We start from the raw sequence: 111,859 nt of genomic DNA on the forward strand, positions 1-111,859 counted from the left end.
CCGCCTTCGGCGGCTACAAGAAGTCCGGCGTGGGTCGCGAGACCCACAAGATGGCGCTGGAGCACTATCAGCAGACCAAGAACCTGCTGGTCAGCTACGACACCAACCCGCTGGGCTTCTTCTGAGCCTGCCGCCGCGGGCCTTGCGCCCGCAGCGTTCCAGCGGCCACGGCGATTACGCCAGGTGCCGTCCCAAGCAAAAAACAAAGGAGCATGCCATGGATTCCACCATGCAAGCCGCAGTGGTTCGTACCTTCGGCGAACCGTTGGTCATCGAGGAAGCGCCGGTCCCCCGGCCGGGCCCCGGCGAACTGCTGGTCAAGATCGCCGCCTCCGGCGTCTGTCACACCGACCTGCATGCCGCCCACGGCGACTGGCCGGTCAAGCCCGAGCCACCGTTCATTCCCGGCCACGAAGGCGTTGGTCACGTGGTCGCGGTGGGCGATGGCGTCAAGCATGTCAAGGAGGGCGACCGGGTCGGCATCCCCTGGCTGTACTCCACCTGCGGGCATTGCGAGCACTGCCTGGGCGGCTGGGAGACGCTGTGCGAGTCCCAGCAGAATACCGGCTACTCGGTCAATGGCGGTTTCGCCGGCTACACGCTGGCCCAGGCCGACTATGTCGGGCGGCTGCCGGACAATGTCGACTTCCTGGAGATCGCCCCGGTCCTGTGCGCCGGCGTGACGGTCTACAAGGGCCTGAAGATGACCGATACCCGCCCCGGTCAGTGGGTGGTCATTTCCGGTATCGGCGGCCTGGGCCACATGGCGGTGCAGTATGCCAAGGCAATGGGCATGAACGTTGCCGCCGTGGATATCGACGACAGCAAGCTGGCGCTTGCCGAACGGCTCGGTGCCACGGTCACCGTCAATGCCAGGCAGCAGGATCCCGCCGCCTACCTCAAGCAGGCGATCGGCGGCGCCCACGGCGCGCTGGTGACGGCGGTATCGCCGGTGGCCTTCGAGCAGGCGCTGGGCATGATACGCCGCGGGGGAACAGTGGCCCTGAATGGCCTGCCGCCAGGGGATTTTCCGCTGCCCATCTTCGACATGGTACTCAACGGCATCACCGTGCGGGGGTCGATCGTCGGTACCCGCCTCGACATGCAGGAGGCACTGGACTTCGCGGGTGAGGGCAAGGTCAAGGCCACGGTGCATGCCGACCGGCTGGAAAACATCAACGATATCTTCGCGCGCATGCTCGCCGGCAGCATCGAGGGGCGGGTCGTCATCGACATGACCGACTGACGGCAACTGCCCGGTTGATCCTCGCGGGGCTCGACATCGGTCGCGCCCCGTCCATTGCTGTTGCCGGTCCGTAGCGCCGCAACGCCGACAACGATCAGACTGGCAGTTTTTACAGGCAGGCTACGCCTGGCCCCGCTCCAGCACCCAGGACGTTCCTTCCCGGGAGTCCTTGAGCACGATGCCAAGCGCCGCCAGCTCATCGCGGATGCGATCGGCCTCGACGAAGTCACGCGCCCGCTTGGCCTCGGCCCGGGCCGCGATACGCGCCTCTATATCGGCCTCGGGCAGCGGCAGCGTATCGCTCCCCCCCTTGAGGAATACCGCAGGCTCCTGTTCGAACAGCCCCAGCAACCCGCCCAGGCGCCTGAGCTCGAAGGCCAGCGCCGGGGCCCGCGCGGCATCGTCCTGCTTGGCGCGATTGAGCTCGCGGGCCAGTTCGAAGAGCACGGCCAGCGCCTCGGCGGTGTTGAAATCGTCGTCCATCGCCGCCGTGAAGCGTGTGGCGAAACGGCCGTCGAGCTCACCCTGCTCCGGCGTCACGTCCTGCAGCGCATTATAGAAGCGCTCCAGCGAGCGACGGGCATCGCCGAGCGCGTCCGGCGCATAGTTGATCGGGCTTCGATAGTGACTGGCCACCAGCAGGTAGCGCACCACCTCGGGATCGTGCACTTCCAGCACATCGCGGATGGTGAAGAAGTTGCCCAGCGACTTGGACATCTTCTGCTGATCGACGCGTACCGCACCGGCATGCATCCAGGTATTGACGTAGCGCTTGCCGGTCGCCGCCTCGCTCTGAGCGATCTCGTTCTCGTGGTGCGGAAAGGTCAGATCGGGGCCGCCGCCGTGGATGTCGAAGGTGTCCCCCAGGCAGCAGGTCGACATCGCCGAGCATTCGATATGCCAGCCCGGGCGCCCTGCGCCCCAGGGCGACGGCCAACTCGCCTCACCGGGCTTGGCGGCCTTCCAGAGCACGAAATCCAGCGGATCCTCCTTGTGCGCATCGACTTCGACCCGGGCCCCGGAGCGCATCTCATCCAGGTCGCGGTTATTGAGCTTGCCGTAATCAGCGAACCGGCGAACCCGGTAGTAGACGTCACCGTTGGCCGCCGCATAGGCGTAGCCCTTGTCGATCAGCGTCTCGATCATCGCCACGATGTCGTCGATATGCGCCGTGGCACGCGGCTCGTGGTCGGGGCGCAGCACGCCGAGGCGATCCTCGTCCTCGTGCATGGCGGCGATCATGCGTTCGGTCAGCGCGCTGATCGTTTCGCCGTTCTCGTCGGCCCGCTGGAGGATCTTGTCGTCGATATCGGTGATGTTGCGCACGTAGTTGACGTCATAGCCGCAACTGCGCAGGTAGCGGGTGATCACGTCGAACGCCACCATCACCCGGGCGTGGCCGATATGGCAGTAGTCGTAGACGGTGATACCGCAGACGTACATGCGGATCTTGCCCGCCTCGATCGGCGTGAACGGTTCCTTGCGCCGGGTCAGAGTGTTGTAGATCTGCATGCGCTCAACCCTTCTTCTGGATCTTCGCCCAGGTGTCCTTGAGCCCGACGATGCGGTTGAACACCCGCTTGCCCTCGGCCGTAGCGTGGCGGTCGGCACAGAAATAACCGATTCGCTCGAACTGATAGCGGCTCTCCGGCGTGGCCTCCGCCAGGCCGGGTTCGGCGTAGCCCTCGACGACCGTCAGCGAATCGCGGTTGAGGTGCTCGAGGAAATCGACGTCGCGATCGCGATCCGGCGCCTCGACCTGGAACAGGTTGTCGTACAGGCGCACCTCGACGGGCACGGCCTGCTCGGCGCTAACCCAGTGGATCACGCCCTTGACCTTGCGCCCCTCGGGATTCTGGCCGAGCGTATCGAAGTCGACGCTGCAGTGCAGTTCGCTGATATCGCCACCAGCGTCCTTGAGCACCTCGTCGCAACGAATCACGTAGCCGTTGCGCAGGCGAACCTCCTTGCCCGGCGCCAGGCGAAAGAACTTCTTCGGCGGCTCCTCCATGAAGTCGTCCCGGTCGATCCAGATCTCGCGGGTCAGCGGCAGACGCCGCGTGCCCATGTCGTCGCGGGCCGGATGGCCGGCGACCTCGAAGACCTCGTCGTGATCGGCCGGCACGTTGGTCAGCACGACCTTGAGCGGCTTGAGCACGCACATCGCCCTTGGCGCGTTGTCCTCGAGGTCCGAGCGGATGGCATGGTAGAGCATGGCGATGTCGACCATGCCGCCCTCGGCGCGGGTGACGCCGATCATCTCGCAGAACTTGCGGATCGAGCCCGGCGTGTAGCCCCGCCGGCGCATTCCCGAGATGGTCGGCATGCGCGGATCGTCCCAGCCATCGACAAGGCCCTGGTCAACGAGCAGCTTGAGCTTGCGCTTGGAGGTCACCGTGTAGTCGAGGTTCAGCCGCGCGAATTCGATCTGGCGCGGCGTGCCGGGCACCGGCAGGTTGGCCAGAAACCAGTCGTAGAGCGGTCGATGATCCTCGAACTCGAGGGTGCAGATCGAGTGCGTGACGCCCTCGATGGCATCCGACTGGCCATGAGTGAAGTCGTAGGATGGGTAGATCTTCCACTTGTCGCCGGTCTGGTGATGGCTGGCATGGCGAATGCGGTAGAGGATCGGATCGCGCAGGTTGATGTTGGGCGACGCCATGTCGATCTTGGCCCGCAGTACCTTCTCGCCCTCGGCGAACTCGCCCTTGCGCATGCGCTCGAGCAGATCGAGGTTCTCGTCGGAGGAGCGGTCGCGATACGGGCTCGGCCGGCCCGGCTCTGTCAGCGTGCCGCGGTACTCGCGAATCTCGTCCGGCGACAGGTCGTCGACGTAGGCCTTGTCCTCGCGTACCAGGTGCTGCGCCCAGGCGTACAGCTGGTCGAAGTAGTCCGAGGCAAAACGCACCTTGCCGGCCCATTCGAAGCCCAGCCACTCGACATCGGCCTTGATGGCATCGATATAGACCTGCTCCTCCTTGGCCGGATTGGTGTCGTCGAAGCGTAGATGGCAGTCCCCGCCGAACTGCTCGGCGATACCGAAATTCAGGCAGATCGACTTGGCGTGGCCGATGTGCAGAAAGCCGTTGGGCTCCGGGGGGAAGCGGGTTACGACCTTGTCGACCGTGCCCGCGTCGACCTCCTCGCGGATCTGGTTGCGGATGAAGTTCGGGGCGCTGGTGCTCTCAGTGGTCATGGGGCGTCAAGGAACCTCTTGTCTACGCGTGTGGCCATGTCGCGAACGCCAGGAGCGGTTTCGCGCATCGCTCGAAAGCCGCTATTATAGCGTGACGCTCGCGCGCTTCGCCAAGGCGCCACTCAGACAGTTTCGCTCCACCCAGCCAGTTCGAGATCCCAATGATTGTATTGCATACCAATTATGGCGAGATTCACCTGCAACTCGACCATGACAAGGCGCCCAAGAGTGCCGCCAACTTCGAACAGTACGTTCGCGACGGGCATTACGACGACACCCTGTTCCACCGGGTGATCAACGGTTTCATGGTTCAGGGCGGCGGCTTCGACATCGATTTCGAACAGAAGCCCACCCGTGAGCCGATCGACAACGAAGCCGACAACGGGCTGAAGAATCGCAAGGGGACCGTCGCCATGGCGCGCACCCAGGACCCGCATTCGGCCACCGCGCAATTCTTCATCAACATCGCCGACAACGATTTCCTCGATCATCGCGGCAAGAACCTGCAGGGCTGGGGTTACTGCGTCTTCGGCGAAGTCGTCGCCGGCATGGAGGTGGTCGAGCGGATCAAGGCCGTGCCGACCACCCGGCGCGGCATGCACGCCGACGTACCCGCCGAGGACGTCATCCTCGAGCGTGCCGAGATCCGCGACTGAACGATCCAGGTTTCCCGGCCCGCCTCAGGCGGGCCAACGCCTGCCCATCCGCCTGCATTGAAGGCCGTTGTCATGACGACCCTGCTGATTTCCGACCTGCACCTGCATCCCGGCGAACCCGCCATCGCCCAGGGCTTTCTCGAGTATCTCGAGCGCGAGGCTCGCCATGCCGATACGCTTTACATCCTGGGCGACCTGTTCGAGGCCTGGATCGGCGACGATTACCAGGGTGAATTCGAGGCCGGCATTCTCGCGGCACTCAAGCGGCTGAGCGCCGCCGGCACCCGGCTTTACTTCATGCACGGCAACCGCGATTTCCTGATCGGCGACGACTTTGCCGCGGCCACCGGCGCCACGCTGCTGACCGACCCCAGCGTCGTAGACCTGGGCGGCGAACGGGTCATGTTGATGCACGGCGACAGCCTGTGCACCCGCGACGAAGCCTACATGGCGTTTCGCGCCAAGGCGCGGGACCCGCAGTGGCAGGCGCAGATCCTGGCCTTGCCGGTCGAGCAGCGCCTCGAGCTGGCCAAGCAGATTCGTCAGCAATCGGGGGAAGCCAACTCCAACAAGGCCGAAGACATCATGGATGTCACGCCCAGTGAAGTGGAGAACATCATGGCCGAGCATGGGGTGCGCACGTTGATTCACGGCCATACCCACCGCCCCGACGTCCATCGCCTGGAAGTCGACGGGCAGCCCGCCCGACGCATCGTACTCGGCGACTGGCACAGCGACCGGGGCTGGCAGGTACGGGCCGATGGACGGACGGCCCCGCTGCTGGAGTCATTCCCGCTCTGAGTGCCGGTCGGTCACGACTCGAAGGCCGCCGGGCGCGAAAACTGCTTGTCGAGCAGTGTGCGCCAGCGCAGCAACACCGGGGCATCGCTGTGAGCGACCTCCTTGAGCAGCCGCCGCAGTTCATCGCCGGCATGCCGGTCACCGGGATCGACGACATCCAGCCACAACTCGAGCGCGCATAACTGGTGGTGCAGGTCGTCGTGCTCGCGGGCCCGCTCGAGGGCCTGCTCGGCCAACTGGCGGACCGTATCGGGAGAACGTCCCTGGCGTTGATAGACGCGCGCCAGGTGGATCGACAGCTCGGGCACGAACAGCGACCCGCGTTCGCGGGCGATCATCAAGCACTGGTCCAGATAGTCCTCGGCCAGCGCCAGCTCGCCCAGCGCGAAACAGGCATCGGTATACCACAGCATCGGCCGCTGGTAGCGGTCCTGGCCGGCCAGCTCGGCCAGTTCCTCGAGGCTCGACTCGACCATCGTCAAGCCCGCCCGATCGCCGGCCAGCGCCTTGTGCCAACCCAGTGCGCACTGCGCCGTCATGTGCCAGATGTGCAGGTCCGGGGTACGCGTGACCTCGAAGGCACGCTCGGCGCGCGCGCCCGCCAGGTGGATGTGCCCCAACTGGCGGTACATCGCCGCGGCGAAGAGCAACGAAAGCGCCAGCGAACCGGGATGATTGTAGGACTCGGCGAGACGGATGGCGGCTTCGATCTGCTGCTCGGCGCGGCGATAATCGCCCCGCAGGCAAAGCGACCGCCCCTGATAGCAGGCCGCTGCCACCTGCGGGTGATCGGAGAACGGCAACCATTCGAGCATCATCGGCTGATGCAACGGGTCGATCTCCTCGAGATGCTCGTTGGCCTCGCGGACGCGCCCGGCCCAGTATTCACAATGCGCGCGGGCGTAATCGGCCAGGCGACGATAGCGCGGATCCGGCAATTGCTCCGCGACCGCGGCCATCTTCGAGGCCAGCGAAAAGGCATCGGCGTGGGCGAAACGCTGGCTGCAACCCACCCATAGCCCCCACTTGACCAGGAAGCGCTGCTCCAGCTCGGTTTCCTCGTCGGCACAGGGGCTGCCCTCGATCAGTTCACGCGCCTTGACGAAGCTCTCGTGGGCGATCGGCGAGCCATGGCCCTCCAGGGCAAAGGCCGCCTGCCCCCTGACCGTCAACAGGCTGATCTCGCGCTCGGTATGGCCCTCCACCTGACGCAGGCTGGCCAGCCCGGAATCGGCCATGCGCAACGCCGTGCGATTGGCGCTGACCTTGAGGGCCTCGCGGGCCGCCAGTTCGAAGTAGCGCGCCCCCCGGGTAAAGTGTCCGCTGCGTCTCAGGTGTGTCGCGAAGTCGCCGGGATGGCGGCTGATCCACATCGGAAAGCGTTCCTCGATCAACCCCACCACCTGCTGGTGGATACGCGATCGCACGTCCCGCGGACAGGACAGGTAGGCGGCTTCCTGAAGCAGCGGATGGGTGAACTGGTACTTGTATTCGCCATGCGGCTCGCCCGGCTCGATGATCTCCAGACGACGCATGTGTTCGAGTCCCTGGCGCAGGCGCTCCTCGTCGAGGCCGCCGCACTCCTGGAGAAAATCGAGGCGGAACTGTCGTCCCAGCACGGCGGCGACATGGGCGATGTGGCGATCGCCCTCGAGCTGGTCGATACGACTGGCGAGCAGCCCGAGCAACCCGCGGGGCAGCTCGTCGACCTGCACGCTGCGGCCCTCGCGGCGATCCATGTCCAGGCGCCGGCAAATCTCCTGGAGATACAGCGGCACCCCATCGCACCGCTCGATCAACTGACCGCGCAGACGCGGGCTGAGATGCAGCCGGTAGCGTCGCGCCAGCTGCGAGAGCAAGCGCGAGGACTGCATGGCATCGAGCCTGTCGAGCACGAGCTGCTGGTCCCAGTGCAACTTGACCGGTAGCGGCTCGCGACCGTGGTGGCTGGCCACCAGCAGGAAGGCGCTATTGATCGGCAGCCGGGCCTGCAGGCCGGCGAGCAGCTTGAGCGAGGGTTCGTCGACCCACTGCAGATCGTCGACCATCATCACCAACGGCTTGTCCGCCGTGCCCCGCTCGATCAATTGATGAAGGACGCCGACCAGCAGGTCGACCGCCTCGCCGCTTTGCGCCAGGGCCAGGCTGTCGCCGTCGCTGTCCAGGCCCAGCGCCCGATGCAACAACTGGCAGGGCTCGGGCGCTTCGACGAGCCCGGCATGCCCCTGCTCCATCAACACCTGATCGAAGGCCTCGACATCCAGCCTGTCCTGGCAATGCCAACGTAACAGCATACGCGCGATGCTGAACGGTTCGAGCACCGACATGCGGGTGGTCGACTGCCAGCACAGCGATACGTCCTCGCTTTGCACCAGCTGCCGGAAGCTGACCATCAGCGCCGACTTGCCCATCCCCGAAGCGCCCTGGACGAGCATGCTCTGGCGCAACCCGAGCCCCGCGCGCGCCAGCGCATCGCGCAGCTTGCGCAGCGCGTTTTCTCGCCCCACCAAATCGGGCGGCGTGGCGTTGCGCCCGCCCTCGTTGACGCCCAGCACCAGCGCGCGCAGGCGCACCTTGCCGTCGCTCGCCATCAGCCGCGACGACAGGCGCGGCTGCAGGTCCAGCGCCGGTGGCATGTGCTGGCTCGCATCCTGGGAAATCACCAGTTCGCTGCCCTCGGCGACGCTCATCAGATCGAGCGAACGCTGGGTGACCTGGCCCAGCGGGTCGACCAGTTGCCGCTCGGGCAGATAGACCACGCGGCCACTGTCCAGCCCCGCGGCCAGCTCGAATTGCGGCAACGCGCTCTCGCCGCTCCACTGCCGGGCGATCTCTTCGGGCAGGACATGCCGGCAGTGCTCGTAGAGCGCGACCAGTTCGGCAAGCTGGTGGGCCGGGCCATGGGTACCGAAGCAGGCCAGGCCGAGCCCCCCCGTGGCACCCGGCAGCCAGAAGCCGCCCAGATGGTGGCACTGACGCTCGAGCCAGCGCAGCAACTCGATCTGTAGCGACAGGCAGGCACGCACCTCGCCGCGCTCCTCCCACTCGCCGCGCAGACGCAGGCGAATGGCCATCACCGACAATTGGCGGTGCTCGATCTCGTCATCGCGCACCGGCTGGCTGTCAGCGGCAAGGGCGCGCGAAAAGGCGCCCTGCGGCGACATCGGCTGCAGCTCACCAGCGACAGTGTCCGACCAGTAGCGCGCCAACTGCAGGATGCTGGGTTCGGGCTGCTGGCCCGACAGGGCCAGCAGCTGCAGGTAGGCGTTGTACTCCTCGTGCGCGGCCGCCGACTGCCCCTGCTCGATCAACTGACGAATCAGCCGCTCGTGAAACGGCCCATAGCCGGAGAAACGACTGACCAGTGTCCGCAACAGCGTATCGGGCAGCTCGTCGACCTCGTGCAACACCTGCTCGGCGTAGGCCAGCACGCGCTGACGCCATTCGCCACGGATGCGCACCAGCCAGCGCTGATACTCGGCGCACTGGGCAAGCTGCAGTTCTCCGGCAAGATCGCCACGGTAGAGCGTCATCAGGCGCTCTAGCCGCGCGACGTCCGGCGCTTCGGCGAGCAGTCCTTCGATGCTGTGCAGATCGAACTGCCAGTCGTCGGGAAGCTGAAAGGCGATGGTCTGGCGCGACACCGCCAGCACCTGGCCGGCCTCCTCGCCGAGGCTCTGGCGCAGGCAATGCAGCGCATGACGCAGATTGGTACGCCCCGAGGAGAGCCCCTGGTCGGGCCACAGCAGCTCGGCCAATGCCGCACGATTGACGGGCTGTCCCTGCAGCAACAGATGGACCAGCAGCGCCTTGACCTTGTCGTAGCTGAATTGGGTGAGAGTGTCGTCCCCCAGGGAGAGCGAGAAATGACCGAATAACGTTAACTGCGCATTGACGGAAGTGTTCCGTGCCATTGTTATAGGTTCCTGCGTTGCTCTATCGACGACAGCGAGCCCTGACAGCGTTCGTTGACTCAGGCCACGGCGGGCAGGCCGCTATGGAAACGGAACGTTTCGTCAGGCGTTTCAATCAGTTCGCGCTCGCGATCGGCGAAGAAGACGATACGGGATTCGATGGGACCGTCCGCGAAGCGCTGGGCCAGCATCAAGTAATCCTCATAGTGTCGCCCTTCCGACTTAACCAGAGAGCGATAGAACTTGGCAAGCTCGGCATCCAGGTGCGGAATCAGGCGGGCGAAGCGCTCGCAACTGCGCGCTTCGATGAACGCGCCGACGATCAGGATGTCGATCAGCCTCTGGGGATCGTCACGGCCCACGTGGCGACGCAAGCCGTCGGCGTAGCGCGAGGCACTCAGGTGCCTGTACTGGATGCCGCGCTCCTCCATCAGCTTGACGACCTGCTCGAAATGCAGCAATTCCTCACGCGCCAGCTGCGACATCTTGGTCAGCAGCAGCGGACGATCGACGTAGCGGTACATCAGGCTCATTGCCGTGGACGCCGCCTTCTTTTCGCACTGCGCATGATCGATCAGCAACAGCGTCTGATTGGCCAGTGCCGCCTCGACCCAGAGCGTGGGCGTGGCGCAGGGCAGGAAAGCCAGCAGCTCGGCAGGCAGCAGCGCCTCCATGGAATCGTCTTGCATCGCTGTCATGGCAAAGAGCCCATCTTATGAGTGGAGCCGGGATGGAGCCGCTGGGCTTCGGCGTGAGCCATCAGCGCCGTCGCGATCGCCTTGTGGAGTTCATCGGCCGACAGATGCAAACCTTTACCGTGGGCTTGCAGTCCGTAACGCGTGATGTCGCGCATCCGCCCCCGGCCGACCCGCAACAGCTCCACGGCACGCGACAGCGCCGGCTGGTCGGGGCGATGGCGTATGCGATGACGCACCAGTTGCGCCTCGAGCTGCGCCTCATCGCTGACCGACAGGTACTCGCCGGCGATCCGGGCCCGCCAGGCATCCAGCCGCTGCATCACCTCGCGCCGCGTTGCGTCGCTGTAGACGAACCAGTCGCGGATCTCGCTTTCGTGGCGCTGGCAGCCACGGCAGACCGAATCGCCCACGGTGGTCGAACAAAGCCCTACGCAGGGCGAAACAATACGTTGCGACATCGAGCCCTCCCGAAAGAGCCTCCATCATAACGCGCCAGGCCAGGACCAGCGACCGGCCGGCCCGATCGGAATGCGGCAAAGAGGCCACGGCGCAGCCGGCCGGAACCGTCTCGCTTAACATTGTCGACAGTTTCCCGTAGAATGCGCTCGGCTCAAATAGGGCCAGCGGAAACAGAAAAAAGCCATTTAAGCGACATGCGTCACTATCTGGTCCCTCTTTTCTGCCCCGCTGGATTCCGATAATTGATGAGGGTCCCCACACGTGCTTGAAGCCTACCGCCACCATGTCGAGGAGCGCGCTGCCCAGGGCGTACCGCCCAAGCCGCTGAATGCCGAGCAAGCCGCCGCGCTGATCGAACTTCTCAAGAACCCGCCGGCCGGCGAAGAACAGTTCCTGCTCGAGCTGATCACCGATCGCGTTCCGCCGGGCGTCGACGAGGCCGCCTACGTCAAGGCCGGCTTCCTGACCGCCATCGCCAAGGGCGAGGCCGATTCGCCGCTGATCGACAAGACTCATGCGGTCAGGCTGCTGGGGACCATGCAGGGCGGCTACAACATCGCCACCCTGGTCACGTTGCTCGACGACGCAGCGCTGGCCAACGAGGCGGGCGAACAGCTCAAGCACACCCTGCTGATGTTCGATGCCTTCCACGACGTCGCCGAGCGTGCCAGGAACGGCAATGGCGTGGCCGAGAACGTGCTGCAGTCGTGGGCCGACGCCGAATGGTACCTGGCCAAGCCGGCGCTGGCCGAGAAGATCAGCCTGGCGGTCTTCAAGGTGCCCGGCGAGACCAACACCGACGACCTGTCACCGGCGCCGGATGCCTGGTCGCGCCCGGACATCCCGCTGCACGCCAACGCCATGCTCAAGAATCCGCGCGACGGCATCGAGCCGCTCGAGCCCGGTGTCAAGGGACCGCTGGAACAGATCGATGCGGTCAAGGCCAAGGGCTTCCCGGTGGCCTACGTCGGCGACGTGGTGGGCACCGGCTCGTCGCGCAAGTCCGCCACCAACTCCGTGCTGTGGTTCTTCGGCGACGACATCCCGCACGTGCCCAACAAGCGTGCCGGCGGCTTCTGCTTCGGCAGCAAGATCGCGCCGATCTTCTTCAACACCATGGAGGATGCCGGCGCCCTGCCCGTCGAGATGGACGTCTCCAGGCTCGAGATGGGGGACGTGATCGACGTCTACCCTTACGAAGGCAAGGTCTGCCGCCACGACAGCGACGAAGTGATCTCGACCTTCGAACTCAAGACCCGGGTGATCCTCGACGAAGTGCGGGCAGGCGGCCGTATCCCGCTGATCATCGGCCGCGGCCTGACCGACAAGGCACGCAATGAACTCGGCCTGGGCCCCTCCGATGTCTTCAAGACGCCCGAGCAGCCCGCCGACAGTGGCAAGGGCTTCACCCTGGCGCAGAAGATGGTCGGCAAGGCCTGCGGCATGGACGGCGTGCGCCCCGGCATGTACTGCGAGCCGAAGATGACCACCGTGGGCTCGCAGGATACCACCGGGCCGATGACCCGCGACGAGCTCAAGGACCTTGCCTGCCTGGGCTTCCAGGCCGACCTGGTGATGCAGTCGTTCTGCCATACCAGCGCCTACCCCAAGCCGGTCGACGTGGAGACCCACCACACCCTGCCCGACTTCATCATGAATCGCGGCGGCGTCTCGCTGCGTCCGGGCGACGGCATCATCCACTCCTGGCTCAACCGCATGCTGCTGCCCGACACCGTCGGCACCGGCGGCGATTCGCACACCCGCTTCCCGCTGGGCATCTCGTTCCCCGCCGGCTCGGGTCTGGTGGCTTTCGCCGCCGCCACCGGCGTGATGCCGCTGGACATGCCGGAATCGGTGCTGGTGCGCTTCAAGGGCGAGCGCCAGCCGGGCATCACCCTGCGCGACCTGGTTCATGCGATCCCCTACTACGCCATCCAGCAGGGCCTGCTGACCGTCGAGAAGTCGGGCAAGAAGAACGCCTTCTCCGGACGCATTCTGGAGATCGAGGGGCTCGAGGATCTCACCGCCGAACAGGCCTTCGAGCTGTCCGACGCCTCCGCGGAACGCAGTGCGGCCGGCTGCACCATCACGCTCTCCGAGGACAGCGTGGCGGAGTACCTGAAGTCCAACATCACCCTGCTCAAATGGATGATCGACCAGGGCTACGGCGATCGGCGGACCATCGAACGGCGCATCGCCGGCATGCAGGAGTGGCTCGACGACCCCGCGCTGATGCGTGCCGACGCCGATGCCGACTATGCCGAAGTGATCGAGATCGATCTTTCCGAGATCACCGAACCGGTGCTCTGCGCGCCCAACGACCCCGACGACGCCAGGCTGCTCTCGCAGGTCGCCGGCGAGACCATCGACGAAGTGTTCATCGGTTCGTGCATGACCAACATCGGTCACTTCCGCGCCGCCGGCAAGCTGCTCGAGAAACAGCCCGCCGGCAGCCTCAAGACGCGTCTGTGGCTTGCACCGCCGACCAAGATGGATCAGCATCAGTTGACGGAGGAAGGGTACTACGGCATTTACGGGCGTGCCGGCGCGCGCATGGAGATGCCCGGTTGCTCGCTGTGCATGGGCAATCAGGCGCGTGTCGCGCCCAAATCGACGGTGGTTTCGACCTCGACCCGCAACTTTCCCAACCGCCTGGGCGACGGAGCGAACGTCTATCTCGCTTCGGCCGAACTGGCCGCAGTCGCCGCCGTGGTCGGGCGCCTGCCGAGTGTCGAGGAATACCGCGGCTACATGGGCGAGTTCAACGCCATGGCCGGCGAAATCTACCGTTACATGAACTTCCACGAGATCGAGGAGTTCCAGAAAGCGGCATCCAACGTGATTCCGCTCGCCGAACAAGCCTGACCTTTCGATTCCGATGCTCGCAACATCGTCAATCGATGACCGAAGCGCCCCGCCCCTGGCGGGGCGCTTTTTTTGGTGCCCCATGCGCCATTACGTTCTGTAACCAACGGCAGCTTGCCATCGAACAGTGTTCGACTTAGCCTGACGAAGTCTCGATCGAGCGTATGTCACCTCGCGCGTGAACCGGCAGGACGCCATCCCGCGAGACGGCCACACGTCCAGGTGCCTTGATACGGCACCGAGCGGCCGCCTCGGCAGTTGCTTGAATATGAGCATTCATCAAGGAGAACACTCGTGAAAATCAGAACGCTGCTTACCACCTCACTGACGGCCACCGCCCTGACCGCCGCCGCCCCCGCCGTCCTGGCGGCCGATGCCGGAAAGGGGCTCTATCTGGGCGTGGGTACCGGCTTCAGCTCGTTGGAGAACGACAACGACGACATCGACAATTTCGTCGAGTCGGGCGTCGACGACTTCGACGTCGACGATGACGACAACTCCTTCAAGGGCTTCGTTGGCTACGAATTCAACCCTTACTTCGCCACCGAAGTCTTCTATTCGAACCTGGGCAAGACCCGCCTGGAAGGCAACGATGGCGCCAATACCGATCTAGAATCCAGTGCCTACGGGGTAAGCGCCGTCGGCCAGTTACCTATTACCTCCTGGTTCACCGCCTTCGCCAAGGCCGGGATCGCCAAGTGGGAGACCGATGTCGACGGCAACCTCGGCGGACTCAATGCCGATCTCGAGGATCAGGACGGCACCGATCCGGTTTACGGCGTTGGCGCACAGCTAAACTTCGATCCGCTCCTGGTACGTGCCGAATACGAGCGCTACGACTTCGACAGCGATTACCAGATCGACTCATTCACCGCCTCCGTGGGCTGGCGCTTCTGACCACGACCAGCCTGCGGGATATAACGCCGGGATTCGTTCCCGGCGTTCTTATTACGGCCGCCAAGGAAGACCCACAAAAAGGCGACAATGAGTGCTCCTCGCGACTTCTCGGCTATGCCATGCTCGGGGTTGTCAGATCCATCCAGCCAACGTTAGCCGATCAGGAGCCCACCATGACCCACATCGTTACACCGGATATCTGCGACGCTCATCCCGAGGTGAATGTCCTCGACGCGCTGTTCGCCAATGTCGGCGGTATCGAGTCCTTCTGCGGAGCGATACGCACCGTCAAGTGTTTCGAGGACAACTCACGGGTCAGAGAAGCGCTGGGCGAACCCGGCGAGGGAGCCGTACTGGTGGTCGATGGCGGCGGCTCGCTGCGCTGCGCGCTGCTCGGCGACCAGCTCGCCGAAATGGCCATCGACAACGGCTGGAGCGGCGTGGTCATTCACGGCTGCGTGCGCGACGTCGATGCGCTGGCCGAACTGGAACTGGGCGTCCAGGCACTTGGCGCGCATCCGCGCCGCAGCGAGAAGCGCGGTGAAGGCCAGTGCGACATCGCCGTGACCTTCGCCGGCGTGACGATCTGCCCCGGGCAGTGGCTGTATGCCGACAACAATGGCATCGTCGTTGCCGAGCGCCGCCTGTCGCTGGAAAGCTGATTCCCGGGATCGACCGCCTGAACGCAGGCCGCCTGAACGCAGGCCGCCTGAACGCAGGCCACCTCTGTCAGCATCCGGGCTCGACCGCGCCGCATTGCCAGCCATGACCGCCGATGCCACCCTTGAAACATGCCTGACACCGATTCGTCACTGACACCGCGCGCGCTGATTACCGCTGCAAGTCTTTCGTTACGCGAACACTGGCGGCCGCTGGTCGCCTTCCACCTGTTCTTCACCCTGCTCGCGACCACCCTGCTGCTGCCGGCCGGTGCCTCGACACTGGCGGCGCTGCTGGGGCAGGTCGGGCGCCCGGTGCTGACCGGGCCGCAGTTGCTCGATACCGCCCTGTCCCCCTCCGGTCTGGTCTGGCTGCTCGGCGCGATCGGCTTCACCACGCTGCTGCTCAGCCTGCAGCAATCGGGCATGCTGCTGGTTGCGGCACGCCCCTCGGGTTACCGCTACCGCCTTGCCCTGGATGCCTTGTGGAGCACCTTCCGCCGGCTACCCGGGGTCGTGCTGCTGACCCTTGTCCAGGTGGGCATCCAGCTGGCGATCGCCTTGCCGCCACTGCTGCTGCTGAGCGCGCTCTATCAATGGCTGCTCGGCGACATGGAGAGTTATTACATCTCACAGGTCAAGCCGCCGGCGCTGTGGCAGTTCCTGGCCGCGGCCAGCCTGCCGGCGCTGATCTGGCTGGCCATGGCGCTGCATGCCTATCTGCGCTGGTCGCTGGCCCTGCCCAGCCTGATCCTCGAAGACCTGGGCCCGCTTGCCGCCCTGCGCCGCAGCCGCGCACTGACACGCCACCGGCTGCGGCGCCTGGCGCTGCCGATCGGCTTGCCGCTGCTGCTGATTATCGCTCTGCCGGTGCTCGCCTCGGCGCTGTTCGACGCCCTCGCGACCCCCTTGCTGCTGTGGCTGCCCGAACGGGTGACCGTGTTGCTGCCGGCGATGCTGGGCTATTTGACGCTCTATGTCCTGCTGACCCTGGCGGTGACGTTCGTCGGCGTCGCCGTCAACAGCCTGATGATCGGCTGCATCTACCTGCGGCTGGCCCATCGCCAGCCACGCCCCCCCGCACCCACGCCGCGCGACCATCCGGCCTGGGTCGCCTGGGGCGCCGAACTGCTGGTCCTGGCATTCGCCGCCAGCCAGGCCTTTGTGGTGCTCAACAGCTTCACCCTGCGCGACGACGTGACCATCACCGCCCATCGCGGCAGTTCGGTCGCGGCTCCCGAAAATACCTTGGCGGCCTTCGAGCAGGCAATCGACGACGGCGCCGACTATATCGAATTCGATGTTCGACTCAGCGCCGACGGCCAGGTGGTGGTTTCCCACGACGACAGCCTGCAACGCCTGCTCGGCCTGGATGCACGACTCAGCGACATGACGCTCGAGACCATTCGTCAGATCGACGTGGGCAGCTGGTTCGGCGACGGCTATGTCGGCCAGGGCATCCCTACCCTGGCGGAGGTTCTGCGACTGTCACGGGGGCGCAGCAATCTGTATATCGAACTCAAGCCAAGCGGCGGCAATGCCGAGAAGCTGGTGGACGCGGTGCTCGACCAGCTGCCGCGTCAACGCTACGACCGGTTCATCCTCGCTTCGCTGTCGCCCGCGGTGATCCGCGCCGTGGAGCGGCGCGAGCCGACGTTACGCACCACGCTCTTCGCCCAGTTCGTGATGCGCGGAGGCCTCAACCTGGGCGCCATCGATGCGGTGGGATTGCGCTACAACCGCATCGACGAGGATCTCGCCGATGCCATCCATCGCCGCGGCTATGCGCTGCATGCCTGGACGGTCAATGGTCGGGCACAGATGTCGCGGCTGATCGACCTCGGCGTCGACAACATCATCACCGACCGACCGGCGCTGCTCGCCGAGGTACTGGCCGAACGCCACGAACTCAGCGATGGCGAACTGCTGCTGCTCAAGCTGCGCAACTGGCTGCACTCCTGAGCCCAGACACATCCGTCACCCTGCGCTTGTGGCCATCGAGAATGCCGGCGCGCGGCGCCGGGCAGACACGACGACGCCCGGCGTGACGACGCCCGGCGCGTAGCGTAACGCACCGGGTGTCGTCACCGCCCTCAGGGTCGATCAGGCCAGCGTTTCACCGGCCAGCATGAACCAGGTCTCGAGCACCGCGTCGGGGTTCAGCGATACCGAGTCGATACCCTGCTCCATCAGCCACTTGGCGAGATCGGGGTGATCCGATGGCCCCTGTCCGCAGATACCCACGTACTTGCCCTGCTTGCGGCAGGCGGCGATGGCCATCGCCAGCAGCTTCTTGACCGCCGGGTCGCGCTCCTCGAACAGATGGGCGACGATCCCCGAGTCCCGGTCCAGCCCCAGCGTCAGCTGGGTCAGGTCGTTGGAGCCGATCGAGAAGCCGTCGAAGTACTGCAGGAACTCCTCGGCCAGCAGGGCGTTGGTCGGCAGTTCGCACATCATGATGATGCGCAGGCCACGATCGCCTCGCTTGAGACCGTTGGCCTCGAGCAGCTCGACCACCTGACGCCCTTCGTCCGGCGTGCGCACGAACGGCACCATGACCTCGACGTTGTCGAAACCCATCTCGTCGCGTACCCGCTTGAGCGCCTGGCACTCGAGCTCGAAACAGGGCCGGAACGTCTCGGAGATATAGCGCGCCGCGCCGCGGAAGCCGAGCATCGGGTTCTCTTCGCCGGGCTCGTAGAGCTTGCCGCCGATCAGGTTCTCGTACTCGTTGGACTTGAAGTCCGACAGCCGCACGATCACCGGCTTGGGATAGAACGACGCCGCCAGGGTCGAGATGCCCTCGACCAGCTTGTCGACGTAGAAGGTCACCGGATCGCGGTAACCGGCGGTGCGCACGTCGATGATCTGCTGCAGGTCGGCGGGCTGTTGGTCGTATTCCATCAGCGCCTTGGGGTGCACGCCGATCATGCGGTTGATGATGAACTCGAGACGCGCCAGGCCGACGCCGGCATTGGGCAGGCTGGCGAAGTTGAAGGCCCGGTCGGGGTTGCCGACGTTCATCATGATCTTGAACGGCAGGTCGGGCATGCTGTCGACGCTGGTGGTCGTGCAGTCGTAGTCGAGCAGCCCGTCGTAGACGTGGCCGGTATCGCCCTCGGCGCAGGACACGGTGACCTCGCGGCCGTCCTCGAGTACCTCGGTGGCATCGCCGCAGCCCACCACCGCCGGGATGCCCAGTTCACGGGCGATGATCGCCGCGTGGCAGGTGCGCCCTCCGCGGTTGGTGACGATCGCCGAGGCGCGCTTCATCACCGGCTCCCAGTCGGGGTCAGTCATGTCGGTGACCAGGATGTCGCCGTTGTTGACCTTGTCCATCTGCGCCGAGGTCTCGATGACCTTGATCGCCCCGCGACCGATGCGCTGGCCGATCGCCCGCCCGGAGATCAGCAGCCGGCCCTTCTCCTTGAGCTGGAAGCGTTCGAGCTTGCCGCCCTGCTGGTTGGAAACCACCGTCTCCGGGCGCGCCTGGACGATGTACAGCTTGCCGTCGTCGCCGTCGCGGGCCCACTCGATATCCATCGGCCGGCCGTAGTGCTGTTCGATGGTCACCGCCTGGCGGGCCAGCGCCATCACCGCCTCGTCGTCGATGCAGAAGCGCGCACGATCGGCGGGGGCGACATCGATGGTCTGCACCGACTTGCCCGCCGAGGCGTCTTCGGTGTAGGTCATCTTGATCAGCTTGGAGCCCAGCGTCCGGCGCAGCACCGCGGGCCGGCCGGCGGCCAGCGTCGGCTTGTGGACGTAGAACTCGTCGGGATTGACCGCGCCCTGCACCACGGTCTCGCCCAATCCCCAGGAGCCGGTGATGAAGACCGCGTCGCGATAGCCCGATTCGGTATCCAGGGTGAACATCACGCCGCTGGCGCCGGTCTCGGAGCGCACCATCTTCTGGATCCCCGCCGACAGCGCCACCTGGTCGTGATCGAAGCCGCGATGCACGCGATAGGAGATCGCCCGGTCGTTGAACAGCGAGGCGAACACCTCGTGGACGGCCCGCTTGACGTTGTCGAAACCCTCGATGTTGAGGAAGGTTTCCTGCTGGCCGGCGAACGAGGCGTCGGGCAGGTCTTCCGCCGTCGCCGACGAGCGCACCGCGACCTTGAGGTTGGTATGACGCGATTCGAGTTCGCGATAGGCATCACGCAGCGCCGCCTCGAACTCCGGCGGCAACGGGGTATCGATCACCCACTGGCGTATTTCGCCGCCCACGCGCACCAGCTCGTTGACGTCATCGACATCGAGTCGCGCCAGGGCTTCGTTGATGCGCTCGTTGAGCCTCTCATGGGCCAGGAACTGACGGTAGGCAAAGGCGGTGGTGGCGAAGCCGCCGGGTACCGTGACACCGGCACCGGCCAGGTTGGAAATCATTTCACCCAGCGAAGCGTTCTTGCCGCCCACCCGCTCGACATCGTCCATACCGAGACTATCGAACCATTCGATGTAGTGTTCCAAGTGAGGCCCCCTCGTTTCGATCCATTGCGCCCTGGGCGCCGAATGCGCCGTCCTGGCAGATGTCAGCACCCTACCAAGCGGGGGTCGTATTCGCCATTAGTCTAATAGCGAAGTCACTGGAGTATTTTTACAACATGCGTTCTTTTCGTCACGTTCCTGTAGTCGGCGGTGGCAGCGGCTTGTCGCGCCGGCGCCGAACGCCGACAATGCGATGAACTTTCCGCGAGAAAAGAGCATGTCCCGCACCGCCTTCTTCATCTCCGACGGTACCGGCATTACCGCCGAGACCCTGGGCCGCAGCCTGCTGGCCCAGTTCGAAAGCCTCGACATCAAGATGGTCACCAAGCCGTACATCGACAGCAACGAGAAGGCGCACAACCTCGCCGAGGTGATCGACGCCACCGCGGCCCGCGATGGCGAGACGCCGATCATCATCGACACCATCGTCGATCAGACCATCCGCGACATCATCGGCCGCGCGCCGGGCTTCAAGGTCGACGTCTTCACCACCTTCCTGGCCCCGCTCGAGGAGGAACTCAAGGCCCACTCCTCCTACTCGGTGGGGCGTACCCACGCCATCGGCCGCGACGACGTCTACATGCACCGCATCGACTCGGTCCACTTCGCGCTGGACAACGATGACGGGGCGCGCACTCATCACTACGATACCGCCGACGTGATCCTGACCGGCGTGTCGCGCTGCGGCAAGACGCCGACCTCGCTCTATCTGGCGCTGCAGTTCGGCATTCGCGCGGCCAACTATCCGCTGACCGAGGACGACCAGGACGAGGACGGCAACCTCAAGATGCCCAATGCCCTGGCGCCCTACCGCCACAAGCTGTTCGGCCTGACCATCGACCCACGGCGACTGGCGGCGATTCGCACCGAGCGCCGGCCCAACAGTCGTTACTGTTCGATCGACCAGTGCCTGCAGGAGATTCAGCAGGCCGAAGCGCTGTACCGCCGTTATCATATCCCCAACATCGACACCACGCGCTTCTCGATCGAGGAGATCTCCACCCGGCTGATCGCCGAGACCGGGCTGCAACGGCGCTTCAGCCCGCGCTGAAGGGCGAGAGCGGCGGCGGCGGCGCCTCGGCCCGCCTCCTGGCGCGCTTCAGTGTCGTTGCAGGTCCGATTCCCGACCGACCACCAGCAAGCCCTCGGCAATGCGCCTCTCGGTCGCTTCGTCGACCAGCAGGCCCACCAGGTGCAGGGCGAAGCCCATCGCCGTCGCCGGTCCCTGGCTGGTGACCAGCCGTCCATCCTCGACCACCGGATGCTGCGAAAGATGCCCCCCGGCATCGGTCAGCGCTGCCTGAAAGGCCGGGAAGCCGGTGACCATGTGACCGCGCACCAGATCATGGGCGGCCAGCACCACACCGGGGGCGGCGCAGATGGCGGCAATCCAGCCCTCTCGCTGGCGTTGACGCTTCAACAGTGCGCTCAGCGCCTCGCTGTCGCGCAACCGCTCGGCGCCCGGCATGCCCCCCGGCAGCACGATGGCGTCGAATTCGCTGTCGGGGTCGACCGCCGTCAGACACTTGTCGGCGACCAGCCGGGTGCCACGCGCCAGCGTCACGGTGACGTCGGTCGTCACCGAAGCCACGCTGACCGCGATGTCGGCGCGCCGCAATACATCGATCAGGGTTACCGTTTCGATATCTTCGCTTCCATCGGCGATCGCGAGCAGTACCTGGGGCATCACGCTACCTCCTCGGTTTCAGGGTGGTTTTCGGCCGTCGGCCTCCCCTCAGCATAGAAGCCCGTCGGCGCCAGGCAATGCGCATCGTCGGGCCTCGGCGATACGCTTGCGCCCGTTGCGTCAGGCGTCCTGCTCGCCGCTACGGTAGAAACGCTGGATGCTCGAGAAGTCGAGCCGACCGTTGCCCTGTGACGCGTGCAGCGTATACAGGTTGCGCGCCTGGGCGCCCATCGGGATCGCCGCTCGGGATTCCAGCGCCAATGTCGTCGCCAGGCCCAGGTCCTTGCCCATCAGGTCGACCAGGAAGCCGCCCTGGTAATCGTTGGAGGCCGGCGCCTGCTCCATCACGCCCGGCCAGGGGTTGTAGACGTTGAGCGCCCAGTTGCCCCCCGAGCTCTGCTGCATGATCTCCGAGAGCACCGCCGGGTCGAGCCCGTTCCTGACCCCCAGCGCCAGCGCCTCGGCGGTGCCGCTCATCAGTATGCCCAGCAGCATGTTGTTGCACAGCTTGGCGACCTGGCCGGCGCCGCTGTCGCCGGCGTGGAAGATGTTCTTGCCCATCGCCTCGAGCAGCGGCCGGGCCTGGGCGTATGCCTCGGCGCTGCCGCCAACGATGAAGGTCAGGGTGCCGGCCCGGGCGCCGCCGACGCCACCCGATACCGGCGCGTCGAGACAGCTCAGGCCGCGCGCCGCGGCCGCCTCGGCGACGGCTCGCGCATCGTCGGGCGCGATGGTCGAGGCATCGATCAGCAGCGGCTTGCCATCGAGCGCATCGAGCAGTCCCGGCGTATCGTCGCCCAGGTAGAGGCTGCGGACATGTGCGCCGGCCGGCAGCATCGAGATTACCACCTCGACGCCACGGACGGCCTCGCTGGCCGAGGACGCGCGATGCGCGCCGGCCCGTTCCAGAGTCTGCATGGCGGACTCGACCAGGTCGAAGACCGTCACGTCAAAGCCGGCCTTGACCAGGTTCTCGGCCATCGGCGCGCCCATGTTGCCCAGTCCGATAAAGGCGATTTTCATGGCTGACATGCTGTGCTCCCGTGATTGTTGTTGGTGGCCATTTCGTTTTCCGCACCGGCTTCATAGATCGCGCAACGGGTGTTCCCCTGGCGACCACAGCGGGGCCAGGAAATCCTCGATCGCCGACGGTGGCACACTGGCCACGTCGGGGTACGACCAGAGCGGCGCCTTGTCCTTGTCGATCAGCAGCGCCCGCACGCCCTCGGCGAGGTCGGCATGGCGGGTGCACTGCACCGACAGGTTGAGTTCGTCGCGGAAGGTATCGGCGAGGCTCGAGTGACGGTGACGCGCGAGCATGCTCCAGAGCAGATGGGCGGTGGTCGGGCAGCCCTCCGCCAGACGCCGACGATTGGCGGCCAGCCAGGGATCGGCGTGCGAGTCGTCGAGGATGCGCCGCACCGCACCGCCGACATGGGGTACGCCAGCCAGATTCTGGATAGTGTCGAAATGCGCCAGCAGCGGGCTTTCGGGCACCTGGCCGCGCGCCTCGAACGCCGCCAGCAGCGCGGCGACGCCGCCCGGGCAGGCGATGTCCTCCTGCTGCAGGGCGGCGATCACCGTCGCGCGCCGCTCCCGCGGGATGAAGCGATCGGCCAGCCCTGCCAGCAAGGCATCGCGGGCGTTCAACTGGGCGCCGGTCAGGCCCAGGTAGGCACCCACTCCCGTGGGCATCCGGCCCAGGAACCAGCTGGCACCGATGTCGGGGTAAAGGCCGATGGTGATTTCCGGCATGGCGATGCGCGAGGTTTCGGTGACCACCCGCTCGCCGCCGCCGGCCATCAAGCCCAGGCCACCGCCCATGATGATGCCGTCGCCCCAGACGATCAGCGGCTTGGGGTAGCGATGGATGCAGTAATCGAGACGATACTCGGCGGCGAAATAGCGCGCGGCGAAGCCTTCATCCTCGGAGCCTTCGGTGCCGCGCATGGCGCGATACAGGGCGACGACATCGCCGCCGGCGCAGAACGCCTTGTCGCCCGCTCCCTCGAGCCATACCGCGGCGATCGCCGGATCACCGGCCCAACGCGTCAGGCGCGCCTGGAGCTGCTCGATCATCGCCAGCGACAGGGCGTTGAGCGAGCGCGGCGCATTGAGGGTCGCCGCCCCGATGCGACGTCCGTCGCGGGTTGGCCACTCGTCGAAAAGCACGGCATCCTGAGTCATGATCTGGCGGTCCCCCTTGGTTGTTGCGTCCCCTGTTCGATGATCGCCGCTCACTGCAGCAGCTCGACGACACCCGGTTCGAACAGCCGACGCGCGGCGATCAGGCGCATGATCTCGTTGGTCCCCTCGAGGATCTGATGGACGCGAGTATCGCGCACCAGGCGCTCTAGCGGATATTCCCGGATGTAGCCATAACCGCCATGCAACTGCAGGGCGTCGTTGCAGACCTGGAAACCGATGTCGGTGGCCAGGCGCTTGGCCATGGCGCAGTGGGCCGGCGCCTGGGGATCGCCGCGATCGAGCTGCCAGGCGGCGTGCCGGACCATCAGTCGGGCGCTGAGCAGCTCGCTGGCCATGTCGGCGAACTTGAACTGCAGGGCCTGGAACGTCGCCAGCTCGCGACCGAACTGCCTACGCTCGTGAAGATAGTCCCGGGACAGCGTCAGCGCCTGCTGGGCGGCGCCCAGCGAACAGCTGGCAATGTTCAGACGCCCGCCATCGAGCCCCTTCATGGCCAGCTTGAAGCCCTCGCCCTCCTCGCCCAGCCGGTTGCCGGCGGGCACCCGCACGGCATCGAAGCTGACCAGCCGGGTCGGCTGGCTCTTCCAGCCCATCTTCTCCTCGTTCTTGCCGTACTCGATCCCCGCGCTGTCGGCGGGCACCAGGAAGGTCGAAATGCCCGCCGCGCCCGAATCCGCCGCGCCGGTGCGCGCCATCACCACCAGCACGTCGGTGGCGCCGGCTCCGGAGATGAACATCTTGCTGCCGGTCAGGCAATAGTCGCCGCCGTCGCGCACCGCCCGGGTCGACAGACTGGCGGCATCAGAACCGGCACCGGGTTCGGTCAGGCAGTAGGACGCCAGCAGCTCGCCGCTGGCCAGGCGCTCGATCCAGCGCTCGCGCAGCGCCTCGCTGCCCCAGTTGGCGATCATCCAGGTCGCCATGTTGTGAATCGTCAGGTAGGCGGTGGTCGACACGCATCCCTGGGCGAGCTGCTCGAAGATCAGCGCGGCGTCGAGGCGCGACAGCCCCAGCCCGCCGCGCGCCTCGTCGACGTAGATGGCCAGAAAGCCGGCTTCGCCGGCGCGGCGGATGACCTCTACGGGAAAATGCGCGGTGGCGTCCCATTCGGCGGCGTGCGGAGCGAGCTCCGCCCGGGCGAAGTCGGCGGCGGCCTGCTGCAGGGCACGTTGATCGTCACTCAGGGCGAAGTCCATGACCGGGATTCCTCGGCTAGCGTTTCGATGGCTCGTCGCTCTAACCTAGCAGCGCGTAGTGAGCGGACAAGACGGCCGTTAGTCTACTTTACGTAAACGTAAGCCTGCTCTAGCCTAGGGCGACGGGAGCAATGACGTAGGTGTCATTGCCATCGACCGCGAGGATCAATCACATGCCAGAGCCCCCCGCCAGTGCCGCTGCACGCGACACCGACCGCCGCACCTACACCATCGGCGAGTTGGCACGGCGCTATGAGGTTACCCCTCGCACCATTCGATTCTATGAGCAGGAAGGCCTGCTCGATCCCGAGCGCCGCGGCCAGACGCGCATCTATCACGACAAGGACCGGGTGCGCCTCAAGCTGACCCTGCGCGGCAAGCGACTGGGCTTTTCGCTGGCCGAGATCCGCGAGGTCATCCATCTTTACGACCATGCGCCCGACGGCGATGAACGCCAGCTACGTCGCATGCTCGACATCCTCGACGAGAAGCGCGCCGCACTCACCCGGCAGTTGCAGGATATTCAGGCCCTGCAGAACGAACTCGACGATGTCGAGGCGCGCTGTCGCGACTCCCTCGCCTCACTGTCGCGGCAGCGCGCCAGTTCCTGAAACCGAGTCCCTGAAGATTGCCTTGACCGACAAGAACAAGCAGGAATCAGCGATGACGAACCCAGCCACCCCCCACGTCGTCCCGGTGAAACAGCCCAGCTACGTCAGCGGTATCGCCGAACGACCGCTCAAGGGCGAGACCATCGGCGACTGCTTCGACGCCACCGTCGCCCGCTACCCGGATCACGATGCGCTGATCAGCCGCCATCAGGGTTTGCGTTATACCTGGAAGAGCCTTCGGGTCGAGGTCGATCGCGCCGCCCGCGCCCTGCTCGCCGTGGGGGTGGCGCGCGGCGATCGGGTCGGCATCTGGGCGACCAACCGCGCCGAGTGGGCGATCACCCAGTTCGCCACCGCCAAGATCGGCGCCATCCTGGTCAACATCAATCCCAGCTATCGCAGCCACGAGCTCGAGTACGCGCTGCGCCAGTCGGGCACCTCGACGCTGATCCTGCAGGGTGCCTTCAAGACCTCGCGCTACGCCGACATGATCGCCGAGCTGGTACCGGCGCTGAATGAAACGGCCGGTGCGACGCTCGCCGGTGCGACGTTCGCCGGCGAGCGGCTGCCCGATCTCGAGCGTGTGGTGTGCCTCGACGACGACTGGGCGCTGCCCGGCATGCTCACCTGGACTGCGCTGCTCGAACACGCCGACGAGACGAGCGCCGAGGAGCTCGCCACTCTCCAGGCCAGCCTGCAGTTCGATGATCCGATCAACATCCAGTACACCTCGGGAACCACCGGTGCGCCCAAGGGCGCCACGCTGTCGCATCACAACATCCTCAACAACGGCTTCTTCGTCGCCGAACGCATCGCGCTCACCGCCGAGGACCGCATGGTGATTCCGGTCCCGCTGTATCACTGCTTCGGCATGGTGATGGGCAACCTGGGCTGCATGACCCACGGCGCGGCGATGATCTATCCCGGCGAGGGCTTCGATGCGCTGGCCACCCTCACGGCGGTGGCCGAGGAGCGCGCGACCGCGCTCTACGGCGTGCCGACGATGTTCATCGCCGAGCTCGAGCATCCCGAGTTCGCCCGCTTCGATCTGTCGTCGCTGCGCACCGGGATCATGGCCGGCTCGATCTGCCCCATCGAGGTGATGCGCCAGGTGATCGACAAGCTGCACATGAAGGAAGTGAGCATCTGCTACGGCATGACCGAAACCAGCCCGGTGAGCCTGCAGACCCAGACCGACGCTCCGCTCGACAAGCGCGTGACCACCGTGGGTACCATCCACCCCCATCAGGAGGTCAAGCTGGTCGACCCCTCCTCGGGCCGAATCGTGGCACGCGGCGAGCGCGGCGAACTGTGCACCCGTGGCTACAGCGTGATGCTCGGCTACTGGGAGAACGCCGAGGCCACCGACAAGTCGGTCGACGCCGCCGGCTGGATGCACACCGGCGATCTGGCACAGATGGACAACGAGGGTTACGTGGCGATCACCGGGCGCATCAAGGACATGATCATCCGCGGCGGCGAGAACATCTACCCGCGCGAGATCGAGGATTTTCTCTATACCCACCCGGCGATTTCGGACGTTCAGGTGATCGGCGTGCCTGACGCCAGGTATGGCGAGGAGGTAATGGCCTGGGTCAAGCTGGTCGACGGCCAGCAACTCGACGAGGAAGGGCTCCGGGCGTTCTGCCAGGGGCGCATCGCCCATTACAAGGTGCCGCGCTACGTCAAGTTCGTCGATGCCTTCCCGATGACCGTCACCGGCAAGATTCAGAAATTCAAGATGCGCGAGACCGCCACCCGGGAGCTGGGGCTGGCCTGAGCTGTAAGCTGTAAGCCGTAAGCTATAAGAAAACCCCACGGGCCTGACGCTCGCGGGGTTTTTCTTAAAGCTTAAAGCTTGCAGCTCGCCCCGAAGGGGCGATCACATGCCCTTCGGCGCGAAGATCCCCGGCGCGTTGCGCCAGTACCCCTTGTAGTCCATGCCAAAGCCGAACACATAGCGGTCCTCGACCTCGAGGCCGCAGTAATCGGCCTTGAGATCCGGCGCCGCCTTGCGCTCGTGCCGCTTGTCGACCAGCACCGCGGTCGAGATGCTGGCCGCCTTCGCTTCGCGACAATAGGCCAGGATCGCCGCCAACGTGGCGCCCTCGTCGAGGATGTCGTCGACGATCACCACATGCCGGCCGGCCATCGGCACCTCCGGCGATACCCGCCAGAACAGCTCGCCGCCCCGGGTGCCGCCACGATAGCGGGTCGCGTGCAGGTAGTCGACCTCGAGCGGGAAGCCGAGCCGCGTCAACAGGTGACCGGTGGTGATCAGTCCGCCATTCATGACGCAGTAGAAGACCGGCAGCTTGTCGCCAAGCCTGTCGGTGATCGCTTCGGCCATGCGGTCGAGGGCACGCTCGACCTGGGACTGGGTGATCAGACAATCGGCATTGTCCATGAGCTCACGCATGACGGTGAGGGAATCGTGGTGCGTGCTTTCGTTTTCAGACATCGGGATTGGCGTCGCTGTCGCTTGCGGAGGGGCCACGTGCGCGTTCCCGGTGGGAAGCGGCGTGACGCGATGAATCCAGCGTTGAAGGCGGCCTTTCGCCGCTCTGGGATGCTTCGGCATCCTCTTGGAGACTCTGCGCCTCCTCGGTCTGGCGAAACGGCAAGGCATCGGCGAGATGCAGCTCGCGGGCCGGCATGGCGATGGCTGCGCCCGCCTCGTCGACGATGTCGGCGATACGCAGCAGTATTTCCTGCTTGATCGCCTGATGCTCGCCCCAGTCCGTGGTACGGGTATAGGCGTGAATCAGTATGTCCAGCGAGTAGGCGCCGTAGGTATGGAAATTGACCAGCAGCAGGTTGTCCTGATCGATCGAGTCGTGCTGTTCGAGATAGCGGCGCACCCGTGAAACGACGTCCTCCAGCTGCCCCATATCGCGATAGCGCAGCCCCAGGGTCTCGAAGATGCGCCGGTTGAGCATGCGCGACGGATTGACCACGGCGATCGAGCCGAAAATCATGTTGGGTACGTAGAGCGGGCGCGAGTCGAAGGTGCGAATGCGTGTCAGCCGCCAGCCGATATCCTCGACGACGCCCTCGATCTCGCGATCCGGCGAGCTGATCCAGTCGCCGACCTTGAACGGGTTGTCGAGATGGATCGCCAGGCCGCCGAAGAAGTTGGCCAGCACGTTGCGTGCGGCAAAGCCGACGATCAGCCCGCCGGCCCCGCCGAAGGCCAGCAGCCCCGAGACCGACATGCCCAGCGCCTGCAGAATGGCGAGCACCACCAGGGTTAGGATCGTCGCGCCGACCAGCTTGCTGAGCGCCGAGGCGGTCGAGGCATCCAATGGCCGACCGGGGTGTCTGGCCGGCGGAAACACCAGGCGTTTCTCGATCAGCCGGGTCAGACGAATCCCGCTCCAGCCGATCATCACCAGCACGAACAGCCACAGCGCGGTGGGCGCATGCTCGATCGCCCATTGATTGCCGAAGCGCTCGGCAAGCAGGCTCGCCATGCCGATGATCGCGGTACCCCAGATGCCCACCCAGAGCGGACGGCGCACCGCCAGCAGCAGGGTATCGTCCCAGCGGTTGCGGGTCTTTTCCAGCAGTCGAACCCCGCGCCAGACCACCAGCCGGGCAAACAGGTCGGCGACCAGTGCCAGCGCCAGGATCACCGCCGGCGTGACCAGCCAGCCGGGCAGTCCCAAATGGCCGTTGACCCAGTCCTCGAGTGGCGCCAATACCTCCAGCATGCTCAACTCCGCGGCGCGGGGTCCGAGGGCTCGTCGACCAGCGCTTCGAGCTGGGCATGGGCCTTGCGCCAGCGACTCAGTGCCGTCAGCGTATCGAGCCCCGGCCGGGCGCGGCCATAACGCAGCCTGGCCGGGCGCTTGGAAGCGCGTCCCGTGCAGGCCTCGATGACCGCCCGGGCTGCGTCGCGGTCGTTGCACACCAGCACCATGTCGCAGCCGGCGTCGAGCGCCTGCACAGCGCGCGCGGCAGGGTCGCCCGCGGCATGGGCGGCCGCCATCGACAGGTCGTCCGAGAAGATGGTGCCCTTGAAGCCCAGCTCCTCGCGCAGCAGCCCCAGCCAGCTCGGCGAGTAGCCGGCCGGGCGCGCGTCGAACGCCGGATAGACCACGTGCGCCGGCATGATGCCGTCGAGGCGCCCGGCCAGCTCGGCGAAGGGGATCAGGTCGTGGGCGCGCAGCGCCTGCAGCGGCCGCTCATCGACGGCTTCGTGGGTATGCGAGTCGGCGGCGGTGCCGCCATGCCCCGGGAAGTGCTTGCCCACGGCGACCATGCCGGCCTCGTGAAGCCCCTCGATGAACGCACCGCCCATCGTCGCCACGGCACGGGGATCCGTAGAGAAGCTGCGATCGCCGATCACGCTGGAAACGCCCGCGTCGACATCGAGCACCGGGGCAAAGCTCAGATCGAGACCGCAGGCCGCCATCTCCATGCCCAGCAGCCACCCGGCCTCCTGACACAGATGCAGGCAACGCTGGGGGTCGCTCACGTAGCAACGCCCCAGCCGGGCCATCGACGGCAACCGCGTCACGCCCTCGCGCAGCCGCTGAACCCGGCCGCCCTCCTGGTCGATGCCCAACAGCAGATCCGGGCGCACCTGACGCAGGCTGGCGCACAACCTGCCCACCTGGGCCGCATCGACGATGTTGCGCGCGAACAGAATCACGCCGCCTACCTCGGGCCGCGACAGCAGTTCGCGCTCAGCGCGACTCAGAGTAGTCCCTTCGAGATCCAGCATCACCGGGCCGAGCGGTTGGGTCATGGTCGGAGTCCTTGGCTTTGAGGGGGGCCGATTCTAGACCAATGAAGGCCCCGACAACAGGCGTTGGCGGTCAGTCGTGCAACCATACCGGCGTCCCCGGCACGGCCCGCTCGAACAGATTGAGCAGCGCCTCGTCGCGCAGCCGTATGCAGCCGTGCGAGGCGGGTCGCCCCATCGGTTCCGTGGCGGGCGTGCCGTGCAGGTAAATATAGCGGCGCTGAGAGTCGACGGCACCACCGCGATTGACGTCGCGCTCCAGCCCGCACAGCCAGAGTATCCGGGTAAGGATCCAGTCGCGCTGCGGGTGGGCCGCCGCCAGCGCGGGGCCATACACTTCACCGGTGGGCCGGCGGCCGCGAAACACCGTGCCCCGCGGCTCGCCGTCGCCGATCGACGCGCGCACGTAATGCCAGCCCAGCGGCGTCCGGCCGCTGCCATCCTGCTGCCCGCTGCCCGCGACGCCCGACGAGATGGCATGGCTCTCCAGCGCTTCGCGGCCCTGCCACAGGGTCAGCGACTGACATCCAAGGTCGATCTCGAGCCACAGCCCATCCGCCGGCGGCAGCTCGTGAAGTCGCGGTGTTCGCATGCCTACCCCGCCAGTGCCTGTGGATCCTGGGGCAACGGCGCGTTCATCCCGGCAACCACCACCGGCCGCAAACGGCGGATCAGCTCGCGGACGCTGACATGCTCGCCGTAGTCCTGCTCGGCGATGTCGCGCAACGCATCGAGCCCGGACAGCGTGAAGATCACGGTCCCCAGCATGAAGTGCAGCCGCCAGAAGCGCTCGCTGTCGGGCAGCTCGGGCGTGGCCTCGCGCACCAGTCCGGCAAAGCGGGTGAAAACGCTGCCGTACTGCTGCTGGATGTACCCGCGCAGATGGCCCTGGGCCTGAGTATAGGCCAACCCCAGCAGGCGCATGAACACCTTGAGGCTGTTGCGCTCGGCCGGCACCTCGAGGACGGTGCGTGCCATGCTTTCCAGCAGCACCTCCAGCGGGATCGGCTGCCCCTCGTAATGCGCCTCGAGCTCGTCGAGCGTGGCATGGAAGCGCTCGGTGAACGGATCCAGGTAGCGCGCGAAGACCGCCTGGATCAGCGCCTTCTTGGAACCGAAATGGTAGTTCACGGCGGCCAGGTTGACCTTGGCCTTGCTGGTGATGTTGCGCAACGACGTCTCGGCAAAACCGCGCTCGGCAAACAGCACTTCGGCGGTATTGAGTATCCGCGTCACTGTGTCGGTCTGAGCCATGACTTGTCCCTGCCTGTTGGGAAACGGTTGTTTTAAACGTGACCGGCATTCTACCCGGTTAACGTTTCTTCAACAAACCAGAGCGTTTCAAACGCCTGGCTCACGCTGACGGCGCCCGGGACACGCGAAACTTTGTCGATTACTGGATGCAATTCCATGCTGTATACTTAACCACGAACCCGTTAAGCGACCAGCGGAGGCCACATGACTCGCGCTCTCACCCCGCGCCAGCAGAACGTCTACGACTTCATCGTCAAGACCATGAACGAACTGGGTTATCCGCCGACCCGCGCCGAGATCGCCCGCGCGCTGGGATTTCGCTCGCCCAATGCCGCCGAGGAACACCTGCGCGCGCTCAGCCGCAAGGGCGTGATCCGCATGATCCCCGGCACGTCGCGGGGTATTCGCCTGCCCAACCAGGCCGGCCCGGAAAACGAAACCGGCCTTGCCGACACCGAGAACGGCCTGCCGATCATCGGCGAAGTCGCTGCCGGCAGCCCGGTCCTCGCCGCCGAGCATATCGACCGCTACTGCCCGTTATCCGCCGATTTCTTCTCGCCACGTGCCGACTACCTGCTGCGCGTGCGCGGGCTGTCGATGCGCGACGCCGGCATCCTCGAGGGCGACCTGCTCGCCGTGCATCGCACCGACCGGGTCCGCGACGGTCAGATCGTGGTGGCGCGCCTGGAGGACGACGTGACCGTCAAGCGCTTCAAGCGCGAGGGGCATCGCGTCTGGCTGCTCGCCGAGAATCCCGAGTTCGAGCCGATCGAGGTCGACCTGAATCATGACCACCTGGAGATCGAGGGGGTCGGCGTCGGCGTGATCCGTGGCGGCAGCGGCCAGGCCCTGGGTTAGGGCCTGTCGACGTTACCGCCTGGCGATGCCGCCCAACGGATGACTCATGCGCAAGATCCTGCATGCCGACTGTGACTGCTTCTATGCCGCGGTGGAGATGCGCGACAACCCGGCCCTGCGCGACGTGCCGCTGGCGATCGGCGGCAGCACCGCGCAGCGGGGCGTGATCGCCACCTGCAATTACCCGGCACGCCGCTATGGCGTGCACTCCGCCATGCCCACCGGGCAGGCCCTGCGGCTGTGCCCCGATCTGACGCTGCTGCCACCGGACTTTCCGCGATATCGGGCGGTATCCGAGCGCATCCAGGCGATCTTTCACGAGCTGACGCCGCTGGTGGAGCCACTCTCGCTCGACGAGGCGTTCCTCGACGTCAGCGAAGTGCCCCGCTTCCGCGGCAGCGCGACATGGATGGCCGACTGGATCAAGCGCGAGGCGATGAGGCGCACCGGCATCAGCGTTTCGGTAGGCGTGGCGCCGAGCAAGTTTCTCGCCAAGATCGCCAGCGATTGGGAAAAGCCCGACGGGCTGACGGTCATCGCGCCCGACCAGGTCCAGGCCTTCATCCGCACCCTGGCCGTCAACAAGCTGCATGGCGTCGGCCCGGCCACTGCCGCCAAGCTGGCCTCGCTGAACATCGCCACCTGCGCCGACCTGCAGCATTGGTCACTGGAGGCGCTGAGCGAGCGCTTCGGCAAGTTCGGCCGGCGGCTTTACGAGCTCGCCCGCGGCATCGACGATCGCCCGGTGCGCACCGAGCGCGAACGCAAGTCGGTGAGCGCCGAGAATACCTTCCACCGTGACCTGCCCGATCTTGCCGCCTGCCGCGAACAGATTCCGGCGCTAGTCGAGCGGCTTCACGAACGCCTGGAACGCCACGGCAATCCCCCCATCAAGGGCGTGTTCGTCAAGGTACGCTTCAACGACTTTACCCTGACCACCCTGGAGAGCGGTGGCCTGAAGCCCGATGTCGCCCACTGCCTGGCCCTGCTCGACGAGGCCTGGGCCCGCGGCAGCCGACCGGTACGCCTGCTGGGTGTCGGCGTGCGCCTGACGCCCCCCTACGACGCGCGCCAGCTGTCGCTGTTTCCCTGACGCCCCTCGTCTTGGCGGTCCGTGCGCTCCCGTCAGGCGAAGACCACCGTCTTGTTGCCGTGGATCAGCACGCGATCCTCGAGATGCCAGCGCAGGCCCCGGGCGAGTACCGCACGCTCGACGTCGCGTCCGAAGCGCACCAGATCTGCGCTGGTGTGGCAATGGGTGATGCGGTGGACATCCTGCTCGATGATCGGCCCGGCATCCAGCTCTTCGGTCACGTAGTGGCAGGTCGCGCCGATCAGCTTGACGCCGCGGTCGTAGGCCTGGTGGTAGGGCTTGGCACCGGCGAAAGAGGGCAGGAAGCTGTGATGGATGTTGATCACCCGGCCCGCGTATCGCCGGCACAGTCCCGGCGGCAGGATCTGCATGTAGCGCGCCAGGACCACGCCGTCGGCCCGCGCCGCGTCGATCAGCCGCTCGGTTTCGGCGAAGGCGGCCGCCTTGTCGTCGGGAGCGACCGGCACATGGTGGAAGGGAATGCCGTGCCATTCGACCAGCGGGCGCAGATCGTCATGATTGGAGATGACACACGGGATCTCGCAATCCAGTTCGCCGATGTTCCAGCGATGCAACAGATCCACCAGACAGTGCGAGGCCTTGGAAACCATCAATACGATGCGCTTGCGCTGCACGCTGTCGTTGAGCGACCAGTCCATGGCGAATGTTTCGGCGATCGGCTGGAACGCCTCGCGAAACGGCTCGATCCCCGCTGCGCCGGCATCGAAGCGGATTTCATAGCGCATGAAGAAGCGCCCGGTGACCAGGTCCGAGTGCTGGTTGGCTTCGATGATCGAGCCATTCTGGCCGGCGATGAAATTGGAGACCCGGGCGACGATGCCGACCCGGTCGGGACAGGACACGATGAGGCGATAGGATTGCGACATGAAGGGGTGAAACTCTCGTAGACCGTGAACGGCTGCACATTGTAACCAATTGCTCCGACTTGGCTAACGTTCGTTGTGGGCCGGGCAACGCTTCTCGTATAGTGGGGGCTTCCTCACCAGCTCGTGTCACTGATGTTGCAATCTCGCGTCCAGATCCGCCCCCGCAAACGCCCGCCTCTCTACTTCCTGCCGCTGGGGGGCTGCGGCGAGATCGGCATGAATCTCAGCCTCTACGGGTACGGTGACGAATGGATAGCCATCGACTGCGGGATGATGCTGCGTCAGGACCTGCCCGACTCACCGCTTCAGGTACCCGACGTGGAGTGCCTGGCGCCCCTGGGGATTCGCCCGCGAGCACTGATCATCACCCATGGTCACGAGGATCACATCGGCGCCGCCGCCTGGCTCTGGCCCCATTGGGGCTGCCCCATCCACGCCACGCCGCTGGCGGCCGGGCTGCTGCGGGCCAAGTTCCTGGAACGCGGCCTGGCCAGCGATGCGATCAACGTCGTCGAGCCCGGCGAGGCCCTGGAGAGCGGACCGTTCGCGCTGCGCTACCTGCCGTTGACACATTCGATCCCCGAAAGCTGCGCGTTGCTGATCACCACACCCCATCATCGGGTGCTGCACAGCGGCGACTGGAAGCTCGACCCCGAGCCGCTGATCGGCAAGCCGGTCGACGAGCAACTCTACAGCTCGCTGGCGCCGGTCGACCTGGTCGTCGGCGATTCCACCAACGCCACCCTGCCCGGCTGGTCACGCAGCGAGGGCGACGTCGCTCGGGCGCTGGAACGGGCCATCGGCGCTTGCCCGGGCCGCGTCATCGTCTCCTGCTTCGCCAGCAATCTGGCACGCGTGCTGGCCGTGGGGCGTGCCGCCACGCGTTGCGGACGCCGCGTCAGCCTGATGGGACGGTCGATGGAACGCATGGTGCGCGTGGCCCGCGACCTGGGCTACCTGGAGGACTTTCCGCAACTGGTTCCGGTGCGCGACCTGGGTTACCTGCCTGCCGAGGAGGTACTGATCATCGCCACCGGCAGTCAGGGAGAGCCCCGTGCCGCCCTGTCGCGCCTCGCCCAGGGCCGGCATCCCGACCTGGAGCTTCAGGCCGGCGACACGGCGATCTTCTCGGCCAAGGCGATTCCCGGCAACGAGCGGTTGATCGAACGCTTGCAACTGGCGCTCAAGCGCCTGGACGTCGCCGTGCTCGAGGAAATCGTACACCCCGAGCTGCATGCCTCGGGCCATCCGGCTCAGGAGGAACTGCGCTCCTTCTACGGCTGGATCAGACCGCAGCGACTGCTTCCGGTGCATGGTGAACGCCGCCACCAGGAAGCCCACCAGCGCCTGGCCGAGTCATGCGGCATCGAAGCCCCGCTGGCGCCCAGCAATGGCGACCTGCTGCGCATCGAACGCACGACACTGACCGTCGAGCGCCATATCCCGCAAAACCCGTATATCGTCCACCAGAACGAAGTGCACGCCCTGAAAGGACTCGATGACCCTGCGGCACAATCCAGACAGCCCCGCGAGGGACGCTTCCACCTGATCCTGCCGGTGGTGGCGATGCAGGGTGGCTGGCATCGCGTGGGACGCTTGCTGATCGACTATTCGGGGGCTTCGCCACTCGATGAAACGGCCTTCGCCGATTGGCTCGACGATACGCTGGAACAACTCGAGGCCGAATCGATCGCCCAGTTGCGCGCTCAACTGCAGTCACGTCTGATGCATTGGCTGAGCGACCATCTGCGTCGTCTACCAGTGGTCCACTTGCAGATAAGCGCCACCGAAACGGCTTCCTGATCCGAACTCCCAGTCGTGCCGGGATCACCGCAGGTTCGCCGTCGATTCGTGTCGGCAAAAGAAAAGCGGATGCTGGCATCCGCTTTATGGAACGAGGCCTCCCGGACGATGCGCCTGAAGGCAAGCCGCAATCGGTCAAGCTTTTTCGAGCTTGTCCTTCTTGGGCGGACGACCGCGGCGCTTGGGTTGTTCGCCAACCAGATCGTCGAGAGAAAGCCCCGCGTCATTGATCGCTTCTCGAATTTCCTCGAGCTTGCGCGCCTTGACCGATTCTTCTTCCTGACGGCGACGCTCTTCGTCCTGCTTTTGCTCGATCACCTCGTTGATCACTTCGGCAAGCTTGTTGAGCTGCTCCATGCTCAACTGACGTGCGGCTGCCCGCGCTACATTCTTGTTGCGAGCGATTCTTTCCAGGGACTCGGTAGACATCGGCCTCCTCCAATCAAAAGCGCCAAGTACTGCATAGGGTGTATGAATGTAAAAAGTATATGCAGTGAAGGCCAGTTGGCAAGCAAAGTTACTCGGTCATGACGACCTCGAATTTATCGATAGTCGGGTAAAAAAGCCGCCCTGAAGCGATGAAAGGCAATGCGCCAGCTGCACTCAACCCCCCGTCATGTTCATGAAGCGCACCACCTGAACGTCGCCATCGGTCGAAAAATGATGGCGTTCGGGCTTGAGTGGCATGGCGGCGACTATGCGCTCCTTGAGGGCCTCGATATCACCTGGATAACGCCTCAGTACCTGCCGCAGATCCACCGAATGCTCGTTGCCCAGGCATAACAGCAGGCGCCCCTCCACCGTGACCCGAACACGGTTGCAGCTGGCGCAGAAATTGTGGCTGTGCGGGGAGATGAAGCCGATGCGAGACCCGCTGTCCGGCATACGAAAATAACGCGATGGCCCCAGGGTCGTTTCGGCGGTCGGCAACAGGCTATAGCGCGACTCGATCATCCGCTGCACGTCGTCACTGGAGCAGTAGGTTTCGGCGCGGGAATGATCCGAGACATCGCCCAGCGGCATCTCTTCGATAAAGCTGATGTCGACGCCTTCGTTGCGGGCGAAATCGACCAGATCGATGACCTCGTCGTCATTGCGTCCACGCAGAACCACCGCATTGAGCTTGATCCGCTCGAAGCCGGCGTCCTGGGCGGCATGAATGCCATCGATGACCTTGTTCAGATCGCCGGTACGCGTCAGTCGCTTGAAGCGCTGGGGATCCAGCGAGTCGAGGCTGATATTGAGGCGTTGCATACCGCCCTGGCGAAGCGCCCTGGCGTACTTGCCCAGACCGGCGCCATTGGTGGTCATGGCGAAGTCCTTGAGACCATCGAGGGCACCGATGTCGCTCACCAGATCGTCGATACCCCGGCGAACCAGGGGCTCGCCGCCGGTCAAGCGGATCTTCTCGACACCCAGCTCGGTGAAGGCCCGGGCGACTTGCGATAACTCTTCAAGCGTCAGGACCTGAGCGCGAGGCAAGAAGGTCATCTCCTCGCTCATACAGTAGACGCAGCGAAAATCACAGCGATCGGTGACCGATATCCGCACGTAGCGGACGACACGCTGATAGTCGTCGATCAGTTGCGTCATCATCTCCTCCAGCGCTCGGCTGCCTGCCTATCCGCATCCCGCTCGGCGACCCAATAGTCGCCGTTGACGGTATGTTCCTTCTTCCAGAAAGGGGCGCGGGTTTTCAGATAATCCATGATGAACAGGCAGGCATCGAATGCCGCCTGACGGTGGGCGCTGGCGACCGCGACCAGCACAATCGGATCGCCCGGCTCCAGGCGCCCGATTCGGTGTATCAGGCGTACGCCATCGAGCGACCAGCGACGTGCAGCCTCGGCGACGATCTCACCCAGCGCCGATTCGGTCATGCCCGGATAGTGTTCCAGCGTCAATGCAGTGACATCGGGGCGTTCATTGAAATCGCGCACCAACCCAGTAAAGCAGACCACGGCACCGATGTCGTTGCGCTGAGCGACCAGGGCCGCCTGTTCGACGCCGGCATCGAAGCGTTCTTGCTGTACGCGAATCATGTCAACCTCCGGTGACCGGCGGAAAGAAAGCGACCTCGTCACCATCGGTCAGGTGGCTGTCCTCACCACTCATGACCTGATTGATCGCGCATAGCACTCGACTTTCGGCGAGCATCGCGAATCGCGCGTCGCGCGCCGTCAACGCCGACTTGAGCCCCGCGATATCCGGTGTCGGCAATGCCTCGAAGGGAATTTCCAGATCGCTGACGCCCAGGCGTTCACGCAATTCGGCAAGGCACTTGACATGAATACAGGGGGCCTCGCCGCGCGGAGCAATGCCGATACAGCCCTCCTGGCATTCACCGGTCACTATCGGTTGGACCGCATTCGGTTGGACCGCATTCGGTTGGACCGCATTCGGTTGGACCGCATTCGGTTGGGCCGCACTCGGTTGGGCCGCACTCGGTTGGGCCGCACTCGGTTGGGCCGCACTCGGTTGGGCCGCACTCGGTTGGGCCGCACTCGGTTGGGGCGGGCCCACTCCGTCCGACGCGCCGGCGTCGTAGCGATAGTCGCCGGAGCGTCCGCCGCTCTTGGCCTGCAGACGTATTTCGCCGATTTCCATTGTCCTGTCGACGGCCTTGCACATGTCATAGAGAGTCAGGCAGGCCACCGAAACCGCGGTCAAGGCCTCCATCTCGACGCCTGTCTGGCCGGATAGCCGGCACAATGCGCTGACATGGACGCAACTGGCCGCCTGATCGAGTTCGAAATCGACCGTAACCTTCGACAGTGCCAGCAAGTGGCACAACGGAATCAACTCGTGGGTTCGCTTGGCAGCCTGGATACCGGCGATGCGAGCCGTCGCCAACACGTCGCCCTTGGGCAGTCCGCCCTCGGCGAGCAGCGCCAGCGTTGCCGGCTGCATGAGAATGCGACCGCTAGCCAGCGCTTCGCGGCGGGTCGTTTGCTTGTCGCCGACGTCGACCATGTGGGCCTCGCCGCGCGCATTGATGTGGGTCAGACTCATGTCAGCTCACCAAAGGGTTGCAGTAATACGGTTTCGCCCGCGGCGACGTCGGCACGGGCGCTCTCGATTTCGATCAGACAATTGGCCGCCACCATCGAGGACAGACGCCCCGAACCCTGGGACCCCGTCGCGCGCACGTGAAGGCGCCCCGCCCCATCGATATGATAGATGCCACGGTGAAAATCGACGCGTCCGCCACGACTGTGCATCGCCTCGTCGGCGATCGCGTTCCAGCGCGTCGGCTGCCAGGCGTGTTCCCCCTGAAGCCGGCGCAGCAGCGGCTGGACGAACTGCAGGAAGGTCACCATCACCGCCACCGGATTGCCCGGCAAACCGAAGAACGGCACCGCCGTCTCCCCCAGCACCCCGAAGGCCAACGGTCGACCGGGACGCATGGCGATGCGCCAGAAGCCCAGCCGGCCGATGCTCGCCAGGGCCGTCTTGACCCAGTCGGCCTGGCCACTCGACACCCCGCCGCTGGTGATGACCATGTCGGCGCGCGTGGCGGCATGCGCCAGGGCATCGCGAATCGCCCCGGGTCGGTCGGCGAGTATTCCCAGGTCGTCGATTTCGCAGCCCAACGCCTCGAGCATGCCGCGCAGCGAATAGCGATTGGCGTCGTAGATGCCCGCCTCACCGAGCACCTCCCCCGGCAGCGTCACTTCATCGCCGGTGGAGAAGATCGTCACCCGCGGCCGGCGCACCACGTCGACGCTGTCGATCCCCAGCGAGGCCAGCAGGCCCAGGTGCTGGGGTTTCAGCCGTGTTCCCGCGGGCATGGCCCGGCTGCCGCGGGCGACATCCTCGCCGGCGTGACGTACGTTCTGGCCGCGGCTCACGTGCTGCGCGTGGCGAATCGTCGCCATCCGTGCCGGGGCATCGACCTCCAGCTGTTCATGCATGATCACCGTATCCGCCCCCACGGGCAACGGCGCGCCCGTGGTGATCGAAACGGCCTCACCGGGCTCGAGCGGCCGTTCGAACCGATGACCCGCCAGCACGTCCCCCACCAGCGGAACAGACGCCGGCGCCGGCCAGGCCAGCGCGATCCCGTCCATCGCGGCATTGGTTCGTTGCGGAACATCGATGGGCGAAATGCACTCCCCGGCCAGTACCCGTCGAGCCGCCGCTGTCAGCGGCAGGCGCTCGGCGGGGAGGCGGGTCGCAACCAGCTCCCCCAGTGCCGCCAATGCCTCGTCGACGTCGAGCATCCGTTCGCCGAGGGCGAAACAGGACAGCGTCATGGCGAAGCATCCCCGAGTCGCGGGCCCCGACGGGTAGGCCAGGCAGCCGGCCAGGCGCAGACGAAGGCGGTCAGCGCGGCCAGGTCGTTGAGATCCAGCGCCGTCACCCCGGCCGGCAGGCTCAGCGCCACATCACTGGCCACGGCATGGACCCAGCGGTCGTCATCGGCCAGCAACGGCTTGCCGAGCGCCGGCCGGTGCAGCTCGAGCTTGGGCAACGGCCAGCTCTTGAAGCCTTCGACCAGCACCAGATCCGGGCGCATCACCTGGACATGCTCGAGCAGTGCCGCGAGGTCCGGACCATCGTCTTCGAGGGAGTGATCGGGCCTCCCACTACTGGGCGTCCCACTACTGGGCGTCTCCACCATCAGCGCGAAACGTTCGCGGGAGGCAACCAGCATCGGCGTGGCCCCGGCCTGGCGCAGGCGATAACTGTCCTTGCCCGGCTGGTCGATGTCGAAACGATGGTGGGCATGCTTGATCACCGCCACCCGGAGACCCGCCTGGCGCACCCGGGGCAGCAGGGCCTCGAGCAGCGTGGTCTTGCCCGCCCCGCTCCAGGCGGCGATCCCCAGCAGGGGGAGGGAGTGTCTGTCCAGATCGAGTTTCATCGGGCTCCGCTACCAGGAAATGTGCGCCGGCGCCTGCACGATGCCTCGGCGAGAGGCCATGCAACGCTCACGAAGCGGGCAGGCCGGCCACGTCATGTGGCGAATTGACGTTGACGAAGGCATCGGGGCAGTCGCTGAAATCGACACTCAGGCACGCATGCCGGGCGTACCAGCGTTCGACCTTGCGCTCACCGTCGGCCAGGGCCCGCTCGAGGTCGGCCGCCAGGCTGCGACGCAGCAACGCGACCACCGGCTGACTGCGCTCGCCATCGTGGGCCATGGCAATGTCGTGGTCTCCGAGCGAAGCGTACAAGCGCTCGACGAGGTCCAGCGGCAGACACGGCATATCGCAGGGCACCACCAGCACCCAGGGTGTCGCGGCGGCGCACAGTCCGCTCCAGATGCCCATCAGCGGGCCCTGATAGCCCCCCGAACGATCACCGATCACCGGCCAGCCCAGCGCCTCGTAGGCCGCCCGGGAGCGATTGGCGCTGATCAGGACATCCGTCACCTGGCCCTCCAGTCGCGACAACACCCGCTCTATCAGCGGGCGTTGCCGAAAGACCGCCCAGCCCTTGTCGATACCCCCCATCCGGCGGCCCCGGCCACCGGCGAGCACCAGCGCGGTGATCGCTTCATTCATTACCCTGCCTCGCAATGCCACCGGGACGATACGCGGGAGCGCATCCGCCTTCCACGATTCAGCCTAGCATCGACCGGCCCCGGCGGGCCATCACGCGCTTCGCCAGGCACTTGCGATGCTTATCCTCAAACGGCTAACACGCTATCATCGCGCCACGGTCGATCAACAAGGAATCCCGATGAGCGCTTTCGATGTCGGCGCACGCCTCAAGCAACTCCGTCAGCAGAACGGGCTTTCGCAACGCGAGCTGGCCAAGCGCGCGGGAGTGACCAACAGCACCGTTTCGCTCGTCGAGCAGAACCATGTCAGCCCCTCGGTAAGCTCGCTGAAAAAGATCCTCGACGCCATCCCGATCTCGATCAGCGAGTTCTTCGCCGGCGAGGAGCTGGCCCAGGAGCAGGTCTTCTACCGTGCCGAGGAACTCACCGAAATCGGCGACGGCACCCTCTCCTGGAAGCTGGTCGGCGCCCGCCGACCCAACCGGCGCATGTCGATCATCCACGAACACTACCCGCCGGGCTCGGATACCGGCGCCGACATGCTCGAGCACGAGGGCGAGGAAGGCGGCATCGTCGTCGCCGGCGCCATCGAACTGTGGGTCAATGGCGAGGTTCGCCGGCTCAACGCCGGCGACGGCTATTACTTCGATTCACGACTGCCGCACCGCTTTCGCAACGTCGGCGACAGCGACTGCGTGATCGTCAGCGCCAACAATCCGCCGAGCTTCGCCGATGGCGGCGACAGCCACCATGGCTGAGCGCCAGCACGACGGCCGCAAGCGATCTCGACCTCAGCGCGTACCGAAGATCTTGTCTCCAGCATCGCCCAGGCCGGGAACGATATAGCCGTTCTCGTCGAGACGCTCGTCGATCGACGCGGTGTAGATGTCGATCTCCGGATAGGCTTCCTGGACCCGCTTGAGCCCCTCGGGCGCGGCCACCAGCACGATCACCTTGACCAGCGGGCAGCCACGCTCCTTGAGCATGTCCAGGGTGGCGACCATCGAGCCGCCGGTGGCCAGCATCGGGTCGATGACGATCGCCAGGCGCTCGTCGAGATCGTTGGTGAACTTCTCGAAGTACGGCACCGGCTCGAGGGTCTCCTCGTTGCGATACAGCCCCACCACACTGATCCGCGCGCTGGGAATCAGGTCGGTGACGCCCTCGAGCATGCCCAGGCCGGCACGCAGAATCGGCACGATGGTGACCTTCTTGCCCTTGAGCTGTTCGACTTCGATCGGTTCGCCGCTCCAGCCGTCGATGGTCTGCGCCTCGAGCTCGAGATCCTGGGTGGCTTCGTAGGTCAGCAGCTTGGCGACCTCGCCGGCCAGCTCACGGAAACTCTTGGTGCTGATGTCGGCGGTGCGCATCAGGCCCAGCTTGTGCTTGACCAGCGGATGTTGGATGGCGTGAACGCTCATGGCGGGGACCCTTGCTTAACGGTGAGAAGGCGAGGCCCGAGAAACGCGCGACCCCGAAATTGGGCGCATTCTAGCGCGCCGGGCCGCCCGGGTTAAGAACGCGTTTCACAGCCGGAAGCTACGCCGGGGACAGGTTTCCGCAAGGGCGCTGTTAACCCCTCCATGGGCGCTACTTTCGCCATCCGTGGCGAAAGACCCTTACTTCAACCTACCCCCGGCATCCGAGCTATCGGTATTTTGAATTGCCTCTGCGACGGCAACCACATCATCGCGCACGGCGCTAGTCAGTCACGCTGGCCGGCAATTGCCAGTCGATGGGCTGACCGCCACGCTCGGCGAGAAAGGCGTTGGCCCGCGAGAAGTGCCGCTGGCCGAAGAAGCCGCGATGGGCCGATAGCGGCGACGGATGCGGCGCATGCAGGACGCAGTGCTTGTCGCGATCGACGAAGGACGCCTTCTTCTGGGCATAGCTCCCCCACAGCAGAAAGACCACCCCGCTGCACTGCTCGTTGACCACCTGGATCGCCCGGTCGGTGAACGTCTCCCAGCCCTGGTTGCGGTGCGAGCCGGCGTTCCCGCGCTCGACGGTCAGCACGCTGTTGAGCAACAGCACGCCCTGGCGGGCCCAGCTCTCGAGAAAGCCATGGTTCACCGCCGCGAAGTCGACGTCCTGGGCGAGTTCCTTGTAGATGTTCTGCAGCGAGGGCGGTATCGCCACGCCGGGGCGTACCGAAAAGCACAGGCCGTGGGCCTGGCCGGGCCCGTGGTACGGGTCCTGGCCGAGTATCACCACCCGCACCCGTTCGAGCGGCGTCAGCTCGAAGGCGCGGAACCAGTTGGACGAATGCGGATAGATGACCTTGTGCGCGGCCTTCTCGCGCGCCAGGAAATCGCGCAGCGCCTGCATGTAGGGGGCCTCGAATTCCGGGTCCAGATGACGCGCCCAACTCTCGGGTAGAGGTGCCTGTGACATGGATCGTCTCGCCCAACGTTGCGTGAATGGGTCGGCCGGATCAGTCCCTGCTGCGAACCTGATCGACCAGCGGCTCGACATAGGCAATGCCCATGTCCCAGGGAAACTGGATCCAGCAGTCCTGGGCAACTTCGGTGAGGTACTGATCGACCAGCGGCCGGCCCTCGGGTTTGGCATAGACGGTGACGAAATGCGCCTTGGGCAACATGTCGCGCACCGCGCGCGCGGTCATGCCGGTATCCACCAGATCATCGACCAGCAGCCAGCCATCGCCGTCATGGTCCACGCCCTTGACCACCGCCAGCCCGCCCTGGTCCATGTGGTCGTAGCTCTTTATGCAGACCGTGTCGATCAGCCGCACGTTGAGCTCGCGGGCGATCAGCGCGGCCGGGATCAGTCCGCCGCGGGTGATCGCGACGATGCCCGCGAAGTCGCGCTCGACGAGCTGGTGGCAGAGCGCGCGCACGTCGCGGTGCAACTGGTCCCAGGAGACAGTGAAATGCTGTTGGTATCGATTGGCGGTCATGGCGTCGGTCACTCGGCTGTCACGGGCGGGGCGAACTCAGTCGCTCTCGAGGAAGGAGCACACCGCGAACACGCCGTGGCCGGCCTCGCGGATCTTCTGCGACCCACCCAGTTCGGGCAGGTCGATGATGGTCGCGGTCTCGACGACATGGCCGCCGCTGCGCTGGATCAGCTTGGCAGCGGCGAGCATGGTCCCGCCGGTGGCGATCAAGTCGTCCATCACCAGGATCCGATCGCCCTCGCGGAAGGCGTCGGAGTGCAGTTCGACGGTGGATTCTCCGTACTCCAGGGTATAGGTCTCGCTGATGGTCTTGAACGGCAGCTTGCCCTTCTTGCGCACCGGCACGAAGCTGCAGCCGAGTTCATAGGCGACCGGCGCGCCGATGATGAAACCCCGCGCGTCGATGGCGGCGATCGCATCCAGGTCCATCTCCTGATAACGGTGCACGAAGCTGTCGATCAGCTTGCGGAAGGCCCCGCTGTTCTGCAGCACCGGGGTGATGTCGCGAAAGTTGACCCCGGCTTGAGGCCAGTCCGGCACGGTGCGAATCACCGACTTGATGTAATCGCCGTAGACACTACTCATCAATGGCCTCCATCGAGGAACAGGAACTTGAGAACGAACAACGCCGACAGCACCACCACCGCCGGGTTGAGGTCGCCGCGGCGTCCGGAAAGCAGCTTGATCAGCGTGAAGCTGATGAACCCCAGGGCGATGCCGTTGGCGATGGAATAGGTCAACGGCATCGCCAGCGCGGCGATCAATACCGGCGCCGCCTCGGTGACGTCGTCCCAATCGGCATGCGCCAGGCTGCCGGCCATCAGTACCGCCACGTAGAGCAGCGCGCCGGCGGTGGCGAAGGCCGGCACCGAACCGGCCAGCGGCGAGAAGAACAGGCTGATCAGAAACAGCATAGCCACGACCACCGCCGTCAGCCCGGTGCGTCCGCCGGCGGCGATGCCCGAGGCGCTCTCGATGTAGCTGGTGGTGGTCGAGGTACCGAGCAGCGCGCCGCTCATCGAGGCGCTGCTGTCGGCCATCAGGGCGTTCTTCAAGCGCGGCAGCTTGCCCTGCTCGTCGAGCAGGCCACCGCGATGGGCGACGCCGATCAGCGTGCCGGAAGTATCGAACAGGTCGACGAACAGGAAGGCGAAGATCACGCTGAGCATGCTCACGTCGAGCGCCCCGGCGATATCCAGCTGCAGGAAGGTGGGCGCCAGCGAGGGCGGCGCCGACATCACCCCGTTGAACTGATTGTGGCCCAGCAGGATCGACACCAGGGTGACCCCGAGGATGCCGATCATCACCGCGCCGGTAACCCGCAGGTAGGAGAGCGCGGCGATCACGAAAAAGCCGATCAGGGTGTACAGCGCCGGCGGCTGCGAGAGATCGCCTAGCGAGACCAGGGTCGCCGGGTTGTCGACCACGATGCCGGCGTTCTGCAGCGCGATGATTGCCAGGAACAGCCCGATGCCCGCCGCGATCCCCAGCCTCAGGGCCATGGGGATCGAGTTGATCACCCACTCGCGAATGCGAAAGATGCTGAGCAGGAAGAACGTCACCCCCGACAGGAACACCGCGCCCAACGCCACTTCCCAGCTCTTGCCCATGCCCATCACCACGCTGTAGGTGAAGAAGGCGTTGAGCCCCATGCCGGGCGCCAGCGCGATGGGATAATTGGCCCAGAGGCCCATGATCAGTGTGCCGATCGCCGCTGCCAGGCAGGTGGCGACGAACACCGCGCCGTGGTCCATGCCCGACTCGGCCAGGACGCTGGGGTTGACGAAGATGATGTAGGCCATCGTCAGGAAGGTGGTGATACCGGCGATGACCTCGGTGCGGATGTTGGTCTTGTGCGCGTCCAGCTTGAAGTAGTCGTTCAACTGTCGTTTCAGCATGCCATGGCCCTCAGCCTCTTAGCCCTGCGTTGGTTCTTGTGATGGATGGTGGGAGACGTCGAAAAGCCGTCAATGGTACCCAAAGCACCCGGCCGACGCGAGCCGGCCGGGTGCCCGCTCGAGGCCTCGGTCAGGAAGTCGCCCGGGCCGCCAGAACGCGCTCGACGGTCTCGACGATCGCCTGGGTCTGGGGGTCGATCTCGATATTGACGCGATCGCCCGGCACGCGCTCGCCCAGCGTGGTGCGCGCCAGCGTTTCGGGGATCAGGTTGACACAGAAGCGGCGACCGATCGTCTCGCCGATCGTCAGGCTGATACCGTCGATACCGATGTAGCCCTTCTCGAACAGGAAGCGCGCATAGGCGGCCGGCAGCTCGAACCACAACCGCCGGTTATTGGGCGCCTCGTCGATCTCGACGAGTTCAGCCATGCAGATCACATGACCCGACATGGCGTGTCCGCCGATCTCGTCGCCGAAGCGCGCGGCACGCTCGATATTGACCCGGTCGCCGACCGTCAGCTCGCCGAGATTGGTCAGGCGCAGCGTCTCGCGCATCAGATCGAAGCGCACCCGCTCGCCGTCGATCCCGGTCACCGTCAGGCAACAGCCGTTGTGGGCCACCGAAGCGCCGATCGCCAACCCCTCGCGCAGCGCATCCGGCATGGCCAGGACATGGCTGCGAAAGTCCTGTTTCTCCTCGATGGCCACCAGCTCGGCAGCCGCCTGTACGATTCCGGTAAACATGACACCCTCTCGATAGTCGCCGCGTGGCGAGGCGCCTAGTTTAGAGAAAAGCCGAGCCCGGGGAAAAGCCGATCGTCGCGTCCATCGACGCCACGCGGTGATGGCCGGCACCGGCGACCGGGGCATCATGGGAATCCCAAGGCTTTTGTGCTGCAAGGAGCGCTTTTTACAGGGCGATTTTCTATAGATGGCCACCTGCTCTTGCAGCATAGACCAAAGTCGTTGACAGCCTCCGAAGCACTCTCTAGACTTTCGCGCATCTATCTTCAGGCGCCGATTTGTTCCCGGATTGCGGGCGCCTCCAGGGCCGCAAGGCGCTGGAAAGTGCAGCTAAAAGGGTGTGTCCAGCGTTGATGGCCACCCGCCAGGGTGGCCTTTTTTCATGCCTCGCCTGGCCCGCTCCGCCCGTTTTCCCGCTCCGATCGTCGCCACGACACGACCGGAACCATGATCACACTCGACCACGTTTCCAAGACCTACGGCAGCGGAGCCGGCGCAATACATGCGCTCAAGCCGACCGACCTGCACGTGCCCCAGGGCGCCATCCACGGCGTCATCGGCCTATCCGGCGCCGGCAAGTCGACGCTGATTCGCTGCGTCAACCTGCTCGAACGCCCGACCACCGGCCGCGTGTTCGTCGACGGCGAGGAGCTCACCGCCCTCGACGGCGCCGCGCTCAATCGCGCCCGCCACCGGGTCGGCATGATCTTCCAGCATTTCAACCTGCTCTCGTCGCGCACGGTCTTCGCCAACGTCGCCCTGCCGCTGGAGCTGATGGGTGTGGCCAAGCGCGAGATTCGCGAACGCGTCGAGCCGCTGCTCGAACTGACCGGGCTCTCGGACAAGCGCGACAAGTACCCGGCCGAGCTTTCCGGCGGCCAGAAGCAGCGCGTGGCGATCGCCCGGGCGCTGGCCAGCCGCCCCAAGGTGCTGCTCTGCGACGAAGCGACCTCGGCGCTCGACCCGCAGACCACCGTCTCGATCCTCGAACTGCTGCAGGACATCAACCGCAAGCTGGGGCTGACCATCCTGCTGATCACTCACGAGATGGAAGTGGTCAAGACCATCTGCCATCGCGTGGGGCTGATTTCCGCCGGCGAACTGGTCGAGCAAGCCGACGTCGGCGATTTCTTCACCACGCCGGCAACCCGGCTGGGCCGCGATTTCCTCAACGCCTTCCTCGAGCTCGAGCCCCCCCAGGCGCTGGTCGACCGGCTCGAGGCGCGCCCCGGCGACAACAGCCATCCGGTGGTACGCCTGGCGTTCAAGGGCGATGCCGTGTCGACCCCGCTGATATCGCGCCTGGCCCGCGACTGCGATATCGACGTCAGCATCCTCGAGGCCAAGGTCGAGTCGATCCAGGATCGCACCCTGGGGCTGATGATCGCCGAGTTGATCGGTACGCCCGAGCAGACCGCCAAGGCGCTGGCCTATCTCGAATCCCACGACCTGCAAGTGGAGGTGCTCGGCCATGTCCAGCGCGATGCTTGAACTGATCCTCGAGGCGACCCTCGACACCCTCTACATGGTCGCCGTTTCCGGTGTGATCGCCGCGGCACTGGGCGTGCCGCTGGGCGTGCTGCTCTACGTGACCCGCCCCGGCCAGATCCTCGCCCAGCCACTGAGCAATCGGGTGCTGGGGATCGTCACCAATATCGGCCGTTCGATTCCCTTCATCATCCTGATGGTCGCGATCATTCCCTTCACGCGCATGCTGGTGGGCAGCTCGATCGGCACCAACGCCGCCGCCGTGCCGCTGACCATCGCCGCCATCCCGTTCGTCGCTCGGCTGGTCGAAGGCGCGCTCAACGAGGTGCCGCCGGGGCTGGTCGAGGCCGCCCAGTCGATGGGCGCCACGCCGCTGCAGATCATCACCAAGGTGCTGCTGCCCGAGGCGCGCGGCGGCATCATCACCGGCCTGACCATTACCGTGGTCACCCTGATCAGCTACTCGGCGATGGCCGGCGCGGTGGGCGGCGGCGGCCTCGGTGACCTGGGCATCCGTTACGGCTACAACCGCTTCAACCCTACCGTGATGCTGATAACGGTGGTCATCCTGGTGGTCCTGGTGCAGGGCTTCCAGATGCTCGGCGACTACCTGGTGCGCAGAACTGATCACAAATAGCCGACCACAAGTAGCCGCATCGGGTAGCCGCATGAGATCAATAACCAAAAGGCATTATCAATTTTCTTCTTATAGCTTAAAATACGCTCCATAGCGTCGCACGGTTCGCGCGCGGCGCCATCATCGCAAGGAGACACATCATGAAGCACGCCATCGCCAAGACACTCGGCACCGCCCTGCTGGGCCTCGGCCTGGTCGCCGGCCCCGCCGGCGCCGCCGACGAGCAGATCAAGGTCGGCACCGTGGCCGGCCCCGAAACCGACGTCATGCAGGTCGCCAAGCGGATCGCCAAGGACAAGTACGGGCTCGACGTCGAGATCATCGAGTTCACCGATTACGTCACGCCCAACGCCGCGCTGGCCGATGGCAGCCTCGACGCCAACGCCTACCAGCACGAGCCGTACATGCAGTCGATGGTCCGCGACCGCGGCTACGACTTCGCCATCGCCGGGCGTACCTTCGTCTACCCGATCGGCGCCTATTCCGAGAAGTACGACAGCGTCGAGGCGCTGCCCGACGGCGCGACCATCGCCCTGCCCAACGATCCGTCGAACGAAGGCCGCTCGCTGATCCTGATGCACAACAAGGGGCTGATCGAGCTCAACGATCCGGAAAATCTCGAAGCCACGCCGATCGATATCGCCGAGAACCCGCACGATTTCGAGTTCCGCGAGATCGAGGCCGCGCAACTGCCGCGGGTACTGCCCGACGTCGACATGGCCTTCATCAACAACACCTTCGCCCAGCCGGCCGGCCTGAGCCTGGATGACGCGCTGATCAAGGAGGGCCCCGAGTCGCCCTACGTCAACCTGATCGTGGTGCGCGGCGGCGATGAAGACCGCGAAGCGATCCAGCAACTGGTCGAGGCCTACCAGAGCCAGCCGGTGGTCGACAAGGCCGAGGAACTGTTCAAGGGCGGCGCCGTTCCCGGCTGGGAATAAGCGTCACCTCGCATGACCGCGGGCCGGCCGAAAAGGCCGGCCCGTCTGCTTTCAGGCCCGCCTAGTCGCCACCCCTGCGATGGTGGGGTGCCGGGGACTCAGGGACGGGGTTACAGCGCCCTCGCGAAGTCCTGTCGCCGGCAAGGCCCGATTCGCCTGCCGGGTTGCGAAAGAATCTCCTAAGGAAGCGTCCATGAGCGATTACTCCCGCCTCGCCCGCCAGCTCGAAGCGCTGCTCGACAGCCGCGACTGGCTGACCAACGCGGCCCAGACCTGCGCCTTCATCATGCAGGAGGTCACCGATCTCAACTGGGTCGGCTTCTACCTGCAACGCCGGCCGGAGACGCTGATTCTCGGCCCCTTCCAGGGCAAGCCGGCCTGCAACCCGATCCCGTTTACCAAGGGAGTGTGCGGTGCCGCGGCGCGCAGCCGTCAGACCCAGCGCGTCGATGACGTCCACGCCGTCGCCGACCACATCGCCTGCGACGCGGACTCGCGCGCCGAGCTGGTGGTGCCGATCGTCGTCGATGGCCGCCTGTGGGGCGTGCTCGACCTGGACAGCCCACGCCCGTCGCGCTTCTCCGACGACGACCAGGCCGGCATCGAGCGCCTGGCAGCGATCTTCGCCGCCGCCAGCGACTTCAACGGCTAGCCATTGCCGCCGCCTCTCGCTGACGCCATGCTGTGTGTCCCAGAGTTTACCGGGAGGCTCGTCCATGCATCGCACGCCCTCGCCCGGCGCCGCCCACGAGGGGCTGGACGCCGTGCTCACGCACCTCGAGCGACTCAAGTCGCTCAACCTGGCCAGCGGCAACGACCTCGTCGTCAAACGTCGCCTGCTCGATCTGTACTTCGCGGCCGACCCAACGATCCTCGACGCTCACTGCCGGGTCGAACCGCTGCTGATTCCGACCCGTGCCGGCGTCATCGCCGCCGAGCGCGTGCGCCCGGCCGAGACCGACGACACGCCGAGCCGCCGCCTGCTGTATATCCACGGCGGCAGCTGGATCGCCGGCAGTCCGGCCAGCCATCGTCCATTGACGGCGCGACTGGCCCGGGCCTGCCAGGCCGAGGTGATCGCCATCGATTATCGCCTGGCCCCCGAGTCGCCCTTTCCCGCCGGGCTCGAGGACTGTCTCGACGCCTGGCACTGGCTGTGTCGCGAGCATCCCGACGACGGCCTGCTGCTGGCCGGCGACAGCGCCGGCGGCAACCTGACGCTGGCCTGTGTGGATGTTCTCAAGCGCGAAGCGCGGCGCCTGCCCGAGGCAGTGCTCGCCTTCTCGCCAGCCACCGACCAGAGCTGGGAAAGCGATTCACTGACGCGCAAGGCCGACGTCGACCCGATCCTCGACGCCAGCCTGCTGCCGCGGTTGACCCGGCTGTATCTCGGCCAGTCGGCGGCCGAGCCCGGCGACCCGCGCGTCTCGCCGATCGAGGGCGATCTCGCCGGCCTGCCGCCGACGCTGATCCAGTGCGGCGAAGCGGAGATCCTGCTCGACGACAGCCGACGCTATGCCGAGCAGGCGCAGCAGAGCGGCAGCCCCGTCAAGCTCAGCCTGTGGGCCGACATGCCGCATGTGTTCGTCGGCTTCGCTCCGCTGCTCGGCGCGGCCAACCGCGCCCTCGAGGAGATCGCCCGCTTTGCCGACGAGCATTGCGCGGCCCGCTCTGCCTGAAACACCTTGACGACCATCCAACGAAAGACGCCCGACTCGGCAAGCGAATCGGGCGTCTCGGAAGCTGGTAGGACCAAGCGGATTTGAACCGCTGACCTCCACGATGTCAACGTGGCGCTCTAACCAACTGAGCTATGGTCCTGCAATGTTGAGGAGTCTGACTGGTAGGACCGAGCGGATTTGAACCGCTGACCTCCACGATGTCAACGTGGCGCTCTAACCAACTGAGCTACGGTCCTGCAGACGGTGTCGGCGTTCACGCATGGGCGCTGGCCGGCAACGGATGCGTATTCTACCCGCGGCGGCGGCGAATGCAACCCCCCTCGGGCACTTTTCGCCGCCAGAGGCCCTCCCCCTTGTGCTTGATTCGGCGGGCAATTCCAGGACTGCCCCACGCGCCGGCGACCGTTCTCTCCGCCCGCCGCCAAGCCCCCGGGGCCATCACGCCTCAGCGACACTTGACCCGCTCCACGGCGTCCTGCCAGCCGGCATACAGCGCCTCGCGCTCCTCCTCGGCCATCTGCGGCTCGAAGGTGCGCTGGCAATGCCATAGCCGGGCAATCTCGTCGAGGTCGGCATACCAGCCGATCGCCAGCCCGGCCAGGTAGGCCGCGCCCAGCGCAGTGGTTTCGAGGGTTTGCGGCCGGTCCACCGGAACCCCCAGCATGTCGGCGAGGAATTGCATCAGCCAGTCGTTGCCGACCATGCCGCCGTCGACACGCAGGGTGCCGGTACGCCCATCGAAGTCATCGTTCATGCAGGTCTGCAGGTCGCGGGTCTGGTAGCACACCGACTGCAGACCGGCGGCGACGATCTCGGCGATGCCGGTGTCGCGGGTCAGCCCGAAGATCGCCCCGCGCGCCTGCGGGTCCCAGTGCGGCGCGCCCAGCCCGGTGAAGGCCGGCACCAGGTAGACGCCGTGCCCCTTGCGGGTACTGCGCGCCAGTTGTTCGCTATCCGCAGCCTCGGCGAACAGCTTGAGACCGTCGCGCAGCCACTGCACCGTGGCCCCGGCGACGAAGATGCTGCCTTCCATGGCGTAGGTCACCCGCCCGCCGAGGCGGTAGGCGACGGTGGTCAACAGCCGATTGCGTGAAGTTTCCGCGCGATCCCCGGTATTGAGAATCATGAAACAGCCGGTGCCGTAGGTGCTCTTGGCCATGCCCGGTTCGAAGCACGCCTGGCCGACCAGCGCCGCCTGCTGATCGCCGGCCACGCCGCGAATAGGCACCGGGCCGCCCAGCCAGTCGGGCCGGGCGGTGCCGAAGTCGCCGCTGCAGTCGCGCACCTCGGGCAACAGGCTGGCGGGAATCCCGAACAGCGCCAACAGGTCGTCGTCCCAACGCTGTTCGTGGATATTGAACAGCGCCGTGCGCGAAGCGTTGGTGGCATCGGTGGCATGCACCCGTCCGTCGGTCAGCCGCCACAGCAGAAAGCTGTCGACGGTGCCGAAGGCCAGCTCGCCGCGCTCGGCGCGCTCGCGCACCCCCTCGATGTTGTCGAGCAGCCACTTGAGCTTGCTCGCCGAAAAGTAGGGGTCGATCACCAACCCGCTGCGCTCCCGAATCAAGGCGTCATGCCCGGCCTCGGTCAACGCCCGGCAGTCTTCCGAGGTACGTCGGTCCTGCCAGACGATCGCGTTGTAGACCGGCTCGCCTGTGAGCCGGTCCCATACCAGCGTGGTTTCGCGCTGATTGGTGATACCGATGGCCGCCACCGCCTCGACACCCGCTCCGGCATTGGCCAGTACCTGGCGGCAGGTACGCGATACCGATTGCCAGAGGTCCTCCGGGTGGTGCTCGACCCAGCCGTCATGGGGGAAATGCTGCGGGAACTCCTCCTGGGCAACCGCCACGCTCCGGCCGTCGCGGTCGAAGAGGATGGCTCGCGAACTGGTGGTGCCCTGGTCGATGGAAAGCAGGTAGGAAGCCATGGCGTACTCGTGTCGTTGACGGTTGTCCGGCCCCGCATCGTTTTCGCCGGACGTTTATCGACAAAGGGGATGCTCGGTTGCCGCATGTTCGTTATCGCTAAAGGGAGGCTAAACCGCTTTTCACTTAACAACAAATGATTGGAAGGCGTTCGCCCTACGACCATGGTCGAGTTCGTCGGGCGCCGCCGCGTCGGGCGCCGCCGCGCCGTTCGCGCAAGCTGGTAGTATGAGGACATGCCACTCGCGGGCACCGCACCGACAACTCAACGGAACGCTTCATGCTCCAGCGCAACCGCCACGACGCCATCATCGCCCTCGTCAAGCGCCAGGGTTACGCCTCCATCGAACAACTGGCCGGCGATTTCGGGGTCACCCCGCAGACCATCCGCCGCGATCTCAACCTGCTGGCCAACGAGGGCCGGGTTCGCCGGGTCCACGGCGGCGCCGGGCTCGAGTCGAGCACCGTAAACACCGCCTACCAGACGCGCAAGACGCTCAACCTCGACGCCAAGCAGCGCATCGCGCGCCTGCTGGCCCGGCAGATTCCCGACAACACCTCGCTGTTCATCAACATCGGCACCACCAACGAGATCTTCGCCGAAGCCCTGTGCGACCACCACGGCCTCGAGGTCATCACCAACAATCTCAATGTCGCGGCCATTCTCCAGCACCAGGAAGACTTCAACGTCATCGTCGCCGGTGGCCAGGTGCGTTCGCGGGATGGCGGGATCATCGGCGAGGCGACCATCGACTTCATCAACCAGTTCAAGGTCGACTACGGCATCATCGGCATCAGCGGCATCGACGATGACGGCTCGCTGCTGGAGTTCGACTACCAGGAAGTGCGCGTCGCCCAGGCGATCATACGCAACTCCCGGCAGGTGATGCTGCTCGCCGACCACTCCAAGTTCCATCGCAACGCGGTGGTGCGCCAGGGCAATATCGCGCAGATCGACGCCCTGTTCACCGACCGCCAGCCGCCGGAGCGCCTGCTGCAACTGATCGAGACCCACGACGTCGCCCTGCATATCGCCGAAGACCCGACCACGGCCCTGCCCGCCTGAAAGGCGACCCGAGACCGGTTTCCCGAGCACCGGGTGTTCGCTTTCACCCATGATGTTTTCATAATCGAAAATATCATCGATAATGGTGGTCATCATTTTCGTTATCGCACTCGGGATATCCCGAAGGAGCCGACATGGGCGCTTCGCCATCCTCCCCGCCGCCACTCGACCTGTTCGTCGTCGGCGGGGGTATCAACGGCACGGGCATTGCCAACGACGCCGCCGGTCGTGGCCTCTCGGTAGCGCTCTGCGAGCAGGCCGACCTGGCCCAGGCGACCTCATCGGCGAGTAGCAAGCTGATCCACGGCGGCCTGCGCTATCTCGAGTATCACGAATTCCGGCTGGTCCGCGAGGCCCTGCGCGAGCGCGAGGTGCTGCTCGGGAAAGCCCCGCACATCATCTGGCCGCTACGCTTCATACTGCCCCATCAGCCGCACCTGCGCCCGGCGTGGATGATCCGCGCCGGGCTGTTCCTCTACGATCACCTGGGCAAGCGCGACAGCCTGCCAGGCTCGAAGGGCCTGCGCTTCACCCCCGACAACCCGCTACGCGAAGAGATCAGCCGCGGTTTCGAATATTCCGATTGCTGGGTCGACGACGCCCGTCTGGTGGTGCTGAATGCCCTGCAGGCTCGCGATAACGGCGCCGAAGTCCTGGTCCGCACGCGCTGCGTCGAAGCCCACGATGAAGACGGTCAATGGCGGCTGGTGCTCGAGGAACAGCCTGGCGGACGGCGCTTCGAGCGCCGCGCCCGGGTGCTGGTCAACGCCGCCGGCCCGTGGGTCGAGAGGTTCATCAGCGAACGCACCTCGCACCGTTCGCGCTACGGCATCCGCATGATTCAGGGCAGCCACATGATAGTGCCCCGCATCAACACCGACGAACGCGCCTACATCCTGCAGAACCGCGACGGGCGCATCGTCTTCGTGCTGCCCTACGAACAGGACTTCAGCCTGATCGGCACCACCGATGTGCGTTACCGGGGCGACCCCGCCACCATCCATGCCGGCGATGAAGAAATCGATTACCTGCTCGAGGTGGTCAATGCCCATTTCCGCACCCCGCTGAGCCGCGACGATGTGGTGGCCACCTTCTCCGGCGTGCGCCCGCTGTGCGACGACGAATCCACCGACCCGGCGGCGATGACCCGAGACTATACCCTTGACCTGGACCGCCGGGGCGCCCCCCTGCTCTCGGTGTTCGGTGGCAAGATCACCACCTATCGCAAGCTCGCCGAAACCGCCCTGACGACGCTCGCCCCGCTGTTCCCCGTCATGCGGCCGGCGTGGACAGCCGACGCTCGCCTGCCCGGCGGCGATATCGGCAGCCGGGCGGACTTTCAGGCGCGTCTGCTACGCGACTACCCGTTTCTCGGCGATGACCGCGCACGTCGCTTCGCCAGCAGCTATGGCACCCTCTGCCTGCACTTTCTCGAGGGCTGCAAACGGCTCGAGGATCTCGGCGAGGATTTCGGCGGAGGGCTGTCCCAGCGCGAGGTCGACTACCTGGTCGAGTGCGAATGGGCGCGCGAGGCCGACGACATCCTGTGGCGGCGCACCAAGCGCTACCTTCGCCTCGATGCCAGCCAGCGCGAGGCTCTCGCCGGCTATCTTCGCCAGAGCCAGCCCACTTTGTGTGCAGCGCTGAATTGAGCGCGGGACGGACGCCCGACCCGCGCAAGACGGTTACTACATGCCGGCCATTCATGTTATTAGTGGGCGCATTTTCATGCCGCTCATGACCTGCCGAGCCGAACGCGTCACCTGCGAGTGGCGCCACTAGCCGGGCGGATATCGAGCGGTCTGCCCGGAGTAAGCATGATCGTCGACATCGGCCTGAGCATCGCGGCTGGACTACTGCTGATTGCCACCCTGGTCCCCTTTTTGCGCCTGCGCTACTGGTGGGTGCGGGGCTTCGATTTCCCTCGGCTGCAACTTGCCGGCCTGGCGCTGGCTGCCGGCTTGCTGCTCTGGCTGTTTGGCAGCGCCGAGTGGCGCTGGTGGGCGATCGCCGCCTGCGCCATCGTGGTCACCGTTCAGGGCAAGCACATCCGCCCCTGGACACCGCTGGCGACGAAGAAGGTTGCCGATGCCCATGCCGACGGCGACTGGCGCTACCTCACCGTGCTGGTGGCCAACGTGCTGACGCCCAATCGCAACGCTCAGGATCTGCTCACGCAGATCCACGCGGCCCAGCCCAATCTGGTGCTGACACTGGAATCCGACGAATGGTGGGGCGAGCAACTGACCCGTTCGCTTCAAGCCGACTGGCCGCACAGCGTCAAGGTGCCGCTCGACAACCTTTACGGCATGCACCTGTTTTCGCGCGAGCCGCTCGAGGACGTCGAGGTCAAGTGGTTGATCCAGAGCGACATCCCGTCGATCCACGCCTGGCTGCGCATGGAGTGCGGCGTCAGGATCCGCATTCACGCCGTGCACCCGCGCCCGCCGGCACCCAGTGAAAGCGATGAATCGCTGTGGCGCGACGCCGAACTGCTGCTGGTCGGCAAGGGCATTCACCAGCACGAACAGCCGACCCTGCTGTTCGGCGATCTCAACGACGTCGCCTGGTCGCGCACCACCCGGCTCTTCTGTCGCGTCAGCGGCATGCTCGACCCGCGCCGTGGTCGCGGCATGTTCAGCACCTTCCACGCCCGCCACTTCCTGCTGCGCTGGCCGCTCGATCACATCTTCGTCAGCGAACACTTCACGCTGGGCGGCATGCGCCGGCTCAAGGGGTTCGGCTCCGACCATTTTCCGATCCTCGCCACGCTCTGCTATCGCCCGGCCCGCGCCGACGAGAACGACTCTCCCGAGGCCGACAGCGAGGAGCGCAAGGAGGCCGCCGAGACCATTCACGAGGCACGCCGCGAGGGTGACGGCGAGGCGACCCGGCACGGCTGACCGAGACACGCCTCATGGACACGCAAAAAAGCCGGCGCTGGTGGACGCCGGCTTTTTCGTTCCCGAATGACGCCGGGCGATTCCCGGCGCTTCGCTTGGCAATCAGCCCGGTATGCCACCCTCGGTGAGCCTGGCCGGGTCGAGCAGGCGTTCGAGCTCGTCACGCGACAGATCGGTCTCCTCCTCGGCGACGTCGAGGATCGGCCGCCCGGCCTGGTAGGCCTTCTTGGCCACCGCGGCGGCGGCGTTGTAACCGATCACCGAATTCAGCGCGGTGACCAGGATCGGATTGCGCGACAAGGGTGCGTCGATGCTGTCGCGGCGCACGTTGAAGGTGGCGATCGCCCGATCGGCAAGCAGGCGACTGACGTTGGTCATCAGCGTCAACGAGGTCAGCAGGTTGTTGGCGATCAGCGGCAGCATGACGTTGAGCTGGAAGTTGCCGCTCTGGCCGGCGACGCCGATCGCGCTGTCCAGGCCGATCACCTGGGCAGCAGCCTGGGCGGCGGATTCGGGGATCACCGGATTGACCTTGCCGGGCATGATCGAGCTCCCCGGCTGCAACGCCTCGAGTTCGATCTCGCCGAGCCCGGCCAGCGGCCCCGAGTTCATCCAGCGCAGGTCGTTGCTGATCTTCATCACCGCGCAGGCGTAGGTGCGCAGGTGTCCCGAGAGCTCGACCGCGGCATCCTGCGAACCCAGGCTGGCGAAGAAGCTGTCGCTGGGGCGCAGTTCCAGGCCGGTCTGGCGGCTCAGCACCCTGGCGATGCGCGAGGCGAACTCGGAATGCGCGTTGACCCCGGTGCCCACCGCCGTACCGCCCTGGGCCAGCCGCGAGAGCCGCTGCTGGCCGTTCTGCAGGCGTTCGATGGCCTGGCCCACCTGGCTCGCCCAGCCGCCGAGTTCCTGGCTCATGCGCACCGGCATGGCATCCATCAGATGGGTGCGCCCGGTCTTGACCACGTCATCGAGTTCGCCGGCCTTGCGCTCGATCGTCGCCTTCAGGTACTCCAGCGACGGCAACAGCCGCTCCTTGACGGTCAAGGCGGCCGACAGGTGAATCGCCGTGGGGATCACATCGTTGCTCGACTGGCCCATGTTGACGTGGTCGTTGGGTCCCACCTCGAACCCCTCGCGGGATGCCAGGTGCGAGATCACCTCGTTGACGTTCATGTTGGTCGAGGTGCCCGAGCCGGTCTGGAAGACATCGATGGGAAACTGATCGGCGTGCTCGCCGTCGATCAGCTGCTGAGCCGCCGCGATGATCGCCTCGGCGCGCGGCGCGTCGAGCAGCTCGAGGTCACGGTTGACCTCGGCGGCGGCCTGCTTGATCCGCGCCACCGCGGCGATGAAAGCCGCCGGCATCGGCTGCCCGCTGACCGGAAAATTGTTGACGGCACGCTGGGTCTGGGCGCCGTAAAGCGCGCCGGCCGGCACTTCCAGCTCGCCCATGCTGTCGCGTTCGATACGGGTCTCGCTCATGGCAACCTCTACTCTCTGATAAAAGAAAACAAACCGTCGGAAACCGATCACTCGGCACAGCATAGAAGCAAACGCCAAGCCCGGTCCACGCCGGCCCCGCCCATTCAAGACGTTACCCGCAGCCACAGACGGGCCATCGGCGAAGCCGACAGGTTGACGATAATGATGCGTACCATCTGGAACGCCACCACTTCGGCGACGCCCAGGCCCAGCGAGGTGGCCGTGATCATCATCTCGGCGATGCCGCCCGGCGAGCCGGCCAGTGTCATTATCGACAATGGAATGCCCAGCGGGCCCGCGACCGACCAGGCCGACAGGATGATCAGTGTCGAGGTGATCAGCGAGACGCCCAGCCCCACCGCCAGGATCCGCGGCAGTCGCGCGATCTCTTCGCGCTTGAAACGCCCACCCAGGGTCAGGCCGATGGCGATCTGCGCCGCGATGAACAGCCATGCCGGAACATCGCCGCCCAGCGCCCCGCTCAGCGTATCGACCACCGAGACCAGCAGCGCACCGACGATGAAGGCGTTCTGAATCCCCAGACGATTCATGCCCCAGCCGACCCCGTAACCGATCGCCAGGACCAGGAGCGTCGCCCAGCCCGGGGCGACACCGCCGGCCGTCGTTCTGGCGCCGCCCGCACCGTCGAGGATCAGACTCAGCAGAAACGGCAACAGAATCACCAGCGAGGTGACGCGCATCGCCTGGATCAACGAAATCGCCGTGCTCGCACCGCGCGACTGACTGTCGTCGCCCAGGAAGGCCATTTCGGCGACCCCGCCGGGCAGATTGGCGAGCAGCGCAGTGCGTCGATCCAGGCGAGCCCAGCGCGCCAGCAGCAACGAACAGACCGCCGCGATACACAGCGACCAGAACGCGAACAGCACCATCCAGGGCACCTGCCAGGCGAGCGAAATCAGCACAGCCGCCGTGAAGCCATGGCCGACCGCGGTGCCGACGACCACCTGAGCGCCTCGCCGCACCATCAGCGACTCGGGAATCCCCAGGCCACTCAGCGCGGCTACCGCACTGACCAGCATCGGGCCAAGGATCCACGGTAGCGGTATTCCAACGCGATTCGCTGCATAGCCTGTGGCTGCTGCAGCAGCCACGACCAGCAACGAGAACACATGGCGCTTGCGCATCACGGCATGAACCGGCCGCCGTTGACGTGCAGCGTCTGCCCCGAAACATAGGATTCCCGCGGGTCGGCGAACGCAAGTACCGCCCGGGCCACCGTCTCGCTGGTGCCCAGTGCTCGCTGCGCACCCTGCTCACGCTGGTGCGGCACCGATTGCCCCGGCTTGCGTGTCGTGTCGATCGCCCCGGGTACCACGCAATTGACGCGCACCCGGCCCAGCCCCTCCTCGGCCAACGCCCGGGTCAGCCCCACCAGGCCGGCCTTGGCGGCGATCACGTGAGGGCGTTCAGTGGCCGGCCGGTGCGCGCTCAGCCCGCCCAGATTGACGATCGCCCCCTGGCGATCTTCGGGGAGACGGCGGAACAGTTGCTGTGCGGTCAGGAACGCGCCGGTCAGAATGACCCCGACGACGGAATCCCACTCCTGCCGGGTGATCGACAGAAACGGCTTGTGAGGACGCTCCGCGGCGCCGTTGACGAGAATCGAAACCGTACCGAGCCGAGATTCGGCATGGTCGAAGATGCCCTCGACCGATGCCTCGTCGGCCACCGAGGCGAGCAGCCCGGTCACCCGCTCGCTCTCGCCGCCGAGTGTCGCCAGCGCATCCTCGAGCGCCTGGCGATCCGAGGCGCCGACGAGACAGACGCTGGCGCCGCAATCATGCAGCGCGCCGGCGATCGCCAGCCCGATATTGCGCGTTCCGCCGGTGACGATGGCGCACTCGGCGCTTAGGTCAGGCGTCCAGAAATTCGACATGGGCACGAGTCCCTCTGAATGAAGTTGACAGTGCCGGCGTTGCGGCCGGCACCGGGCGTCACGCGCCGAGCCAGCGCGTCAGCTCGCGGACCGACTCGAGTTCCTCGAGACGACGCACCGCCTCGATCAGCGACTCGGTCTTGGCGCTGTCCCAACCGGCGAACTCGGCACAGCCGCGGAACTTGTCGGCCACCTCGTCGTAGCTCATCGGATTGGCGGGACTGCCCTTGCCGAAATCGGCACGTCCCGAGATCGTCTGCCCGTTCTTGAGATGGATATCGATGATGGTCGTCATCTTGTCGTAACCGGCTGCCTCCGCCTCGGGGTGCACGCCGAAGTGGACGCGTCCGATCATCTCCTGAACGTCGCTGCGATTGACCACCTCATCGGTGAACTCCGGCAAGCCGCCGCGCCGTTCGAGCAGCAGGATCGCCATGCAGAACTCCATCGAGAACTTGGCCTGCAGTTCGTTGGCCGGACGATGATGGATCAAGGCGTTGGGCATGTTGTGGTTGGTGCCCACGTCCACCCGGTCGACATCGTCGGGCCTGATGTCATGTTCGAGGATCAGTTCGAGCATGCGGGTCATGCCCGGATGGGTCAGCGACCCGGAGGGGTTGGGCTTGATCGAGACGCCGGGCTCGACGAAGGTCCAGGGGCGCCCCAGCCTGCCGGATATCGCCTCGAGCATATAGCCGCCGCCGTGAGCCTGGAAGAAGCCGCGCGGCGATTCGAGGATCTTGTCGGTGGCGCTCCAGCCGAACTGGGCGAAATCCACCGCGACGATGCCCGACTCCGAGGAACGACCGGCGTGGAAGGGCTTGGTCATGGTGCCGAAGTTTTCGCGCAGGCCGGCCGACTGGCTGGCGGCGATGGCCAGCGCTCGCAGCAGGGTCGGCTCGTCTAGCCCCAGCAGCCGCCCGGCCGCCGCTGCCGCCGCGAAGGTGCCACAGGTCGCCGTGGCGTGGAAGCCATGTTGATAGTGGCGTGGCGAGATCGCCTCGGCGATCTTGGTCTCGACCTCCACACCGAGGTGATAGGCCAGCATCAGCTCGCGTCCGGACAGGTCGTGGACCTCGGCGACCGCCAGCGCGGCCGGCAGGCACGGCGCGGTGGGGTGCGTCAGCAGACCGTAGACGCGATCCGGGCCCACCGCGAGCTGGGTATCATCGAAGTCGTCGGCATGTATGCCCACCCCGTTGGCGAACGCCGCGAAACGCTCCGGCACGTGCATGTCGGTGCCGATGACGCTGGCCCGGCCGGCGACGCCCTGGCGTTTCAGGTAGTCCTGGACGATCCGTCCCGATTCCGCCACCGACCCCGACAGCGCCAGCCCGAAGCCATCCAGGATGGACTTCTTGCCGATGGCGATCAGGTCATTGGACAAGTCGGCGTAATCGGTCGCGCGAATGAACTCGACGACTTCACGGGTCAATCCCTCGCCGTGCCGGGAGTCGATATCCGGGGTGAACTTCTCGATGGAGGCCTTCTGCTTGTCAGCCATGCTCTCTCCTCGTCGTCAAAGGACGCTACAGTGATCGACGCCTGCGTGGCAGCACGTCGGGGGGTCAGGTAGCGCGCCGGGGCACCGACACGCCGCTCGTCACTTTCCTAGGCCGCGACGTGGGTGTCCTTCAGGCCATCACGATCGATCTCGAGCCCCAGGCCGGGACGATCGGGAATGGTGAGGATGCCGTTCTCGGGACGCGGCGGGTCGACGAACAGGGTCTCGCCCACCGAGACCATGCCCAGGTGCCACTCGACCAGCCAGCCGTTGGCCAGCCCCGCCATGGTGTGCATGTTGAACAGCGGCCAGCCGCCGCCATTGGCGATCGGCAGATTGTAGGTCTGCGCCAGGTGCGCGGCCTTGCGTGCCTCGGTATAACCGCCGCAGTAGGTGCAATTGGGCTGAAGGATGTCGACCGCCTGATGCTCGACCAGCTCGCGCAGGCGCCAGCGATGGCCCTCCATCTGGCCGGCGGCAAGCGGGATTCGCGTCGACCGGCGCAGGTCGGCCAGGGCCCGGGCGTCGTTCTGGTAGAGCGGCTCCTCGAACCAGGTGATATCGCAGTCCTCGACGGCGCGACACAACAGCTTCGCCTCCACCGGGCTGAACAGATAGTTGGCGTCCATCATCAGGTCGATGTCGTCGCCCACCGCCTCGCGGATCGCCCTTACCCGGGCCGCATCCTCGCGCCAGCCGCCCTTGTCGACCCCCACCACCGTCTTGAGCGCACGAAAACCGCCGGCGACGTGCAGCCGGGCCGCCTCGGCCAACTGGTCGCGATCGTACTGGGGGAAACCGAAGGTGACGTAGGCGGGCACCCGCTCGCGGCAGCCGCCCAGCAACCGGGTGACCGAGCGACCGGCCTGCTTGCCCTGGATATCCCAGAGGGCGATATCCAGACAGGACAATGCCATGGAGACCGTACCGGTCATGGCCCGCGGATTGAGCTTGGCGGCCACGCGTTGATGGATGGCCTCGACATCGCACGGATCCATGTCCCTGACGACGGGCAGGAAGTGTTTTTCCAGGGCGGCGACCACCGCATGGGCGAGGAAGTGCCCGGTCAGGCCATGGCCCACGATGCCCTCGTCGGTTTCCACCTCGCAGAAGACGAACACCTTCTGCTCCTCGCGGCCGTAACCGGCAACCTTGCCGGCCAGCAGCGGTATCTCGATGGAGGTGGTGTGCAGGCTCGCCCTGATGTCCTTGATTTTCATTGTTGTCGCTCTCCCGGCTTGATCGTTCACCCAGGTGACCGGGCGTACAGCAAACGCACGCCTCGCCACGAAGCTGGCGCCTGACCGACCTCCCGGCGCGTAAGCAGAAGGAGTCGGCCACCCCAGTATTGAAAACTGTTAACTATTTTGTCAAATCGGGCGCTTCATTTCGCGCTCAGACCATTGGCGGATCATCGGGTGGCTGCAGCGGCTACCGGAAGAAAGTGACTCTATCACTTATATATAACTGATTTTTATTGACTAAAAGGAGATTCCATGACCAGTACGACCGACAGTAATGCGACTAAAGGTTAAGCCCCAAAGGGGGTTTTTTGTTGACAGTTTTCAATTTAGATACGAACACTGGTATACGGAAAACAAGCTGACAGGCTTCGGAGGTGAAATAGCGAGTCGACGAATAACGATAATTTCAAGAAAACCCAAAGCCCATTTCGACGACAAGACGCCATAAACAAACAGCAAGAAGGAAGGCTTACATGACGCTCAAGCTCACTAACGTACCCGCACCGAATGGTCGCCTGCTCCGGGCCGGCCTGATGACCGCGGCGCTGCTCGCGCCTCTTGGTGCACTGGCCCAGGAAGACTCCTGCGATCCGCAACAGTGGCCGGCCAAGACGATCGAACTGGTTTCCCACTCCTCCGCCGGTGGTGGCACCGACACCACCATGCGCATGTGGATGGACGCCGCCGCGGCCGGGATCGACGAAAACGTCACCGTGGTCTACAAGCTGGGCGGCGGCGCCCGTGCCGCGCATGAATACTTCAAGAAGCGCGGTCCCGACTGCCACACCATCATGGCCCTGACACAGACCCATCTGTACACCATCGCTCGCGGCAACTCGCCGATCGGGATCGACGACATCAAGGGCGTCGTGCGGGCCATGGACGATCCGTCGGTGATCGTCGTTCGCGAGGATAGCCCCTACAAGAACTATGAAGCGCTGCTCAAGGCCTCACAGGAAGAACCACTCACCTGGGGCGTGGCGCAGGTCGGCGGCACCGAACACATCGGTATCGAACGCTGGGCCGAAGCATCCGGCGCCAAGGTCAGGGTCGTGCCGTTCGGCGGTGGCGGCGACATGGTCACGGGGCTTCGCTCGGGTGCGGTGGACGCGACCATCGCCAATGTCAGCGAGTCCCTGGACCAGATCAAGGAAGGCGATCTTCGAGCATTGGCAATCCTCGCCGAGGAACGCGTTCCTGATCTCCCCGACGTCCCCACCGCTACCGAGAAAGGCGATGACGTCAAGGTCTCCACCACCCGCGGCTATTACATTCATGCCGATACGCCCCCGGCGATGGCCGACAGGATCGAAGAGTGGATTCTCACCGCGATGGACGGCGAGCGATTCCAGAACTACTTGAAGAACAACGGCCTGGACCCGGAGAAGAACATCGCCGGCAGCGATGTCTGGGACAAGCAGATCAAGGAAGAGTATCAGACGTCGCTGGAAACCATGCGCAAGCTCGGCCTGACCGACAAGTAGGCAGCGAGTCATCCGGAGGATCCCGAAATGAGACACCCGTCGGCACGTCGTGCTGGCGATGAACCGGGGCACCGCCCCGCTTCATCGCCTCTTCACCCGGTGGATCGAGTCGTCGCCCTGATCGTCCTGGCGATCTGCGCGTTCCTGATCTGGCGAACTTTCCTCTTCGCTCAGGTTCCCGCCTCGCTGGCACAGAACGTCCAACCCGGCACCTTCCCCCAGCTACTGCTCTACCTGATTGCCGCTCTGGCCCTGCTGTTGCCTTTCGAGCACCTGCAGAAACGCAAACAGGGCATCGACATCGACAGCGACCGTCGCGAGCGTCCCGGATCCATCGTCTACATCACCGCCGTGGCGCTCTTGTTCGTGGTCGGCGTCATGCCCTGGCTGGGTACTTATCTCGGCCTCATCCTCGCGGCCTTGGCGCTGCCACTGCTGTGGGGCGAACGCCGCTGGAAGATTCTGGTGCCCTATGCCCTGCTGTTCCCGACCGTACTGTTCTGGCTGTTCGCCAGCGGGCTCCAGGTGACCTTCCTGCCGGGCATCATCGGGCACATTTTTCGCTGATCAGGTACGCCTTTTACGGCCAAGCGCGAGAGCTCCGGCTGCAATCATCATTCGACTTGGGGGGCGTTAGCCTTGAACATCGATGCAATCCTGACCGGCGTCCAATTGATCCTGACGCCCACCAGCATTCTGCTGATTCTCGTTTCCGTGTTGCTCGGGGTGACTGTCGGCGCCCTGCCCGGCCTCAGCTCGACCATGGCGGTCGCCTTGCTGCTGCCCTTCACGCTGGGACTCGATCCGGTCGTGGCGATCGCCATGATGGCGGCACTCTACTGCGCCGGAACCTTCGGCGGATCGATCACGGCCATCCTGATCAATGCCCCCGGCGCGCCACCCGCGGTGGCGACGGCACTCGATGGCTACCCGCTCGCTCAGCGCGGCGAGGCGGGTCGGGCGCTCGGCGTGGCGGCTATCGCCAGCGTTGGCGGAGGCATCCTGAGCCTTTTCATCTTCATCGCCGCCGCACCGCTACTGGCCTCCGTCGCGCTGAGCTTTCGTCCTCAGGAATACTTCGCCCTGACGCTGTTCGGGCTTTCCATGCTGGCTTCGATCAGCGGCAAGTCCTCGCTGCGCAATTTGATCGCCGGCTTCTTCGGCGTATTGGTGAGTACCGTCGGCATCCATATGGTCACCGGGATCGAGCGCTTCACCTTCGGCACCTCGGTACTCTACGAAGGCATCGACTTCGTCCCCGTGCTGATCGGCATCTTCGCGATATCCGAGATGCTCAAGCAATCCCAGGCCGGCGACGAGGTCATGGAGCGCATTCGCTCGGTGGCATTGCGGCTGCCCAGTCGTGACGATCTGCGACGAATCTGGGCGACCATTCTACGTTCGACGGGGATCGGTACCATCATCGGCATCCTGCCCGCCGAGGGCACGACCGTCGCCGCGATCATGGGCTACAACGAGGCCAAGCGCTGGTCGAAGCATCCCGAGGAGTTCGGCAAGGGGTCGATCGAAGGGGTGGCTGGACCGGAGGCCGCCAACAACGCCGGGACCAGCGGCGCGATGGTGCCCACGCTGGCCCTGGGGATACCGGGAAGCGGTACCACGGCGGTCATTCTGGCCGCCTTGATCATGCACGGGTTTCGTCCCGGTCCGTTCCTCATGCGCGAGAATCCGGAAATCCTCTACGCCATTTTCACGGCCATGCTGATCGCCAATTTCGCCTTTCTGTTCATCGGCCTTCTGGGGGCCAAGGTTTTCTCCATGATCACCCTGATTCCCAGGACCTTCCTCTGGCCCTCGGTCTTCTGCTTCGCGGTGGTGGGCGCCTTTGCCTATCAGCAGCAGATGTTCGACGTATGGGTCATGCTGATCGCCGGCCTGGTGGGCTTCCTGGCCTTGCGCCACGGCTTCGGGCCAGCCCCCTTCGTGATGGGACTGGTGCTCGGTGAGCTGATCGAGAAGAACTGGTCACAGTCGATGATCATCTTCAACAGCGACTGGACACGCTTCTTCGACAGCCCGATCTGCAATCTCTTCTTCGTCATGACGGCCCTGAGCCTGTCCAGTCCGTTCCTGAAGCCGGTCATCAAGCGCCTGTTCAAGCGCCGCTCGGTGACACCATGACCCTGGTTGAAGGCGCCATCCCCGGCGATCGTCATGGTCGGTTTCGCGGAACGTTTCGGGAGGCGAACATGCCCCGCCTGTCACCATCGCTCGAGCACGGGTCACGAACCGGCATGAGCAATCGCGCCCATCGCCCGGTCCCGCCCGGCGATCACATGATCGTGCATGGCCTTGAACGCTCGCTGGGCATCCCGCGAGGCAAGCCCCGCGACGATCTCTCGATGCTCGCGGTTGGAGGCCTTCATGCCGTCTCCCGATACCAGGCCTCGCGTCCGGAAGAGGTGCAGTTGACGGACGAGATCATGGTAGGTCCTGACCAGCCGCTCGTTGCCGGAAGCGGAAATCAGGAAGTCGTGAAAGGTCAGATTCGCAGGATAGTAACGATCGAAATCGCTGGCGTTGGCCGCCACCTCCATCTGCTCGATCAGCAGTTCCAGGTGATCCAGCTGGGCGCGGGTGATGCGGCCCGCCAGCAACATTCCGCAATAGCCGAACAGGCCGGCACGAACCTCATAGACCGATTTTGCATCCTCCTCGGTGATCACCCGAATGAACACGCCCCGGTTGGGGATCAACTGGACGAGCCCCTGCGCCGCCAGGGTGCGGCAGGCTTCCCGCACCGGCCCACGACTGATGCCGAGGCGCGTGGCCAAGGCATTCTCATTGATGCGTTCTCCCGGCGAGTAATGCCCTTCCATGACCAGTCGCTCGATCTCGCGCTGCGCCATGCTGGTCAGGGATTGAGCACGCAGAAAGCCGGAGGAATCTGTCTCTTTATCGGCCATTGTCGTCGTCAGCCTTGGCTCATGGTTGCGAATTCCATGGCGTCGTGTCGCGCCACGCTACCGGACATGACGGATGACTCGTTCTGTCAACAGTCATCAAAAAATTGCCCGTCGGCAGCATCCATTATAGCCAGACAATACCGGCTATCACAGCATGAATAGGCAGGCATGAGCCAATTGTCTACAGTTTTCCATTTACCGAAACGCCAGGCTGCCACCTGGCGCCGAGATGGCTTGCGTAGCCCTCATTCAAGAGCAGGAGAACCCTGATGGGCCATAGACCCGATGTCACACGCGCCTTGGCGGAATGGATCGTCGCCTGTCCCTCGACCGCGATACCCGAGGAGATCCGCACCGAAGGCGTGCGCACCTTCGTCAACTGGCTGGGCTGCGCCATCGGCGGCGCCACCCACGAGACGGTCGACCGCGCCCTAGCCGCCGTCGCTCCTTTCTCCGGCGCCCCCGAGGCCAGTGTGCTGGGGCGCAGCGAACGGCTCGATCCACTACACGCCGCGCTGATCAACGGCATCAGCTCGCATGTCCTCGATTACGACGACACCCACCTCAAGACGATCATCCACCCCGCAGGTCCCGTCGCCTCCGCCCTGCTCGCGATCGCCGAGACGCGTCCCGTCACCGGTACCGCATTCCTCGACGCCCTGATCATCGGCGTCGAAACGGAATGCCGCATCGGCAACGCGGTCTATCCGGACCACTACGATCGTGGCTGGCACATCACCGGAACCGCCGGCGTGTTCGGCGCGGCCGCTGCCACCAGCCGCCTGCTCGGCCTCGACGTCCAGGCCACGACCTGGGCGCTGGGGATCGCCGCGACGCAAGCGTCGGGTCTGCGCGAGATGTTCGGCACCATGTGCAAGAGCTTCCATCCGGGCCGGGCGGCCCAGAACGGCGCCTTCGCCGCCTTCCTCGCCCAGGCGGGTTTCGACTCCTCGGAACGGGCCATCGAGGCATCGCGGGGCTTCGCCCAGGTCATGTCCGACAAGCAGGATTACGACGAGATCCTCGACGGCCTGGGTACGCACTGGGAAGCGGCGCTGAATTCCTACAAGCCGTTCGCCTGCGGGATCGTCATTCACCCGGCGATCGACGGCTGCATTCAGCTAAGGGACGCGCTGGGCAATGACGTCGATCGAATCGCCAGGGTCGAACTCACCGCTCACCCGCTGGTGCTAGAGCTCACCGGCAAGGCCGAACCGCGTACCGGTCTCGAGGGCAAGTTCAGCATCTTCCACGCCGCCGCCAGCGCCTTGCTGCACGGCGATGGCTCTCCCACCGCCTTTACCGACGAGGCCGTCAACGATCCCGCACTCGTTGCCCTGCGTCGCAACGTGCAGGTCACCACCGATCCCGGCTGTTACGAGGCCTCGGTCACCATCGCCGTCACCCTCGATGACGGTCGACGCCTGGAGAAGCACATCGATCGGGCGATCGGCTCGCGGGAACGGCCGCTGAGCGATGACCGGATCGAGGCCAAGTTCCGCGGTCAGGCCGCCATGGTGATCGGCGAACAGCCTTGCGAGTCCGTGATCCAGGCGGCCTGGCAAATCGCGGCCATGGACGACGTCGGGGCCTTGGCCAGGACCTGCACGCCGCGGCCACCCACCCGATAGCCGGCGACACGCCTCGAACACGGCCAACACCGATGACAACGACCCATCAGCGAGGGACAGAACCCATGTCTACCCACCATCTCACGCTAGGCGTGCTCAACGGCGACGATATCGGCCACGAGATCGTTCCCGCCGCCGTCGAGCTGGCTCAGGCGGCCGCCGAGAGCAGCGGCTTGCTCATCGACTGGCGGCCCATGCCGATCGGCCGCAAGGCGCTGGACGAGCACGGCTCCACCCTGCCCGATGGCACCCTCGACGCGCTGTCGAAGCTGGACGGTTTCATTCTCGGGCCGATCGGTCATCGCGAGTACCCCGACGTCGAGGGCGCGATCAACCCCCATCCGATCCTGCGCAAGACCTTCGACCTGTTCGCCAATGTCCGTCCTACCCGCTCCTACCCGGACATTGGGTGCCTCTACGACGATATCGATCTGGTGATCGTGCGGGAAAACAACGAAGGCTTTCAGCCCGACCGCAATGTCGTCGCCGGCTCGGGCGAATTCCGCCCGACCCACGACACCACGATTTCGGTGCGCGTGATCACCCGCGAAGGCAGTCGCAAGGTCGCCGAAGCCGCCCTGAAGATTGCCCGGTCGCGCCGCCGGAAGCTGACCATCGTGCACAAGAATACCGTGTTCAAGCTGGGCTGCGGCATGTTCGTCGAAGAGTGCTACCGGGCCGCCGAGGCCTTTCCAGATGTCGAGGTGGACGAGGCAATCGTCGACACCTTCGCCATGCATCTGATCCGCCATCCCCAGCAGTACGATGTGGTGGTGACCACCAACATGTTCGGCGACATCCTCACCGACGAAGCGGCGGGGCTGGTCGGCGGGCTGGGCATGGCGCCGGGGCTGTGCATCGGCCGCGGCAACCTGGCCATGGCGCAGGCGACCCACGGCTCGGCGCCGGACATCGCCGGCACCGGCCTGGCCAACCCCTACGCGATGATCGAGTCCACCCGCATGCTGATCGAATGGCTGGGACAGCGCCACGACATCGCCCCGGCGCGTGACGCCGCCGAGTTGATGGCGACCGGAATCCGCGCCGCCCTCGCCGATCCGACGACCCGTACGCCGGATATCCTGGGCACCGGACGGCACGCGGACATGGTTGCCGCCATACATCGAACGATCGACCGGGGCGCGATCGACCGGGGCGCTACCGGGATGACCTGAAGGCCTGACTGCGTGACAAACCGGCAGTCGCCGGCCTGGATGCCCTCAGCCTCGGGAAGCCCTGCCGCAGTGAACCACCCCGTCGGCCAGCTGCCGCAGCAATTGCGGGTAGAGCTCGTCGTCCAGCGGCAGGTCCGTTCCCAGCGGGTCGATCACGACCGAGGTATCGACGCCCGTGTCACCGAAGACGCTCTCCACCAGCGCCGGGTTGTACTGAGGCTCGCTGAAGACACAGTCGATGTTCAGCGCATCGACCAGGTCACGCAGCTCCTCGATTCGCGCGGGACTGGGCTTGCGCGCATCGCCCAGGGAGATCGCGCCCGCCGCCGAGATGCCGAAACGGCTCTCGAAATACTGATAGGCATCGTGAAAAACGATGAAGCGGGTTTCGTGGTCCTCGGCCAACTGGGTTTCCAGGGTGTCGGTCAACGCCTCGAGATCGGCCTTGCCGAGACGGGCATTCTCCCGATAGCGGTCCGCATGCTCGGGATCGAGCGTCGCCAACGATTCGGCGATGGCACCGAGCCAGATCCGGGCATTGACCGGATCGAGCCAGCCATGGGGGTTCATGCCTTCATGAGAGTGTGCATGCCCATGACCGGCATCGTGGTCGTGGTCGTGGTCGTGGTCGTGGTCGTGGTCGTCATGACCGTGATCGTGTTGCTCGAATGTCACCCCCTGACGGTATTCGAGTTTTCGTGTGCCGGGCACCTCCATCAGCTGCACACTGACGGCATCATCGCCCAACGTTTCCAGCGAATGCGTAAGCCAGGGGGTCAGCGCTTCACTGACCCAGAACACCGCGTCGGCCCGGTCGAGCGCACCGGCTTCCGAAGGGCGCATGGAATAGCGATGGGGTGAGGCGCCCTGCTGGATCAGCAGGTTCGGCGACCCCAGGTCCCCCATCACTCGATCGACCAGCGAGTAGACCGGCGGGATATCCACTGCCACCGACGGCACGGCGGCAGAGGCGGCGGCAGGCGTCAGCAGCAGCGCCATCAGGTAGTTGCTGAAACGGAACGTCATGAAATCCTCCACAAGGCGACAGGCGGAATTGAGCTAACTAATGTTATGTTATAACATATCTTTTATGCAACGCCGCGAGTATCGCCTCGGCCTCACTTCCTTTTCATTCGGTAACCCTCATGAGATTGCTGTCGATCGAAAACCTGGATATCGCCCTTGGAGGGCATCTCGTGCTGGAGGATGTCGATCTGAGCCTCGCGCGGGGCGAGATCGTCACCATCCTGGGCCCCAACGGCTCGGGGAAGACAACGCTGCTGAGGAGCATCATCGGCTCGCTGGCACCGACACGAGGCCATATCGACAAGGCTCCGGGGCTGACCATTGGCTATGTTCCCCAGCGCCTGCATCTCGATGCCACCCTGCCAATGACGGTGTCGCGCTTGATGAGTCTGCCCCGGCGACACGCACCCGGCGCTGTTGCCCAGGCGCTCCGGCGAGCGGGTGTCACCGATCAGGCCGACCGTCAGGTCAGCGCGCTGTCGGGCGGTCAGTTGCAACGCGCCCTGCTGGCGCGTGCCCTGCTGGAATCTCCCGATCTGTTGATCCTCGATGAGGCCACCCAGGGGCTCGACCACCGCGGTACTGCCGATTTCTATCGTCAACTCGCGCGGGTACGCCATGAGCTGGACTGCGGCGTGCTGATGATCAGCCACGAGCTGCATGCAGTGATGCGGGCCTCGGATCGTGTCGTTTGCCTGAATCGCTCGGTCCGTTGCGCGGGGCCGCCCGAGCGGGTTGTCGCCTCACCGGCATATCGAGCCATGTTCGGTCACGACAACCTGGATGCCCTTGCCCTTTACCGCCATGACCACGACCAGGCAAGGGTCCCCTCGGAGCTTTCTTCATGATCCTCGACGACTTTCTGGTTCGCGCCGCCCTGGCCGGCATCGGCGTCGCGCTGGCCGCCGCCCCGCTCGGCTGCTTCGTCGTATGGCGGCGCATGGCGTTCTTTGGCGATGCCACCGCGCACGCAGCCATCCTCGGCGTGGCACTCTCTCTGGTGCTGTCCACTTCGCTCTTCGCCGGCGTGCTGGTCGTTTCGCTCCTCATGGCCATGATCGTTTCTCTGCTGAGCGGCAAGGGCTTTGCCATGGATACGCTGCTGGGTGTCATGGCTCACTCGGCGCTCGCCTTCGGACTGGTGGCAGTCTCCTTCATCTCCGGTGTGCGTATCGATTTGATGGCGTACCTGTTCGGCGATATCCTCGCCGTCGGCAAGGCCGATCTCGCCGTCATCTGGGGAGGTACCGCCCTCGTCATGGGGCTGATGGGATGGCGCTGGTCGCGGCTGCTGACCGCCACGCTCAATGCGGATCTTGCCCATGCCAGCGGCGTCGATCCAAGGCGCGAACGATGGATCCTCACCCTGTCCCTAGCCGTGGTCGTCGCGGTAGCGCTCAAGGTCGTGGGCGTGCTGCTGATCGCTGCCCTGCTGATCATTCCCGCCGCCGCGGCGCGGCCCCTCAGCCGTACGCCGGAGAGCATGGCCCTGCTCGCGGCGATGATCGCCGTCACCGCCGCCCTGAGCGGCCTGCAGACGGCCTACTGGTTCGATACGCCGACCGGGCCTACCATCGTGAGCCTGGCCGCGGTGCTGTTCGCCGTCACCAGCCTGGCCGGGCACGTGAGGCGCAAGGTCTCGCGTGCCGGGCCCGCTTCCGACAGGCCCCCCTGAGCGGGGTGCCCTGTAAACCCGGCGCATTGCATCGACGCGTGGATCTCGGTTCGTCCAACACCAAGACACGGCTCGGCTGGTCACGGCGAGCGCTTGCATGACTCCCGACCGGGGGCAAACTCCAGCCGCTTCCAAGTCGACCGCATCGCTCGCACTAACTCCCTGCCCAGTTCCATTCACTGCGCGCGACCGCATCGTGGGCATGCAGGCTCTCGGCATGCACCACGCGCAACCGGAAGCCCTCGATGCCCGCCTGCCCGCGCAGGGCCTGGTGCAGTCGACGCGCCGCGTCCTCGCAGAACATCAGGTTCTGGCCGTTGGCCAGGGCGAAGGCCTGCTCGTCGATACGCTTGACAGCCGTCTGCAAGGCGGTACCAAGCGCACTCTCGATACGATCCACGAATGCCGCCAGCGGCAGGTCGTCGAGGCCGTTCGCCAGACGGATCGACAGATGGGCCTGGCTGCGCTGGCTGTGCGGCGTCGCTACAATGCCCTGCTCGCCGCCCAGCCATTCCCGGACTCCATCGTGCGTCACCGGCGTATCGGTGAAGCGCTCGTCGAACGCCTGCTGGATCAACTGGCGCGCCAGTGCAGCCGAACAGGGACAGGTCGAGGAGTAGCCCACGGTCAGCTCGAGGATGGCTTGCAGGCCATGTTCATCACGCCGACAACGCAGCGTGAAGGGATAGGTTTTCCAGCCGGAAAGCGGGCTGATCAGTGCCGGGCGATTGAGCAGCGCCTCGCCACTCAGATCCAGAAAGGCCGCATTCGACAGCTCCCGGTGGCTTTCGAGAAAGGTCTCCAGCACCGAGGCCACACGCACGAGCGACAGCTCCTGGTTGTCCAGCCCGGCCAGGGCCAGATACAGCCGCGACATGTGGATTCCGCGCGCCAGGGGATCCACCAGGTTGACCCCGGCGGCGGCGCGTCCTGCAATAGTCTGGCCGGCCACACGGAGCGGCAGCGCAATCTGCTCCATGCCGACCCAGTGCAAGGCGCCCTGACAAGGCGCCGAGACAGCGGCAACATCGACTAGCGCCTGCTGATTCATGCGTCACTCCTGAAGGAGGGTTGAGTGGCTATCTCGTCGCGTACGTCCGGAGGGGTACGATCCATTGCCTTGAACTTCCTCGCGTTTTGCAGGAGCGGGATGACGCTGCGGCTTCATGGAAAGCCATGGCAGCATGATGCAGCTCTGGTCACCGGGGGCAGGGAGCCTCGTCGTGCACGGCCGCCGGCCTGCAATGGCCGGCGGCGGATTCTCAGTGCGCGATCATTTCGCGAACGATGGCATCACCGTCCAGGTCCGACGGATAGTAAGTCGGCCAGTTCGTGACCTCTTCCAGCAGGGCTTCGCGGTCGTCTCCCCAGTACAGGTGGTAATGGTCGGCTTCGGTCGGGAAGATGGCATGGTCGCTGAACTGGATGAACCGAGGCGCTCCGGCATCGCCCTCCTCGCGTTCGAATAGGTAGCGTACGCCTCTGTTGCCGGCCTCATAGGTCAGGATCTCGTAGCCATCATAGTGATACTCACCGGCGTTCTTCTCGCCATCCCTGTAAAAGGTGACTTCATCCCCCTGGATGACGATACGATCGACCTGCGTCCGGTAACCTTTATCGTAATACTGCTTGTATTCTTCGGCCGTCTTCTTGCCGCCATGCTCCGCTTTATGGGCAAACACTGCATCGAGCGTCCCGTCCTGCAGATAGGGATACACGGATTGCCAGTCCCCCTCCCAGTCGGAAAGCGACCGATCCTTCACCCGGGAATCCTCGAAATGCCCCGCATGGATGTCCTCGTCATGACTATGTCCATGGTCGTGCTCATGGCCATGGTCGTGCTCGTGGGATGACTGCGACGCCCCTGCACTCTGGAAGCTGGCTAATGCCAGCAGGCTGATCGCGACGACGCCGGTTCTTCCTGCCCGTGAAAATTGCACCTTGAAGATCTCCTTTTTCGACAAAACGAAGGTTTGTCCCAAAATGGTATGTTATAACATAATCCAAATCAACCGATCGCTTCAGGACCGTGCAAACAGGCCGAACCGAGTCGCACACGGCGTATGCGCCACATCGAACCTCGCGGCCCGAATCCTCTCTAAGGGGCATGCCGGGGCGGCCCAAGCAAGCGACGCGAGTCGCCTCATGCGTGCAACAACCAGGGAGACGACGATGCTGAGATGGTTGATGGCAGTCACGCTGGGGCTGATATTGGCGAACTATCAGACCCTGCGCGCCGAGGATGACCCCGACGAGTCGCGCCTGGATACCGCGCTGGAGAGCGAAACGCAGACGCTGCGCCGCAAGGAGACCTTTCCCGCCGAGGAATATGCCAAGCTGGCCACCCGGGGAGACGCCACCCTCAACGGCCGGTTATTCCTTGATCACCCTTGCGGCAAATGCGTTCCTGTCGTCGGCGAGACAGTCGCCATCGCCCCGGCGACGCGCTACGCCGAAGAGGAAGCCCGGGCCATCGAGGCCGGCCTGACGATCGACCCCGCCGATCCACGCGCCCGTCGCCACACCCGTTATGCCGAGACCGACGAGGCGGGCTACTTCACGGCCAGGGACCTGCCCGCCGGCGATTACTTCGTGGCCGGAAGCATCAGCCTGCCAGGCGCCAACCATCGACGGCGGGCGATCGTTCGACGGGTCCGTCTCGATGCCGGCCGCACGGTCACGCTCGCCCTGAGCCGCCATGTCGGCCGCGACTGATTCATGTGCACGTCATGGGATCTGTCGCGGCCGCTCAGTGCCCATTCTCGATGACAAGACCCGGCCAGTTCCTTTTCCAGCCCTTTGCCCGGGCCCGAGCGGCGAAGGCCTCGGGCTTGCTCTTCTTGGGATTCATCGTCACGTTCAGAGCGAACAGTGAACCGAGTCCGAATGGAGCGACTATCTCCAGCTCGCCACCGACCGTCAGACGGGCTCCTACCGCCGTTTCCCTTTCAACCCAGTACGTCATTGCATCGGCCGTCGAGTGGTATGGGTCGTCACCGTTTCGCGTGTGCATCCTGGCCTGATTCTTGACCGACCAGGGTCGCTCCAGCATTCCATGAAGTTGCAACTCGAGAAACCTGTCCCGGCCCTCGGTGGTGTCTGTCGGGTCGAAGTGGATCAAGTCGATATCCCCCAAGGGGGTCGGCTCCGAATAACCATGAAGCCTGTCCCAGACGAGATTTCGCACGAAGCCGGCCGCCAGGCACCAGTCCTCGAGCCTGAGCCGACTGGCCACTTGTAGCGCCTCCTTCCTTTCGGAATCCGCTTCCAGCCAGGCGATCAACGTTTTCTCTGTCGTTATGGTCATGCCTCACCCCGGTTACCTAGGCATTGTCTGAAAACTGTCTGCGCGGGGCCACGACACGCGGCCTCCCGACGCGCCATGCAATCGACTTCGCGGCGCTGGTCGCGGCGACGTCGATGGAAGGGTTCCATGCGCACGCCCTGGATCGAGTGACCACCGCTTTCTCGTTGCGCCGGGCGGTGAGCGATCGCCGATTGGCTATATTTCCCCTCGCAGCGCCGGGCCATGTTCCAGAAACACCTGGGTCAGATGGTCGGCCACCACCCGGACTCGCCTGGAGTGAACCAGGTCCGAGTGAATGACCAGCCAGATGGGCTGGTCGGCACCGAGCTCGGCATGGACGCAGACCAGGCCCGCCCGGCGGGCCAGGAAATGCGGCAGGACGGCCAGCCCAAGCCCTGCACCGGCCGCCGCGATCTGGTTGGCCAGGGTGCTGGTCGTGATCCGGCACGCCCGTCCGCCCAGGGTGCGGTCCAGCCATTGCGCCGCCGGGAAACGAGGGTGCAGGTCCGTCCAGCCGATGAAATCGTCACCGTCGAACCGAGCCATGTCGGCACCGGCCTTTGCGTGCCGACGGCGCTGAACGTATTCCGGCGAGCCATACAGTCCGAACCCCAGCACACCCAAGCGCCGAAGGGTGACGTTGCCCCGTTCGGGCCTGACCATGCGAATCGCCAGGTCGGCGTCCCGGCGATGCAGGTTGACCGTCTGGATGCCCGTGAGCACTTCGAGTCGCAGCTCGGGGTGCCCGGCGTACAGCGTGTCCAACGAAGGAATGATCAGCGGGTTGGCCAGATTCTCGGCGGTAGCGAGCCGAACGCATCCCGTCACCTCCCCCAGGCCCTGCGCAGCCGCTCCGAAGGCCTCCCCCGCCTGTTCCAGCGCCTCGGCCCTGGCGATGAGCGCGGCACCTTCGTCGGTCGCCTGGTAACCGCTCTGATGGCGGGTGAACAGCGCGACCCCCAGCGCCGCTTCCAGGCGCTCGAGGCGCCGTGACACCGTCGCAATCCCCAGCCCCAGCGTGTTGGCTGCCGCGCTCAGGGTGCCGGCACGGGCAATCCCCAGAAATACCCGCGCATCGTCCCAGTTAAGCCGCGAGGGCTCGGATTTTCCGTTATCGGAAGGCCGGTTTCTTTTTCCAGGCGTAGTTTTCATGAAATCAGAAAACCATACTCTTCCCGGTTTTCACAAGGAGAGACGACATGCAACGACGCAAGCTGGGCAGGGATCTCGACGTATCGGCCATTGGACTCGGCTGCATGGGCATGAGCGAATTCTACGGCCCCCGCGACGACCGGGCATCGCTGGGTGTCCTCGAGCGTGCCGTGGAGCTGGGCATCGATTTCTTCGATACCGCCGACATGTACGGCCCTCACCACAACGAGGAACTGATCGGACGTTTTCTCGCCTCGTACGGCGGCAGTATCAAGATCGCCACCAAGTTCGGTATCGTGCGGCGACCCGGCGAGTACCGCAGGGAGCTCGATAATACGCCCTCCTATGCGCGCCAGGCCTGCGAGGCCTCGCTTCGCCGTCTGGGCATCGAGTGCATCGATCTCTTCTACGTGCACCGCCTGGATCCCGATCAGCCGATAGAGGAGACGATGGCGGGCCTTGCCACGCTGGTTCGCGAAGGCAAGATTGCCAGGATCGGCCTGTGCGAGGTCAGCGCAGCCACGCTGCGTCGCGCCCATGCCGTTCATCCGGTCACGGCGGTGCAGACGGAATACTCGCTATGGACACGCGACGTCGAAGCCGAGGTGTTGCCGACCTGCCGGGAACTGGGGATCGGTTTCGTCCCCTATTCTCCCCTGGGGCGCGGCTTCCTGACCGGCAGCTTCCAGAGCGACACGCGCTTCGAAGAGGGCGACTTCCGGGCGTCGCTGCCACGCTTCTCGCCCGAGAACATGGCCACCAATCGCTCGATCGTGGATGTCATTCGTCAGCTGGCCGAGCGCAAGGGATGTACCGCCGCCCAGATCGCGCTGGCCTGGCTGCTGGCGCAGGGCAACGATATCGTGCCGATTCCCGGCACCCGACGTGAACGCTACCTGCTGGAAAACGTCGACGCCCTCTCCGTCGTGCCGAGCGCCGAAGAACTCGCCCAACTGGACCGCGACATCGCGCAACTGCCGGTGGCCGGCGACCGTTATACCCGAGAAGGCATGAAAGGAGTCGATGCATGACCCATTCAGCCGATACCCGCCGCGCCCATGCACTGGCGCTTCTCGAACGGCTGGATCGCGAAGCCCCCGGGAAAGTCTCGGCGAATCTCGATAGCTTGTCCGATGACTTCCTGGAGATCGTGCTGGGCTTTGCCTTCACGGATGTCGTGTCCCGGCCCGGCATCGACCTCAAGACACGCGAGATGCTGACGGTCGCAGCGCTCATCGCGATGGGCAACGCACCATCACAACTGGAATTTCATATCCGTGCCGCGCTCAACAACGGAGTGAGTCGAGACGAGATCATCGAGATCCTGCTGCAAATGGCCGTCTATGCAGGCATCCCTGCCTCTTTTTTGCCCCACCTCGTCCTTATTCGATCCTGCCGATCTCTTCCTTGTAAATTTTCAATCCACGTGCTTGATAGTTGCGCAGGGCACTGGGGTGATCAAAGGTGCAGGTATGTACCCAGACCCGCTTCGTACCGGCCCATGCCCAGGCGGCGTTAATCGCATGGCTCAGCAACGGTCCACCGAAACCCAGGCCCACAAATCCTGGCGCCAGCCCGAAATAGCGGATCTCAGTGCTGTGTCCATCGGGGCGATGCAACTCGTAATATCCCGCAATGCCCCCCTGATAATACGCCACCCAAGTACGATGATCATTACCAGCTACTAGTGCTTGCCACTGCGCATCCGTCCAATCATCCAGATCGCCCCACTCCCAGTCGCTGCCAACTAGCTCGTATAGGAAACGATTAAATTGATACTGCGGGAGACGACATTCAACGATATTCAGTGCTTCCGGTATCGGCTTCGCCCTGAGTTGCTCCACTCTGAGCATCTCAAGATAATAGGTCGTGTATTGCTGACTGCTCATGAGCCGTATCCTTAGATGGAATTACAACCAGCCCTCGATGCGGAACATGCCACCCGCCGGTCCTTGCCCTTTGTCAATACTGAGAGATCACCTGCCCGAAGATGCCGCTCCGGGAAATGGAGAACTGGATTGGGTGGAATTTGTCAGTTAACGGCCTTGCGTGGCGGCGCGCCTACCCAGTATCACATTGATATCTCATCCGTTGAGTCGGGACTGCCCGTCGCCTGACAGAGTACCTCTACAAAACGGGCCAGCGCCGGCGACCATGTTGGCGAGGACAACGTCGCCAGAAAGGTGTCGACGTTTGCCAGTGGCGTCGGCAACGCCAGGCTATGGATATCGAAGCGATGCCTGTGCGCGTCCACCGTGGCCTGCGGCAGCAGTGCGTAGCCCATGCCCGCCGCCACACAGCCCAGTATGGCGTCCAGTGAGCCGAACTCGAAGACTCGCCCGGCCGAGACCCCGCAGGACGCCAGCAACAGCTCGATCCGCTGGCGATAGCTGCAGCCTTGGCGAAAGGCCAGGAACGGCACCGAGCGCAGGGTTTCCGTCGAAGGCAGGCGCTCCATGGGCTGGGCGGCGACGAGGATGAGCCGCTCCGAAAAGGCCTTCACCCCGTGCAGCCGCTCATGCTCGACAGGACCGGCGACGAACGCCGCATCGAGCTTGCCCTCCAGCAGATCGGATACGAGCTCGGCCGTCGGCCCGGTCTGGAGCTGGATATCGACCTCGGCGTGGTGAGCATGAAAGTCCGCCAGGATGGACGGCAGGCGCAGCGCCATGGTCGTCTCCATGGCGCCAAGACGCAGTTGCCCCCGCGGGGGCTCCCGCCCATGGAAAAGAGCAAGCGCCTCATCATGGGACCTCAGGATCTGCCGGGCATAGCGGGCCAGAGTGAATCCCGACGAGGTCAGCCTGGCTCGCCCGTTGCGATCGATGAGCTGGGTGCCCAACTCCTGTTCCAGCTTCTTGATATGCGCCGTGACGTTGGACTGCACCGTGTTGAGCCGTTCGGCGGCGGCGACGAAGCTGCCCGTCTCGGCCACGCTCAGGAAAAGGCGCAAGGATTTGTGTTGCATGGGAAAGCCTCATGGCGCCACTGCATTTTTCAATGCCCGTAGCGTTCACTTTATCTCAAGCGCTCGCTTTATCTCAAAAAGAGATGACCAGCATCTCAACAAATCATTTCCAGTGAAGCATCGCTCACTCTACGCTACTTGCCCAAGGAGGAGCGACCATGCTCGTCAGGCAAGACATCCCCGCCCTGTTCACCGGCCTCATGGCCACTCTGGTCGGCATCGGCGTGGCCCGCTTCGCCTACACGCCGCTCTTGCCGGCGCTGATCGATCACGGTTGGTTCTCGGCCAGCCAGGCCGCCTATCTGGGGGCCGCGAATCTGCTCGGCTATTTCATCGGCGCGCTGTCGGCCCATGCCCTGTCCGAGCGGTTCCCGATTCGCGGGGTGATGGCCTGCGCCTACGCCGGCACCGCCCTGAGCTTTCTTGCGTGTGCCGGGGCCGGCACCTTTGCATGGTTCTTTTGCTGGCGGCTCGTCTCGGGCATCGCCGGGGCGATACTGATGGTCGTCGGGCCCTCCCTCGCCGTGTCGTCAACGCCTGCGCGGCGTCGCGCCTCGGTGGGTGCCCTGGTGTTTTCCGGCATCGGTTTCGGGGCGCTGCTGTCTGCCACGGTCGTGCCGTCTTTGGTCGCTCTCGGCCTGCCGGTCACCTGGCTGGCTCTCGGCGTATTGACCGCCCTGGCCGGGCTGGCGGGTAACTGGGGGCTGAGCCGGCTTTCCACGGCCCGGCCCCGCTCCACGGCCACTGACGAAAGCGCTCATGCAACGGGACCGGCAATCGCCGTGGGGCTGGTGATCGCCGCCTATGCGCTGGATGCGGCAGGCTTCGTGCCGCATACCGTGTTCTGGGTCGATTACCTCGCCCGCGAGGCCGGCCTGGGGGCCGATGCCGCCTCCCTGCAATGGGCCATCTTCGGCATCGGCGCCGTGCTCGGGCCGCTGCTCGCCGGGATGGCGGCGCGGCGACTGGGGTGGCATCGCGGCCTGGCCCTGGCGTTTCTGGTCAAGGCTCTGGCCGTCGCGCTCCCGCTGGTTTCGGTGGCGCTGCTAAGTCGGTCGCTATCCTCGCTGATCGTGGGCGCCATGATTCCCGGCATCGTGGCCCTGACATCGGGACGTCTGGCGGAACTGGTCGGCCCCGCCGCGCACAAGCGGCTCTGGGGCCGGGCCACCGCCGCCTTCGCCGCCGCCCAGGCACTGTCCGGCTACGGGATGTCCGCCTTGTACGATGCCTGGGGAACCTACTCGCCGCTCTTCGCCATCGCCGGCGCCTTGCTGGCCGGCGGCCTTGCCCTCGTCCTGCCGAGCCGAGCCGCCGAAGAGCGGTATCGGACTTTTCCTCGCCCAAGGAGACACTGATCATGGAACTCTACCTCAACGCCACCTCGCCCTACGCCCGCGTGGCACGCATCGTCCTCCTCGAGAAGGGCCTGGCCGATACCGTCACGCTGCGGTGGTGCGATCCCTGGGCCGATGACGACGGCCTGCTGGCGGTCAACCCGGTTGGCCGGATACCCGCACTGGTGACGGACGACGGTACGACGTTAAGCGAGTCGCTGCTGATCGCACACTATCTGGATACGCTGGGTGGTGGAGAGCCCGTGTTACCGGCGGCCAGACTTGGACAGACGCTCCATCTGGCGGGGCTGGGCCAGGGCCTGACGGATGCGGCGTTCACCACGATAATCGCTCGCAAGCATCAGGGGGCCGAGGCAGACGCTAGCGTATTGGGTCAGCGGCGCTGGCGGGCTATACAGCGCACCCTGGACCGGCTCGAGCGGGAAGTCGATGCGCGGCCCATACCCGCCGCCGTCACACTGGGTGAAATCACCGTGGCAGTCGCCCTGGATTACCTGACGTTTCGTTTGCCGGAGGTGGATTGGCCAAAAGAACGCCCGCAGCTGACGGCTTGGCATGCGCGCATTACCGAAGGCGAGAGCTTTCGACAGACCCGGTTTGCTTGATATGTCTTGCGATCAGGCGGTGCTCATCGGCGGCTCTACACTGCATTCCGGGATACCATCAATTGAAAACCGGGAGGAGAAACAGGATGCCGAGTTCACTCGAGGCATTGAAAGCCGAGCTGGAGCACTTCGGCAGGGAAAATGACGGCTCGCATTCCGAACGATCCCGGCGGATGCTCAATATCACCCGGGATACGGGCGAGTTTCTGTCGGTATTGGTTCGAGCGACCGCGGCACGCCATATCCTGGAGATCGGCACCTCCAATGGCTACTCGACGCTCTGGCTGGCAGAAGCGGCCCGCGCCACCGGCGGCAAGGTGACGACGGTCGAGGCCTCGCACTACAAGGCCGGCCTGGCATCGGAAACCTTTTCCCGCTCAGGTCTCGAGGAACACATCACCCTGGTCCATGACGATGCGCAAGCGGTCCTTGTGCAGGCGGCAGAGGCTTCGGTCGACGTGCTCTTTCTCGACTCGGAGCGTTCGCGGTATCCCGGTTGGTGGGGCCAGATCCGCCGGGTGCTTCGTCCAGGCGGGCTGCTCATCGTGGACAACGCCGTTTCTCACCAAGAAGAGATGGCGCCCTTCGCCGCGCTGCTCGAGTCGGACGGGAAATTCACCATCAGCCTCGTCCCTGTAGGCAACGGCGAACTCCTTGCCGTCAAGGCTGCAGCCGAAACCTAGCGCCGCTGTCCGCTGTCAACACCCCGCACGACACAGTCGCCAGGACCCATCACGTTGCCCGAGTAACAGGATTCTCTTATGTGGATGCAGAAGGAAATCAGCCTGAAGCCCCGCTCGCGCGGCTTTCACTTGATCACCGAGGAGATCGAGCGCGCCATTGGCGAGCCAGGCCAGATTCGGACCGGTCTGCTGAGCGTCTTCATCAAGCACACCTCGGCCTCGCTGACGATCAACGAGAACGCCGATCCGACGGTACGCGCCGATTTCGAGAGCTTCTTCAACCGAGCGGTGCCCGAAGACGAGCCGTACTACCAGCACGTCTTCGAGGGCAGCGACGACCTGCCCGCCCATTTGAAGAGCAGCATACTGGGCCCCAGCGTCCAGATTCCCATCACTGATGGGCGCCTCAACATGGGGACCTGGCAAGGGGTCTATCTCTGCGAACACCGCAACCATGGCGGCAGCAGGAACATCGTCGTTACCGTGCATGGAGAATGACGGCACGCATCGCCATGCCGGGCACTCCTTGCACGACTCGCCAGCTTTCCCGGCGGCAAGCCTCAGCAAGGGCGCTGTCAACCCGGCCCCGGGCGCTACCTTTGCTATCTGACCGCCAGGGATGGCGGGAATGCCGGAATGGAAAGGAACATTTTCCGGCCATGGCTAAGGACCTTGCTTCTCCTTGCCACCGGCGCCTGCCATCGCCGGGAGCCTGGAAATGCGTTCCAACGGCGGGCAGCTGCCCGTCACCAGCCCAGCGCCTGCTTGACGAAGGGAATGGTCAGCTTGCGCTGAGCGCTGAGCGAGGCGCGATCGAGCCGCTCGAGTGTCGCGAACAGCTCGTTGAGCTGGCGTGGCCCGCGATGCAGGATGTAGCGCGCCACCTCGTCGGGAAGTTGCATGCCGCGGCTGCGCGCGCGCAGTTGCAAGGCTTCGAAACGCTGCACGTCGTCGAGTCGCTGCAGATGGAAGGTCATGCCCCAGCTCAACCGCGAGGCCAGATCGGGCAGTTGGATGTCGAGCTGACGGGGCGCCGCCGAGGCGGCGATCACCAGCCGCTTTCCGGCATCGCGCAGACGGTTGAAGCCATGGAAGAGCCCCTCCTCCCAGCGCTTGCGACCGACCACCGTATCGAGATCGTCGATCACCACCAGATCGAGACGCTCGATCTCCTCGAGCATGTGCGGAGGGAAATGCCCCAGATCGTCGAGCGGCAGATACAGCGCCCGCCGGTCGCGGGCGCTGGCCTCGTGGCAGGCGGCCTGCAGAAGATGGCTGCGCCCCGAGCCCGGCGCCCCCCACAGGTAGATGAAGGCCTCGCCATCATCGTCAAGCTGGGCGCGCAGCTTGGCCACCAGGGCGGCGTTGTCGCCTGGCAGGAAGTTGCCGAAGGTTGCGTCGTCGCGCAGCCCTACGCCCAACGGCAGCTGCGCTGGCCCGGTGCTCATTGATTGTCCTCGCTGCCGCGGGGGGGACCCTCGGCCTCATATAAGTGGCTGTTCTTATAGCGTTCATGTAGATAACGCAAGAGTACCATGACCATCGCCGCCACCGGCAACGCCAACAGGATGCCGGTGAAGCCGAACAGTTGCCCACCGGCCAGCACGGCGAAGATCACCGCCACCGGGTGCAGGCCGATCTTGTCGCCCAGCAGCAGCGGCTGCAGCAGCATGCCCTCGAGCATCTGACCGATGCCGAACACCCCCGCCACGCCGAGCAGATGCCATACATCGCCATACTGGAAGAAGGCCACTATCGCGGCGATCGCCAGGCCGACGATCACCCCCAGGTAGGGAATGATGCTGGCCAGGCCCGCCACGATGCCGATCAGCACGCCGAACTGGATCCCCAGCAGCGTCAGCCCCACGGCGTAGACGATGCCCAGGCTCAGCATCACCAGCAACTGGCCGCGCAGGAAGGCCGACAGCACCTCGTCGCACTGTATCGCCAGTCGCGTCACCGTGGGCTCGTAGCGGCGCGGCAGCAGATCGCGGACCCGCCGCTTGAGGCGATCCCAGTCGAGCAGCAGGTAGAAGGTCACCACCGGAATCAGCGCCAGATTGCCGATCCAGATCGCCAGCGCCAGCCCCGAGCGCGACACCTGGGCGAGGATGCCGGCGGCGAAGGTGCCCGTCTCCTTCCAGTTGGCCATCAACGCCTGGCGCATCTGATCGAAATCGGTGCTGAAATCGAGCCCCGAGACCTCGCGCACCCAGGGCAGGACCACCGCCTGGACCCAGTTGAAAACACCCGGCAGGGCCTCGATCAGTTGCCCAAGCTGACGTCCCATCAAGGGGATGAGAATCACGAAGGCCACCGCCAGGAAAAGCGACAGCACCAGGAAGACCACGCTCACCGCCAGCCGCCGCGACAAGCCCTTGGTCTCCAGCCAGTCGGTCAGCGGGTCGCCCAGATAGGCCAGGATCATGCTGACGAAGAATGGCATCAGGATCGGCTCGAGCAACACCAGCAACCAGACCATGGCGGCCGCGCCCAGCAGCGTCCAGACTTGCAGTCGTGTCATGCGCTTCACTCCATTCATGCGCGTCGGCACGCCGATGCACCGCGGCAGGCGCGATGCTACAATGCGCGCGCTTTCTCCTCTAGGTCATTCTCGACGGGCCATTAACGCCCAGGCTATCTACGACAGGCTTTCTACCGACAGGACATGCCATGACCCGCAGCGCCTCCGACAAACCTACGCCCCCGTCGCTGAGCTACAAGGACGCCGGGGTGGACATCGACGCCGGTAACGCCCTGGTCGACCGCATCAAGGGCGTCGCCAAGCGGACGCATCGCCCCGAGGTGCTGGGCGGATTGGGCGGCTTCGGCGCGCTGTGCGAACTGCCGGCCGGCTACCGTCAGCCGGTGCTGGTCACCGGCACCGATGGCGTCGGTACCAAACTGCGCCTGGCCATGGAGCTGGGCCGCCACGACACCATCGGCATCGACCTGGTGGCGATGTGCGTCAACGACCTGGTCGTCGCCGGCGCCGAGCCGCTGCAATTCCTCGACTACTATGCCACGGGCAAGCTCGATGTGGATATCGCCGCCGATGTGGTCACCGGCATCGGCGAGGGTTGCCTGCAGGCCGGCTGTGCCCTGGTGGGCGGCGAGACCGCCGAAATGCCGGGCATGTACGAAGGCAACGACTACGACCTGGCGGGCTTCTGCGTCGGGGTGGTCGAGAAGTCCGAGATTCTCGACGGCAGCCGGGTCGCCGAGGGCGACGTGCTGCTCGGCCTGGCTTCATCGGGCCCGCACTCCAACGGTTACTCGCTGATCCGCAAGATTCTCGAGATCAGCGCCGCCGACCTGTCGATCGAGCTCGATGGCCGCAGTCTCGGCGACGCGCTGCTCGCGCCGACGCGCATCTACGTCAAGCCGCTGCTCTCGCTGATCAGGAACAGCGGCGTCGCCGTGCACGCCCTGTCGCACATCACCGGCGGCGGCCTTACCGAGAACCTGCCGCGGGTGCTTCCCGGCCACCTCGCCGCGCGCATCGACGTCGGCGCCTGGCAGCGCCCGGCGGTCTTCGACTGGCTGCAGCGCCAGGGCAATGTCGCCGAGCGTGAAATGTACCGCGTGCTCAACTGCGGCATCGGCATGGTGGTGGTGGTCCCCGCCGCTCAGGCCGATACCGCCACGCGGCACCTCGAATCCGCCGGCGAGACGGTCGCGCGGCTGGGCGTCGTCGAGGCCCGCCAGGGCGACGAGGAACAGGTCCGCATGGAGAATCTCGAGACATGAGCCAGGACGACGCGAGCAGCGACACGCTCAACGACTTCACCGCCGAGGCCGCCGAGCCGCGCCGGGTGGTGGTGCTGATTTCCGGCAACGGCAGCAATCTGCAGGCACTGATCGACGCCCAGTCCTACGATGAACTGGGCGGCGAGATCGTCGCCGTGATCTCCAACAAGGCCGACGCCTATGGTCTCAAGCGCGCCCACGACGCGGGCATCGAGGCGGTCGCCCTGCCGCACCGCGAGTACGATAGCCGCGAGGCCTTCGACGGCGCCCTGATCAAGGTGATCGAACGCCACCAGCCCGACCTGGTGGTGCTGGCCGGCTTCATGCGCATCCTCACGCCGCGCTTCGTGCAGCGCTACTACGGCCGCCTGCTGAACATCCATCCGTCGCTGCTGCCCGCCTACCCCGGCCTGGACACCCATGCCCGGGTGCTCGCCGATGGGGTCGAGGAACATGGCGTCAGCGTGCATTTCGTCACCGAGGACCTCGACGGCGGGCCGGTGGTGATGCAGGCCGCCCTCAGGGTGCGCCCCGGCGACAGCGAGGAACAGGTGATCGAGCGCATCCACGCCCGCGAGCACCTGATCTACCCGATCGCCGTGCGCTGGTTCCTCGAGGGCCGGCTGCAGCTCGGCGCCGAAGGCCCGCTGCTCGACGGCACGGCGCTACCACCGCAAGGCATGCGGTTGTCGCATGAGGATGCCGCCGAGGAACTCGACGAGGATATCGAGGAGTAAGCTGCAAGCCAGATAATCAAAAGCGAACCCACTGGCACGAGGCTCGTTGGGTTCGCTTTTTCTTACGGCTTCAAGCTTGTTGCTTGCTTATAGCTCCCGGCCGAAGGCCGGGTCGGCTCAGGTCCTGGGCAATGTCACACCGCGCTGCCCCATGTACTTGCCGCCGCGGTCCTTGTAGGAGATGGCGCACTCCTCGTCGGACTCAAGGAACAGCATCTGTGCCACCCCCTCGTTGGCGTAGATGCGCGCCGGCAGGTTGGTGGTGTTGGAGAACTCCAGGGTCACATGGCCTTCCCACTCCGGCTCCAGCGGGGTGACGTTGACGATGATCCCGCAGCGCGCATAGGTCGACTTGCCCAGGCAGATGGTCAGCACGCTGCGCGGGATGCGGAAATACTCGACGGTGCGCGCCAGCGCGAAGGAATTGGGCGGGATCACGCAGGCGTCGCCCTTGACGTCGACGAAGCTCTTCTCGTCGAAGCTCTTGGGGTCGACCACCGCCGAATGGATGTTGGTGAACACCTTGAACTCGTCGGCGCAGCGCACATCGTAACCGTAGCTGGACGTGCCGTAGGAGATCACCCGCTGACCGTCGACGTGACGGACCTGATCGAACTCGAATGGCTCGATCATGCCTTGCTGTTCGGCCATGCGGCGAATCCAGTTGTCGGATTTGATGCTCATCGGGCGTCCTCGGGTTCAAGCGATCGTGGAGTGGGGTCGAAACGCGATCATGTTCGGGATCGATAAAAAGGGGCCGTCATCATAACGGCCCCCGCAGCGTTTCAAAAGCGAGTCGCTTTCAACAGCCTGCCTGTCATTCGCCGAACGAGATGCTCGGCCCCTCCTCGCCCTGACTCTCGACGCCTTCGGCCACGGCCCGCGCCACGTCACGGAATGTGGTGGCGATCCCGCCATCGGGCTCGGCGACCACGCTGGGCCGGCCGCCGTCGGCCTGCTCGCGAATCGACAGCTGCAGCGGCAGTTGCCCCAGCAGGCGGGTGCCGTACTGCTCGGCGATCCGCTCGCCGCCCCCGGCACCGAAGATCGGCTCGCTGTGCCCGCAGTTGGAGCAGATATGCAGGCTCATGTTCTCGACCACACCCAGCACCGGCACGTTGACCTTGCGGAACATCTCGATACCCTTGCGCGCGTCGAGCAGGGCGATGTCCTGCGGCGTGGTGACGATCACCGCGCCGGAAACCGGCACCTTCTGCGCCAGCGTCAGTTGAATGTCGCCGGTACCCGGCGGCATGTCGATGAACAGGTAATCCAGGTCCTCCCAAAGCGTCTGGTTGAGCAGCTGCTGGAAGGCCCCGGTAACCATCGGTCCACGCCACACCATGGGCTCGTTGACATCGACCATCAGCGCCATCGACATCGCCTGCAGGCCGTGGGCGATGATCGGCCTGAAGCTGTTCTCGCTGACCACCTCGGGGCGCGTGCCTGCGGGGATGCCCAGCATCTGCGCCTGGCTGGGGCCATAGATGTCGGCATCCAGCAGGCCCACCCGGTAGCCTTCGGCGGCCATCGCCAGTGCCAGGTTGGCGGTCACCGTGGATTTGCCGACCCCGCCCTTGCCCGATGCAACGGCAACGATATGCTTTACACCCTCGATCACGGCTGACTCCTTTCCTTGAATGTCTCGACACCGGGTATGCCGGTATCCAGCTTACTCGGAGTATAACGCGCGCCATGGACCGATAACCAAGTGCCCGACTGGGTTTTGGGCCCTCAGGCAGCGGTCAGCGACCATGGGTTGTCGGTCATGGGCACGCCACCCTCGGCGCTGACGCGCACCGTATCGCTGCAACCGATGCCCCACTCCCCGGGCAGTCGCAGGCAAAGCGGCAGGTGGAAGACCATGCCCTCCTCGAAGCAGCGGCTCTGGCCGCGGGCGATGAACCCCGAGCCCTCGACCCAGGACGGTGGAAACTGGGCCCCCACCGCGTAACCGAACACCCCGGAAAAATAGGCCTCCCGAGCCAGCGACTCGAAGGCCGCCTCGGCGTCGCGGGCCGCACTGTCGAAACTGTTGCCGGGACGCATGGCGGGCAGCAGCGCGTCGTAGATACGCCGACAGGCATCGAATACCTCGAGCATTTGCGAAGACGGCCGGCCGGCGACCACGGTGCGCATCATCGGCGCAGTGTAACGGTTCCAGGCCGCGCCGAACTCGAGGAACACCGACTCCTCGGCGGCGATCGGCCGGCGGCGATGGTTGAGATGACCGACGCTGCTTCGTGCACCGGCCACCACGATCGGCTGCATGCTCATGAACTCGCTGCCCGCCTGATGCAGGGCCTGCGCCCCCACCGCGGCGATCTCGCTGTCGGTGGCACCGGCACGCACCGCGTCGGCCGCCGCCTCGATGCCCAGCCCGGTGACCCGGGCGCTCTCGGCCAGACACGCCAGCTCGGCAGAGGACTTGACGATCTTGATGCCATGCAGCAGTGCCGAAGCGTCGACGAACTCATGGCCCGGCAGGCGCTGGCGCAGTGCATCGAGCACACCCTGGCGCAGCGAGCCATGCCAGGGGTCGATGCCGATGCATTCGCCCACGCCCCCCAGAACCTCGGTCAGCGGATCGAGGACCTCGGCGAGCCCCTCCCAGCGGTAGCTGCGTATATCCTCGACGCGGGTGCAGGTCACCGCCGGGCCGACTTCGATCGAGGGTACCTGCAGCAGCAGACGCTCGGGGGTCAACACCAGCGCCGAATGGACCGAAACCTCGAAGGTGCTGTAACCGGTCAGGTAGAAGATATCGGCCGGCGCGGTCAGCAGCAACGCATCGACATCGGTGGCTCTCATCGCCGCCATGACGGCGCTCCGGCGACGCTGAAGCTCCGCTTCGTCGAAGGCACACTCACTGCCCGCCAGCGGCGCGAGATGATGACGGTACTCATCATGTTGCATGGTGGCTGTCTCCCGGTGCGAGGCGCCATCGGGCGAGATCCGACGGCTCTTCGCATCCAGCCTAGTACACGCGCGACGCGCCGGTTGTCGATTCGGCCGCTTCGCTGCCCATGCGTCCGCCGCGCAGCTTGGCTACAGTCAAGCTACCGGCATCGGGAGAGCAGGGAGGTGACCCACGATGACGCCGCTGGAGTGGGACGAACCGGTCGAGCAACGCTGGGGACGTCCCTCCCTGGAAGGAAGTTACGAGCGACTGTTCCATGACGCCCTGGAGCACGGCGAGCTGTGGCGTCCTGAAATCGTTCCAGCGACTTACCCGTTCGGCGTCCAGGCTGCGGCTGAAGGCCTGAAACGACAACGCCCGGCCATTGGCCGGGCGGAATGACGTCAGCGGCGTACTGCCACGATCAGGATTGCGTGGATGACGCCTCACCCTGCTCGCTCTGACTCTCGGAGCCACTCTGCGGCTGGCCGCCCTGCTGCTGGTCCTGTTGACCGGACGGCTGATCCTGGCCTTGCGACGAGCCCGAGCCGCCTTGCGAGCCCTGGGTGTCGCTGCTCTGGCCGCCATTGCCTTGATTGCCGCCACCCTGGCCGCCACTAGCTTGCCCGGCACCCTCTTGCTGCTGGCCCGAAGCGTCCTGGCCACCCGACGACGCCTCGTCCTCGGCTGACGTAGCGGAACCGATGCGCTGCGAGAGCTCGTTCAATGTCTCCTGCATCGCGGCGATGCTGGAAAGCTCCTGCTGGACATTGGCGATGTGCGTCTGGAGGGTACCGAGACGCTGGGTACGCGTCTGAATCTGCGCTTGCAGCTCGCTCAAGCGCTGCTCCGCTGCCTCGACCTCGGCACTTACCGACTCCTCGCGCTGCTGCGCATCGGCCAGCGATTGCTCGACCTGCTCGAGGTTTTCCTTGGCCGTGGCCGCCTGGCCCTGGACATCGGCCAGCTCGGACTGGCGTGTGTCGACCTGCTCGCCCAGCTCCTCGAGACGCGACTGCTGCGCCTTGACCTTCTCCTCGAGCTCGGCGTGGCGGCCCTCGGCATCCGCGACCTCCTGCTGCGCCTGCTGCAACTCCGACTCGGCGCTATCGAGACGCTCCTGGGCCTGCTGGGCCTGACCATTGAGGTCTTCGAGCCGGGCCTGGGCCTGGCCGACCTGATCCTGCAGCGCGCTCAGCTGCTGGGTGCGCTGTTCCAGTTGGGTCTGTTTTTCCTCGAGCTGGGTCTGCACGTCCTCGACCTGTGCCTGCAACTGGCTGAGCTGCTCCTGCGCCTGGCTGTTCTGCTGTTCGAGCGACTGCTGCTCGCTCTGGGCCGCCTCGACGCTGGAATAGGCCTCCTCGAAATCGGCGTTGCGCTGTTGCAGCGATTGTTTCTCGTTCTGCAATTGCTCGATCTGCGCCTGCATCGACTCTCGCTGGGCCTGCCACTCCTCCTTCTGCGAGCTGGCGTTGGACGCGACGAAGATAGCGACGATCACCGCGATGACCGCGACCACCACCACGATGCGCACCCGATTGTCCTTGAAAGGGCTCTGGGGTGTCTTCTGGGGCTGCTCCGACGGCGTTTCGGTCATGAAATCATCTCCTGTGTTCGGCTGCGTACCGATTCACCATGGCCAGGAATGGCCCGATGAGCAAGACGAATTCACTAATTGAGTAGACCGAAAATTCAACACCGCTCGCCGCTGGCGACGCTTTGTACGCTCTTGTTGGCGCTTATTCGCTACCGACCTTGCCGCGCAGCGCCTTGCGTTTGCCCTTGCGCGTCTTGGCATCCAGGCGACGGCGCTTGGCCGCCTTGCCGGGACGGGTCGGTATCCGCTTGCGCGGCTCGCGGGCCACGCTGCGAACGAGCTCACGCAGTCGCGCCCGGGCATCCTCGCGGTTCTGTTCCTGAGTCCGGTAGCGCTGGGCCTTGATCACCACCACGCCCTGCCGGGTAATGCGCTGATCGGCCAGTGACAACAACCGTTCCTTGTACACCTCCGGCAGCGACGAGGCCCGGATATCGAAGCGCAGGTGCACCGCCGAGGCGACCTTGTTGACATTCTGCCCGCCCGCGCCCTGGGCGCGCACGGCCTGGATCTCGAACTCGCTGTCGGCCAGGCTGACCTGGCGGGAAATTTCCAGCATGGAACCTCCGATCGACGGTTGGCCCGCCACTCTACGGCACTCGACCGGGGCTCACCATAGCGCCTGGATCACCAACGCCGCGGTAGTCAGTGTCGCCCCTAGCGCGAGCAGGGCCACGATGCCGTCACGGGCGATCAATGCCAGGCCGAATGCGGTCAGTGCCGCGCCAGCACCGGTGGCGGAAAACGGCACGAACTCCATCAGCGGCATGCACAACGCGATGGCCAGGCAGGTCAGCGCGATAAACCGCAAGCCGAGATGCCGGGTCAGCCCGGTCAGGCGCGGTTTCAACAGGCGATCGGTCCAGCGCGCCAGCGGATACAGCCGGCGCAACCCCTTGAGAAAACCGCGCTGCGACAGCGAACGCCGCAACAGCCACCCCGGCAGCCATAGACGCTTGCGTCGCAGCAGCAACTGACCGGCGCTCAGCGCCACCACGAGGGCCATCAACGTCGGCACCCCCGGAATGTCGCCAACCAACGGCATGACCGTGATCAGTCCGGCAATCACCAACAACGGGCCGAATGCCCGGTCGCCCACCGCCTCGACCAACAGCGCCAGGCTGACCCGCGCCTCGGATCGACGCTCATGACCGACGGTCCGCTCGAGCTGGCGGAGCAACTGTTCGAGGTTCGTCGGCCCCTCGTCCTCATGCGCCTCATGCATGCGTCACGTCCCTGTGAACTGGTCGTTGCCGCGACAGGTTTCGGTCGTTTGTCCGCGCGACATCGCGCGCGCCGTGCCACTCAGGCGTTGACGGGAGTCACGCGGTGAGTGGCGCGCGTGCCCGGAGGAAGCGCTCCAGCTCCGTCGCCGGCAATGCCTTGCTGCATAAATACCCCTGATACTGCTGTCCCTTGAGTTCACGGATGAAGGCCAGCTGTTCGTCCGTCTCGACCCCCTCGGCCACGATGTCCAGGTCGAGCGAGTGGGCCAGCATGCTGACCGCCTTGACGATCGCGGCGTCCTGGGGATCGCTGGTCACGCCGGCGGTGAACGAACGGTCGATCTTCAGGCGATTGATCGGAAACCGCTTGAGCTGCGAAAGATTCGAGTAGCCGGTACCGAAATCGTCGATCGACAGCATCACCCCCAACTTGCGCAAGCGCAGCAGGATGCGCAATGCATTGTCGGGATTCTGCATGATCGCACTCTCGGTCAGCTCGAACTCGAGATAGCCGGCGGGCAGTTGCGTCTCGAGCAGCACTCTCTCGACCACGCCGACGAAATGCGGGTTGTTGAGCTGTATCGCCGACAGGTTGACCGCCACCGGCAACATGGCCATGCCCCTGGCATGCCAGCGCTGCACCTGCTGGCACGCGGTGCGCAGCACCCACTCCCCCACCGGGAGAATCAAGCCGGTCTCCTCGGCGACGGGGATGATCTCGTCCGGCGTCACCTGCCCCAGCTCCTCGTCGTGCCAGCGCAGCAGCGCTTCCACCCCGGTGATTTCGCCGCTTAGCACATCGACCTTGGGTTGGTAGGCGAGGCTCAGGCTATCGTCGGTGAGCGTCTGGCGAAGACGCCGTTCGAGTTGATTGCGACGCTCGGCGACGGAGCTCAGGCCCGGTTCGTAGCACTGGCAGTTGCTGCGCCCCATGTTCTTGGCGTGATACATCGCGGCATCGGCGTGGGTCATCAGTTCATGCGCCGTGCTTCCATGGCCCGGGTAGCAACTGATGCCCACGCTGCACGTGATCCAGACGACCTGTTCGTCGATCTGGAAGGGTTCCGCCAGCGAGCGGACGATACGCTGCGCCAGTGTCTCGCTGCCCCGCCGGCAAGTCCCCTCGCCGGTCACGATCATGAACTCGTCGCCTCCCACCCGGGCCACGGCATCCTGATCGCGCACCGTATCGACCAGCCGCTGCGCCGTGCGTCGGATCAAGGTGTCGCCGATGTGATGCCCCAGGGAGTCGTTGACCGTCTTGAAGCGGTCGAGATTGACGAACAGTACGGAGAACGGCTGCTTAGTGCGTTCCGCCCGCTCGAGCACTTCCCGCAGGCGCTGCTCCAGAAACAGCCGGTTGGGCAGCCGCGTCAACACATCCACCATCGCCAACGACTGCAACTCCTGATTGGCCTCCTTCAGGGAAGCCGCCAACAGCGCATTCTTCGCCGCCAGGTGGCCGTCGTAGATGGCCATCAGCAACGCCAGCAACAGGATCGAAGCCACGACGATCGCGATCGCCACGGAGATCTCGATCGCTGAAAATGCCGGTTCATGCGACGACAGCGGCATCACCACCCTGTCCCCTGCCGCCATGCCGATGTAGTGCATGCCGGTCACCGCCATCGCCATGAGCAACGCCGCCAGGCAGCGAACCGACCAGGGGGCACGTTGATGCACGTCATGCGGGTTGAGCCTGGAGAACAGCCATAGCGCGCCGGTCGCCGCGACAATCGCCACGACGACCGACAGCATCACCAGGTCCGGGCGATAGCTGATCGGCCGTTCGAGCTGCATCGCCTGCATTCCCATATAGTGCATCAGGCAGATACCACCGCCCATGACCCCGCCGCCGACCACCAGACGCATGGCGCTCAAGCGCGGCGTGCGCACCAATGCCAGAGCCAGGGCCGAGGCGAGGATCGAGGCCAACAGCGAGCCTAGTGTTATCGCCATGTCGTAACGCATCGGCATCGCCGTGTGCAGCGCAAGCATACCGATGAAATGCATCGCCCAGATGCCCGCGCCCATCGCGAAGGCACCGCCCCCCAACCAGGCATAGCTTGCCAGGCCGTCGGTCTCGCGCAGCCGTCCGGCCAGGTCGAGCGCCATCAGCGAGGCCAGGAAGGCCATGACAAAGGACAGGCCGACCAACCAGGGGTCATAGCCGTAGAGTTCTACCATCGTTTTCCATCGGCTCCCGAAGCATAGTGTCAGGCGGTGAACGCCAAACATCGTTGGGGATTATCGGCCAGATTCGCCGGGAGCTTTACGGTCAGGAGCAAGTTTCACGCCGGAACGAAGTGAGCGCACCACACCACGCCGCGGCAACGAGCCTGCCACCGGGCGGCCAACTCATGGCTTTCAGAATACCATCTAGCCCTCCGAAAACCATTCGGGCAGGGTCGCCGACAGCCGTTCGCGCATGCGCCAGGTGTGGGTGCCGGGCCAGTAGTGACGCTGGCAATGCGGGCAGTAACGAACCGGGCCGGGGATACTGCGGGCCCGTTCGGGCAGCCACGGCTCCGCCGCTTCCCGGGGAACCTCTCGCAGGGGGGAGTTACACACCAGGCAACGGGTGAACAGCGCCGCCGGCGCCTGCGGTCGGCAGCGCTCGACTACCTCGCGAAGCTGCTCGAGCGGAGCGTCGGCCACGATCAGCACGCAGCGACTCGGCCGGCGTTGCGCCACGAGAGCACGGTCGCGCGTCAGCAGCCAGCGCTGGTCGCGCTCGGCCAACCGGACCAGCTGCGGATCGTCGATCGTCGGATCGAAGCGCGTATCGAAGCCCAGTACCCGCAACCAACGCGCCAGGCGTGCCAGCATGGCATCGGCGAAAAAACGGGAAGTCGATCGTTCGGGGCTATGCTCGGGGCTGTCGATGACCATGGCGATTCCTCTTGACGCTACTCATGAGCACTGTAGCCTCGGCGCAGCCAACCCATGGCTTGCGCTGGCCCCTTCTCGCGCTCATCACCGCCTCCCGATACATGCCGCGGGCTTGGTGCTCCCGCGCTTGTTGGCAGATACTGTCGATGTCGGAGGACAGCTCCATCGTTACCAACCGCCCGGCGGGAACCGTCAACCTTTGCCGGAAGTGCCGATGTTCCGGGGGCCTTTAGTCCAAGCTGCAAGGAGTGGAATGCAACGTCTCGTTCTGGCCCGCCGGATCTGGCAGTTCTCCTGGCGCGTACTCGGCGCCTTTCTGCACAACCGTGGCATCCTGCTCGCGGGCGGCGTCGGTTATAACGTCTTGCTTTCGACCGTACCGCTGTTCGCCCTGCTCTGCGTACTGCTGACCCATGTCGTCGACGAGCAGCGCCTGCTGGGGATCATCGCCATCCAGGCCCAGCACCTGGCGCCGGCCCATGCCGACGTGATCCTCGATTCGGTACGTACCCTGGTCGATTCGCGCAACGTGGTGGGCTTCGTCGGCACCCTGGTGCTGCTGTTCTTCAGCTCGTTCGCCTTCCGCATGCTCGAGGATTCCATTGCACTGATCTTTCATCAGTCCGACGGCACTCAGAAGAAGCGCCGCTTCTGGGTCTCGGCCCTGCTGCCCTATGCCTTCATGCTGGTGCTCGGTGCCGGCCTGCTGGCACTGACCGTGCTGGTCGCGATGGGCAACGCCTTCAATCAACTGGTGGTGGTGCTGTTCGATATCGAACTGCCCTCGGCCAGCGTCGCCATGGTGTCACTCAACGTGCTGAGTTTCGTCGGCATGTGCGGCCTGTTCAGCGCCATCTACAAGATCATGCCGGTGGTGCGCATCGCCCCGCATCGCGCGCTGATCGGTGGCTGCGTCGCCGCCCTGCTGTGGGAAATCGTCCGGCTGATACTCAGCTACTATTTCTCGAACATCTCCTACGTCAATGCCGTCTACGGCTCGTTGGCGACGCTGATCGTGGTGCTGTTGAGCCTCGAGATCGGCGCGGTGATCCTGCTGCTCGGCGCGCAGGTGATCGCCGAACTCGAACGCAGCGCCCGCGCCGGCCTTCCCTGGCACGAGAACCCGCGCCGCTAACCGGACGTATCGCCACGCCGGACGCGCCCAAGCACCATCCAGCCCGCCAGCAGGCTCGCCAACGGCAGCACCGCGTCCTGCATCAGTCCCAGCCAGCTCGCCAACAGCCCCGCGTAGAGTCCCCAGAGTACGGGCACGATCAGCAACCACACGGCCGAGCGCACGTCGCCGAGCAACAACAGGCCTGCCGTGAAGAGCATCGTCGGCCCCGGCGCCATGCCCAGCACACGCAACGAAGTCGGCTCTTCGCCGGCCAGCCAGTCGAGTAGCGGATAGCCGATCAGCGCATGACCGATCAGCACCGCCGCAACGCGTCCACCGACCCCGCCGCGAGGTCGATAGCGGGGCCGGCCCAGCACGCCGGCTCCCAGCAGCGCCAGCGCCTCGAGCAGGAAGAGGCCAGCGTAGTACGGCGCGGCAAAGTCGAAGGGCGCGAAGAACACGAACTCGGCCACGGCATGCCAGGCCCAGAACAGCGCCAGCCCGCAGGACAGCGCCCGGGCCGAGGCCTTCCGCCCGGGCAGGCGCCACACCAGCACGAGGCAGCCCGCCGCCAGCGCATAAAGCAGCACCAGTACCGGCCATAGCTCACGGTTGACCTGCCCGAACAGGGCGAACAGCACCTCGCTGGAATACGGCAGCATTCTCTCTACCCCGGCAGGTTCTCCACGTAGCGCACCATACGCTCGCGCATCGCCGCGTCGGGCAGACGACCGTAGAGGGCGCCGGTATTCTCGCGCATGTGTTCGACGCGGGTGGTCGCGGGAATCGCGCAGGTCACCTGCGGGTGCGAAACGATGAACTTGAGCAGGAATTGCGGCCAGTTGGCGCAGTCGATCTCGCCCGCCCACTCGGGGAGGGGCTGGCCCTGATAGCGGCGTATCAGCGCCTTCTGACGAAAAGGGCGATTGGCGATCACCGCAATACCGCGCTCGGCGGCCAGCGGCAGGAGGGTTTCCTCGGCCTCGCGATCGAGGATGTTGTAGGTCAGTTGGACGAAGTCGAGCGGCTCGTTGCGCATGATCGAGGCCAGCTCCGCGTGACGGCTGCCGTGCGAGGTGGTGACGCCGATATAGCGGACACGTCCCGCCGCCTTGTCGTCGCGCAGCCGTGGCAGGTGGGTCTGCCAGTCGACCAGATTGTGGACCTGCATCAGCGAGAAGGTGTCGAGCCCCCACAGCTTTCGCGATTCGGCCATCTGCTCCCGACCCTCGGCGGCCATCCGCGTCCACACCTTGGTGGCGGAAAACAACGCGTCGGGCGTATCGACATGCGCCAGGCAATAGCCGACCACCGCTTCCGAGGTGCCGTACATCGGCGAGGAGTCGATGACCCGCCCGCCCTGCTCGAACAGCGTCCGCACGATCTCGGCGCGCTGATCACGCAGCGACTCGATCTCGCCGACATTGAAGGTGATCCAGGTGCCCATGCCGATCACCGGGATCGCCTCGCCACTGGAGGGAATCGGCTTGGTGTGCACGGTTTGCGAACGATCGGCGAGGTCGGCTTTCGATGCCGACTGCGCCCAGGCGGGTCCCAGCTGCGCAATGCCGGCCAGCCCGCCGAGACAGGCCAGCCCGCCCAGCACCCGGCGACGACTCATTTCGCTACGCGCATCGCTCATGCCGACGCGCCGCCCCGCTCCTCCTGAACCCGGAGCTTGGTACGGATGAAATCGCTGTGACGGACGAACAGCAGATCCGCCAACTTGCGAATGCGGTGCTCCTCGTGGGCGTCGAGTGCCTCGTCGGCGTAGGCCAGTTGCCACATCAACTCGACCAGCGTCACCTTGTCGGCATAAGCGTACTGCTCGTTGATCAGGCGCACGAACTGGAAATGGTCGACCGCCTGGTCCGCCTCACGGGTCGCCAGATCCATCAACTCATCGACCCGTTCGGCACTCAACGAGAAACGCGCCTGGAGCATCCGCCGCCAGGCGGCGAGCTCCTCGGGGTCGGTGTGGTGGTCGGCGCGGACGATTTCGCAGAGCAGCGCCGCGGTAGCCAGCTCCAGCGTCAACTGACGCTGGTCATCGGCCTCCGGCACGCTCAGCGTACGCTGGAAGAATTGCTGGATGGCATCGAGCACGATGGATCTCCTGGGATGATCGACAATGATAGCGATGGACGCTGATTCTTCCGACAGGCTCCCGGCGCAGAGGTTGCATCGAGTCAGCGACTGACGGCCAGTGAGTCCGTGGCACGCCTGGCCAGCAGGTAATAGAACACCGCACCCAGTAACGCCCCCAGCAACCAGGCATACCCCGCCAGCGCATCGAGTGCCGACCACCAGACCGAAGCCACCGAGAACACCGCGGCCACCGCGAAGGCACCCAGCGCATGGACGTTCCAGCCGCCGCGATAGTAATACGCCCCCTGCGGATCGGCCGTGAACAGCTGCTCGATGTCGATCCGCTGACGCTTGATCAGGTAGAAGTCGGCCATCATCACCCCGTACACCGGCGCCAGCACCGCGCCCAGGGTATTGACGAAACCGGCGATGCCGATCTGGCTGATGAGCGACACCCACAGGCCGCCGATGAACAGCGCCAGCACCGCGGTGATCAGTCCGCCGACGCGAAAATCGATACGGCTCGGCATCAGGTTGGCCAGGTCATAGGCGGGTGGCACGAAGTTGGCGACCATATTGATGCCCACCGTGGCGGCGAAGAAGGTCAGTGCGGCGATCAGTGTCAATGGCAGCGAATCGACCCGGGCGATGATATCGGTGGGATTGGTCAACCGTTCGCCGAACAGCACCACGGTGCCGGCGGTGACGATCAGCGCGATCAGCGAGAAGAACGCCACGTTGAGTGGCAATCCCAGGAAGTTGCCGATCTTCATCTCGCGTTCGCTGCGCACGAAGCGCGAGAAATCGCCGTAGTTGATCACCACCGCGGCGAAATAGGCGATCATCGTCCCCATCACCGCCATGAATGCGCCAATCGAGCCGCCAGCGTAGTCGCCCGTCCCGCTGAAGATCGTGCCTATCGCCGGCAGCAGTTCATCGCCGGCCTGGTACCAGATAACCGCGGTCAGCACGATCATGACCACATAGACCAGCGGGCCCGCCCAGTTGAGAAACTGGCGGATGCGCTCGATACCGCGCCAGAACAGCAGAATCTGGAAGACCCACACCAGCAGGAACGACAGCCACCCGACGGCGGTCATGCCCAGCCACTGCGCACCGCCCTCGATGCCCAGCAGCGAATTGATCAGCAACGCCACCGCGGTCGAGGCGAAATAGGTCTGCACGCCATACCAGAAGATTGCCACCACCGCCCGGACCAGTGCCGGGAAATTGGCCCCGAACACGCCCATGCTGATGCGCGCCATGACCGGGAAGGGGATGCCATAGCGTACGCTCGGCGCTCCCGACCAGTTGACCAGTACCATGACCACCACCCCGGCCAGCACGATCGCCGCCATGACCGCCCAGCCGTTGAGGCCGTAACCGAGGAACAGCGACGCCGCCAGGGTATAGCCGAACAGGCTCTGGATGTCGTTGGACCAGACATTGAAGATCTCGAACCAGCCCCAACGGCGTTGCGACCTGGGTATCGGCGCCAGGTCCCGGTTATAGAGGCGGGGCTCGCGACTCTTGATCTCGAGCTGTGAATCCGTCATGGGCTGTCTCCGCAGGATTGTGATTGTGTTTATGTTGCGCCGCACCCAAACAGTGTAGAACAGCCCGTCTCGCACCGAATACGACTTTGCGCCATGCGCATTGGCCAAACCGTCAAAACCCGGCGGCCCTATTGGCCCATAAAAAAGCCGCGGGAAGACCCCGCGGCTTGTGCTTCCTTGCCAACCGCTCACGAGCGGCTGGTGACTTCCAGCAGGTGATAGCCGAACTGCGTCTTCACCGGCCCGTGAACGGTGTTCAGCTCGCCGTTGAAGACGACCTTGTCGAACTCCGGCACCATCTGCCCCGGACCGAACGAGCCCAGATCGCCGCCATTGCGTGCCGACGGGCAGCTCGAGTGCTGCCTGGCCACGTCGGCGAAATCGCGACCGCCTTCGATTTCCGCCTTGAGTTCTTCACACTTCGCTTCGCTGTCCACCAGTATGTGGCGTGCGCTTGCCTGGCTCATGGTCCTGCTCCTGGGCTGGGATTGCTCCCGTGGATAAACACGTATCGAAGGCCGAATCCTGACGCCCCGTCGCGATGCTGGCAAGCGTTTACCGCCGACGGCGAAAAGCACACGCCGGGGCCCGGGCTTGCTGTACGCTATCGCCGTGCCCACCCTCTCCGCGGAGAAATGTCATGCTCGACCTGACCCAGACACCGATCACCCTGGCACTGCTCGTCATCAATGTCGTCGTCAGCCTGTACGTGCTACATCGCCGGCCGCAACTCTTCGCCACGCTGGCCTTTCGCCCCGAACGCATCCTGCGTCACGGCGAGGTCTATCGTCTGCTGAGCGCGGGCTTCGTGCATGTCAACGGTGCCCACTTGCTGGTCAACATGCTGACGCTGTACTTCTTCGGCCCATGGCTGGAAGCCGGCCTGGGCCCGCTGCGCTACCTGCTGCTGTATTTCGGCTCCGATCTCGCCGCCCAGGGACTGGCACTGGTCGTGCAGCGCGGCAACCCGCGCTACTCGGCGGTGGGCGCCTCGGGGGCGATTACCGGGGTGGTGTTCGCCTTCTGCCTCTTTGAACCTTTCAGGTTGCTCTACCTGTTCTTCGCCATTCCCATCCCGGCGATCCTGTTCGCCATCGGCTTCGTCGCCCTGTCCTTGTACGCCATGCGCAGCCGTGCCCCCGGCCAGACCGGCGGACTGGCCCACGAGGCGCACCTGGGCGGCGCTCTCGGCGGTGTGGTCATCGCGCTCATCCTCGTGCCGGAACTGCTGCAGCACTTCCTGGGGCAGCTCGGCTTCTAATGGCCAGGCCGGCCGCCGGCGCAGGGCCCAGCTCAGGGAAGAGTCCCGTCACCCGGCCGTTCGACGCCCTCAAGGCTGGACGCTTCCCCATTCGAGCGACGGCGGACCACGCTCAGCGAGCCCTCGGTTTCCAGCACGACCGCCTCGACCTCGTCGAGCGATGCCAGGCCAGCGGCACGAACCGCCGCGCGCATTTCGTCCTCGGTCACCCGCGCCCGGCGCAGCGCTTCCGGCAGTGGATTGCCGCGGTACATCAGCAGGGCCGGCTCGCCGGTCACCAGCCGACGCACCCAGGGCCAGCGCACGCTGCTCCAGGTCAGCAGGAATTGCACCGCGATCAGCAGGCCAAACGCCAGAGCGCCCTGTAGCAGCGTCACCCCGGGGTCGAGGATCACCGTCGCCAGGATCGACCCCAAGGCAACCGTCACCACCAGATCGAAGGCGTTCATCTTCGACAGTGTGCGTCGCCCCGACACCCGCAACAGGGCGACCAGCGAGGCGTAGCCGAGCACACCCATCAGTGCCACCCGCCACAAGGCGGTGACGTCATCAAAAAACCAGGGCTGCAAAAGCCACCTCCTTGCGTCATCAGCAATCTCTCTCGGCAAGCCTAGCAGCCGTCCCGCCGATGGCCGGCCATATCGGTCGACACCTCATGCGGGAACGCTTCGCGGGGCCCCTCAACTGGTGGCACACACCGGCGGCGAGGCGTTCATGATCATCCTGCCGGCGACGATGGCCAAAGCCGGGCAGGAACGCACCGAGACGCTCCGCCGGGCGATCTCGGCGCTGCGCCGACCGCACGCGTGGTCACCGTGAGCGTCGGCGTCGCGCGCTACGTGCCTCGCAAGGGCATCGACAGCGAGGCACTGGTCTCCGGTGGAGAAGCCTCGGACACATTGCTACCATGACGCGCCCTATCGGCATCGGTGTGTACACATGCGCTATCGGCTCAAGCTGTTTCCAGAGATCACCATCAAGTCCCGGCCGGTACGCCAGGCGATGGTCCGCAGCCTGCGCACCAACATTCGCAACAGTCTCTCAAGATTCATCCCCGGCGTGCGCGTGGCCGACTGCTGGGATGCTCTTGAAGTGCGCCTCGATGACCCACTCGACGCATCGACGCGTGCCGAGGTGGAGGCCAGCCTGAGCCGCATTCCCGGCATCCACCAGATACTGGTGGTCGATGCCCATGCATTCACCGGTTTCGAGGACACCGCCGCGCTAATGATCCCCCTGTGGCGCGATGCCCTGGCCGGACAGCGTTTTCGCGTCAGCGCCAAGCGCCGCGGCCGTCACGATTTCACCTCGGAGGAGCTAGAGCGCTACCTGGGCCGCGTCCTGCTCGAGACCGCCGACGGCGCCTCGGTGGACCTGAGCCACCCTCAGGTCACGGTGCGTATCGAGCTGAAGGATGAACAGCTGCTGCTGGTCACCCGCCGCTGGTCGGGGCTCGGCGGCTACCCGCTGGGCACCCAGGGCGAAGCGCTGGCGCTGATCTCCGGTGGCTACGACTCCCCGGTCGCCGCATGGCGCTTGCTGCGCCGCGGCCTCAAGACCCACTTCGTGTTCTTCAATCTTGGCGGCCCGGCCCACGAGAGCGCGGTCCGCGAGATCGTTCACCACCTGTGGCGGTACTACGCCGTCTCGCATCGGCTCAATTTCCTCAGCGTGCCGTTCGAAGGCGTGGTCAACGAGATACAGCGCCGGATACCTGACGGCGTGGCCGGCGTGGTGCTCAAGCGCATGATGCTGCGTGCCGCCAACCGTGTCGCCGCGCGCGCCCGTATCCCCGCGCTGGTCACCGGCGACGCACTGGCACAGGTATCGAGCCAGAGCCTCACCAACCTGCGGCTCATCGATGCGGTCAGCGAACGGCCGGTCCTGCGCCCGCTGATTGCCAGCGACAAGCAGACCATCATCGACGACGCCAGGCAGATCGGTACCGCGGCCTATTCCGAGCATCTTCCCGAGTATTGCGGCGCGGTATCCAAACGCCCCAACGTGCATCCTAGTGCCCGCCAGGTCGAGCTCGCCGAACGTGAATTCGATTTCACCATCCTCGATGCCGCCGTCGAGGCCGCCATGCTGACCCACGCTTCGCGCCTGCTCGACGCACCGCCGCGGGTGGCCGAGGTGATGGAGGTCGACTCCCCCCAGGCCCTGGCCGAAGCGGACGACATCACGGTGGTGGACATCCGCCATCCCGACGAGCGTGAAGCCGCACCGCTCACCCTGCCCCACGGCAAGCCACTGGAGATCCCCTTCTTCGAACTCGCCGAGCGCGCCGAGACGCTGCCCCGCGATCGGCGCTATCTGCTCTACTGTGCCCAGGGCGTGATGAGCCGCATGCAGGCACAGCATCTGGCCGACAAAGGGCTGACGCAGTTCGGCGTCTATCGCGACAAGCGCTAGCCGTGGCAGGCCTGGCCGCGCTCACGGCCCATCCCGGCAATCACCGGCCCCCTTCTGAAACATTTTTACAAAAAATGCCGTTGAACCGGTTGCCCAAGACCCCATCTTCTGAAATGCCGAAAGGCAACTCCCTGCCAACGGGGTGCCGCCAAGCGGACTCCCGAACAGGGGTATGACTTCGCTAACCACTAGGGAGGACATACCATGAACACGGCATTCTCGCTGGAACCGCTCTTCCGCCATTCGATCGGTTTCGACCGTTTCAATGACCTGTTCAAGCGCGCCTTCGAAAGCAACGCGCCAACCGGCTTCCCGCCGTACAATGTCGAGAAGCATGGCGAGAACGAGTACCGGATCGTCCTGGCCGTGGCCGGGTTTACCGAGCAGGAACTGAGCATCCAGCTCGAGGGCGGCGTGTTGAGCGTCTCCGGCTCCAAGCCCCAGGCCGAGCAGGACGACAAGGTTCGGTACATGCATCAGGGCATCGCCCAGCGCTCCTTCAAGCTGACCTATCGGCTCGAAGACCATATCGAGGTGCGCGGTGCGCGACTGGAAAACGGCCTGCTGATCATCGATCTGCTGCGTGAGATCCCCGAAGCGCAGAAACCGCGCGAGATCGAGATCGATGTCTCGAGTCAGGAGCGCTCCGACATGCGCCGGCTGGAAACCTCGAGGGGAGAAGCCCCCATGGAGGCATCCGCACGGACGCAAGCATCCACCTGAGCGAGCGGAACGTCGCTTGAACAGACCGGCCTTTGAGACTTCGGCCCCGCATTCGCGGGGCTTTTGTTTGATAGTCATGGGTAAAAACCGCCACCATCTAGAACAATCCCAGTTGCCGATCGATCAGGGCCTCGAAGTCGTCATCGACGAACGGCAGGATCGCGTCGGCCACCGGCTGCAACTGGCGGCTCAGGTAATGCTGGTAATCGATGGGCGAACGCCACGTCTCCAGCGGCTCCGGCCCCGACAGGGTCATCACGTAGCTGATCCAGCCGCCGTGCTGGTACTGGCGCGGTCGGCTGAGCTGGTCGTTGTAGGCGTCGGCGAGGCGCGCCGCCCGCACGTGCGGGGGCACGTTGCGCCGGTAATCGTCGAGTCTGCGCCGTAGCCGCTTGCGGTAGATCAGCCGCTCGTCGAATTCGCCGGCGAGAGTACGCCGCACATAGTCGCGGATGAAGTCGCGGTAGGGCTCACCGACGAAGATTCGCCGGTAGAGCTCCTGTTGAAAGACCTTGGCCAGCGGCGACCAGTCGGCACGTACCGTCTCCAGCCCCTTGAACACCAGCCGCTCGCTGCCGTCGGTCTCGCGCACCAGGCCGGCATAACGCTTCTTGCTGCCCGCCTCCGCGCCGCGGATGGTCGGCATCAGAAAGCGCCGGAAATGGGTCTCGAACTGCAGCTCCAGGGCGCTCTCCAGGGTGTATTCCTGACGCAGGTGCTCGCGCCACCACGCGTTGACGCACCGCACCAGATGCCGGCCGATCCGCCCGGCCTCGTCATCCTCGTGGGCGCGACCCAGCCACACGAACGTCGAGTCGGTATCGCCGTAGATAACGGTATATCCCTCGGCCTCGATCAACTCGCGGGTGCGATGCATGATCTGGTGGCCGCGCAGGGTGATCGACGACGACAGGCGCGGGTCGAAGAAGCGGCAGCCCGACGCGCCCAGCACCCCGTAGAAGGAGTTCATGATGATCTTCAGCGCCTGGGAAAGCGGCGCGTTGCCCTCGTGCTTGGCAATCTCGCGCCCCTGCCAGACCCGCGCCACCATGTCGGGCAGCGCATGGCGGGTGCGCGAGAAGCGCGCACCGCGAAAGCCGGGCACCGTATCGCTGTCGGATTCGGCCAGCCCCTGCGCCAGCCCCACCGGATCGATCAGGAAGGTGCGGATGATCGAGGGGTAAAGGCTCTTGAAATCGAGCACCAGCACCGAATCGTAGAGGCCGGGACGCGAATCCATCACGAAGCCGCCGGGGCTGTTCTCGCCACGCTGACTACCCAGGCCGGGGGCCACGAAGCCCAACCGGTGCATGCGCGGCAGGTAGAGATGCGAGAACGCTGCCACCGAGCCGCCGCTGCGATCGGCCGGCAGGCCGGTGACGGTGGCGCGCTCGAGCAGGAAGTCGATCAGCTCGGTTCTGGCGAAGATCCGCGTGACCAGCTCGCAGTCCTTGAGGTTGTAACGGGCCAGAGCGGGCTTGTCCTCGGCGAACAGCCGATTGATGGCGTCCATGCGCTGATAGGGGTCGTCGATCGCCTTGCCCCCGCCGAGCAGCTCCCGGGCGACGCTCTCCAGGCTGAACGAGGCGAAACGCCAGGTCGCCTGACGCAGCATCTCGATGCCGTCGATGAGCAATCGCCCGGGCGCGGCGGCGAAGAAGTGATTGGGATTGCTGGCATGGGCGCGCCACTCCATCGGCGCGCCGCCACGTCCCAACGTCAGTGGCACGGCCAGTTGCTCGGCGTGACGCTGCAGGATGCGCAGGTCGAACTGGATCAGGTTCCAGCCGATGAGCGCATCGGGATCATGGCGCGCCATCCACGCGTTGAGACTCCTCAGCAGCGCTTCGCGGCTTTCACAATAGTGGAGTTCGAAGTCGCGGCCCGCTTCGGCCTCCCCGCCCTGCCCGTTCGCCGGCCCCAGCATGTAGACCGTACGCGCCCCGCAGCCCTCCAGCGCGATCGAATACAGCTCGCCACGCTCGCTGGTCTCGATATCCAGGGAGGCGAGCCTCAGGCGGGGTCGATAATCCGGGGCGGGCTTCAACTGAGCCTCGGACAGCGAGCCATCCGCCTCGCTCGCGCCCGTGAATTCCACCGGCGCGGTGATGAAGCGCTCCATCAGGTAACGCTCCGGCGGACGAACGTCGGCCTCGAAGACTTCGACGCCCACAGCGGTCAGACGCCGCTCCAGGTTCATCAATTGACGATGCTGGCGGCAGTATAGGCCCAGCATCGGCCGATGGCGGAAATCGCAGAGCTCGAGCGGGCGAAGCTCGACGCCCAATTCACCGCCAATCAGCCGCTCGAGCCGAGCACGGTACTCCTCGGGCACGAACGCCACCGAGGACTGCAACGGCAGACGCACCTGGCGCGGCCCGGCATCGGTCGCCAGCCAGAACGACACCTCGGTGCCCTCGGGGATGTCCCGCCAATGACGGGTAAGAATGAAGCCCTGCTGCACCACAGGCGTCTCATGGTGATGGGTTTGAGGCATGGTACTGGCTACCGGCGGGGCTGTCGCCGGGTGTCGACGGCAAGATGAGACCGTCAATTCACCCGGGGTTAATCCGCTTGTCATGCGCTTGCCAAACGAACGTCATCGCATATCGGCAAGGTAATCAGCGAATCGATAACCGATCATCGGGAGGCGTCATGGATTATACGCGCAGGGACATGTTGAAGCTGGGCCTTCAGGGCAGCGTCGCCTTGGGCGCCGTGGCGGCGGCGCCGTCGATCGTGCTGGCCGAGGGACGCCGGCCGGTGATCACTTCCGGGGTGATGAGCGGCGACATGCTCACGGATCGCGCGATGCTGTGGTCGAGCGTCGATCGCCCGGCCCGGATGCTGGTCGAGGTCGCCGACAACCCCGAGTTTCGCGGTGCCCGGCTGCTGCGCGGCCCCGAGACGCTGCCCGAGACGGGCCTGACCGCCAAGCTGGACGCCACCGGGCTGGGCTCGCTGGACGACGTTCACTATCGCGTGCGCTTCGCCGCGCTCGACGATCACCGGGCCGTCAGCGAGCCGGTCGTCGGCCGGCTTCGCTTGCCGCCGGCGACCCGCCGCGACGTGCGCTTCGTGTGGTCCGGCGACACCGTCGGCCAGGGCTGGGGGATCGACGAATCGCGCGGCGGCATGACCATCTACGAGACCATGCGCCGCCAGCGCCCGGACTTCTTCATCCATTCCGGCGACACGGTCTACGCCGACGGGCCGCTCGAGGAGCGCGTCGAACTGGCCAATGGCGAACTCTGGCGCAACCTCGTGACACCGGCCAAGCGCAAGGTGGCCGAGACCCTCGACGAGTTTCGCGGCCAGCATGCCTACAATCTCGAGGATGCCAACCTGCGACGCTTCAACGCGGAAGTGCCGATGCTGGCCCAGTGGGACGATCACGAGACGCTCAACAACTGGTACCCCGGCGAACTGCTCGAGGACGATCGCTACCGCGAGAAGAACGTCTCGCTGCTCGCCGTCCGGGCACGCCGCGCCTTCCTCGAGGCCATGCCGTTGCGCCAGATGCCCGACGCCCCGGGGCGGATCCATCGCAACTTCGCCTACGGCCCGGGGCTCGAGATCTTCATGCTGGACATGCGCACCTTCCGCAACGCCAACAGCCGCAACCGCCAGGCAAATGGCGAGGCGCCCTCTTTCCTGGGCCAGCGCCAGATCGACTGGCTGTTGGGTGCGCTTCGCCGGTCCACGGCCACCTGGAAGATCATCGCCTCCGACATGCCGATCGGCCTGGTGGTGAGCGACGGCGACGACTTCGAGGCGGTGGCCAACGACGAGCCCGGCGAGCCGCTGGGCCGCGAGCGGGAGATAGCCGGGCTGTTGAAAGCCATCCGCGACGAGAATATCCGCAACGTGGTCTGGCTGACCGCCGACGTCCACTACACCGCCGCTCACCACTATGCGCCGGAACGCGCCACTTTCAAGGCGTTCGCGCCGTTCTGGGAATTCGTCAGCGGCCCGCTGCATGCCGGCACCTTCGGTCCGGGCGAGCTCGACGCCACCTTCGGTCCGCGGGTAGCCTTCCAGAAGGCGCCGCCCGAGGGGCAGTCGAACCTGCCGCCCTCCGCAGGCTATCAGTTCTTCGGCCAGGTCGATCTGGACGGCGAAAGCGAGACCCTGACGGTGACGCTGATGGATTCGGCCGGCACGGCGCTGCATAGACAGGTGCTCGAACCGCAATCCGCCTGAGTCCGGCATCCAGCCACATCGCCCCGCTCATGACACGGCGTTTGGCGTGATAGGGTTGGAGGCGCCACGCCGCGCCCGGATTTGGGCTTTTTCTGCGAAAAACACTTGAGCCCCGCCGCCGTCGGGGCGATTATCGGCCCCCTCTTGCCAGGTGGCCGGGCGTGGCCATGGCCGGGATGGCATCGGGGCGCGGCATCGTGCCCCGCGACTCGATCACTGATGAATTTCCGATCTGGAGGCGAACGCATGAGTAGAGCCTTGATTATTGGCGCCGGCGGCGTCGGCGGTGTGGTGACGCACAAGTGCGCGCAGCACCCCGAGGTGTTCCACGAAATCTGTCTGGCCAGTCGCAACGAAGCGAAGTGCAAGGCGATCGCCGACCAGCTGGACCGCCCCATCCAGACCGCCCAGGTCGACGCCGATGACGTCCAGGCGCTGGTCGCGCTGATCGAATCGTTCAAGCCGGACGTGCTGATCCATGTGGCCCTGCCCTATCAGGACCTGGCCATCATGGAAGCCTGCCTGCGTACCGGCGTGCCCTACCTGGACACCGCCAACTACGAGCATCCGGACGAGGCCAAGTTCGAGTACAAGGAGCAGTGGGCTTACCAGGAGCGCTTCGCCGAGGCCGGCAACATGGCCACGCTGGGCTGCGGTTTCGACCCCGGCATGACCAACATCTACTGCGCCTACGGCCAGAAGAACCTGTTCGACGAGATCCAGCGCATCGACATCCTGGATGCCAACGGCGGCGACCACGGCTACCCGTTCGCCACCAACTTCAACCCGGAGATCAACATTCGCGAGATCACCGCGAATGGCCGCTACTGGGAAAAGGGCGAGTGGAAGGAGACCGCGCCGCTGGCCGAGAAGCGCAAGTTCGACTTCGATGGCATCGGCGAGAAGGACATCTATCTGCTCTACCACGAGGAGCTCGAATCGCTGTCCCGCAACATCAAGGGGCTCGAGCGCATCCGCTTCTGGATGACCTTCTCCGAGAAGTACATCACCCACCTCGAGGTGCTGGAAAACGTCGGCATGACTAGTATCGAGCCGATTAACGTCAACGGCTGCGAGATCTCGCCGCTGCAGTTCCTCAAGTCGGTGCTGCCCGATCCGGCCTCGCTCGGCCCGCGCACCAAGGGCAAGACCAACATCGGCGTGATTCTCGACGGCATCAAGGACGGCAAGCGCCGCAAGGTGTACATCTACAACATCAGCGACCATGAGAAGAGCTACGAGGAGGTCAAGTCCCAGGCGATCTCCTACACCACCGGGGTACCGGCGGTGACCGGCGCGATGCTGATGCTGCAGGGCATCTGGAAGGG

General features: G+C 65.2%; 104 protein-coding genes, 2 tRNA genes and 2 pseudogenes (1 of these 108 cut by a window edge). 46 read left to right on the plus strand and 62 right to left on the minus strand.

What is annotated here, in order from left to right; genetic code table 11:
- Together HR9077_RS00035 and adhP are read left to right on the plus strand one after the other, a co-directional pair.
- Positions 1-125, plus strand: a 125-nt coding sequence (locus tag HR9077_RS00035) for an aldehyde dehydrogenase family protein (RefSeq protein WP_136063872.1), incomplete at its 5' end; no start/stop codon positions are given.
- A 92-nt stretch (positions 126-217) separates the two neighbouring features.
- The gene (gene adhP / locus HR9077_RS00040) at positions 218-1,246 is read left to right on the plus strand and encodes an alcohol dehydrogenase AdhP (RefSeq protein WP_031383773.1); all 1,029 of its coding nucleotides are present in this window, start codon (positions 218-220) and stop codon (positions 1,244-1,246) included.
- Positions 1,247-1,366: 120 nt separating this feature from the next.
- Here the strand turns inward: adhP and cysS are convergent, their stop codons facing one another.
- A complete protein-coding gene (gene cysS / locus HR9077_RS00045) occupies positions 1,367-2,758 on the minus strand; it encodes a cysteine--tRNA ligase (protein ID WP_136063874.1) in 1,392 nt (463 codons plus the stop codon).
- 4 nt (positions 2,759-2,762) lie between these two features.
- Positions 2,763-4,442 (minus strand): glutamine--tRNA ligase/YqeY domain fusion protein, encoded by a 1,680-nt coding sequence (locus HR9077_RS00050; protein WP_136063876.1) that lies wholly within the window; start codon positions 4,440-4,442, stop codon positions 2,763-2,765.
- 161 nt (positions 4,443-4,603) lie between these two features.
- On the opposite strand from HR9077_RS00050, the gene HR9077_RS00055 reads away from it, so the two are divergent.
- Both HR9077_RS00055 and HR9077_RS00060 read left to right on the plus strand, forming a co-directional pair.
- A complete protein-coding gene (locus tag HR9077_RS00055) occupies positions 4,604-5,098 on the plus strand; it encodes a peptidylprolyl isomerase (RefSeq protein WP_136063878.1) in 495 nt (164 codons plus the stop codon).
- Between the two features lie 72 nt (positions 5,099-5,170).
- Positions 5,171-5,899 carry a UDP-2,3-diacylglucosamine diphosphatase gene (locus HR9077_RS00060; protein ID WP_136063880.1) on the plus strand — a complete coding sequence of 243 codons (729 nt, stop codon included), beginning with the start codon at positions 5,171-5,173 and terminating at the stop codon, positions 5,897-5,899.
- Between the two features lie 11 nt (positions 5,900-5,910).
- Here the strand turns inward: HR9077_RS00060 and HR9077_RS00065 are convergent, their stop codons facing one another.
- Genes HR9077_RS00065 through HR9077_RS00075 form a run of 3 tightly spaced genes read right to left on the minus strand, consistent with a single transcriptional unit; the run spans position 5,911 to position 10,969 of the window.
- A complete protein-coding gene (locus HR9077_RS00065; RefSeq protein WP_136063882.1) occupies positions 5,911-9,813 on the minus strand; it encodes an AAA family ATPase in 3,903 nt (1,300 codons plus the stop codon).
- A 59-nt stretch (positions 9,814-9,872) separates the two neighbouring features.
- On the minus strand, positions 9,873-10,511 hold the full coding sequence (miaE, locus tag HR9077_RS00070; RefSeq protein ID WP_136063884.1) for a tRNA-(ms[2]io[6]A)-hydroxylase: 639 nt from the start codon (positions 10,509-10,511) through the stop codon (positions 9,873-9,875).
- On the minus strand, positions 10,508-10,969 hold the full coding sequence (locus HR9077_RS00075) for a DUF1289 domain-containing protein (RefSeq protein ID WP_136063886.1): 462 nt from the start codon (positions 10,967-10,969) through the stop codon (positions 10,508-10,510). The genes miaE and HR9077_RS00075 overlap by 4 nt, the downstream gene beginning before the upstream one ends.
- Before the next feature lie 262 nt (positions 10,970-11,231).
- On the opposite strand from HR9077_RS00075, the gene acnB reads away from it, so the two are divergent.
- The 4 genes from acnB (at position 11,232) to HR9077_RS00095 (ending at position 17,353) form a co-directional block, all read left to right on the plus strand.
- The gene (gene acnB, locus HR9077_RS00080) at positions 11,232-13,835 is read left to right on the plus strand and encodes a bifunctional aconitate hydratase 2/2-methylisocitrate dehydratase (RefSeq protein ID WP_136063888.1); all 2,604 of its coding nucleotides are present in this window, start codon (positions 11,232-11,234) and stop codon (positions 13,833-13,835) included.
- A gap of 294 nt (positions 13,836-14,129) precedes the next feature.
- On the plus strand, positions 14,130-14,732 hold the full coding sequence (locus HR9077_RS00085; RefSeq protein WP_136063890.1) for a porin family protein: 603 nt from the start codon (positions 14,130-14,132) through the stop codon (positions 14,730-14,732).
- 173 nt (positions 14,733-14,905) lie between these two features.
- Positions 14,906-15,394 carry a ribonuclease E activity regulator RraA gene (gene rraA / locus HR9077_RS00090; RefSeq protein ID WP_136063892.1) on the plus strand — a complete coding sequence of 163 codons (489 nt, stop codon included), beginning with the start codon at positions 14,906-14,908 and terminating at the stop codon, positions 15,392-15,394.
- 129 nt (positions 15,395-15,523) lie between these two features.
- Positions 15,524-17,353, plus strand: coding sequence for a glycerophosphodiester phosphodiesterase family protein (locus HR9077_RS00095; protein ID WP_136063894.1), 1,830 nt, complete (start codon positions 15,524-15,526; stop codon positions 17,351-17,353).
- 141 nt (positions 17,354-17,494) lie between these two features.
- Here the strand turns inward: HR9077_RS00095 and ppsA are convergent, their stop codons facing one another.
- Positions 17,495-19,867, minus strand: a complete 2,373-nt coding sequence (ppsA, locus tag HR9077_RS00100) for a phosphoenolpyruvate synthase (RefSeq protein WP_136063896.1) — start codon at positions 19,865-19,867, stop codon at positions 17,495-17,497.
- A 235-nt stretch (positions 19,868-20,102) separates the two neighbouring features.
- Between ppsA and ppsR the strand changes: the two genes are divergently transcribed.
- Positions 20,103-20,936: a posphoenolpyruvate synthetase regulatory kinase/phosphorylase PpsR gene (gene ppsR / locus HR9077_RS00105; RefSeq protein ID WP_136063898.1), complete on the plus strand. Its 834-nt coding sequence runs from the start codon at positions 20,103-20,105 to the stop codon at positions 20,934-20,936.
- A gap of 48 nt (positions 20,937-20,984) precedes the next feature.
- Here ppsR and HR9077_RS00110 read toward each other — a convergent pair whose 3' ends face one another.
- The 4 genes and pseudogenes from HR9077_RS00110 to HR9077_RS00125 form a co-directional block, all read right to left on the minus strand.
- Entirely contained in the window at positions 20,985-21,572 is a 588-nt protein-coding gene (locus HR9077_RS00110; protein WP_210725812.1) for a DJ-1 family glyoxalase III, read from the minus strand.
- 120 nt (positions 21,573-21,692) lie between these two features.
- Positions 21,693-22,619, minus strand: a pseudogene (gene mmsB / locus HR9077_RS00115) (3-hydroxyisobutyrate dehydrogenase); the annotation flags it as partial.
- A gap of 36 nt (positions 22,620-22,655) precedes the next feature.
- A complete protein-coding gene (locus tag HR9077_RS00120) occupies positions 22,656-23,759 on the minus strand; it encodes an enoyl-CoA hydratase/isomerase family protein (RefSeq protein WP_136063902.1) in 1,104 nt (367 codons plus the stop codon).
- Between the two features lie 50 nt (positions 23,760-23,809).
- Complete coding sequence (locus HR9077_RS00125) at positions 23,810-24,976, minus strand: acyl-CoA dehydrogenase family protein (RefSeq protein WP_136063904.1); 1,167 nt, start codon at positions 24,974-24,976, stop codon at positions 23,810-23,812.
- A 173-nt stretch (positions 24,977-25,149) separates the two neighbouring features.
- On the opposite strand from HR9077_RS00125, the gene HR9077_RS00130 reads away from it, so the two are divergent.
- Positions 25,150-25,587: a MerR family transcriptional regulator gene (locus tag HR9077_RS00130; protein WP_136063906.1), complete on the plus strand. Its 438-nt coding sequence runs from the start codon at positions 25,150-25,152 to the stop codon at positions 25,585-25,587.
- Positions 25,588-25,639: 52 nt separating this feature from the next.
- A complete protein-coding gene (locus HR9077_RS00135) occupies positions 25,640-27,367 on the plus strand; it encodes an AMP-binding protein (RefSeq protein WP_136063908.1) in 1,728 nt (575 codons plus the stop codon).
- A 102-nt stretch (positions 27,368-27,469) separates the two neighbouring features.
- On the opposite strand, the gene HR9077_RS00140 is transcribed toward HR9077_RS00135, so the two are convergent.
- The 5 genes from HR9077_RS00140 to HR9077_RS00160 form a co-directional block, all read right to left on the minus strand.
- The gene (locus HR9077_RS00140; RefSeq protein WP_136063910.1) at positions 27,470-28,048 is read right to left on the minus strand and encodes a hypoxanthine-guanine phosphoribosyltransferase; all 579 of its coding nucleotides are present in this window, start codon (positions 28,046-28,048) and stop codon (positions 27,470-27,472) included.
- Complete coding sequence (locus HR9077_RS00145; protein ID WP_136063912.1) at positions 28,041-29,300, minus strand: mechanosensitive ion channel family protein; 1,260 nt, start codon at positions 29,298-29,300, stop codon at positions 28,041-28,043. The genes HR9077_RS00140 and HR9077_RS00145 overlap by 8 nt, the downstream gene beginning before the upstream one ends.
- Before the next feature lie 2 nt (positions 29,301-29,302).
- Positions 29,303-30,340, minus strand: coding sequence for a beta-N-acetylhexosaminidase (nagZ, locus tag HR9077_RS00150; RefSeq protein ID WP_136063915.1), 1,038 nt, complete (start codon positions 30,338-30,340; stop codon positions 29,303-29,305).
- Positions 30,341-30,410: 70 nt separating this feature from the next.
- The gene (locus HR9077_RS00155; RefSeq protein WP_136063917.1) at positions 30,411-30,929 is read right to left on the minus strand and encodes a L,D-transpeptidase; all 519 of its coding nucleotides are present in this window, start codon (positions 30,927-30,929) and stop codon (positions 30,411-30,413) included.
- 2 nt (positions 30,930-30,931) lie between these two features.
- The gene (locus HR9077_RS00160) at positions 30,932-31,591 is read right to left on the minus strand and encodes a TetR/AcrR family transcriptional regulator (RefSeq protein ID WP_136063919.1); all 660 of its coding nucleotides are present in this window, start codon (positions 31,589-31,591) and stop codon (positions 30,932-30,934) included.
- Between the two features lie 204 nt (positions 31,592-31,795).
- Between HR9077_RS00160 and lexA the strand changes: the two genes are divergently transcribed.
- Positions 31,796-32,449: a transcriptional repressor LexA gene (gene lexA, locus HR9077_RS00165; protein ID WP_136063921.1), complete on the plus strand. Its 654-nt coding sequence runs from the start codon at positions 31,796-31,798 to the stop codon at positions 32,447-32,449.
- 46 nt (positions 32,450-32,495) lie between these two features.
- Positions 32,496-33,542: a DNA polymerase IV gene (gene dinB, locus HR9077_RS00170; RefSeq protein WP_136063924.1), complete on the plus strand. Its 1,047-nt coding sequence runs from the start codon at positions 32,496-32,498 to the stop codon at positions 33,540-33,542.
- A gap of 32 nt (positions 33,543-33,574) precedes the next feature.
- Here the strand turns inward: dinB and purU are convergent, their stop codons facing one another.
- Entirely contained in the window at positions 33,575-34,429 is an 855-nt protein-coding gene (gene purU / locus HR9077_RS00175; RefSeq protein WP_136063926.1) for a formyltetrahydrofolate deformylase, read from the minus strand.
- Between the two features lie 216 nt (positions 34,430-34,645).
- On the opposite strand from purU, the gene HR9077_RS00180 reads away from it, so the two are divergent.
- Entirely contained in the window at positions 34,646-36,232 is a 1,587-nt protein-coding gene (locus tag HR9077_RS00180) for a ribonuclease J (protein ID WP_136064141.1), read from the plus strand.
- A 135-nt stretch (positions 36,233-36,367) separates the two neighbouring features.
- On the opposite strand, the gene HR9077_RS00185 is transcribed toward HR9077_RS00180, so the two are convergent.
- The 7 genes from HR9077_RS00185 to mobA all read right to left on the minus strand — a co-directional run bounded on the left by HR9077_RS00185 (position 36,368) and on the right by mobA (position 41,742).
- A complete protein-coding gene (locus HR9077_RS00185) occupies positions 36,368-36,661 on the minus strand; it encodes an H-NS family histone-like protein (RefSeq protein WP_136063928.1) in 294 nt (97 codons plus the stop codon).
- Positions 36,662-36,835: 174 nt separating this feature from the next.
- A complete protein-coding gene (moaA, locus tag HR9077_RS00190; RefSeq protein ID WP_136063930.1) occupies positions 36,836-37,828 on the minus strand; it encodes a GTP 3',8-cyclase MoaA in 993 nt (330 codons plus the stop codon).
- Positions 37,825-38,274: a molybdopterin synthase catalytic subunit MoaE gene (moaE, locus tag HR9077_RS00195; protein ID WP_136063932.1), complete on the minus strand. Its 450-nt coding sequence runs from the start codon at positions 38,272-38,274 to the stop codon at positions 37,825-37,827. The genes moaA and moaE overlap by 4 nt, the downstream gene beginning before the upstream one ends.
- Before the next feature lies 1 nt (position 38,275).
- Positions 38,276-39,244 (minus strand): cyclic pyranopterin monophosphate synthase MoaC, encoded by a 969-nt coding sequence (moaC, locus tag HR9077_RS00200; RefSeq protein ID WP_136063934.1) that lies wholly within the window; start codon positions 39,242-39,244, stop codon positions 38,276-38,278.
- A complete protein-coding gene (gene moeA / locus HR9077_RS00205) occupies positions 39,241-40,488 on the minus strand; it encodes a molybdopterin molybdotransferase MoeA (RefSeq protein WP_136063936.1) in 1,248 nt (415 codons plus the stop codon). The genes moaC and moeA overlap by 4 nt, the downstream gene beginning before the upstream one ends.
- Positions 40,485-41,099, minus strand: coding sequence for a molybdopterin-guanine dinucleotide biosynthesis protein B (gene mobB, locus HR9077_RS00210; protein WP_136063938.1), 615 nt, complete (start codon positions 41,097-41,099; stop codon positions 40,485-40,487). The genes moeA and mobB overlap by 4 nt, the downstream gene beginning before the upstream one ends.
- A 67-nt stretch (positions 41,100-41,166) precedes the next feature.
- The gene (gene mobA / locus HR9077_RS00215) at positions 41,167-41,742 is read right to left on the minus strand and encodes a molybdenum cofactor guanylyltransferase MobA (protein WP_136063940.1); all 576 of its coding nucleotides are present in this window, start codon (positions 41,740-41,742) and stop codon (positions 41,167-41,169) included.
- A gap of 178 nt (positions 41,743-41,920) precedes the next feature.
- Here mobA and HR9077_RS00220 point away from each other — a divergent pair, with 178 nt between their 5' ends.
- Entirely contained in the window at positions 41,921-42,499 is a 579-nt protein-coding gene (locus tag HR9077_RS00220) for a cupin domain-containing protein (RefSeq protein ID WP_136063942.1), read from the plus strand.
- A 33-nt stretch (positions 42,500-42,532) separates the two neighbouring features.
- Here HR9077_RS00220 and upp read toward each other — a convergent pair whose 3' ends face one another.
- From upp to HR9077_RS00250, 6 genes are all read right to left on the minus strand, one after another.
- Positions 42,533-43,162, minus strand: a complete 630-nt coding sequence (gene upp / locus HR9077_RS00225) for a uracil phosphoribosyltransferase (RefSeq protein WP_136063944.1) — start codon at positions 43,160-43,162, stop codon at positions 42,533-42,535.
- Positions 43,163-43,442: 280 nt separating this feature from the next.
- Complete coding sequence (gene ung, locus HR9077_RS00230; RefSeq protein WP_136063947.1) at positions 43,443-44,135, minus strand: uracil-DNA glycosylase; 693 nt, start codon at positions 44,133-44,135, stop codon at positions 43,443-43,445.
- A 40-nt stretch (positions 44,136-44,175) separates the two neighbouring features.
- Entirely contained in the window at positions 44,176-44,661 is a 486-nt protein-coding gene (gene gpt, locus HR9077_RS00235; RefSeq protein ID WP_136063948.1) for a xanthine phosphoribosyltransferase, read from the minus strand.
- Positions 44,662-44,697: 36 nt separating this feature from the next.
- Positions 44,698-45,246 carry an adenine phosphoribosyltransferase gene (locus HR9077_RS00240; RefSeq protein WP_136063950.1) on the minus strand — a complete coding sequence of 183 codons (549 nt, stop codon included), beginning with the start codon at positions 45,244-45,246 and terminating at the stop codon, positions 44,698-44,700.
- Positions 45,246-46,559: an NCS2 family permease gene (locus tag HR9077_RS00245; RefSeq protein ID WP_136063952.1), complete on the minus strand. Its 1,314-nt coding sequence runs from the start codon at positions 46,557-46,559 to the stop codon at positions 45,246-45,248. Before HR9077_RS00245 ends, HR9077_RS00240 begins: the two co-directional genes overlap by 1 nt.
- A 130-nt stretch (positions 46,560-46,689) precedes the next feature.
- Positions 46,690-47,304, minus strand: coding sequence for a riboflavin synthase subunit alpha (locus tag HR9077_RS00250; RefSeq protein WP_136063954.1), 615 nt, complete (start codon positions 47,302-47,304; stop codon positions 46,690-46,692).
- Between the two features lie 447 nt (positions 47,305-47,751).
- Here HR9077_RS00250 and HR9077_RS00255 point away from each other — a divergent pair, with 447 nt between their 5' ends.
- The 5 genes from HR9077_RS00255 (at position 47,752) to HR9077_RS00275 (ending at position 52,049) form a co-directional block, all read left to right on the plus strand.
- Positions 47,752-48,795, plus strand: coding sequence for a methionine ABC transporter ATP-binding protein (locus HR9077_RS00255; protein ID WP_136063956.1), 1,044 nt, complete (start codon positions 47,752-47,754; stop codon positions 48,793-48,795).
- Entirely contained in the window at positions 48,776-49,429 is a 654-nt protein-coding gene (locus HR9077_RS00260) for a methionine ABC transporter permease (RefSeq protein ID WP_136063958.1), read from the plus strand. Before HR9077_RS00255 ends, HR9077_RS00260 begins: the two co-directional genes overlap by 20 nt.
- A gap of 140 nt (positions 49,430-49,569) precedes the next feature.
- Positions 49,570-50,370, plus strand: a complete 801-nt coding sequence (locus tag HR9077_RS00265; protein WP_136063960.1) for a MetQ/NlpA family ABC transporter substrate-binding protein — start codon at positions 49,570-49,572, stop codon at positions 50,368-50,370.
- A gap of 193 nt (positions 50,371-50,563) precedes the next feature.
- Entirely contained in the window at positions 50,564-51,022 is a 459-nt protein-coding gene (locus HR9077_RS00270; protein WP_136063962.1) for a GAF domain-containing protein, read from the plus strand.
- Positions 51,023-51,086: 64 nt separating this feature from the next.
- Positions 51,087-52,049: an alpha/beta hydrolase gene (locus tag HR9077_RS00275; RefSeq protein WP_168380856.1), complete on the plus strand. Its 963-nt coding sequence runs from the start codon at positions 51,087-51,089 to the stop codon at positions 52,047-52,049.
- A 65-nt stretch (positions 52,050-52,114) separates the two neighbouring features.
- Here HR9077_RS00275 and HR9077_RS00280 read toward each other — a convergent pair.
- The 3 genes from HR9077_RS00280 to glpK form a co-directional block, all read right to left on the minus strand.
- Positions 52,115-52,191 (minus strand) — tRNA-Val (locus HR9077_RS00280).
- A gap of 20 nt (positions 52,192-52,211) precedes the next feature.
- Positions 52,212-52,288, minus strand: a tRNA-Val gene (locus HR9077_RS00285).
- 209 nt (positions 52,289-52,497) lie between these two features.
- Complete coding sequence (glpK, locus tag HR9077_RS00290) at positions 52,498-53,982, minus strand: glycerol kinase GlpK (protein WP_136063964.1); 1,485 nt, start codon at positions 53,980-53,982, stop codon at positions 52,498-52,500.
- A gap of 278 nt (positions 53,983-54,260) precedes the next feature.
- Here glpK and HR9077_RS00295 point away from each other — a divergent pair, with 278 nt between their 5' ends.
- From HR9077_RS00295 to HR9077_RS00305, 3 genes are all read left to right on the plus strand, one after another.
- On the plus strand, positions 54,261-55,046 hold the full coding sequence (locus HR9077_RS00295; RefSeq protein ID WP_136063965.1) for a DeoR/GlpR family transcriptional regulator: 786 nt from the start codon (positions 54,261-54,263) through the stop codon (positions 55,044-55,046).
- A gap of 134 nt (positions 55,047-55,180) precedes the next feature.
- Positions 55,181-56,698 carry a glycerol-3-phosphate dehydrogenase gene (gene glpD / locus HR9077_RS00300; RefSeq protein ID WP_136063966.1) on the plus strand — a complete coding sequence of 506 codons (1,518 nt, stop codon included), beginning with the start codon at positions 55,181-55,183 and terminating at the stop codon, positions 56,696-56,698.
- Between the two features lie 168 nt (positions 56,699-56,866).
- The gene (locus tag HR9077_RS00305) at positions 56,867-57,949 is read left to right on the plus strand and encodes an endonuclease/exonuclease/phosphatase family protein (protein ID WP_458692900.1); all 1,083 of its coding nucleotides are present in this window, start codon (positions 56,867-56,869) and stop codon (positions 57,947-57,949) included.
- Positions 57,950-58,051: 102 nt separating this feature from the next.
- On the opposite strand, the gene HR9077_RS00310 is transcribed toward HR9077_RS00305, so the two are convergent.
- The 5 genes from HR9077_RS00310 to HR9077_RS00330 form a co-directional block, all read right to left on the minus strand.
- Positions 58,052-59,431, minus strand: a complete 1,380-nt coding sequence (locus HR9077_RS00310; protein ID WP_136063968.1) for a class II fumarate hydratase — start codon at positions 59,429-59,431, stop codon at positions 58,052-58,054.
- A gap of 104 nt (positions 59,432-59,535) precedes the next feature.
- Entirely contained in the window at positions 59,536-60,576 is a 1,041-nt protein-coding gene (locus HR9077_RS00315) for an AbrB family transcriptional regulator (RefSeq protein WP_136063969.1), read from the minus strand.
- Positions 60,576-61,328, minus strand: coding sequence for an SDR family NAD(P)-dependent oxidoreductase (locus HR9077_RS00320; protein ID WP_136063970.1), 753 nt, complete (start codon positions 61,326-61,328; stop codon positions 60,576-60,578). The genes HR9077_RS00315 and HR9077_RS00320 overlap by 1 nt, the downstream gene beginning before the upstream one ends.
- Positions 61,329-61,386: 58 nt before the next feature.
- Entirely contained in the window at positions 61,387-62,832 is a 1,446-nt protein-coding gene (locus HR9077_RS00325) for an MmgE/PrpD family protein (RefSeq protein WP_136063971.1), read from the minus strand.
- 107 nt (positions 62,833-62,939) lie between these two features.
- Positions 62,940-64,052, minus strand: a complete 1,113-nt coding sequence (locus HR9077_RS00330) for a mandelate racemase/muconate lactonizing enzyme family protein (RefSeq protein ID WP_136063972.1) — start codon at positions 64,050-64,052, stop codon at positions 62,940-62,942.
- Between the two features lie 497 nt (positions 64,053-64,549).
- On the opposite strand from HR9077_RS00330, the gene HR9077_RS00335 reads away from it, so the two are divergent.
- The 3 genes from HR9077_RS00335 to HR9077_RS00345 all read left to right on the plus strand — a co-directional run bounded on the left by HR9077_RS00335 (position 64,550) and on the right by HR9077_RS00345 (position 67,702).
- Positions 64,550-65,560 carry a Bug family tripartite tricarboxylate transporter substrate binding protein gene (locus HR9077_RS00335; RefSeq protein WP_136063974.1) on the plus strand — a complete coding sequence of 337 codons (1,011 nt, stop codon included), beginning with the start codon at positions 64,550-64,552 and terminating at the stop codon, positions 65,558-65,560.
- Positions 65,561-65,587: 27 nt separating this feature from the next.
- Positions 65,588-66,127 carry a tripartite tricarboxylate transporter TctB family protein gene (locus HR9077_RS00340; protein ID WP_136063977.1) on the plus strand — a complete coding sequence of 180 codons (540 nt, stop codon included), beginning with the start codon at positions 65,588-65,590 and terminating at the stop codon, positions 66,125-66,127.
- 72 nt (positions 66,128-66,199) lie between these two features.
- On the plus strand, positions 66,200-67,702 hold the full coding sequence (locus HR9077_RS00345; RefSeq protein ID WP_244612972.1) for a tripartite tricarboxylate transporter permease: 1,503 nt from the start codon (positions 66,200-66,202) through the stop codon (positions 67,700-67,702).
- A gap of 101 nt (positions 67,703-67,803) precedes the next feature.
- On the opposite strand, the gene HR9077_RS00350 is transcribed toward HR9077_RS00345, so the two are convergent.
- Positions 67,804-68,487 carry an FCD domain-containing protein gene (locus HR9077_RS00350; RefSeq protein ID WP_136063979.1) on the minus strand — a complete coding sequence of 228 codons (684 nt, stop codon included), beginning with the start codon at positions 68,485-68,487 and terminating at the stop codon, positions 67,804-67,806.
- A gap of 269 nt (positions 68,488-68,756) precedes the next feature.
- Between HR9077_RS00350 and HR9077_RS00355 the strand changes: the two genes are divergently transcribed.
- Together HR9077_RS00355 and HR9077_RS00360 are read left to right on the plus strand one after the other, a co-directional pair.
- Positions 68,757-70,118, plus strand: a complete 1,362-nt coding sequence (locus tag HR9077_RS00355; protein ID WP_136063981.1) for an MmgE/PrpD family protein — start codon at positions 68,757-68,759, stop codon at positions 70,116-70,118.
- Between the two features lie 65 nt (positions 70,119-70,183).
- The gene (locus HR9077_RS00360; protein ID WP_136063982.1) at positions 70,184-71,293 is read left to right on the plus strand and encodes an isocitrate/isopropylmalate dehydrogenase family protein; all 1,110 of its coding nucleotides are present in this window, start codon (positions 70,184-70,186) and stop codon (positions 71,291-71,293) included.
- 45 nt (positions 71,294-71,338) lie between these two features.
- Here the strand turns inward: HR9077_RS00360 and HR9077_RS00365 are convergent, their stop codons facing one another.
- A complete protein-coding gene (locus tag HR9077_RS00365) occupies positions 71,339-72,319 on the minus strand; it encodes a zinc ABC transporter substrate-binding protein (RefSeq protein ID WP_136063984.1) in 981 nt (326 codons plus the stop codon).
- Between the two features lie 119 nt (positions 72,320-72,438).
- On the opposite strand from HR9077_RS00365, the gene HR9077_RS00370 reads away from it, so the two are divergent.
- Together HR9077_RS00370 and HR9077_RS00375 are read left to right on the plus strand one after the other, a co-directional pair.
- Positions 72,439-73,167, plus strand: a complete 729-nt coding sequence (locus HR9077_RS00370; RefSeq protein WP_136063986.1) for a metal ABC transporter ATP-binding protein — start codon at positions 72,439-72,441, stop codon at positions 73,165-73,167.
- Complete coding sequence (locus HR9077_RS00375; protein ID WP_210725814.1) at positions 73,164-73,994, plus strand: metal ABC transporter permease; 831 nt, start codon at positions 73,164-73,166, stop codon at positions 73,992-73,994. Before HR9077_RS00370 ends, HR9077_RS00375 begins: the two co-directional genes overlap by 4 nt.
- Positions 73,995-74,148: 154 nt before the next feature.
- On the opposite strand, the gene folE2 is transcribed toward HR9077_RS00375, so the two are convergent.
- Both folE2 and HR9077_RS00385 read right to left on the minus strand, forming a co-directional pair.
- Positions 74,149-75,045: a GTP cyclohydrolase FolE2 gene (folE2, locus tag HR9077_RS00380; protein ID WP_136063988.1), complete on the minus strand. Its 897-nt coding sequence runs from the start codon at positions 75,043-75,045 to the stop codon at positions 74,149-74,151.
- 211 nt (positions 75,046-75,256) lie between these two features.
- Positions 75,257-75,934: a metal-binding protein ZinT gene (locus HR9077_RS00385; RefSeq protein ID WP_136063990.1), complete on the minus strand. Its 678-nt coding sequence runs from the start codon at positions 75,932-75,934 to the stop codon at positions 75,257-75,259.
- 232 nt (positions 75,935-76,166) lie between these two features.
- Here HR9077_RS00385 and HR9077_RS00390 point away from each other — a divergent pair, with 232 nt between their 5' ends.
- Positions 76,167-76,709 (plus strand): carboxypeptidase regulatory-like domain-containing protein, encoded by a 543-nt coding sequence (locus HR9077_RS00390; RefSeq protein WP_136063992.1) that lies wholly within the window; start codon positions 76,167-76,169, stop codon positions 76,707-76,709.
- A gap of 34 nt (positions 76,710-76,743) precedes the next feature.
- On the opposite strand, the gene HR9077_RS00395 is transcribed toward HR9077_RS00390, so the two are convergent.
- Together HR9077_RS00395 and HR9077_RS00400 are read right to left on the minus strand one after the other, a co-directional pair.
- Entirely contained in the window at positions 76,744-77,301 is a 558-nt protein-coding gene (locus HR9077_RS00395; RefSeq protein WP_210725815.1) for a nucleotidyltransferase family protein, read from the minus strand.
- A 195-nt stretch (positions 77,302-77,496) separates the two neighbouring features.
- The gene (locus tag HR9077_RS00400; protein ID WP_136063994.1) at positions 77,497-78,453 is read right to left on the minus strand and encodes a LysR family transcriptional regulator; all 957 of its coding nucleotides are present in this window, start codon (positions 78,451-78,453) and stop codon (positions 77,497-77,499) included.
- A gap of 47 nt (positions 78,454-78,500) precedes the next feature.
- On the opposite strand from HR9077_RS00400, the gene HR9077_RS00405 reads away from it, so the two are divergent.
- Positions 78,501-79,484: an aldo/keto reductase gene (locus HR9077_RS00405; RefSeq protein WP_136063996.1), complete on the plus strand. Its 984-nt coding sequence runs from the start codon at positions 78,501-78,503 to the stop codon at positions 79,482-79,484.
- Positions 79,481-79,801 (plus strand): annotated as a pseudogene (locus HR9077_RS00410) (carboxymuconolactone decarboxylase family protein); the annotation flags it as partial. The gene HR9077_RS00405 and the pseudogene HR9077_RS00410, both read left to right, overlap by 4 nt.
- 34 nt (positions 79,802-79,835) lie before the next feature.
- On the opposite strand, the gene HR9077_RS00415 reads toward HR9077_RS00410, so the two are convergent.
- Together HR9077_RS00415 and HR9077_RS00420 are read right to left on the minus strand one after the other, a co-directional pair.
- On the minus strand, positions 79,836-80,342 hold the full coding sequence (locus HR9077_RS00415; RefSeq protein ID WP_136063998.1) for a GNAT family N-acetyltransferase: 507 nt from the start codon (positions 80,340-80,342) through the stop codon (positions 79,836-79,838).
- Between the two features lie 182 nt (positions 80,343-80,524).
- Complete coding sequence (locus HR9077_RS00420) at positions 80,525-81,421, minus strand: LysR family transcriptional regulator (protein ID WP_136064000.1); 897 nt, start codon at positions 81,419-81,421, stop codon at positions 80,525-80,527.
- A gap of 158 nt (positions 81,422-81,579) precedes the next feature.
- Between HR9077_RS00420 and HR9077_RS00425 the strand changes: the two genes are divergently transcribed.
- From HR9077_RS00425 to HR9077_RS00440, 4 genes are all read left to right on the plus strand, one after another.
- The gene (locus HR9077_RS00425; protein WP_136064002.1) at positions 81,580-82,779 is read left to right on the plus strand and encodes a YbfB/YjiJ family MFS transporter; all 1,200 of its coding nucleotides are present in this window, start codon (positions 81,580-81,582) and stop codon (positions 82,777-82,779) included.
- A 2-nt stretch (positions 82,780-82,781) separates the two neighbouring features.
- Positions 82,782-83,384, plus strand: a complete 603-nt coding sequence (locus tag HR9077_RS00430) for a glutathione S-transferase N-terminal domain-containing protein (protein ID WP_136064004.1) — start codon at positions 82,782-82,784, stop codon at positions 83,382-83,384.
- An 86-nt stretch (positions 83,385-83,470) separates the two neighbouring features.
- A complete protein-coding gene (locus tag HR9077_RS00435; RefSeq protein WP_136064005.1) occupies positions 83,471-84,067 on the plus strand; it encodes an O-methyltransferase in 597 nt (198 codons plus the stop codon).
- 78 nt (positions 84,068-84,145) lie between these two features.
- The gene (locus HR9077_RS00440; RefSeq protein ID WP_136064007.1) at positions 84,146-84,565 is read left to right on the plus strand and encodes a secondary thiamine-phosphate synthase enzyme YjbQ; all 420 of its coding nucleotides are present in this window, start codon (positions 84,146-84,148) and stop codon (positions 84,563-84,565) included.
- Between the two features lie 248 nt (positions 84,566-84,813).
- Here HR9077_RS00440 and hda read toward each other — a convergent pair whose 3' ends face one another.
- Together hda and HR9077_RS00450 are read right to left on the minus strand one after the other, a co-directional pair.
- The gene (hda, locus tag HR9077_RS00445) at positions 84,814-85,515 is read right to left on the minus strand and encodes a DnaA regulatory inactivator Hda (protein ID WP_136064010.1); all 702 of its coding nucleotides are present in this window, start codon (positions 85,513-85,515) and stop codon (positions 84,814-84,816) included.
- A complete protein-coding gene (locus tag HR9077_RS00450; protein WP_136064012.1) occupies positions 85,512-86,591 on the minus strand; it encodes an AI-2E family transporter in 1,080 nt (359 codons plus the stop codon). The genes hda and HR9077_RS00450 overlap by 4 nt, the downstream gene beginning before the upstream one ends.
- A gap of 149 nt (positions 86,592-86,740) precedes the next feature.
- On the opposite strand from HR9077_RS00450, the gene purM reads away from it, so the two are divergent.
- Complete coding sequence (gene purM, locus HR9077_RS00455; RefSeq protein WP_136064014.1) at positions 86,741-87,817, plus strand: phosphoribosylformylglycinamidine cyclo-ligase; 1,077 nt, start codon at positions 86,741-86,743, stop codon at positions 87,815-87,817.
- Positions 87,814-88,554: a phosphoribosylglycinamide formyltransferase gene (gene purN, locus HR9077_RS00460; RefSeq protein ID WP_136064016.1), complete on the plus strand. Its 741-nt coding sequence runs from the start codon at positions 87,814-87,816 to the stop codon at positions 88,552-88,554. Before purM ends, purN begins: the two co-directional genes overlap by 4 nt.
- A 117-nt stretch (positions 88,555-88,671) precedes the next feature.
- On the opposite strand, the gene dcd is transcribed toward purN, so the two are convergent.
- The 3 genes from dcd to HR9077_RS00475 all read right to left on the minus strand — a co-directional run bounded on the left by dcd (position 88,672) and on the right by HR9077_RS00475 (position 91,470).
- Complete coding sequence (gene dcd, locus HR9077_RS00465) at positions 88,672-89,238, minus strand: dCTP deaminase (RefSeq protein ID WP_136064018.1); 567 nt, start codon at positions 89,236-89,238, stop codon at positions 88,672-88,674.
- Positions 89,239-89,371: 133 nt separating this feature from the next.
- Positions 89,372-90,175 (minus strand): iron-sulfur cluster carrier protein ApbC, encoded by an 804-nt coding sequence (apbC, locus tag HR9077_RS00470; protein WP_136064020.1) that lies wholly within the window; start codon positions 90,173-90,175, stop codon positions 89,372-89,374.
- A 113-nt stretch (positions 90,176-90,288) separates the two neighbouring features.
- Complete coding sequence (locus HR9077_RS00475) at positions 90,289-91,470, minus strand: M24 family metallopeptidase (RefSeq protein ID WP_136064022.1); 1,182 nt, start codon at positions 91,468-91,470, stop codon at positions 90,289-90,291.
- Positions 91,471-91,648: 178 nt separating this feature from the next.
- Between HR9077_RS00475 and HR9077_RS00480 the strand changes: the two genes are divergently transcribed.
- A complete protein-coding gene (locus tag HR9077_RS00480; protein WP_210725816.1) occupies positions 91,649-91,855 on the plus strand; it encodes a hypothetical protein in 207 nt (68 codons plus the stop codon).
- A gap of 22 nt (positions 91,856-91,877) precedes the next feature.
- On the opposite strand, the gene HR9077_RS00485 is transcribed toward HR9077_RS00480, so the two are convergent.
- The 5 genes from HR9077_RS00485 to HR9077_RS00505 all read right to left on the minus strand — a co-directional run bounded on the left by HR9077_RS00485 (position 91,878) and on the right by HR9077_RS00505 (position 97,168).
- A complete protein-coding gene (locus tag HR9077_RS00485; RefSeq protein ID WP_136064024.1) occupies positions 91,878-93,050 on the minus strand; it encodes a coiled-coil domain-containing protein in 1,173 nt (390 codons plus the stop codon).
- 142 nt (positions 93,051-93,192) lie between these two features.
- On the minus strand, positions 93,193-93,609 hold the full coding sequence (gene arfB, locus HR9077_RS00490) for an alternative ribosome rescue aminoacyl-tRNA hydrolase ArfB (RefSeq protein ID WP_136064026.1): 417 nt from the start codon (positions 93,607-93,609) through the stop codon (positions 93,193-93,195).
- Between the two features lie 51 nt (positions 93,610-93,660).
- Entirely contained in the window at positions 93,661-94,275 is a 615-nt protein-coding gene (locus HR9077_RS00495; protein WP_136064028.1) for an exopolysaccharide biosynthesis protein, read from the minus strand.
- 97 nt (positions 94,276-94,372) lie between these two features.
- The gene (locus HR9077_RS00500; protein ID WP_136064030.1) at positions 94,373-96,463 is read right to left on the minus strand and encodes a putative bifunctional diguanylate cyclase/phosphodiesterase; all 2,091 of its coding nucleotides are present in this window, start codon (positions 96,461-96,463) and stop codon (positions 94,373-94,375) included.
- 192 nt (positions 96,464-96,655) lie between these two features.
- Positions 96,656-97,168, minus strand: coding sequence for a Mut7-C RNAse domain-containing protein (locus HR9077_RS00505; protein ID WP_136064032.1), 513 nt, complete (start codon positions 97,166-97,168; stop codon positions 96,656-96,658).
- A gap of 253 nt (positions 97,169-97,421) precedes the next feature.
- Here HR9077_RS00505 and HR9077_RS00510 point away from each other — a divergent pair, with 253 nt between their 5' ends.
- Positions 97,422-98,303, plus strand: coding sequence for a YihY/virulence factor BrkB family protein (locus HR9077_RS00510; protein WP_136064034.1), 882 nt, complete (start codon positions 97,422-97,424; stop codon positions 98,301-98,303).
- Here HR9077_RS00510 and HR9077_RS00515 read toward each other — a convergent pair.
- The 5 genes from HR9077_RS00515 to HR9077_RS00535 form a co-directional block, all read right to left on the minus strand.
- Positions 98,300-98,947 (minus strand): DUF6064 family protein, encoded by a 648-nt coding sequence (locus tag HR9077_RS00515; RefSeq protein WP_136064037.1) that lies wholly within the window; start codon positions 98,945-98,947, stop codon positions 98,300-98,302. The two genes, HR9077_RS00510 and HR9077_RS00515, sit on opposite strands and share 4 nt — an antisense overlap.
- A 5-nt stretch (positions 98,948-98,952) precedes the next feature.
- On the minus strand, positions 98,953-99,927 hold the full coding sequence (locus tag HR9077_RS00520; RefSeq protein ID WP_244612973.1) for an aldo/keto reductase: 975 nt from the start codon (positions 99,925-99,927) through the stop codon (positions 98,953-98,955).
- On the minus strand, positions 99,924-100,391 hold the full coding sequence (locus tag HR9077_RS00525; protein WP_136064039.1) for a tellurite resistance TerB family protein: 468 nt from the start codon (positions 100,389-100,391) through the stop codon (positions 99,924-99,926). The genes HR9077_RS00520 and HR9077_RS00525 overlap by 4 nt, the downstream gene beginning before the upstream one ends.
- A gap of 83 nt (positions 100,392-100,474) precedes the next feature.
- Positions 100,475-101,929, minus strand: coding sequence for an NCS1 family nucleobase:cation symporter-1 (locus tag HR9077_RS00530; protein ID WP_136064041.1), 1,455 nt, complete (start codon positions 101,927-101,929; stop codon positions 100,475-100,477).
- 188 nt (positions 101,930-102,117) lie between these two features.
- Positions 102,118-102,441 carry a peptidylprolyl isomerase gene (locus tag HR9077_RS00535; protein ID WP_348532922.1) on the minus strand — a complete coding sequence of 108 codons (324 nt, stop codon included), beginning with the start codon at positions 102,439-102,441 and terminating at the stop codon, positions 102,118-102,120.
- A 128-nt stretch (positions 102,442-102,569) separates the two neighbouring features.
- Between HR9077_RS00535 and HR9077_RS00540 the strand changes: the two genes are divergently transcribed.
- Positions 102,570-103,190, plus strand: coding sequence for a rhomboid family intramembrane serine protease (locus tag HR9077_RS00540; RefSeq protein ID WP_136064045.1), 621 nt, complete (start codon positions 102,570-102,572; stop codon positions 103,188-103,190).
- 32 nt (positions 103,191-103,222) lie between these two features.
- Here the strand turns inward: HR9077_RS00540 and HR9077_RS00545 are convergent, their stop codons facing one another.
- A complete protein-coding gene (locus tag HR9077_RS00545; protein WP_244612974.1) occupies positions 103,223-103,759 on the minus strand; it encodes a DUF421 domain-containing protein in 537 nt (178 codons plus the stop codon).
- 370 nt (positions 103,760-104,129) lie between these two features.
- On the opposite strand from HR9077_RS00545, the gene thiI reads away from it, so the two are divergent.
- On the plus strand, positions 104,130-105,605 hold the full coding sequence (gene thiI / locus HR9077_RS00550; protein ID WP_136064048.1) for a tRNA uracil 4-sulfurtransferase ThiI: 1,476 nt from the start codon (positions 104,130-104,132) through the stop codon (positions 105,603-105,605).
- Positions 105,606-105,809: 204 nt separating this feature from the next.
- Complete coding sequence (locus tag HR9077_RS00555) at positions 105,810-106,328, plus strand: Hsp20 family protein (RefSeq protein ID WP_136064050.1); 519 nt, start codon at positions 105,810-105,812, stop codon at positions 106,326-106,328.
- Positions 106,329-106,425: 97 nt separating this feature from the next.
- On the opposite strand, the gene HR9077_RS00560 is transcribed toward HR9077_RS00555, so the two are convergent.
- Positions 106,426-108,825, minus strand: a complete 2,400-nt coding sequence (locus HR9077_RS00560) for a DNA polymerase II (protein WP_136064052.1) — start codon at positions 108,823-108,825, stop codon at positions 106,426-106,428.
- Positions 108,826-108,983: 158 nt separating this feature from the next.
- Here HR9077_RS00560 and HR9077_RS00565 point away from each other — a divergent pair, with 158 nt between their 5' ends.
- Together HR9077_RS00565 and HR9077_RS00570 are read left to right on the plus strand one after the other, a co-directional pair.
- On the plus strand, positions 108,984-110,531 hold the full coding sequence (locus HR9077_RS00565) for an alkaline phosphatase D family protein (protein WP_136064054.1): 1,548 nt from the start codon (positions 108,984-108,986) through the stop codon (positions 110,529-110,531).
- Positions 110,532-110,777: 246 nt separating this feature from the next.
- Positions 110,778-111,859 carry the 5' portion of a saccharopine dehydrogenase family protein gene (locus HR9077_RS00570; RefSeq protein WP_136064056.1) on the plus strand. It continues 124 nt past the right edge of the window, so 1,082 of the gene's 1,206 nt are visible here — the first part of the coding sequence; the start codon lies at positions 110,778-110,780; the stop codon falls past the right edge of the window.

The organism is Modicisalibacter radicis (genome assembly GCF_900961225.1).
Classification (GTDB): Bacteria; Pseudomonadota; Gammaproteobacteria; order Pseudomonadales; family Halomonadaceae; genus Modicisalibacter.

What these genes read in the sequence shown, in the direction of transcription:
- adhP (WP_031383773.1), top strand. Translation starts at nt 218, where the DNA reads ATGGATTCCACCATGCAAGCCGCAGTGGTTCGTACCTTCGGCGAACCG.
- cysS (WP_136063874.1), bottom strand. Translation starts at nt 2,758, where the DNA reads ATGCAGATCTACAACACTCTGACCCGGCGCAAGGAACCGTTCACGCCG.
- HR9077_RS00050 (WP_136063876.1), bottom strand. Translation starts at nt 4,442, where the DNA reads ATGACCACTGAGAGCACCAGCGCCCCGAACTTCATCCGCAACCAGATC.
- HR9077_RS00055 (WP_136063878.1), top strand. Translation starts at nt 4,604, where the DNA reads ATGATTGTATTGCATACCAATTATGGCGAGATTCACCTGCAACTCGAC.
- HR9077_RS00060 (WP_136063880.1), top strand. Translation starts at nt 5,171, where the DNA reads ATGACGACCCTGCTGATTTCCGACCTGCACCTGCATCCCGGCGAACCC.
- HR9077_RS00065 (WP_136063882.1), bottom strand. Translation starts at nt 9,813, where the DNA reads ATGGCACGGAACACTTCCGTCAATGCGCAGTTAACGTTATTCGGTCAT.
- miaE (WP_136063884.1), bottom strand. Translation starts at nt 10,511, where the DNA reads ATGACAGCGATGCAAGACGATTCCATGGAGGCGCTGCTGCCTGCCGAG.
- HR9077_RS00075 (WP_136063886.1), bottom strand. Translation starts at nt 10,969, where the DNA reads ATGTCGCAACGTATTGTTTCGCCCTGCGTAGGGCTTTGTTCGACCACC.
- rraA (WP_136063892.1), top strand. Translation starts at nt 14,906, where the DNA reads ATGACCCACATCGTTACACCGGATATCTGCGACGCTCATCCCGAGGTG.
- HR9077_RS00095 (WP_136063894.1), top strand. Translation starts at nt 15,524, where the DNA reads ATGCCTGACACCGATTCGTCACTGACACCGCGCGCGCTGATTACCGCT.
- ppsR (WP_136063898.1), top strand. Translation starts at nt 20,103, where the DNA reads ATGTCCCGCACCGCCTTCTTCATCTCCGACGGTACCGGCATTACCGCC.
- HR9077_RS00110 (WP_210725812.1), bottom strand. Translation starts at nt 21,572, where the DNA reads ATGCCCCAGGTACTGCTCGCGATCGCCGATGGAAGCGAAGATATCGAA.
- HR9077_RS00120 (WP_136063902.1), bottom strand. Translation starts at nt 23,759, where the DNA reads ATGACTCAGGATGCCGTGCTTTTCGACGAGTGGCCAACCCGCGACGGA.
- HR9077_RS00125 (WP_136063904.1), bottom strand. Translation starts at nt 24,976, where the DNA reads ATGGACTTCGCCCTGAGTGACGATCAACGTGCCCTGCAGCAGGCCGCC.
- HR9077_RS00130 (WP_136063906.1), top strand. Translation starts at nt 25,150, where the DNA reads ATGCCAGAGCCCCCCGCCAGTGCCGCTGCACGCGACACCGACCGCCGC.
- HR9077_RS00135 (WP_136063908.1), top strand. Translation starts at nt 25,640, where the DNA reads ATGACGAACCCAGCCACCCCCCACGTCGTCCCGGTGAAACAGCCCAGC.
- HR9077_RS00140 (WP_136063910.1), bottom strand. Translation starts at nt 28,048, where the DNA reads ATGTCTGAAAACGAAAGCACGCACCACGATTCCCTCACCGTCATGCGT.
- HR9077_RS00145 (WP_136063912.1), bottom strand. Translation starts at nt 29,300, where the DNA reads ATGCTGGAGGTATTGGCGCCACTCGAGGACTGGGTCAACGGCCATTTG.
- nagZ (WP_136063915.1), bottom strand. Translation starts at nt 30,340, where the DNA reads ATGACCCAACCGCTCGGCCCGGTGATGCTGGATCTCGAAGGGACTACT.
- HR9077_RS00155 (WP_136063917.1), bottom strand. Translation starts at nt 30,929, where the DNA reads ATGCGAACACCGCGACTTCACGAGCTGCCGCCGGCGGATGGGCTGTGG.
- HR9077_RS00160 (WP_136063919.1), bottom strand. Translation starts at nt 31,591, where the DNA reads ATGGCTCAGACCGACACAGTGACGCGGATACTCAATACCGCCGAAGTG.
- lexA (WP_136063921.1), top strand. Translation starts at nt 31,796, where the DNA reads ATGACTCGCGCTCTCACCCCGCGCCAGCAGAACGTCTACGACTTCATC.
- dinB (WP_136063924.1), top strand. Translation starts at nt 32,496, where the DNA reads ATGCGCAAGATCCTGCATGCCGACTGTGACTGCTTCTATGCCGCGGTG.
- purU (WP_136063926.1), bottom strand. Translation starts at nt 34,429, where the DNA reads ATGTCGCAATCCTATCGCCTCATCGTGTCCTGTCCCGACCGGGTCGGC.
- HR9077_RS00180 (WP_136064141.1), top strand. Translation starts at nt 34,646, where the DNA reads ATGAATCTCAGCCTCTACGGGTACGGTGACGAATGGATAGCCATCGAC.
- HR9077_RS00185 (WP_136063928.1), bottom strand. Translation starts at nt 36,661, where the DNA reads ATGTCTACCGAGTCCCTGGAAAGAATCGCTCGCAACAAGAATGTAGCG.
- moaA (WP_136063930.1), bottom strand. Translation starts at nt 37,828, where the DNA reads ATGATGACGCAACTGATCGACGACTATCAGCGTGTCGTCCGCTACGTG.
- moaE (WP_136063932.1), bottom strand. Translation starts at nt 38,274, where the DNA reads ATGATTCGCGTACAGCAAGAACGCTTCGATGCCGGCGTCGAACAGGCG.
- moaC (WP_136063934.1), bottom strand. Translation starts at nt 39,244, where the DNA reads ATGAGTCTGACCCACATCAATGCGCGCGGCGAGGCCCACATGGTCGAC.
- moeA (WP_136063936.1), bottom strand. Translation starts at nt 40,488, where the DNA reads ATGACGCTGTCCTGTTTCGCCCTCGGCGAACGGATGCTCGACGTCGAC.
- mobB (WP_136063938.1), bottom strand. Translation starts at nt 41,099, where the DNA reads ATGAAACTCGATCTGGACAGACACTCCCTCCCCCTGCTGGGGATCGCC.
- mobA (WP_136063940.1), bottom strand. Translation starts at nt 41,742, where the DNA reads ATGAATGAAGCGATCACCGCGCTGGTGCTCGCCGGTGGCCGGGGCCGC.
- HR9077_RS00220 (WP_136063942.1), top strand. Translation starts at nt 41,921, where the DNA reads ATGAGCGCTTTCGATGTCGGCGCACGCCTCAAGCAACTCCGTCAGCAG.
- upp (WP_136063944.1), bottom strand. Translation starts at nt 43,162, where the DNA reads ATGAGCGTTCACGCCATCCAACATCCGCTGGTCAAGCACAAGCTGGGC.
- ung (WP_136063947.1), bottom strand. Translation starts at nt 44,135, where the DNA reads ATGTCACAGGCACCTCTACCCGAGAGTTGGGCGCGTCATCTGGACCCG.
- gpt (WP_136063948.1), bottom strand. Translation starts at nt 44,661, where the DNA reads ATGACCGCCAATCGATACCAACAGCATTTCACTGTCTCCTGGGACCAG.
- HR9077_RS00240 (WP_136063950.1), bottom strand. Translation starts at nt 45,246, where the DNA reads ATGAGTAGTGTCTACGGCGATTACATCAAGTCGGTGATTCGCACCGTG.
- HR9077_RS00245 (WP_136063952.1), bottom strand. Translation starts at nt 46,559, where the DNA reads ATGCTGAAACGACAGTTGAACGACTACTTCAAGCTGGACGCGCACAAG.
- HR9077_RS00250 (WP_136063954.1), bottom strand. Translation starts at nt 47,304, where the DNA reads ATGTTTACCGGAATCGTACAGGCGGCTGCCGAGCTGGTGGCCATCGAG.
- HR9077_RS00255 (WP_136063956.1), top strand. Translation starts at nt 47,752, where the DNA reads ATGATCACACTCGACCACGTTTCCAAGACCTACGGCAGCGGAGCCGGC.
- HR9077_RS00260 (WP_136063958.1), top strand. Translation starts at nt 48,776, where the DNA reads ATGTCCAGCGCGATGCTTGAACTGATCCTCGAGGCGACCCTCGACACC.
- HR9077_RS00265 (WP_136063960.1), top strand. Translation starts at nt 49,570, where the DNA reads ATGAAGCACGCCATCGCCAAGACACTCGGCACCGCCCTGCTGGGCCTC.
- HR9077_RS00270 (WP_136063962.1), top strand. Translation starts at nt 50,564, where the DNA reads ATGAGCGATTACTCCCGCCTCGCCCGCCAGCTCGAAGCGCTGCTCGAC.
- HR9077_RS00275 (WP_168380856.1), top strand. Translation starts at nt 51,087, where the DNA reads ATGCATCGCACGCCCTCGCCCGGCGCCGCCCACGAGGGGCTGGACGCC.
- glpK (WP_136063964.1), bottom strand. Translation starts at nt 53,982, where the DNA reads ATGGCTTCCTACCTGCTTTCCATCGACCAGGGCACCACCAGTTCGCGA.
- HR9077_RS00295 (WP_136063965.1), top strand. Translation starts at nt 54,261, where the DNA reads ATGCTCCAGCGCAACCGCCACGACGCCATCATCGCCCTCGTCAAGCGC.
- glpD (WP_136063966.1), top strand. Translation starts at nt 55,181, where the DNA reads ATGGGCGCTTCGCCATCCTCCCCGCCGCCACTCGACCTGTTCGTCGTC.
- HR9077_RS00310 (WP_136063968.1), bottom strand. Translation starts at nt 59,431, where the DNA reads ATGAGCGAGACCCGTATCGAACGCGACAGCATGGGCGAGCTGGAAGTG.
- HR9077_RS00315 (WP_136063969.1), bottom strand. Translation starts at nt 60,576, where the DNA reads ATGCGCAAGCGCCATGTGTTCTCGTTGCTGGTCGTGGCTGCTGCAGCA.
- HR9077_RS00320 (WP_136063970.1), bottom strand. Translation starts at nt 61,328, where the DNA reads ATGTCGAATTTCTGGACGCCTGACCTAAGCGCCGAGTGCGCCATCGTC.
- HR9077_RS00325 (WP_136063971.1), bottom strand. Translation starts at nt 62,832, where the DNA reads ATGGCTGACAAGCAGAAGGCCTCCATCGAGAAGTTCACCCCGGATATC.
- HR9077_RS00330 (WP_136063972.1), bottom strand. Translation starts at nt 64,052, where the DNA reads ATGAAAATCAAGGACATCAGGGCGAGCCTGCACACCACCTCCATCGAG.
- HR9077_RS00335 (WP_136063974.1), top strand. Translation starts at nt 64,550, where the DNA reads ATGACGCTCAAGCTCACTAACGTACCCGCACCGAATGGTCGCCTGCTC.
- HR9077_RS00340 (WP_136063977.1), top strand. Translation starts at nt 65,588, where the DNA reads ATGAGACACCCGTCGGCACGTCGTGCTGGCGATGAACCGGGGCACCGC.
- HR9077_RS00350 (WP_136063979.1), bottom strand. Translation starts at nt 68,487, where the DNA reads ATGGCCGATAAAGAGACAGATTCCTCCGGCTTTCTGCGTGCTCAATCC.
- HR9077_RS00355 (WP_136063981.1), top strand. Translation starts at nt 68,757, where the DNA reads ATGGGCCATAGACCCGATGTCACACGCGCCTTGGCGGAATGGATCGTC.
- HR9077_RS00360 (WP_136063982.1), top strand. Translation starts at nt 70,184, where the DNA reads ATGTCTACCCACCATCTCACGCTAGGCGTGCTCAACGGCGACGATATC.
- HR9077_RS00365 (WP_136063984.1), bottom strand. Translation starts at nt 72,319, where the DNA reads ATGACGTTCCGTTTCAGCAACTACCTGATGGCGCTGCTGCTGACGCCT.
- HR9077_RS00370 (WP_136063986.1), top strand. Translation starts at nt 72,439, where the DNA reads ATGAGATTGCTGTCGATCGAAAACCTGGATATCGCCCTTGGAGGGCAT.
- HR9077_RS00375 (WP_210725814.1), top strand. Translation starts at nt 73,164, where the DNA reads ATGATCCTCGACGACTTTCTGGTTCGCGCCGCCCTGGCCGGCATCGGC.
- folE2 (WP_136063988.1), bottom strand. Translation starts at nt 75,045, where the DNA reads ATGAATCAGCAGGCGCTAGTCGATGTTGCCGCTGTCTCGGCGCCTTGT.
- HR9077_RS00390 (WP_136063992.1), top strand. Translation starts at nt 76,167, where the DNA reads ATGCTGAGATGGTTGATGGCAGTCACGCTGGGGCTGATATTGGCGAAC.
- HR9077_RS00395 (WP_210725815.1), bottom strand. Translation starts at nt 77,301, where the DNA reads ATGACCATAACGACAGAGAAAACGTTGATCGCCTGGCTGGAAGCGGAT.
- HR9077_RS00400 (WP_136063994.1), bottom strand. Translation starts at nt 78,453, where the DNA reads ATGAAAACTACGCCTGGAAAAAGAAACCGGCCTTCCGATAACGGAAAA.
- HR9077_RS00405 (WP_136063996.1), top strand. Translation starts at nt 78,501, where the DNA reads ATGCAACGACGCAAGCTGGGCAGGGATCTCGACGTATCGGCCATTGGA.
- HR9077_RS00415 (WP_136063998.1), bottom strand. Translation starts at nt 80,342, where the DNA reads ATGAGCAGTCAGCAATACACGACCTATTATCTTGAGATGCTCAGAGTG.
- HR9077_RS00420 (WP_136064000.1), bottom strand. Translation starts at nt 81,421, where the DNA reads ATGCAACACAAATCCTTGCGCCTTTTCCTGAGCGTGGCCGAGACGGGC.
- HR9077_RS00425 (WP_136064002.1), top strand. Translation starts at nt 81,580, where the DNA reads ATGCTCGTCAGGCAAGACATCCCCGCCCTGTTCACCGGCCTCATGGCC.
- HR9077_RS00430 (WP_136064004.1), top strand. Translation starts at nt 82,782, where the DNA reads ATGGAACTCTACCTCAACGCCACCTCGCCCTACGCCCGCGTGGCACGC.
- HR9077_RS00435 (WP_136064005.1), top strand. Translation starts at nt 83,471, where the DNA reads ATGCCGAGTTCACTCGAGGCATTGAAAGCCGAGCTGGAGCACTTCGGC.
- HR9077_RS00440 (WP_136064007.1), top strand. Translation starts at nt 84,146, where the DNA reads ATGTGGATGCAGAAGGAAATCAGCCTGAAGCCCCGCTCGCGCGGCTTT.
- hda (WP_136064010.1), bottom strand. Translation starts at nt 85,515, where the DNA reads ATGAGCACCGGGCCAGCGCAGCTGCCGTTGGGCGTAGGGCTGCGCGAC.
- HR9077_RS00450 (WP_136064012.1), bottom strand. Translation starts at nt 86,591, where the DNA reads ATGACACGACTGCAAGTCTGGACGCTGCTGGGCGCGGCCGCCATGGTC.
- purM (WP_136064014.1), top strand. Translation starts at nt 86,741, where the DNA reads ATGACCCGCAGCGCCTCCGACAAACCTACGCCCCCGTCGCTGAGCTAC.
- purN (WP_136064016.1), top strand. Translation starts at nt 87,814, where the DNA reads ATGAGCCAGGACGACGCGAGCAGCGACACGCTCAACGACTTCACCGCC.
- dcd (WP_136064018.1), bottom strand. Translation starts at nt 89,238, where the DNA reads ATGAGCATCAAATCCGACAACTGGATTCGCCGCATGGCCGAACAGCAA.
- HR9077_RS00475 (WP_136064022.1), bottom strand. Translation starts at nt 91,470, where the DNA reads ATGCAACATGATGAGTACCGTCATCATCTCGCGCCGCTGGCGGGCAGT.
- HR9077_RS00480 (WP_210725816.1), top strand. Translation starts at nt 91,649, where the DNA reads ATGACGCCGCTGGAGTGGGACGAACCGGTCGAGCAACGCTGGGGACGT.
- HR9077_RS00485 (WP_136064024.1), bottom strand. Translation starts at nt 93,050, where the DNA reads ATGACCGAAACGCCGTCGGAGCAGCCCCAGAAGACACCCCAGAGCCCT.
- arfB (WP_136064026.1), bottom strand. Translation starts at nt 93,609, where the DNA reads ATGCTGGAAATTTCCCGCCAGGTCAGCCTGGCCGACAGCGAGTTCGAG.
- HR9077_RS00495 (WP_136064028.1), bottom strand. Translation starts at nt 94,275, where the DNA reads ATGCATGAGGCGCATGAGGACGAGGGGCCGACGAACCTCGAACAGTTG.
- HR9077_RS00500 (WP_136064030.1), bottom strand. Translation starts at nt 96,463, where the DNA reads ATGGTAGAACTCTACGGCTATGACCCCTGGTTGGTCGGCCTGTCCTTT.
- HR9077_RS00505 (WP_136064032.1), bottom strand. Translation starts at nt 97,168, where the DNA reads ATGGTCATCGACAGCCCCGAGCATAGCCCCGAACGATCGACTTCCCGT.
- HR9077_RS00510 (WP_136064034.1), top strand. Translation starts at nt 97,422, where the DNA reads ATGCAACGTCTCGTTCTGGCCCGCCGGATCTGGCAGTTCTCCTGGCGC.
- HR9077_RS00515 (WP_136064037.1), bottom strand. Translation starts at nt 98,947, where the DNA reads ATGCTGCCGTATTCCAGCGAGGTGCTGTTCGCCCTGTTCGGGCAGGTC.
- HR9077_RS00520 (WP_244612973.1), bottom strand. Translation starts at nt 99,927, where the DNA reads ATGAGCGATGCGCGTAGCGAAATGAGTCGTCGCCGGGTGCTGGGCGGG.
- HR9077_RS00530 (WP_136064041.1), bottom strand. Translation starts at nt 101,929, where the DNA reads ATGACGGATTCACAGCTCGAGATCAAGAGTCGCGAGCCCCGCCTCTAT.
- HR9077_RS00540 (WP_136064045.1), top strand. Translation starts at nt 102,570, where the DNA reads ATGCTCGACCTGACCCAGACACCGATCACCCTGGCACTGCTCGTCATC.
- thiI (WP_136064048.1), top strand. Translation starts at nt 104,130, where the DNA reads ATGCGCTATCGGCTCAAGCTGTTTCCAGAGATCACCATCAAGTCCCGG.
- HR9077_RS00555 (WP_136064050.1), top strand. Translation starts at nt 105,810, where the DNA reads ATGAACACGGCATTCTCGCTGGAACCGCTCTTCCGCCATTCGATCGGT.
- HR9077_RS00560 (WP_136064052.1), bottom strand. Translation starts at nt 108,825, where the DNA reads ATGCCTCAAACCCATCACCATGAGACGCCTGTGGTGCAGCAGGGCTTC.
- HR9077_RS00565 (WP_136064054.1), top strand. Translation starts at nt 108,984, where the DNA reads ATGGATTATACGCGCAGGGACATGTTGAAGCTGGGCCTTCAGGGCAGC.